We start from the raw sequence: 87,361 nt of genomic DNA, 5'->3' as shown, positions 1-87,361 counted from the left end.
GACGGCCGACGGAACAACGGCCGCAGGCACGGCAGGCGACGGAACGGCCGGCGCCGCGACAGCAGCCACCGGGTCCGCCTGGGCGGGCACCACGGCCACTGCGGCGACCGCGGCGACTCCCCCGGCCTCCGTCCCGACCGTCCCGACCGAACCCGCCGGTCCCGCCGGTCCCGCCGTCACGGTGACCGTGACGACCTCCGGCACGGTCCGCCGGACCAGGCCCGACAGACCCGCCCTGCCGCACTCGACGAAGGTCCGGACCCCGGCCGCGTGCAGGTCCCGCACCGCCGCGAGGAACTGGACCGGTGCGGTGAGCTGACGCACCAGCAGGGCCTTGAGATCGGTGCCGTCGTCGACGGGCCCGCCGGCCACCGGGGAGAGGACCGGGAGGCGAAGCGGGCGCTGCCGGACGTCCCCGATCTCGCCCGCGAAGGCCTCGGCGGCCAGGGCGAGCATCGGGCTGTGGAAGGGGAAGGGCGCGTTCAGCCTGGTGGCCGGCACCTCCAGGGCCGCGGCGAGCGCGGTGACCGTGGCCAGCGCCGCCTCCGGGCCGGCCACCACCGTCTGCCGGGGCGCGTTGGCGACGGCGACGGCGAGCCCGGGCCGGTCGGCCGCCCCGACCAGGTGGGCGGCGCGCCGGGCGGGGAGCCCGAGCGCGACCATGCCGCCCGGCTCCGGGCAGTACGCGCTCAGGGCCCGCGAGCGGTGGCAGACCAGCCGTGCGCCGTCGGCGAGGTCGAAGGCGCCGGCGACGGTCAGCGCGGCGATCTCCCCCATGCTGTGACCGACCACCAGGTCGGGGGTGTACTGCCGCAGGGCGAGCCGGAACCCGCCCACCCCCGCGGCGAAGACCGCGAGCTGGAGGGCGAAGGAGTCCGTCCGCACGAGGTCGGCCGCGCCCGGCGCGTCCGGATCGGTGAGGAGGCCGGACACCCCCGGGTGCCCGAACTCGCCGGCCACCCGGTCGACGACCCGCAGGACCTCGGCGACCTCGGGATCGGACTCACCCGCGAAGATCCCCGGGGTGTAGCCGCCCTGGCCGGGCAGGAGAAGAACAGTCTCAGCCACCGTCACTCGTTTCTCGTCAAGGTTTCGTCGGGGCACCGCCCCACCGGCTCGCACGCTCGTCGGCCCGCCGGTCACCAGGTGACCGGCGGGTTCCGTCACCAGGTGACGGGCAGCTCCCGGACGCCGTAGAGGACCATGTCGTGGCGGAACGGCAGTTCCTCCAGCGGGCGGGCGAGCCGCAGGCCCGGCAGCCGGGCGAACAGGCCGGCGAACACGGTCGTCAGTTCCACCCGGGCGAGGGTGAGCCCGATGCACTTGTGGAAGCCGTGGCCGAAGGCGACGTGCTGCTGCGGCGACGTGCGGTGGATGTCGAAGGAGTCGGGCTCGTCGAACACGCCCTCGTCGCGGTTGGCCGCGTTGAGCATCGCGATCACACCCTCGCCGGCCTTGATCTCCTGGCCGCCGACGGTGAGGTCCTCGGTCGCCACCCGGGGCAGGCCGGCGTGGTTGATCGAGAGGAACCGCAGCAGTTCCTCCACCGCCTGCGGGTACAGCGAGGGGTCGGCCTTGAGGTCGGCGAGCTGCTCGGTGTGCTCCAGCAGGGTCGCCGCGCCGAGCCCGATCATCTGCGCCATGGTGTCGTAGCCGGAGAGCAGCAGCAGCGCGGCGAGGCCGACGAACTCGTCGTGGCTCAGCTTGCCGGCCTCCTCCTGGGCGACCAGCCGGCCGAGCATGTCGTCGGTGGGCTGCTGCTCCCTGGCCGTCACCAGCGCGTCGAAGTAGGCCATGAGTTCGCGCGCGGCGCCCTCGGCCTGCTCGGGGGTGCTGCTGCGGTCGAGGATGGTGTCCGTCAGGGTGACGAACACCTTGTGGTCCGCGTAGGGGACGTTGAGCAGTTCGCACATCACGGTGGCGGCCATCGGGAAGGCCAGCTGGCGCACCAGGTCCGCGGAGTTGCCCTCACCGGTCATCCGGTCGATCAGGTCGTCGAGGATGATCTGCATCCTCGGCCGGTGCGCCTCCATCTGGGTGATCAGGAACTCCCGCGTGACCAGCCGGCGCAGCCGGGTGTGGTCGGGGGCGTCCTGGTTGAGGAAGAAGCCGGGCGGGAGCGGGGTGTCGCCGTTGATGTAGGTCGGGTAGCCGGGCGTCTTGGGGTCGGAGCTGAACCGGAGGTCGGTGAGCACCGCCCGGACGTCCTCGTGCCGGGTGACCACCCAGACCAGCTCGCCGCGCGGCGTGCGGACCTGGAACACCGGCTGCCCGGCGCCGAGTTCACGGTACTGCGGGGGCGGGTCGAGCGGGTGGTTGCGCGGCATCGGGAAGGACGGGGTGGCGGTCGCGGTCATCACTGGCTCCGGGTCTGGTCGAGGGCGGTCGAGGGGGCCGGCAGGTAGCCCGTCGAGACGAAGTACTGGAGGTAGAGGTGGAACAGGTCGCGGTCGACGGGCCGGCACTCGATGCCCGATCCGGCCAGCGCCTCGTGCAGCTTCTCGGCGGCGAACTCCGGCTTGGCGCCGGCGAAGCCGACCTCCTCGGCGGGCCGGTCGGCGCCGAACAGCGGAAGGTAGTAGCGCATCTCGTTCTCCTCGCCCCGTTCGAGGGCGGCGGAGAGCTCCTGGTACCAGTCCTGGTAGTCCAGGCGGCGCAGCGGGTAGCCGAAGTCGACGATCAGCTCGAAGAGTTCGTTCATCCCGGCGGGGCGGGAGCTGGGCAGGTTGAACACCGGTTCGGCGTGCACGCCGCCGAGGGCCAGGTGCACCACCGACGCGGCGCAGTAGTCGACCGGGACGAGGTCGAGCAGCAGGTCGTAGTCCAGGTAGGCGCCGAGCTGGATGCAGCCCTTGATCAGGTGGTTGATGAAGGTCTCGGTGGCGCACGCCCCGGTGACCTGCGAGCCGGTGATCGCGCCGGGGCGGTAGACCTGGGTCGGGATGCCCCGTTCGCGGGCGGCCGTCATCAGGCTGTCGGCCACCCACTTGGACTGGCGGTAGCCGCCGACGACGCCGTCCGACTCGGTGAGGGGCTCCTCCTCCCAGCGGCGTTCGCCCAGGTGGCCCGGGTAGACGCCGGTGGTGGAGATGAAGTGCACCGGCTTGATCCTGCTCCGGCAGGCCAGCCGCAGGACCTCCTGCGCACCGAGGATGTTGACCGGCTTGATCTTCGCGTACGGCACGATCCAGCTGGAGATCGCGGCGTTGTGGATGATCATCTCCACCTCGGCGGCCACCCGGTGGTGGTCCTCGCGGGAGAGTCCCAGGTACGGACGACCGGTGTCCCCGGGGACGCCGATGACGCGTTCCCGGTCGCCGTCCCGGACCAGGTCGTACTCGGCGAGGTTCTCCATGACCCGGCGGGCCGCCTGCTCCGGGCCGTCGGCGCGGACCAGGACCCAGACGTCGGCCTGCGAACGGTCGAGGAGTTCCCGGAGCAGGAAGGCGCCGGTGTACCCGGTACCGCCGGTGAGCAGCACGTTGCGGTAGGGGCCGGTGGCGGCGGGCAGCGCGTCCTCGTCCGGGACGATGTCGGCCGGCAGCACGGCGTCCGCCCGCATCTCCTCCGTCCCGACGCCCCGGGGGTTGCCGGCGCCGGTGACGGCGGGATCGGCCTGCGAGCTGACCATCCGGGCCAGTTGGGCGACCGTGGGGTCCTCGAACATCCGGCGCAGGTCGAGCCGTACGTCGTAGACCTCGCGGACCTGCGCCGCCATCTGGAGGACCGTCAGGGAGTCGCCGCCCAGGTCGAAGAAGCTGGTCTCCACACCCACCGTGGACAGGCCCAGCAGGTCCTGCCAGATCCGGGCGAGCTGCGCCTCGACGGAGGTGCGCGGCGCCACGTACGCGTTGTCGGCGCCGCCCTCGTCCCCGGTGAGGGCCGGCAGGCTGCCGCGGTCCACCTTGCCGTTGGGCAGCTTGGGCAGTTCCGGCAGCACCACGAAGTGCGCCGGGACCATCGCCTCGGGCAGGTGGGTGCGGGCGTAGGCCCGCAGGGTGGAACGGAATCCGGCCGCCCAGGAGGAGGACAGTGGGTCGTTGGCGAGTTGTCGGGTCGAGCTCATGCGGTGCCCCTCGCGTCCTCGGCGTTGGTGAATACGGCATCGAAGGTGTCCAGCCGGCCGTCCCGCGGCACCGAGACGGTGACCCGGCGTCCGGTGAGCCCGGCCAGCTCGAAGGCGTCCTCGGGGTGCAGTCCGCCGCTCCCGTCCACCTCCCAGAGCAGGCGCTCCAGCTCCCAGGCGGTGGTGCTCCCGGCGGCTTCCGCGAGCGCCTTCACGGCGGCCGCGGTGCGTACCAGGCGGGCGTTCGGGACGCCGGTCAGGGTGACGCCGGCGGGGTCGGACTCCAGCAGCTTCCGCAGTCCGGCCGGCCCGTCGGCGAGCGAGTCCCAGGTGATCCGCCGGGACGGGACCAGCGGCGGTCGCGGCTCCTGCGGGTCGCCGACCAGCAGCGTCACGTCGTAGCGGAACAGCGACAGTTCGTTCTCCGCCCGGCCGCGCTTGAGCTCCAGCCGGACTTCGCGGACGGCCGGGAGTTCGGCGGCGAGCTGGTGGAAGAAGGCCGGCGAGAGGCAGAGTTCGCGCTCGTCCTGGAGCCGGCGGGCGATCGCGGACCTGACCTCCTCGGCGCTCTGGAGCGGCGAGGCCCGGTGCAGCTGGACCGAGGTCTGGAACTCGGGGAGCATCTCGACCGACCGCACGTCCCCGACGAACACCGCGCCGCCGGGCCGCACGGCGGCGACCGCGTCCCGCAGGACGGTGCGCAGGTAGTCGGTGCCGGGGAAGTACTGCACCACCGAGTTCAGGACGACGGTGTCCAGCCGGCCGGGCTCCAGCGCGGCCAGGTACTCCGGGCCGGAGCGCTCCAGCCGTACGTGGTCCGGCAGCGGGCGGCCCAGGCAGCCGGCCGCGGCGTCCAGCGCGCCCTGCGAGATGTCGATGCCGTGGTACTCGTCGACCTCCTCCGCGAAGGAGCGCAGCACCAGGCCCACGCCGACGCCGACGTCCGCGACGGCGGTCGGGCCGAGCAGGCGGACCCGTTCGACGGTGTGCCCGAGCCACTCGCGCATCTGCTCCTCGGGGATCGGCTCGCCGGTGTAGCTGCTGAGCCACCCGGCGAACTCGGGCCGGTCCTCCTCGGGCGCGGTGTACGCGCCCTCCCAGACCTCGCTCCAGCGCCGCACGTGCGCGTCCTGGACGGACGGGTCGGACAGCGACCCGGTGGGCGAGACGTACGCCACCAGCTCGGTGCCGTTGGCGCCCTCGATCGCGACCACCGCCACGGCGTCCGCCTGCGGGTGCCGGGAGAGCACGCTCTCCACCTCGTCGGGCTCCACCCGGTGGCCGAGGATCTTCACCTGCCGGTCCACCCGGCCGAGGAACTCCAGGTTCCCGTCGGCCCGCCAGCGCACCCGGTCCCCCGTGCGGTAGAACCGCCCGCCGTCCGCCTCGACGAACCGCTCCGCGGTGGTCTCCGGCCGGCCGACGTAGCCGGCCGCGACGCCGTCGCCGCCGATCCACAGCTCGCCGGACACACCGATCGGGACGGCCTTGCCGTGGGCGTCCACCACCCGGATCGCGGTGTTGGCGATCGGCCGGCCGATCGAGATGTTGCCCGCCTCGGCGTCGCGCTCCGGGTCCAGGTCGTGCACCGTCGACCAGATGGTGGTCTCGGTGGGCCCGTACATGTTGCGGACGGCGACGCCCGGCAGCGCCCCGAGCAGGCGGCGGGCCAGGCCGGACGGGAACGCCTCGCCGCCGACCAACAGGGCCCGCAGCCCGGTGAGCGCCTGCAGCGCCTCGGGTTCGGCGGCCACCGCGGTGAACAGCGACGGGGTGCCCTGGACGAGCGTGACGCCCTCGCGTACGCACAGTTCGGCGAAGGAGTGGCCGCTCTCGGCGACCTCCGCCTCGTGCGCCTCGCGCAGCCGGTCGACCCAGCCGAGGCTCGCCATCACGTCCTCGGGGGCGAGCCCGAAGTCGACCAGGCAGGCCACCTCGTCGACGCCGGCGCCGGCCAGCTCCCGGACGAGTTCGGCGCAGGTGTCGGGCGAGCCGAACAGGCCGGAGGACTCGAAGTAGCGGTCGATCGCCATGTCGAGCAGGGCGTCGAGGTACTCCTCGGCCCCCAGCTCGGGGAACTCCTGGCCGGTGGTGGCGAACACGGTGCGCCACAGTTCGGTCGAACTGCGCAGGTACTCCCGGAACGGCTCCCGGGCCAGCTTCCGGGCCTGCTCGGTGTCGTCCGACATGAAGGTGTGCACCATCACGGTGACGTGGCCGGGGCCGGTGTGGCCGGCCGCCGCGCGGGCCGCCCGGTAGGCGGTGATCTTCTCCGCCAGCTCCTCGGGCGCCTGGCCCAGCAGGTGGGTGAGCAGGTTGACGCCGGAGGCGCCGGCCTTCTCGAAGGTCTGCACGGTGCCGACCGAGGTGAGCCAGATCGGCGGCTCCTCCTGCACGGGCGCGGGGAAGATCCGGACGTCCACCTGCTCACCGCTGCCGCCGGTCCGCCGGACCGGCTCGCCCCGCCACAGCTTGCGGAACTCGGCCAGCTGCTCGGCCATCACGTCCTTGCGGGCTGCGAAGTTGTCCGGCCGCAGCACGAAGTCGTTGGAGTTCCAGCCGGCCGCGAAGGCCAGCCCGACCCGGCCGCCCGAGAGGTTGTCGACCAGCGACCACTCCTCGGCGATCCGCACGGCGTCGTGCAGGGGGGCGACCACGCTGCCGCAGCGCAGGGCGATCCGGTCGGTGATGGTGGCCAGCGCGGCCGACATCACGGACGGGTTGGGGTAGAGGCCGCCGAACTCGTTGAAGTGCCGCTCGGGCGTCCAGACCGCCTCGAAGCCGTGCTGGTCGGCGAACCGGGTGGCGTCCAGCACCAGTTGGTAGCCGTCCCGGTTGGAGCCGCCGGCCGAGGCGGCGAAGAAGAACAGGCTGAACCCGACCGCCCGGTCCGAGGACTCCGGCCGGCTCACCAGGTTGTTGATGACCCGCTCGCCGGCGACCACCACCTTGGCCCCGCGGGTGAGCGGCCAGAGCAGCTCCAGCACGGAGATGTCGAAGGAGACGCTGGTGACGGCGAGGACGGCGTCCTGCGGGTCGCAGCCGACCCGCTCGTCCATGCCGGCGAAGAAGTTCACCACGTTGCGGTGGCGGATCGCCGTGCCCTTGGGCCGGCCGGTGGAGCCGGAGGTGTAGATGACGTACGCCGTGTCGTCGCCGTCCGCGGCGGTCGCGGTCACCGGTGCCTCGCCGTCCAGGGCCGCGATCGCCGCGGCGTCCAGGGCCAGGTCGACCACCCGGGGCGCGGTGATCCCCTCCGGTGCGCCCGGGCCCCTGACCAGGCAGCTGATCCCGGCGTCGGCGGCGATGTCCTCCAGTCGCCCCCGGGGGAAGGACGGGTCCATCGGCACGTAGGCCGCGCCCGCCTTGAACACCGCCAGCAGCGCGGCGACCAGGTCGACGCCGCGGCGCAGGCTGACCCCGACCAGGTCGCCCCGGCCGACCCCGGCGGCGACCAGGTGATGCGCCAACCGCGTCGCACGGAGGTCCAGTTCGCGATAGCTGACCCGCTCGCCCCGGTGCACCACGGCGATCGCCCCGGGGGTGGCGCCGGCCTGGCGGGCGAACAGCCCGTGCACCGTCGAGGCCGGGTCGTACCGGACGGCGGTGTCGTTCCAGCGCTCCAGCCGGCCGCTCTCCTCCGGTCCGACCAGCGCGAGTTCGGCGATCGGCGTCCGCGGCCGCTCCGCCAGGGCGGTGAGCGCGCGTTCGTAGTAGCCGGCCAGCCGGGTGCAGAACTCCTCCGGGAGCACGGCGAGATCGCAGTCCAGCCAGAGCTGGAGTCGGCCGAGTTCGGGATCGACCAGGAAGTTGACCGCGAGCGGGTAGTTGGTCTCGGCGATGCCGACCGTCACGGTCATCAGGGCGTCCGCCGACCGGTGCCGGTCGCCGTGGAAGTCCATGAAGTTGACGTAGCTGTCCAGCCGCAGCTCCTCGCCCAGGTCCTGCTGCATCTGGCCGAACGGGTACCGGCGGTGCGGCGCGGAACGCTGCTCGTGGCCGAACGCGCCGCGGGCGGCGTCGAGCAGCGTGGCGGTCGCCAGGTCGATCCGCAGCGGCAGGGTGTTCAGGAAGACGCCGATGGTCTCGTCGCCGCCCGCCTCCTCCAGGCGGGCGTTGGCGACCACCCCGGTGAGGACTTCGTCGCTGCCGCCGACCAGCCGCAGCACGGCCAGGTGCGCCGCCGTGAGCAGGGACTTCAGCGGCAGCCCCGCCTCCATGGCGAGCCCGCGCAGGGCCCCCGCCAGGTCGTCCGGCAGCGGTACGTCGAGGCGGCGGTTGCCGCCCGCCCCGGCCGGGTCCGCCGCGGAGCGCCTGACCAGCACGGTCGGCTCGGCGCCGCGCAGCAGGCCGGCCCAGTATTCGCGCGAGGTCCCGTCGGCCACCGCCCGGAGTTCGGCGGCCACGAAGTCACGGTACGTCGAGGCGACTTCGGGCAGCCGGAGCTGCTCGCCCGCCAGCCGCGCGCGGTAGTGGGAGACCACCTCCTCCAGCATCCGCATGTCGCTCCAGCCGTCGAGCACGACATGGTGCTCGATCACCGACAGGTGGAACCGGCCGGGGCCGCACGGGTGCACGGCGAAGCGCAGCAGCGGCGGGACGAGCGGGTCGAAGGTGGTGTACTTGGCGAGTTCCACCCACTCCCGGACGGCGTCCAGCCGGCCCTGCTCGTCGAGGTGGCCGAGGTCCTCCGCCACCTCCAGCGGCAGCGTGACCTCGCGGTGGACGAGCTGGAGCGGCTTGGAGTAGCGGGCCAGCTCGAAGGAGCAGCGCAGCGAGGGGTGGCGCCTGGCGGTGTCGTCGAGTGCGGAGCGCAGCGCGTCGAGGTCGAGGCCGGCCGCGACCTGGACGCTGGTGACGACGCGGTAGACCGAGGAGTCCTCGGTGATGGCGGCGTGGTAGAGCATGCCGGTCTGCATCGCGCTCAGCGGGTAGGCGTCGTCCAGCCCCTCCGGCAGCAGGGCGCGGTCCGCCGGGGTGAGGAGGCCGAACGGCACGGTCCGCGGCGGGAGTTCCGAGGCGTCCGCCAACGGCTTGAGGATCTGGGCCAGTTCACGGATCGACGGGCCCTTGAACAGGTCCGACACCTCGAAGGTGTACCCCTGCCGTTCCACCTCCGCCCGGACCCGGATGGCGTGCATGGAGTCGCCGCCGCGGGCGAAGAACGACTCGTCGACGCCCAGGTCCGCCAGGTCGAGCACGGTGCGCCAGGCCTCGTGCAGCAGCTGCTCGACCGGGCCCACGGGGTCGACGGTCAGCCCGGACCGCGGACCGGCCGCCGGCAGCGGGAGCGCCCGGCGGTCGAGCTTGCCGTTGGAGAGCAGCGGCATGGTGTCCAGGGCGAGGACGTGCGCGGGGACCATGTACGCCGGCAGCCGCCCGCGCAGCCAGCCGGTCAGGCCCGCCGGCACGTCGGCGCCGGTGGCCGTGACGATGTGGGCCACCAGCTGCGGCTGTCCGTCCGGCCCGGGCGGGCCGGTCACCACGGCCTGGGCGACCTCGGGGTGGGAGAGCAGCACCGACTCGATCTCGCCGGGCTCGATCCGGTAGCCGTGCACCTTCACCTGGTGGTCCAGCCGGCCGCGGTAGAGGACGACGCCGTCCTCGCGCAGCACGGCCGCGTCCCCGGTGCGGTAGAGCCGGCCCGGGCCGAAGGGGTTGTCCAGGAACCGCTCGGCGGTGAGTTCCGGCCGGTTCAGGTAGCCGGTGGCCACCTGGACGCCGCCGATGTACAGCTCGCCCGCGACGCCGAACGGCATCGGGCGGCCCTCCCCGTCGAGCACGTGCAGGGAGGTGTTGGCGACCGCCCGTCCGATCGGCACCACGCCGTCGGCGTCGGCCGGGCGGCAGCGCCAGTGGGTGACGTCGATGGAGGCCTCGGTGGGGCCGTAGAGGTTGTGCAGTTCCGGGGCCTGATCGCCCCCGCCGTACACCTCGAAGAACCGGCCGACCGTCTCGGGGCGCAGTGCCTCCCCGCTGCAGACGACCCTGCGCAGCCCGAGCAGGCCGTGCGCGGCCGGTTCGGCGAGGAACAGGTCGAGCATGGACGGCACGAAGTGCACGGTGGTGATGCCGCGGGTGCGGACGACCTCGGCGAGCGCGCGGGGGTCGCGCTGGGCCCCGGGCTCGGCCAGGTGCAGGGCGGCGCCGTTGAGCAGGGGCCAGAAGAACTCCCAGACCGAGACGTCGAAGCCGAACGGGGTCTTCTGCAGCACCCGGTCGTCCGGGCCGAGCCGGTACTCCTCCTGCATCCACAGCAGACGGTTGACCACGCCCCGGTGCGGGACGGCGACGCCCTTGGGGCGGCCGGTGGAGCCGGAGGTGTAGATCACGTACGCCGGGTCCTGCGGACCGGCGCCGCCGGGGACGGGGCCGGCCGGCGGCAGCAGCGGCAGGATCTCGTCCACCGCCAGGACGGCGGCGGCGGTCCCGGTGAGCGCCCCGGCGAGGCCGGAGTGGCTGAGCACCGTCCGGACGCCGGCGTCCTCGATCTGGAAGGCCAGCCGCTCGTCCGGCAGTTCGGGGTCGAGCGGCAGGTAGGCGCCGCCGGCGAGCAGCACCGCGAGAAGGCTCACCACCAGGTCGAGCGAGCGCTCCTGGTGGACGCCCACCACATCGCCGGTGGTGACGCCCTCGATCCGCAGCCGGGCGGCCAGCCGGTTCGCCTGTTCGACCAGCTCGCCGTAGCTGAGCGTGCCGCTCGCGGTCTCGGCGGCGAGCGCGTGCGGGGTGCGTGCGGCCTGCGCCGTGACGAGCTCGTGCAGGCAGGCGGTCAGGTCGTACGGGCGCGTGACCGCATCGGCCAGGCCCAGCAGGCGGGCCTGCTCGCCCTCGGCGAGCAGGTCCAGCTCGCCGATCGGCCGGTCGGCGGACAGCGTGCCGGCACCGGATCCGGCGAGCCGGTCGAGGAAGGCCGCGAAGCGGTGCTGGTGGGCGGCGAGCGTGCCGGCGTCGTGCAGGGCGGGATTGCCCTCGAAGGACAGCCGCAGGTCGGCGCCGTCGGCGCCGCCGAAGAACTCGATCGCCAGGTCGCCGACCGGGCCGGAGGAGAGCTGGTGGACGGTGCCCTCGACCTCGCCGAACCGCAGCCGGCCGTCGAAGGAGACCACGTTCACCACGACGCCGGCCGCCTCGCCGCCGCCTTCGCTGCGGCGCAGCTCACGCCTGATCTCCTCGCCGCGGTGGCGCTGGCGCCGCAGCAGCTCGCCGACCTGCTCGCCGACCTGCGTGATCAGGTCGCCGAGCCGGGTGGCGGGTTCGACCTGGAGGCGCAGCGGCAGGACGTTGGCGAGCATGCCCGGCGTGGTGAGGGTGAGCCGGGTGGTGCGGGCGCGGACCGGCAGTCCGATGACGATGTCCCGCGCCTCGGTGACGCGGTGCAGGTACGCGGCGGTGATCGCGAGCGCGACCACCGACCAGTGCGTGCGGTGGGCGGCGGCGAGTTCCCGCATCACCCCGGAGCGGGAGGTGAGTTCGAACCTGTCCCCCGCCGCGGGCGAGCCCGGGGTGCGGTCGGCGAGGCTGGTGGGTTCGGGCCGGCCGCCGGCCGCCGCCAACCAGTGGTCGCGGTCGTCCTGGAAGGCGGCCGAGGCACGGTACTCGGCCTCCTCGGCGAGTAGGTCGGCGATCGACCCGGTCGCCTTGGCCGGCACCGGGCGTCCCTGCACCAGGGCGGTGTGGATCTCGGCCAGCCGGCGCCAGTGCAGGGCCTGGCCCCAGCCGTCCAGCACGATGTGGTGGTAGCGGAAGTAGAAGAGGTGGTGCTCGGCCGACAGCCGCAGCAGCACGTGGCGGAAGAGCGGGCCGGCGGTGAGGTCGACCGGGACGGCGAGGTCCGCGCGCATCCAGGCCTCGGCCTCCGCCCGCGGGTCGCCGGCCGCTTCGAGGTCGACGGTGAGCAGCGGCGCGTCGGCCGGGCCGGGCTGCTGGGCCGGTTCGCCCTGCGCGTCGAGGAGCAGCCGTACCCGCAGCGCCTCGGACTCCTGGACGGCCAGGCCGACCGCCGTGGCGAGCGTCAGGCTGTCGAGCGGTCCACGGATCTCCACGTGGCCACCGCAGTTGTGCTGTGCACCGGTGGAGTCCAGCTGGTGCGCGACCCATACTTCCTGCTGCGCGACGGACAACGGCAGAGTATGCCCCGGGAAGGCATGCACGAGCCACTCCTCTAAATGGATTCCATGAACGGCCCCACAGCCCCGGCCGACGGCGTGCTGACGGCTTGGCGGTCAGGCCGTCGGGATGCCGGGGAAAGAAATTCACACCGCAAAAGGTTGATACGCAAACAACTCAGCGTGCTCCGTGCCGGGGCAGCACTGGGGAAGCCGGCCGGAACGATTCGGCTCCGTGGCCGGCCCATGGCTGTTCCGGGGCGGAATGTGGTGGTCGCCCCGTGGGTGGATGACTGGTGAATTCAGCTACATGTCAGCCTGGTTGGCACTCGCGAATCCCCCTGTCCGCTGCGGCCCGACGATCCTTCGGCCCTCCACCTGCCGAGCGGCGGATCGAGGCACCCTGCTGCCTTCGGTGTGCATCCCACCCCAGCCGGACGACCCTCGTCAAGCATCGGACCGCTAAGCCAGAGGCCGCAGATTCGGACAAAGGGCCCACTCCGTGACCGTCCCCGCCGCGTGGCTACGCGTTCCGGCCCGCCGGTCCGCCGCCAGGCGGCGGAAGGCCTCCTGATTTAAGCCCGGCCGGATCCGGGGCGGCAGTGCGGGCGAGCCGGCGATTCCGTGCGAGATTTCCGAGATCTGCTCTTGACAGGCACAGTTGAGCGACCGTCAGAGATCACGAACCGGATACTCCCGCTCCTCCGACGGTGCGTCAGGGCAGTACGGTGTGAGCCATGACCAATCCCACCCCTGTCGCCGTGCGCCGTTGCTACAACTCCTTCCACCCCGTGCACGCCGCGCACTACTTCGCTCCCGAGCACGACGACGAATTCGAGGCGATCGGCCTGGAGCGCGGACCGATGGCCTATTTCGCCGGACGGGCCGCGGCGTTCGGCGCGGTCGGCGCGGGCGTGGTCGCGGCGACCTTCTACAACTTCAACCCCGCACTGGTCGCGGAGAAGATTCCCCGCGCCTGGACGTACGCCTCACCGGAGACCGTTCTGCGGACCAGACTGCGGATCGCGGACAGCTGCCTCACCAGACTGCTCGGGCCCGAGGCCCTCGCCTCCCGCGCGATGGCGGAGGCAGCCGACCTGGCCATGGCGGCGACCGCCGGATGCGGCCGACCCGGCCGTCCGCTCTACTCCGCGCACGCCGACCTGCCCGTTCCGGAGTCGGCGCACATGCGGCTCTGGTACGCGGCGACCCTGCTGCGCGAGCATCGGGGGGACGGTCATCTGGTGGCCCTGGGCGAGGCGGAACTCGACGGCCTGGAGGCCCTGGTGAGCCACACGGCCACCGGGACGGCCTGGCGGCCGCAGTACCTCCAGGCCAACCGCGGCTGGACGGCACAGGACTGGAGCGACGCCCAGGACCGGCTGCGCGACCGCGGGCTGCTGGACACCGCCGGCGAGCTGACCGATGCCGGGATGGAGCTGCGCCGGGCCCTGGAGGCCGAGACGGACCGGCTGGGCTTCGCGCCGTACGCCCTCCTCGGCGCGGAGGCCACCAAGCGGCTGACCGAACTGGCCGGGGCCTTCACCAAGACCGTCCTGGCCGGCGGCGGGCTCCCGCTGCGGGAGATGGGCAAGGGGTGAGGGTCCGGCGTACCGGCGGCGGCCGCGCGCCCGGCCGCCCCGGGCGGTAGGTGGCTGCGGGCGGCAGCGGGTGGCCGGTGGCGGCGGGCGGCAGCGGGTGGCCGGTGGCGGCGGGCGGCAGCGGGTGGCGGGTAGCGGCGGGCGGCGGGCGGCAGCGGATGGCGGGCAGTGGCGGCGGAAGGCGTCCGGCGCGGGCCCGTCTGTTCCGACACACCCGTCCCATCCGTCACACATATGGTTCGCACACTTATCACAACGGGCATCCGCACACCCGGCCGTCCGGCACGACAGAGACGGAGATCACTCCTCCACTTCGAGCTGCTGTGCGAAAATACGCACATGGCTAATCACGCTGAGTTACCGACGAGCCGTCTCGCAGACGACCTGGCAATCGGCCTACTGGCCAAGACCTTTCCCTACAAGGCGGTTCACGCCGCGATCGCGACCACCGGCCGCCTTGAGCAGCGGACCCGTACGCTCCCCGCCTGGCTGATGGCCTACCTGTCGATGGCGCTCTGGCTGGACCTCGGCACCGGCTACGTCCGGGTGCTGCGCAACCTCATCAGCGGCCTGCACTGGTCGTCAGGTCTCACGCACTGCTACCCGATACCCACCGACGGCGCCATCTGCCGCGCCCGGGAGCGGCTGGGCAGCGAACCGCTCCGGCTGCTCTTCGACAGCACCACCAGGCCGGCCGGGCACCCGCGGGCCACCTGGCGCGGACTGCGGAAGGTGGCCGTGGACAGCACGGTCTTCGACCTCCCGTCCAGCGAGAAGAACCTCGTGGAGTTCGCCGGCGGCGCCGGAAGCGCCGTCCCGCAGGTACGGCTCTCCCTGCTGGCCGAATGCGGCAGCCAGGCCCTGCTCGGAGCGGCCTTCAACTCCGCCGCCGCGGGCGAACGCGCCCCGCTGGAGCAGGTGCTGGACCGATGTACGCCCGGGATGCTGGTGATGGCCGCCCGCGCGGTCCCGTCCTACGACCTGTTCAGCCGGACGGCCGCGACCGGCGCCGAACTGCTCTGGGGGACGTGCGACTCCTTCACCCTGTCGTTCAAGTCGCGGCTGACCGACGGTTCGTACCTCTCCGAGCTGCGGGGCAGAAGACCCGCCGACCGCCTCGCGGTGCGGGTGATCGAGGCCGGGCTGGTCTACGACGACGAGACCCCCGGCGTCCGCGCCCTGGTCACCACCCTGCTCGACCCTCGCACGGCACCCGCCCAGGAGCTCGCCACCTGCTACGCGGAGCGCTGGGACACCACGGCCCTCCTGCGGCGCACCAAAGTGGACCTGCGCAGGCCCGGAGGCGCCCTGCGGTCCCGCACCCCGGACGGCGTCCGGCAGGAGATCTGGGCCCTCCTCTGCGTGTACCAGGCACTGCGGACCCTGGGCACCGGCCGGGAGGACGCCGACGGACCCTTCACGGGCAGCCCTTTCGCGGACGCACCCCCGGCGGGCGGACCCCCCGCGAACGGACCCTCCGCAGGCGGACCCTTCGTGGGCGGACCGGACCTTCCCGCAGCACCGGAAAGCACCGGGAATCCCCGGACAGCGGCTCTCGCCCACTGACTTCGCGTCTTTCGGGGCGGCCGGAAGGTTCGGACGGGCTCCATCCCGCCGGGCGGCCACGGTCGCCGGCCTGATCGGTGCGCCCGGCAGTTCCACAATGCGGCCGGCACCGCATTCGCCGGCATCCCGCCGGGCGGCGGAACGCGCGCCCGGCCGGAATACCGCCCGCTGACGAGGAGACCCGCCCCGGGGCAGGCCGGCCGCACCGCGGAACCCTCCCGGCCGCCCCGCACAGCACCACAGCCCCACAGCCCCACAGCCCCACAGCCCCACAGCCGCACAGCCGCACAGCCCCAGGGCGTCGTCCCGGGCATGCCCGGTCCGAACCGCCGGCCGGCCCGAGGCCGGCCTGCCCCGGGCCGGCGCCGCCTCCGCCGCCGCCCGGGGCCCGTCACACCCCCGCGGCCGGGGGCGCCTTGGCCAGGGTGCAGACGCCGTCCTCGCACCGTCGCTCCAGCCGGCCGCGGGAGACGGTCTGCACCAGGCCGACCAGCCAGCAGGTGGGACAGCCGCGGAAGGCGATCAACGCCGACGGGGCCACCACCAGGGCCACCGGCCCGATGACCGGCACCAGGGCGATCGAGCCCGCGAGCAGCCCGAAGCCGATCGCACCGCGGGCCAGATGGCGCGGGACGGACGTACTGGCGTAGTCCCGCCCGGGCGGCGCGGCCCCGGCGGCGGTCCGCGCCGTCGCCCCCTGCTCCGGCTGCACGGTGTCCAGGAGGTTCACGGTGCTGACGGTGCTGACGGTGTCCAGGGTGTTCACGGACTTGACGGTGTCCGGGGCGTTCAGGGTTTTCAGGGCGTTCACTGTCACCGCTCTCCTCCGGCCGGCCGGCCGGCTGCTCGGCCGGGTTCCCGGCCGCTCGCTGCCAAGGAATGACGCAGGGCCGCCCGCGCCCGGTGCAGCCGCGACTTCATCGCCGCGTCGCTCAGGCCGAGCGCACGGGCGACAGCCCTGCCGGGCAGGCCCTGGACGTCCCGCATGACCAGGACCTGCCGCTGGTCGAGGGGGAGCCGGGCGACCGCGGCCGCGATCCGCTCCACCTCCAGCCCGCGCAGCACCGCCTCCTCGGCGGACCGTTCCGCGGACGCCTCCACCCCGGCCGGCCCCTGCTCGCCCCGCAGGGCCGGCGACCGGAACTGCCGGAGGCATTCGTTGCGCACGATCCGGAACATCCAGGAGGCGAGCGCGCCGGTGGCCCGCAGGGTGCCGATCTTCCGGTAGAGCATGATCAGTGCCTCCTGCGCGGCGTCCTCCGCGTCCTCCGGCGAGGCGCACAGCGACAGCGCGAACTTCCGCACATGGGGCTGCGATTGCGCCACGACGGTGGTGAGCGAGGTGACGTCGCCGTTCCGGGCGGCCTCGATCAGCCGCTCGTCCGGCCAGCGGAAGCGTAGGGTCATGTGCTCCTCCTCCCCGGAAGTCCGCGGGCGCCGGCGCGGGTCATCGACGGCTCCGGTAGCGCCGCAGCAGGTGCAGGCTGCACGCGCCCACGAGCAGGGCCGCGACCACGGCGATCACAACGGTCATCATCAGTTCCTCCGGTTCCGCCGGCGCCTTCGGCCGGTACGGGGATAAGAGGCGGGCAGGACCGAGGAGGATTCACCTCCGGCCGGAAATTCTCCCTGGAGCACCGGCCCGCGAAGCCGGGTTCGTCCCCGTCCGCCCGGGATGTCCCGGCGGCTCGCCCCGCCCCGCTCCCCACTCCCCCGGGGGAAGGCCCAGACTGGGTCGGAGCACCTTTCAGACGGAGGATGGATTTCATGGTTGAACGGCCCTTGACGTTGATGGCAGTGCACGCCCACCCCGACGACGAGGCCACCGGGACAGGGGGTGTCCTGGCCCGGTACGCGGCGGAGGGCATCCGCACGGTTCTCGTCACGTGTACCGACGGCGGCTGCGGTGACGGACCGGGCGGCGTCAAGCCGGGCGAGCCCGGGCACGACCCCGCGGCGGTGGCCGCGATGCGTCGTCAGGAGCTGGCGGCGAGCTGCGAGGTCCTGAAGATCGACCACCTGGAGCTGCTGGACTACGCCGACTCCGGGATGATGGGCTGGGCGGCCAACGAGGCCCCGGGGGCGTTCTGGCAGACCCCCGTCGCGGAGAGCGCCGCCCGCCTGGCCGACCTGCTGCTGCGCTACCGGCCCGACGTGGTGGTGACCTACGACGAGAACGGGTTCTACGGCCACCCCGACCACATCCAGGCGAACCGCATCACGACCGCGGCGCTGGAACTCACCGGGCTGACGCCGAAGGTGTACTGGACGACGGCGCCGCGCTCGACGATCCAGCGGTTCGGCGAGGTCATGCGCGAGTTCGGCGCGGACTGGGAGGAGCCGGACCCGGCGGAGGCCGCCGCGATGGCCGAGATCGGACTCCCGGACGAGGAGATCACCACCTGGGTGGACACCACCGCGTTCGGCGGCCAGAAGTTCGACGCGCTGGCCGCGCACGCCAGCCAGGGCGAGAACATCTTCTTCCTCAAGATGGGCAAGGAGAGGTTCACCGAGCTGATGGGCGTGGAGACCTTCGTCCGGGTCCAGGACAGCACCGGCGCGGCCCTGCCCGAGGACGACCTCTTCGCCGGCCTGCGCTGAACCGCGGGGCGGGCCGGGCGCTCGCCGCGCGGCGGCCCGGCCCCTGAGGTGGGCGGACCTGGAGGCCAGGTCCGCCCACGACCGGCCCGGGCCGCCGACGGTCACACGGGCGCGACCCGTCCGGAGCGGCGCCGGCCGGAACGGCCCACGCCCGGGTGCCTGCCCGGAACGGCCACACCCGGAGCCGCCCACAGCCACGGCCGCCCACACCCGCAGCGCTCACGTCCGGAGCCGCCTGTCCCCGGCGCCGGCCGCGTGATCCCGGCCGCGTGCTCCGGCCTCCCCCGTACAGCGGCCCGACACCTCCGAGGCCCCGGGCGGCCACCGGGGGGTCGGTTCCCCACAACATCCCCGCAATCGGCGGCGGCCCCGACGATGTGTCACCCACCCGTCGAAGCTCTGCGCACGACCGCACCGACCTGGGCGCCGAGCTGCGGCAACTCCCTTGTTCCGGAGCCGAAGAGACGCCTTCTCACCTGTCGACTACCCGTCAAGGAACATGTTTGCACGATGGTATGATCATCGCGCTTGCGGAGCGGCAGGCTCACCCTGCAGCAGCAGGGGATTCGGCAGTCAGCCGTCAGTTCGCCCGAAGAGAGTCTTATGACGAAATACACAGCGAACCCAGTGCTTTGGGGTCTTGCCCTCATCCTTGTCGCCGCGGCCGTCGTGGTCGTGCGCCAGCGCAAGGCGGCCCTGGCGTTGCGGCAGGAGCTCCAGGGGCTCAGAGATCACTACTCAGATCTTGAGCACCACTATACGCAGTCCGTCGAGGCAGCCCATGAGCAGGCCGACGAGGCGACCAAGACCGTGCTGAAGTCCGCGATGCGGACCCTGCAGGGCCTCGCCGCCGAGCAGCAGCTGATCCTCTCCCGGCTGCAGAACAAGTACGGCGAGTCGGTCATCCTCCAGGACCTGCTGGAGGTCGACCACACCAACTCGCAGTTCGGCCGCCGCGCCCAGTCCATCGCCGTGCTCTGCGGCGGCTGGCTCGGACGTCACCGCGACACCGCCTCGGTCTACGACGTGGTCCGCAGCGCGCAGGGCCGCATCCGGCACTTCCGGCGGGTGGAGATCCTGTCCCAGGTGGACTTCGGCGTCTCCAGCAGGGCCGTGGAGCCGGTCGCGCTCGCCCTCGCCGAGCTGCTCGACAACGCCACCAGCTACTCCAGCCCGGACACCGTCGTCGAGATCAACATCCGGACGGTTCCCAAGGGTGTCGTCATCGTGGTGGACGACGCCGGCGTCGGCATGAACGACGAGGAGCGGACCCGCGCGGAGAAGCTGCTGAGCAGCGAGCGGGTCTCGGGCGTGGCCGGCCTCGGCAACCCCCCGCAGTTCGGGCTCGCGGTGATCGGCGTCCTGAGCGAGCGCTTCGACTTCGAGGTGTCCGTGGACTCCTCCTCCCCCTACGGAGGTGTGCGCGCGGTGCTCCTGCTGCCGCACGAGTTGCTCACCGGCATGCCCGACAAGAGGGTTCCCGCCCCGACCAGGGCGCCCGCCCCGGTCGTCGCGCCGAGCGTGTCCGAGCCCGAGCGGGACGTCACCTCGACCGCCGACGGACTGCCCCTGCGGCGGCGCAAGCGGCCGATGGCCATCGTGCCGCCCAACACGCCCCTCCCGGCCGCCTCGGGCCGCTCCGACTCGCAGACCGCTGCGATCATGGGCGCCTTCCAGCGGGGTACCCGGTCCGGCCGGGCCACACATCCGGACGCGAACCAGACGACCAACTCATCTGGTGCAAGCAGTGAAGGGCCTGAGTTCTCGTGAACGACGATCTGTCATGGATGCTCGACAGCGCCCTGGAGATTCCCGGGGCCCTGCACGCGGTCCTGATCTCCGCCGACGGGCTCTTGATGGCCCGGACGAAGGACTTCGACAAGGACAACGCGGACCGGGTCGCCGCCGCGATGAGCGGCGTGCAGTCGCTCAGCCGCTCGCTCGCCTTCTTCGCCGACGACCCCGGCCAGCGCTGGCAGCAGACCCTGGTCGAGTTCGACGGCGGCTGGGTCTTCCTGATCTCCGCCGGTGAGGGCGCCTACCTCGGCGTCTCCGCCTCCCAGGACATCGACATGCAGGACATCACCTTCCGGATGCAGCAGCTGGTCGGCCAGCTCGGCAAGTTCCTCGCCGCGCCGCCGCGGGAGAACCTGGGGGCGTTCCAGTGACCGCCTCCGAGGAGTTCGAGCTCTCCGACGCCGGCTTAGTCCGGGCGTACGTCATCACCAAGGGCCGTGGTCTGCCCGACGACGACCAGCTCTCGCTGATCACGCTCCTCACCGCGGCGCCGGAGCAGGGCCAGCGGGCCCCGCGCCTCTCCCCCGAGGAGGAGCGGCTGCTGGACATCTGCTCCGCCGGCTACCTCTCGGTCGCCGAGATCGCCGGGCACACCCGGCTGCCGCTGGGCGTGGTGCGGATCATCCTGGCCGGGCTCACCGAAGGCGGCCACCTCGTGACCCGCCCGCCGGTACCCCGCGCACGCAAGGCCGACCGGGCGATCCTGGAGGAGGTACTCAATGGTCTCTACACCAAGTTCGGCTGACGGACAGCGTCTGGCCGAACGGGACTACGTCCAGGGCGGCGAGGCGCAGACGGCCGTCAAGATCCTCGTCGTGGGCCACTTCGCGGTGGGCAAGACCACGTTCATCGGCTCGATCTCCGAGATCGAACCGCTGTCCACCGAGGAGACGATGACCCGGGCGGCGGAGTCCGTCGACGACCTCAAGGGCGTCAAGGGCAAGACCACCACCACCGTCGCGATGGACTTCGGCCGGCTGACCATCAGCGACCGCGTGGTCCTCTACCTGTTCGGCACCCCCGGCCAACTGCGGTTCGTCCAGCTCTGGGAGGACATGGCCCGCGGCGCGCTCGGCGCGCTGATCCTCGTCGACCCCGAGCGGCTCGCCGACTCCTTCGCGGTGATCGACCTCATCGAGCAGTACGGGCTCGACTACGCGATCGCGGTGAACCACTTCGACGGCAATCCGCAGCGCGCCGAGGCCGCGCTGCGGGAGGCACTCGACCTCCTCGACGACACCCCCGTCGTCACCTGTGACGCCCGCGACGAGAAGTCGTCGGCCGCCGCACTCACCACACTGGTCCGCTTTTTGCTGGACCGTGCCAGCTAGGAGCCACAAGCCCACATGGACGCTCGATCCTCCGCCCCGGTGCCCCCGCCCGGCTGCCCCGCCCACGGATCCGGCGGCCGAGTGCCGCTGTACGGGCCGGAGTTCGCGGCTGACCCGCACGCCTACTACTCCTACCTGCGCAGTTACGGGCCGGCCGCGCCGGTCGAGCTCGCTCCCGGGGTGGAGGCCACGCTTGTCACCGACTACTCCGCCGCGCTGCAGCTGCTGCAGGACTCCGCCTCCTTCCGCAAGGACGCCCGCCGCTGGCGGGCGCTCAACGAGGGGCAGGTGCCTCCGGACAGCCCGGTCGTACCCATGCTGGCGTACCGGCCCAACTGCATGTTCAGCGACGGCGTCGAGCACCTGAGGCTGCGGCAGGCGGTCACGGACAGCATGGCCCGCATCGACCCGCGCCGGCTGAGCCGCAGCACCGAGCAGGTGTCCGACTACCTGATCGCCCAGTTCGGCGAACGCGGCTCGGCCGATATGCTCGGCGACTACGCCAAGCAGCTGCCGCTGTTCGTGTTCAACGAACTCTTCGGCTGCCCGGCCGACATCGGCGACCGGGTGCTGTTCGGCATCTCCGGCATCTTCGACGGCATCAATGCCGAGAAGGCGGCCGAGGTGCTGTTCGGCGCCGTCGGTGAGCTGGTGGCGCTCAAGCGGGCCAGGCCCGGCGACGACGTCACCTCGTGGCTGATGCAGCACCAGGCCCGGCTGACCGACGAGGAGATGGTGCACCAGCTGGCCCTGCTGCTGGGGGCCGGCGCGGAGCCGCTGCGCAACCTCATCGGCAACACCCTGCACCGGTTGCTCACCCACGACGCGTACGCCCACCGGGGCGGTTTGATCGGCGAGGCCATCGACGACACGCTGTGGGAGAACCCGCCCGTCTCCAACCTCGCGCCGCACTATCCGGCGACCGACATGGAGTTCGGCGGGCAGCAGCTGCGGGCGGGCGATCTCGTGCTGGTCAGTTTCGCCACCGCCAACAGCAGCCCGCTCCTCTCGGCCGCGCGGCAGGGGGGCAGCCGGGCCCACCTGGCGTGGAGCGCCGGCCCGCACGCCTGCCCGTCCAAGGACCCGGCCCGGCAGATCTCGGTGACCGCCATCGAGAACCTGCTCAACAGGCTCCCCGACGTCGAACTGGCCGTCCCGGACGAGAGCCTGACCTGGCGGCCCGGCCCGTTCAACCGGGGTCTGTCCTCGCTGCCCACCCGGTTCACCCCGGTCGAGCCCGCGCACCGGTCCTCCCGGCCGGTCCACCCGGAGCCGCCCGTGCGTTCCGAGCGCGGCGCCCAGGCGCAGCCGGCGCCCGAACGGGCCGGACGGTGGAGCCAGTTCCTCAACTGGCTCACCAAGTGACGTAGGCAACATCCTCCTGAACCCCTCATTCCGCATAAGGGTTCGACTTGAGGGGTATTCAGCAGCGCGGTAGTCCCCGCGTCGTTGATCCAGGACAGGAGGGCGTCATGGAGCACGTTTCCACCGACCCCGATTTCAGCCGGCCCTCAGCAGCACACCCTCCGATACCCGCCCCACCGGGCGGGTATCTCTTTGCATCCTCCGGTCGCGGACAGGGGGGCCTGTGATCGACGTCCGGCACAGACCCCCCGTCGGCGTCCTCCCCGCGACGCACGCCGCCGCGCTCCCCGCCGCGGGAACGCTCGGCGGTCACACGGCGGGCCAGCTGCTCCGGCTCTGCGAGGTCGCCGGCCTGGGCGGCGCGGACGCCGCCGGCTACGCCCGGGTCCTGACCACGGCACTGGGCCCGGTCGCCCTACGGCCACTGGCCCTGCCGGCCCCCAGCCGGTCCTTCCTCTCCGACGACCACACGCCGGTGGAGTTCTCGCTCTCCTTCGAGCCGGGCCGGGCGCCGAGCCTGCGCGTGCTGCTGGAACCCGGGGGCGGCGTCGGCGGCCTGGCCCGGAGCGGGCGCTCCGGGCTGCGGGCCGTCCGCGCGCTCGCGCGACGCTGGAACTTCCCCACCGACCGGCTCGACGAGCTGGAGGACCTCTTCTTCCCGCTGTCCCCCCAGGGGCCGCTGGCCCTGTGGTGCGCGCTGGAGCTGCGCCCCGGCGGTGTCCCCCGGGTCAAGGTCTACCTGAACCCCGCGGCGTCCGGCGCGGATCGCTCGGCCGGGACGGTACGGGAGGCACTGCGCCGGCTCGGCCACCCGCAGGCGTTCACGGCGCTGCCGGATTCCGACCGCATCCTCTTCCTCGCCCTGGACCTGGGCGACTGGGACGTCCCCCGGGTGAAGGTGTACACCGCGCACAAGAACCTTTCGGCTGCGGCGGCGGGGGGCCTGTCCCGTATGGAGGACGGGCCCGGTCCCACCGAGATCGAGGCGTTCTTCCGCACGGCCGCGGGGCTGGAGGACGGCCAGGACACCGTGCTCGACCGGCGCCCCGGCCTGGCGTGCCACGCTTTCACGGAGTCGGCCACCGGCCTGCCGGCCGGCTTCACCTTGCATGTCCCGGTGCGCGACTACGTCCGGCACGACGGGGAGGCCCTCGAACGGGCGTCGGCCCTGCTGCGGCACTACGGCGCCGACCCGGCCCCGCTCCTCGACTCCGTCGCCGCCGTCACCTCGCGGCGCCCGGAGGACGGTGCGGGCCTCATCGCCTATCTGGCGCTCGCCCACCAGGCGGGCCGTCCGCCCCGGGTGACGGTGTACATCTCCTCGGAGGCCTACCGGGTGAGGCCTCCGGCCGTGCTCTCGCCGCCGGCCGTGCTCTCGCCGCCGGCCGAAGCCGTTCACTGAGACCGGCCGCGACCGAAGGGAGCTCTCGTGGATCCTGCGCCCCCACGAGAGCTCCGCGGACCGGCCGGCGGCCCGCCCTACGCGTCCTGCAGCTCCCGCAGGTACGAACCGACGTCCACCTGCACGGAGGAGCCGGTGCTCAGCCCGTAGCGCTCGGCGATGCCACCGAGGTACCCGTCGATCTCCTTGTGCATGACGTCGGCCGGCGGCAGGGCGACGTCACCGGTGACGACCCGCGCCACCCAGCGCGCCTGCGCCTCCACCAGGCGCGTGATGGAGCCCACCGGGCGGATCAGGCCCAGGAAGAACAGTCCGGGCCGGTCCGGTGCGACGATCCGCCGGTACAGCTCGACCGGCCCCTGCGGGCCCGCGGGGCAGCCGGCGGGCAGGAAGGGGAAGGCCATGTGGAAGCCCGTGCAGTAGACGATCGCGTCCGCCTCGACCGAGGTCCCGTCGGTGAAGGACACCCGGTCGCCGTCCAGGGCGGCGATCGCGGGCCTGGGAGTGACCGCGCCGTGCCGGATCCGGCTGAGGATCTCGTCCGAGATGGTCACGGCCGAGGAGAAGACCGGGTGGTCGGGCTCCGGCAGACCGTAGTCCGACAGCCGGCCGCGCGCCACCATCAGGGCCTCCTCGACGAAGCGCCGCTGCTCCTCGAAGGACTTGCCGGTGAACCACGGTGCCTCGGCGATCAGGTCCACCGACATGCCGTAGAGCTGCTTCGGCACGATGTGGAGGCCGCGCCGGACGGAGATCACCGTCTGCGCGGCGTGCCGTGAGAGGTCCGCTGCGATGTCCACCGCCGACGCCCCGAGCCCGACCACGACGACGCGCTGCCCCGCGAAGTCCCGGCCGTCCAGGTAGTCCATCGAGTGCAGAATCGTTCCGGTGAAGGATTCGGCGCCCGGCGGCAGGGGGTTCGGCAGGGCCGGGACCGAATGGTGCCCGGACGCGACGATCACCTGGTCGAAGCTGCGGACCGTCTCGACGCCCCCGGCGTCGCGGCTGGTGACCGTCCACGCCTCGTCGGCCCCCTGGCGGACGTCGACCACCTGGGTGCGCAGCTCGATGTGCGGGAGCAGCCCCGCCGACTCGGCGAAGGACCGCAGGTAGGCGGCGACATCGCTGTGCCGTGGGTAGAGGGGCAGCCAGGACGGCATCGGGAACCCGGCGTACTCGGTCAGCTGGCGGGCGCTGTTCAGGTGCAGGGCCTGGTAGGCCGGGCCCGGCTCACCGGCGCCCGGCATCCGCCAGATGCCGCCGACGTCCGGCGCCTTCTCCAGGCAGACGAAGTCGATCCCCCGCTCCCTGAGCGCGTACGCGGCAGCCATGCCGGAGAGACCCGCGCCTATCACGCACACGCTCAACGTTTGCCTCCACAGGCGCCAGGAGAGAAGTTCTCGCTCGGATACGGATCTTGACTGCCCAGCATATTCACGGTTCACACCGGTGACGAGGGCCGGTCGGCAGGCCGCTCCGGCACCCCGGACGGGCTGGTCACGGCAGCTCACCGGGCGGCCGTGCGTTGGGGCAACCGGTCGACATCCGACGGCCGCGCGGGGAGGCAGCACGGCCGGCGGCGGGCCTTCGCCTAATCTGCCGGCACCGACGCATCGTCACGAAACGGAGAATCCCGTGCCTTCCCGACTCAATCCGTACATCAGCTTCAACGGCGACGCCCGGCCGGCCATGGAGTTCTACCAGGGGATCTTCGGCGGCACGCTGTCGCTGAACAGCTTCGGTGACTTCGGCCAGAAGGACGCCCCCTTCGCCGACAAGATCATGCACGGCATGCTCGAAACCGATCAGGGCTACACGCTGATGGCCGCGGACGTCCCGCCGGGCATGGAGTACAAGCCCGGGAACACCATCACGGTGAGCCTGAGCGGCGACGACGCCGACGAGCTGCGCGGCTTCTGGGACGCGCTCTCCGGCGGCGGCGTGGTCTCGGTCCCGCTGGAGAAGCAGATGTGGGGCGACGTCTTCGGCATGTGCACGGACCGCTTCGGCATCACCTGGCTGGTCAACATCAGCCAGCAGCCTGCCTGACCGGGCGGTCCCGGCCGGGCGGCCCGGGTGCCCCCTCGGGGCCGCCCGGGCCGCCCGGAGCAGGCGGTGCGGGCGGCGGGGCGGGGGGCGGCTACCGTCCCGCAGGCGGGACCTCCCGCGGCGGGTCGTACATCTGCACGTCGCGCGCGGTGGTCAGCGGCATCAGCCGGGCCAGGCCGATCTCACGGAAGTGGCCGGACTCGCGGTGCGCCGCGAAGGCGGCGGCGTCGGCGTACCTCTCGATGCTCACGTACCGCTCGGGCGACTCCTCGGAGCGGAACACCTCGTAGGAGAGGCAGCCCGGCTCCGCCCGACAGGCGGCGGCGAACTCGTGCAGGACCTGGCCGAACTCCCCGGCGTTCTCCGGACTGCATGACACATCGGCGATGACAAGCACGTGCGAATCCATGCCCCCACCCTATGTCCCGGCGTGTCCGAGGGTGCGTCAAGTCCCGCAACGTCACCGGCGGACCGGTGGGCGGCGGCACCTGCCACCGGGAGGCCCGGACGAGGGGGCCGGCCCGCGGTCCGTACGCGCGCGTCCGCGGGCCCGGTCCGACGGCGGCCGGGCCCGCGGGCCGTCCCGCGCCGGTCGCTACGGGCAGCCGGTGACGGTGTCACCGGGGTCGACGGTGCAGCTGTCGAACCCGGTGCCGCCGTGGGCCGCGTCGTTGCCGGCCACGCCGTCGACGGCGTTCAGCTGGTCGTTGTCGTTTCCGCCCGTCAAGGTGTCGCTCCCCGGGCCTCCGTTGAGGGTGTCGGCACCGGTGGAACCGTTCAGGTTGTCGTTGCCCGCCCCGCCGTAGAGGGTGTCGTTCCCGCTGCCGCCGTCGACCGTGTCGTTCCCGGAGCCGGCGTAGACGATGTCGTTGCCCCCGCCCGCGCTGACCATGTCGTTGCCGCCGAGCGAGCAGATCACGTTGTTCCCGCTGGTGCCGAACAGGTTGTCGGCGCCGCTGGTGCCGATGATCGTGCAGCCGTGGGCGTTGTTCACCGTGGTGGTCGCCGTGGCGCTGTTGTCGGCCGGCACCGGGTCGGGCTGGGCCGCGCCGACCGTCGCCCGGTCGGAGAGCGTCCCGGTGGCCGTGGGCTCGACCACCACGGTGACGGTGACGCTCGCCCCCGGGGCCAGGGTGCCGAGCGCGCAGCTCGCGCCGGCGGCGGAGGTGCTGCAGGTGCCCTGGCCGGGTGTGGCCGACAGCAGGACGGCGGGCCCGGTGAGGGTGTCCGCCAGGGTGACGGCGGTGGCCGGCAGGGTGGTGCTGGTGTTGGTCACCTTCACGGTGTACGAGGCCGTGTCGCCGAGGCTGACGGTGGACGGCCCCGACTTGGTGACCGACAGGTTCACGTCGGTGGGCACGGGCGCGCCGCCCCCGCCCTGGTAGCGGGCGAGCGCGAAGTCGTTGTCGGTCAGCCCGGCCGCGACGATCCGGCCGTCGCCCTGCACGGCGACCCCGTGCGCCTGGTCGAAGCCGCCGAAGTCGGTGGTCACCCGCCCGCCGGTGCCGAACCCGGTGTCCAGTCCGCCGAGGGTGTTGTAGCGGGCCAGGACGAAGTTGCTGCTGCCACCCGCGGCGCCGGACCCGGCGGCGACGATCCGGCCGTCGCCCTGCACCGCCACCGCCTGGGCGTTCTCGGACCCGCCGAAGTCGGTGGTCACCCGGCCACCGGTGCCGAACCCGGTGTCCGGGCTGCCGTTGCCGTTGTACCGGGCCAGCGCGAAGTCGCTGCCGCTCACACCCGCGGCGACGATCCGGCCGTCCGCCTGCACCGCCACGCCGTTGGCGCTCTCGAAGGCGCCGAAGTCGGTGGTCACCCGCCCGCCGGTGCCGAACCCGGTGTCCGGGCTGCCGTTGCCGTTGTACCGGGCCAGCGCGAAGTCGTAGTTGCCGACGCTGTTCCCGGTGTAACCGGCCGCGACGATCCGGCCGTCGGCCTGCACCGCGACTCCGTGGACGGCGTCGGCGCCGCCGCCGAAGTCGGTGAGCACGGTGCCGCCGGTGCCGAACCCGGCGTCCGGACTCCCGTTGCCGTTGTACCGGGCCAGCGCGAAGTCACCGCCGTCCAGGCCGGCCACCACGATCCGGGCGTCCGCCTGCACCGCCACCGCGAAGGCCTCGCCGACGCCGCCGCTGCCGAAGTCCGTGACCACCTTGCCGCCGGTGCCGAACCCGGCGTCCAGGCTGCCGTCGGCGTTGTAGCGCACCAGGCTGAAGAAGTTGCCCCCGGCACTCGACTCGCTGACACCCACGGCGACGATCCGGCCGTCCGCCTGGACCGCCACGCCGTTGGCCGCGTCCCCGCCGCCGTCGAAGTCGGTCGTCACCTTGCCGCCGGTGCCGAACCCGGCGTCCAGGCTGCCGTCGGCGTTGTACCGGGCCAGGGCGAAGTCACCGTCCTTGACGCCGGCGGCGACGATCCGGCCGTCCGGCTGGACCGCCAGGGCACGGGCCTCGTCCCCGCCGGCGCCGAAGTCGGTCGTCACCTTGCCCCCGGTCCCGAACCCGGCGTCCAGATCGCCCGGGGCGGCCCAGGCGGCACCGGGCAACGCCAGCAGCAGGGCCAGGCCCGCGGCACCCGCCACACCGGCCCGGCACGGGCCGGAACGGCCCCGCCGGCCGGCGGCCCGCACGGACACCGGTCCTGGATCAGAATCAGAATCGAACAGCGACATTCGGCCCACTCCGCCTCTCGTGATCACGGCTTCGGTCGGCGCACCGGGTGCCCTCCCGCGGCGGGCGGCACCCCGTAGCCGGGGCACCCGCCCGCCGCGCGGGCGATCGGGCGTCCAGCCAGATCTTCCGGGTACGAAGCGTCGGAGCCCCGACGCCCTGCGCACACTCCGCCCACTGGCGGCCGGGATCCACCCCGACGGGTGAGGCGCCCCGGACGGCGGGGGCCGGGGCGCGGGACGCGGGCGCGTCCGCCGGCCGGCACCCGGCGCCTGGCGGCGACAAGCCGTCAGACCCGGTGGGCGGCCACGATCTCCTCGACCGCCGGGCGGGCGCGCTCGGCGTCGGCCGGGACGAGCCCGATACGGGTGCGGCGGTCCAGGACGTCGGCCGCGTCCAGCGCGCCCTCGTGGGTCAGCGCGTACTCCACCTCGGCGCGGGTCACCCCGATCCCGGGGGCGACGGGCTCCAGCGGGCGGGCGACCGTCGCGCTGTCCAGCACCGCCCGCGACGCCCCGCCGTGACGGGCGGTCAGCGAGGCCGGTACGCCGTCACCCGGCGGCGGAGCGCTGTCCCGGTGCCCCGGCGCGCCGACCAGCGGGAGGTCCGCCGTCCGGCACGGCCCGGCCGTCAGGGCACGCGCCCGCAGGACGGCGTCCACCGCGTCCTGGGCCATCCTGCGGTAGGTGGTCAGCTTGCCGCCGACGACGGTGAGCACCCCGGAGGGCGACTCCAGCACGGCGTGCTTGCGGGAGATGTCGGCCGTGCTGCCGCCACCGGTGTCGATCAGCGGACGCAGCCCGGCGAAGGCGCCGCGCACCTCGTCGCGGGTCAACCGCCTCTGCAGGGCGATGTTGACGGTTTCCAGCAGGAAGGCGATCTCGCGCTCGGTCGGCTCCGGCTCGTCCGGGACGGGGCCGGGCGCGTCCTCGTCGGTCAGGCCGACCACCACCCGCCCGAGCTGCTGCGGCAGCGCGAAGACGAAACGGCTGGTCGACCCGGGCACGGGCACGGTCAGCGCCGCCGACGGGTGCCCGAAGGCCGCCGCGTCGAAGACCAGATGGGTGCCCCGGCTCGGCCGCAGCCGGACGGCGGGGTCCACCTCGCCGGCCCAGACGCCCGTGGCGTTGACGACGGCCCGGGCCGACACCCGGAGCGTCTGCCCGGTGAGCGTGTCGGTGAGCAGCGCCGAGGTACCGGTGACCTCGTCCGCCCGGACCTTGGTCAGGACCGCGGCGCCGTGCTGCGCCGCCGTCCGGGCGATCGCGACGACCAGCCGGGCGTCGTCGATCAGCTGGCCGTCGTGGGCGACCAGCGCGCCGGTCAGCCCGTCCCGGCGCACGGCCGGCACCAGTTCGGCGGTCTCGGCCGGGCCGACCCGGCGGACCCGCGGGAGCACCCGGGCCGGCGTGCCGGCGCTCAGCCGCAGCAGGTCGCCCGCCAGGAATCCGGCCCGGACGAGCGTGGCCCGGCCGCGGCCCGTCGAGGGCAGCAGCGGTACGAGCTGGGGCAGCGCGCGGACCAGGTGCGGGGCCGTGCGGGTCATCAGGATGCCGCGTTCCACCGCGCTCTCGCGGGCCACCCCGATCCGGCCGGAGGCCAGGTACCGCAGGCCGCCGTGGACGAGCTTGGAGCTCCACCGGCTGGTGCCGAACGCCAGGTCGCGGGACTCGACCAGCACCGTGCGCAGCCCGCGCGAGGCGGCGTCCAGGGCCGTGCCGGCGCCGGTGACCCCGCCGCCGATCACCAGGACGTCGATCGGGCCGCCCGCGGCGGCGAGTTCGTCGAGGTCGCGGGCGCGGCGGCGGCCGTCGAGGGCGGTCGAGCCGGTGGCTGGGGTCATGGCGCGAGGTATCCGTTCAGGGCTCTGGCCAGTTCGCGCCGCCATGCTTCCTCGGGGAGCAGTTGGGCGACCATGCGGTACGACTGGACGGTGGACTGGGCGATGAGCAGCACCATCGCGGCCAGCTCGGCCGGCTCCCCGGCGCGGACCGAGCCGTGCCGCTGGCCGAGCACCAGCGCGCCGCGCAGGGCGTCGAGCAGGCCGCGCTGGCTGGTGCCGAGCCGCTCGGTGACGTACTCGAAGAGCACTTCGGGGTCCGAGTGCAGCAGCGCGCCGAGCACCGCGTGGTCACGGATCCGGACGGCGACCTCGACGATCCAGGCCACCACCGACTCGCGGTCGTCACCGGCCCGGGTGACCTCTGCCTGGGTCGCGGCGATCTCGCGGGTGAGCAGCGCGCCGATGACCGCCCGGACGTCCGGCCAGCGGCGGTAGACGGTCGGCCGGCTGACCCCCGCGCGGCGGGCGATCTCGGCCAGCTGGGTGCGGCGGGCGCCGAGCTGGGTGATCAGCTCGGCGGCCGCGTCGAGGATGGCGTCGTCGACGCTCTGCGGGTCAGCGTTACTACTTGACATGATGTGTAAAACTGTAACGCATGACACCCGATGCGCCAACCGGACCGGACCGGACGCCCGCCACCCTGCCGCTGCCCCCGATGAAGTGGGACGCCTGGGGCGACCCCGACCTCGCCAAGCCGCTCTCCGAGGACATCAGGGCGTTGCTGGAACAGGCGCTCGGGGTGACGCCGGCCGACCACCCGGCGCCCACCGCCGAGGAGGTCGTGCTGCGGCCGTCCGCCCTGCCGGAGGAGGACCTGGACGCCCTCGCCGGGATCGTCGGCGCCGCGTACGTCAGCGACCGCGACGCCGACCGGCTGCCGCGCGCGGGCGGCAAGTCGACCCCCGACCTGCTGCGCCGCCGCAGCCGCGCCGCCCAGGACGCACCGGACGCCGTCGTGCTGCCGGGCGGCGAGGACGAGATCGCGGCCGTCCTGGCGCTCTGCGCCGACCGGCGGATCGCCGTCGTGCCGTTCGGCGGCGGCACCAGCGTGGTCGGCGGCGTCGACCCGGTCCGCGGCGGCTTCACCGCCGTGATCTCGCTCGACCTGCGGCGCTTCGACCGCCTGGAGTCGCTGGACGAGATCTCCGGCGAGGCCGTCCTCGGGGCCGGCCTGACCGGTCCGCAGGCCGAGGCCCTGCTCGCCGCCCGGGGGTACGAGCTCGGCCACTACCCGCAGAGCTTCCGGTACGCGACCGTCGGCGGCTTCGCGGCCACCCGCTCCTCCGGCCAGAACTCGGCGGGCCACGGCCGGTTCGACGACATGGTGCGCGGACTGCGCGTGGTCACGCCCGCCGGTGCGATCGACCTCGGACGCGCCCCGGCCTCGGCCGCCGGGCCCGACCTGCGCCAGCTGTTCCTCGGCTCCGAGGGCACCCTGGGCGTCATCACCGCCGTCCGGGTACGGGTCCACCCCACGCCCGCGGTGAAGATCCACGAGGCCTGGAGCTTCCCCGACTTCGCGACCGGCGCCGCCGCGCTGCGCGAGGTCGAGCAGCAGGGCACCGGCCCGACCGTGATCCGGATCTCCGACGAGACCGAGACCGCGATCAACCTGGCGATGACCGACCGGATCGGCGGCGCCCAGGTCACCGGCGGCTGCCTGGCGGTGACCGTCTTCGAGGGCACCCCCGAGCAGGCCGGGGCCCGCCACCGGCGGACCAGGGACGTCCTGCTCGCCGCGGGCGGCAGCTCGCTCGGCGAGGAGGCCGCGAAGGCCTGGGAGCACGGCCGGTTCAACGCGCCGTACCTGCGCGACTCGCTGCTCACCGCCGGTGCGCTCTGCGAGACCCTGGAGACCGCGACCAGCTGGGCCGGCCTGGCCGCACTCAAGGCCGCCGTGACCTCGGCGCTGGAGGGAGCACTGCGCGAGGGCGGTTCGTCCGCCCTGGTGATGTGCCACATCTCGCACGTCTACCCGACCGGCGCCTCGCTCTACTTCACCGTGGTGGCGGCGCAGCAGGACGATCCGCTGGAGCAGTGGGACGGGGCGAAGCGGGCGGCGGGCGACGCCATCCTGGCGCACGGCGGCACCATCACCCACCACCACGCCGTCGGCACCGACCACCTGCCGTGGATGAGCCAGGAGATCGGCGATCTCGGGGTGAAGATCCTCCGGGCCGTCAAGGACGCCGTCGACCCGGCCGGGATCCTCAACCCCGGCAAGCTCATCCCGTGAACGGGCCGGCGGCCGCGCGGCCGATCCGCAGCGTCACCCTGCTGACCAACCCGGCCGCCGGCGGTGGCCGGGCCGAGAAGGCCGCCCGGCGCGCGGCCGCCCGGCTGCGCGAACGCGGCGTCGAGGTCTTCGACACCGCCGGCAGCGACGCCGCGGACTCCCTGCGACTGGGCCGCGAGGCGGTCGCCCGGGGCACCGACGCCCTGGTCGTCGCGGGCGGCGACGGCATGATCAGCCTGGCCCTGCAGGCCCTCGCCGGCAGCGGCGTCCCGCTCGGCGTGATCCCGGCCGGCACCGGCAACGACCACGCCCGCGAGTTCGGGATCCCGTTGAAGGACCCCGAGGCCGCGGCGGACGTGATCGTCGGCGGGCGAGTGGAGACCGTCGACCTCGGCCGGATCGAGGCCGCCGACGGGACCGTCCGGGTCTTCGGCTCGGTGCTGGCGACCGGCTTCGACTCGCTGGTCAGCGACCGGACCAACCGGCTCCGCTGGCCGCACGGCCGGATGCGCTACAACCTGGCCATCCTGGTCGAGTTCGCCAACCTGCGGCCGCTGCCGTTCCGGCTGGTGCTGGCGGACGGCACCGTCGTCGACCGCCCGCTCACCCTGGCGGCCATCGGCAACACCCGCAGCTACGGCGGCGGGATGGTGATCTGCCCGGGGGCCGACCGCACCGACGGCCTGCTCGACGTCACCCTCGTGCACGCCATGCGCCGCCTGCGGGTGGCGCGGTTCTTCCCGACCGTGTTCAAGGGCACCCACGTGCGGCGCTCCGAGGTGGAGACCCACCGCACGGACTCGCTGCGCATCGAGTCCCCGGGGATCAACGCGTACGCGGACGGCGAGTACGTCGGCCCGCTGCCGGCCGAGGTACGGATCCTGCCGAGGTCGCTCGACATCCTCGTCCCCGGCGGGGCCGCGGACCGCTGACGCGCCCGGCGACCGGCCGGGGCAGGTCCGGTCCGGTCGGGGCAGGTCCGGCCTGCCCCGACCGGGTCGGGCCGAGCCGGGCCGAGCCGGGCCGAGCCGGGCCGAGCGGCTGGGGGCCGAACGGCTGGGGGCCGAACGGCTGCGGCGGGCCACTGCGTCCTGCACCGCCGCGCGGTCAGACCCCGCGCGGCCGGATGTCGGCCGGCCGGGTGTCGACCGGGTACCAGGCGGCGTTGCCCGGTGCCGGGTTGAAGTCGTAGCGGACGGTGCTGCGGCCCAGCCCGACCAGGGCGAGCGAGGTGGTCGCCCAGATCCGGCCCTCCCCGAAGTCCCGGCGCTGGACGAGGGCGGCCGGATCCGTGCGGTCCAGCCCGTCACCGTCCGCGATCAGTGCCCAGTCCCCCCACACGTCGGCGGTCGGGGCGTCGGCCCCGAGGGGCGGGGCGGTCGGCGGCTCCGGCCGGCGGACGGCCGCCAGCCGGGGCCGGAAGTACGCCAGCCGGGCGGCCATCATCCGCGAGGCGCGCTGCGAGGACGTCCGGTGCTCCGCGAGGCCCTCCATTCCGTCGTTGATGACGGCGTGCAGCCCCGGCTCCAGCTCCCGGCGGGTCAGCTCGGTGCCGCTCCACCCCAGCATGGACACCGCGTCCGGCTCGGCGGTGATCAGGTGGAACGGGTCGTAGCGTGCCCAGTCACGGCCGGTGAGGTCCTCGCCCTCCGCGGCCAGCAGGGGCAGCTCCCCGCGGGAGAGACGGCCGACCGGGTCGGCGGGGATCCCGAACCCGTTCAGGATGCAGGCCGTCCTGGGCGGCCGGCCCGGCCCGCCCGGGTCGACGGCCAGCCAGGTGCCGCCGGCCAGGAGATCGAGGCCGCCCAGCAGCCGCGGCCGGGCCGGCCAGTGCCGGGCCGGCGGCAGCCAGGCCCGGTCGGCGTACTCGTCCCGCGCGGCGAGCACCAGGACCGGAACCGGAGAGCCGGGATCGAAACTCACGAACACGGTGCACACGGCGCATCCCCTCACCTCGGCAGTCCCCTGCCTGCGATCCTCCCACGGACCCCCGGCCCGGTCGCCGGGCCGCCCCCTGCCCGGCCCACCGTCGGGAGCTGTCGGGCGGTCCGGGCTGCGAGCCGCGGGCGCGGGGCGGGCGGGCGGGCTACGGAGCGGGCGCTCATCCGTCGGGGCGCGTGGCAGGGCCGGGGCCGGCCAGGCCGCCAGGACCTACCAGATTGGGCGAAAGTGCTGTCCGGGTCGCAGAACCGGGTGCCGGCCCGGTCCTGGCCCGGCTCCCGCCGTGCTGCCGGTCCTACCCACCGGCCGGGGCCGGGGCGCTGGGAGCGGCGATCTCCCAGATGTGGCCGCCCGGATCGCGGAAGCTCGCCGTGCGAATGCCCCAGGACCGGTCCATCGGCCCGTTGAGCAGGCTGACCCCGCGTTCGGCCAGGCGCCGGCACACCTGGTCCACGTCCGTGACCCCGAGAGTGAACTGGGCCCGCACGCCCTGGTCCGGGGAGCCGACGGGGGCGGGAGCCACCAGGCCGGGGGCGGAGGCGACCGACAACAGATTCACCAGAGTCCCGCCGAAGCGGAAGACGGCCGAGTTCTCGTCCTCGAAGTCGACGGGAAGCTCGAAGACCTGCTGATAGAACTCCTTCGCCCTCGCGAGGTCCTCGACGAAGAGGGTGACGGCTTGGATGTCTCCGGGCCAGGCAACCATGGTGGTGCTTCCTTCCACGACGAGGGCGACGACTTCGCCCGGGGAGATGCTCACACCTGGCACTGACATCACAGCCGCCGAATCGTCAGATCACGTGCCACAAGGCCCCGGTGGCCCGCGTCACCGCCGGTGCCGGCCGGGGAGCGGGCACTGCCGGCACGGTCCGCCCTCATCCTGACGTCTCGCCCCCGCAGCGCAGCCCGCAGCCACGATGCGGGCTTGGGGGTCAGGCGACCGTACGGGTCAGCGCGACAACGGGGATGCGCCGCCCGGCCCGCTCCTGGAACCCGGCGAAGTAGGGCGTGTGCTCAAGCTGTCGGGCCCAGAGCCGCTCGCGCTCCGCGCCGTCGGTCCCGGTCGCCGTCACGTCGTAGGCCTCGGTGCCCACCTCGACGCTTGCGGCCGGGTCGGCGAGCAGATTGTGGTACCAGCCGGGGTGGCTCTCCCTGCCGCCGTTGGCGGCGAAGACCACGAGCCGGTCCCCGTCCCGCAGGTAGGTCATGGGCATCGTGCGTGGTTGCCCGCTGCGGGCGCCCGTGGTGGTCAGCAGAAGGAGGGGCACCCCCTCGAAGTCACCGCCGACGACTCCTCCGGCCGACCGGAACTCGTCGATCACCAGTTGATTGCGCTGCAAACGTTCCGACACGGATGCCGCTCCCCTCTTGAGCGCTGCACGTCCCCGTCGCCCCCGATGTGGGCCCGGTACGGGCCCAGGCTAGTGCAGCTCGTGGTCCGCGGACGTCCACGGATTCCCGCCGACCTGCGCGGCGATGCACGACGGGGGAACCCGCAGGGCCGGGTCCGTCGGCCGACGGACCCGGCCCTGCGGTCGGTGGGGGTGACGGCAGCCGTCAGACGCGGTCGGCCGCGATCAGGAGGTACTGGAAGGAGCCGTCCCGGTAGGAGTTGATGAACGCTTCTTCGATGCCGGTGACCAGGGAGGACGTGGCCCGCAGCTCCCAGTAGGGCAGGGTCGCGGGAGTCAGGTCGACGACGGCCTGCGGCACGAGGCGGTTGTCGGCCATCGCGCGCAGGTACTCCCGGCGGGAGTGGATGTTGCACTCGAAGTGCGCGTTGATCTGGGAGACCCACTTCGAGGGCTGGCCGTAACGCGGGTTCCAGCAGCCGGTGATGGTCACGTAGCGGCCGCCGACCGCGAGGACGCGGGAGTGCTCGGCGAAGAGGTCGTGCAGGTCGACGTACATGCTCGACTCGTTGTTCCACGAGGCCGCGGCCCGGCCGGTCTCGAAGGGCGTGCTGAGCATGTTGCAGACGCGGGCGCGGACGTGGTCGTCGATGCCGAGTTCGCGGGCGCGCTGGTTGGCGAAGTCGGCCTGCTTGGCCGACAGCGTGACGCCCTCCACCTTGCATCCGAAGCGCTGGTGGGCCATGACCATCGAGCCGCCGCGGCCGCAGCCGGCGTCCACGAGGGTGTCGTCGGGGCCGATGGCGCCGAGGTGGTCCAGGAGGAGTTCGGCCTGCGCGGACTCCAGGCGGTGGAGTTCGGCGATCAGCTTCTTCTCGTACGCGCTGTCCTCGGTGTCGCCGAGGGCGGCGTGGTCGACCTCGCCGATGCCGTAGTGGTGGTGGTAAAGGCCGTCCACGTCACCGAGACGCAGGTTCACCGGCCTGGCCTCGTGGTCCCAGTACCGGGCGATGTCCCCCTGGTAGGGCGTCGCCGGGGTGGGGATGAAAAGGGAATTGCCGGCAGAAATGGCGTCGGCGGTGGTGAGGTCAATGCTAGTCACGGATAAGTCCATCCTTACCAGAAGTCGGGCAGGCTGTAGCGATAGGTGTTGGTCATGTGCCAGTAGTGGTTGCCGTCGACCCACACGGCCACTCCCCGCAGGAAGCGGAGCACGCTGGGGACGGGGCAGGCGGCGGCCAGGGCGGCGGCTTCGGCCTCGAAGTCGCGCATGAGGTCGTTGTGGACCTCGACCGCCTTGAGGTAGGCCTCCTGGTCGGAGACGCCCTCACGCTCGGCGATCACCACCGGCAGGTTCAGGTGCCGGCCGGGGGCGGCGAGTTCCTTGGTGTACGAGTACAGGTCGTTGACGATCGTGGTGGCGTTCCCGGCGAGCGCGAGGACCCGCTGCATGGCGGGCTGGGCGTGGAGGTCCGCGGGCAGTTCGTAGCCACCTACGGTGTCGGTGATGGTGGGGCAGGGGCGGAAGTTGTTGAACTGGCGCATCGCCAGGTACTCCCACACCTCGGGCAGGTGATCCGTCTGGGCCCAGGCCGCCTCGGCCAGGTACCCCAGGTGCAGACGGGCCATGTCGTGCCGGAACCGGTCGGCCTGGGAGGGGGTGGACCGCTGGACGAAGTACTCCATGGCGGAGCGGTAGGCCCGCCGGGGGGCGTCCGCGTGGAGCGACTTCGCCCACTGCGGCTGGTACTCCTTCGTGGTCTGCAACGGGTCGAGCGCGGTGTGCGCCAGCAGGAGGCGTCCGCCGAGACCGACGGGTGAGCCGCCGTGGTCCTCGCAGTAGTAGTCGTCGACCGCGTTCTCGGCGACCATCAGCCGCGTGGCGACCATCAGGTGGTCGATGCTCGGCGCGTCCGGGTGGCAGCCGACCATGTAGCTCCCGACCGAGAAGCCGTCGAACTGGTCCTCCCAGTCCTCGGGGTACAGCTGGACCTCGTCCATGGCCCAGGCCTTGATCCTCCGGCTGACCTCCTCCACCCGCGCCGGGTCGGGCGCCGGCACCGGGTGGTGGTAGAGGCCCGGGATCGGACGGCCCGCCGCCGGCGTCCCGGACGCCGCCGGCTCCCCGGGCCGGGCCGGGTGCAGGCTCGCCGTACCGAGACCGCTGGGACCGCGCAGGATCCGGTCCAGGACAGGGCTCGGCCGCCCCACCGCGGCAGCGCCCTCCCGCACGTGCCGGGCGGCCGGGCCGCCCCCCGGACCGACGGGTACCGGGACGGACGCGGGCACCCGCACGGCGGGCACCTGCACGGGCACCGCCGCAGCGGGCACCACCCCGGCGGCGGGGACGGAGCCGGCCGCAGGGACGGAGCCGAAGACCCCGCCGGGCAGGGCGGGCAGGGCCGACGCGCCCCCGGCGGCGGGCCCCGGGCCGGCGGCCCGGGCGTTGGCGAGGATGTGGGTTCCGAAGCGGGCCGCAGCGGCCGGCAGGCTCGACTGCAGCGGGGAAGGCCCAGGATCGGGCATCCGTGGCTCCTTGGTGAGGTGAGTGGGCTGGCCCGGCTCCCGGGCATGCTCGACCGGCCCGGGGCGGTCCGGGCCGTCGGGGCCGTGGAGCGGATCCGCTAGTCGCGCCCGCGAGCGATCTGCACGTTCTCCAGCACGCCGAGCGCGTCGGGCACCAGGATGGCGGCGGAGTAGTAGGTGGAGACCAGGTAGGAGATGATCGACCGTTCGTCGATGCCCATGAAACGCACCGACAGGCCCGGCTCGTACTCCTCCGGCAGACCGGTCTGGCGCAGGCCGATCACGCCCTGGTTGTCCTCGCCGGTGCGCATGGCCACGATCGAGCTGGTGTTCTCCTTGCTGATGGGGATCTTGTTGCAGGGGAGGATCGGGACCCCGCGCCAGGCCGGGACCTGCTGGCCGCCGACGTCGACGTGGTCCGGGTAGAGCCCTCGGGAGTTGAACTCACGCCCGATCGCCGCGATGGTCTTCGGGTGGGCCAGGAAGAACTTGGTGCCACGGCGGCGGCAGAGCAGCTCGTCGAGGTCGTCCGGGGTGGGCGGGCCGGAGTGGGTCTGGATCCGCTGCTTGAAGTCGGCGTTGTGCAGCAGGCCGAACTCCCGGTTGTTGACGAGTTCGTACTCCTGCCGCTCGCGCAGCGCCTCGATGGTGAGCCTGAGTTGCTCCTCGGTCTGGTTGTGCGGCCCGTTGTAGAGGTCGGCGACCCTGGTGTGGATCCGCAGCACGGTCTGCGCGATGGAGAGTTCGTACTCGCGGGGCTTGAGTTCGTAGTCGACGAAGGCGCCGGGCAGTTCGGCCTCGCCGGTGTGGCCGGCCGACAGTGCGATCTCGGCCTCGCCGTGCTTGTTCTGCCGCTGCTGGGGCAGCGAGCTGAACTCCCGGATGTGGGCCTGGAGGTCCGGCGCCGCGGCCAGCACGGAGGCGAAGTCGGCGCGGGACAGGGTGAGCAGGGTGCCGGGCGTCTCGGCGGTGGCGGTGTAGTCCCAGGCGGCGTCCGCGTCCAGCAGGGCGTTCTCGCCGAAGCGGTCGCCGTCGGCGAGGACGGCGACCGCGACCTCGTCGCCGTACTTGCCGACCGAGGTCTGGCTGACCCGGCCGTGGGCGATCAGGTGGATCCGCTCGGCGGGGCTGCCGCGTTCGACCAGGACCTCACCGGCCCGGAAGTCGCGCTGGACGCACCGGCCGGCGAGCGCGGTCAGCACCTCCTCGTTCTCGAAGCCGCGCAGCAGGGCGAGTTCGCCGAGCTCGCGCGGGATCACCCGGACGTCGCCGCCGTTCTGGATGAACTCGATGCGGCCGTCGCCGACGGTGTAGCTGAGCCGGCGGTTCACCCGGTAGGTGCCGCCCTTGGTCTCCACCCAGGGGAGCATCCGCAGCAGCCACCGGGAAGTGATCTCCTGCATCTGCGGGGCGGACTTGGTCGTGCTGGCAAGGTTGCGGGCCGCCGCCGTGCTCAGGCTGGACTGTTGGGGCGCCGCCGGCTGGGCTTCCGGGCTGGTGTCGGTGGTCATCGGGTATCGCTCTCATTCGTCAGGGCAGTGATATGCATACGTACACATCGCCGGAATAGAGAAAATAGGGCGAATATCCGGGAATCCGTCCGGATACGGTGGAACAATATCGGCCGCCGTGTCCCAACACCCCGGACGAACCAATGCATTACCTCGATACGGCGATCTTTGCTCGAACAAGGTTTAAGCGTGATCCCCACGGGTTCCGACCCTTGGCCGGGCACACTCCCGGTGCACGACGTGGCTGCCCGCCCCGGTCCCCGCTCCGTCCCCCTGGACGGTCCCACGGCTGGCGCGTCCGCCGGCCGCTCCCCGCGACCGCGCCGAACAGGCAGGTGGCAGCCGCGTTCCGGCTCCCCGCCGGGCGACCGGCACGCGCACCACCACGCCGGGCAGGACGGCCACCGGGACCTCGGGCTCGGCGGCCCCGCCGCTGTCGTACCGGGGAAACCGGGGACGGCTCACCCCGCGGCAGACGGCAACGGGCCGCTCCAGGGGGCGCGTCGAAGCCGCGCCACTCGAACACGCAAGCCAGTCATCGGCACTCTTCCGGGCAGGGCTCTTCCTGGCAGGGCCCCGCAGGCCGGCGTCCGGCGACGATCGCCGCGCCGTCGGCACCCCCACCGGCCACCGCTCCGGACCGGGCCGGGCCGGGCTCGTGCGGTCATCGCGTCGTCAGGGCCGCCCCGCTCGCGGCGGGGTGAATCCCCCTCAGGTCCCTCGGGGGCGGGTCCGGGCCACGAAGTCAGTCGCCCTGGACGGGCAGCAGGCCGCGTTCGGCGAAGACCCGCTTCGCGGCGAGGGTGGCGTTGATCGCCTTCGGGAACCCGCAGTAGGCGGCGGCCTGGAGCAGCGACTCCACGATCTCCTGGGGCGTCAGGCCGACGTTCAGGGCGGCGTTGACGTGCACCTCCAGCTGCGGCTCGCAGCCACCGAGCGCGGTGAGCATGCCCAGGGTGACGAGTTGGCGGTCGCGCGGCGCCAGCGCCGGGCGCGCGTAGATCTCGCCGAACCCCCAGGCCGCGATCTGGTGCGCCAGCTCCGGGGAGACGTCCGCGAGGGAGGACACCACCCTCTCGCCGGCCTCGCCGTCGATCCGGGCCAGGACCTCCATGCCCCGGTCGAAGCGGTCCTGGCGCTCGCGTCCGGTGGTGCTCTCGGCGGTCACGGTGCTCTCCCCATGTCGTCCGGCAGTCCTCCCCGGCTCCCCCGGGCGGGCGGGCGGCCGAGTACGCGCAGAGCCAACGTATGCGCCGGAGCGGGCTTCAGGACAGGCCGGGACCCGGCGCGTCGCGGATTCCGCGACCGGGACGGCCAGGTGGCGCGGCCGTCCGACCGCCGGCCGCTCCCCGATCGCGGCGGCGGCGCCCGCTTCGCTCCGAAGCCCTGGGGTTGCGGCCCGTCAGACCCTACGAAAGCATCGTACGTACAGAGCCTTTCCATCGCGGGCAGCCCGGGTCGCCCGCACGGCGCCGGCGACCCGGGCCTCCCGGCAGGAGAGGAGGCGAGCATCGTCGCAGGTGCAGCCGGGCTCCGCGGGCACGGCACGGCCTGTTCCCCCGCGCCGGTCACCAACGGCCACCAGGACCACGAGCCCTCCTCGCGCCGGCCCCGGGCCGGGGGCCGACGGCACGCCGAACCGCTTCCGGGGTTCGGTGACACGCGGTGAGAGGGGTAGCGGTGGGTGACGGCGAGCGCGGTGGGTGACGCGATGAGATGTCGACAGCCGAGGGGAGCCGGGCGGAACCCCCCGAATATCCGGGTCGCACGGCCCCCGAGGGCTTGAGCGGTCGACGGGGTGCGTACAGGAGTGGGCCGTATGGAAAGTCGCTGGATCTGTGACAACTGCGGCAGCGAGCAGTTACCGCACGTACGGGAGTGCACCCGGTGCCACTCAGGTCGTCGGCCCGACCTCCCGGACCCTCCCGAGCCTCCGCCTCCGCCCCCGCCACCACCCCCGCCACCACCGCCTCCCCCGCCTCCCCCGCCTCCCCCCGAGGACCCTCCTCCCGTGGTGGTCACCAGCCCCAGGTATCTGGACAACGGGTACGTGGACGGGTTGGTGCGCGACGTGCAGACCCGGACCGAGCGGAGCCGGCACTCGGCGGACAGGTTCGTGATGAATTTCCGGGTGGAGGTGGAGCTGTACGCCGACGGCGCCGATCAGGTGATGCTCGTCCCCGTCGAGATGCGGGGACACCGGTTCGACGGCGCGGTGGCCGAAGGCGACCGGATCCGTGCCCACGGCCGGTTGCGGGCCGGGACGCTGCGTGTGAAGAAGCTGCGCAACCTGACGACGGGCGCGGACGTCTCCGTCAAGCGGAAGAAGAGGATCGGGTGTGCGATCCTCGTCCTCCTCCTGGTGTGCGCGGTCGTGATCGGGATCGTGCTCTGGCAGCAGTACCGGAACTCGTTCTAGGGAGCCGGACGGGGGGCCGTCGGCCGCCCCCGCAGGCCTCCGACGGCCCCCTTCGGCGACGCCCGGCGGCTCCCCGCCGCTACCGCCGGTGGGGGAACGGCACCCGCAGGTCCACCATCTGGTACCCGGCGGTGGCGTCGGGCTCGATGACCGCCAGGGGCGCGTAGTGGTAGTCGATGCCGTGCGGCCGCTTCGGCTGCGGCCGGCCGTCGAGGCCGACGGGCCACTCGACGTCACCGGTGACGACCCGGACCGGAACCAGCCAGTAGTCACCGCGGCGGTACTGGGGGGCCCGCTCGACGTCACCCTCGAACCGCACCTCGATGCCGTCTTCGAGCGGAAGCCACTCGGCCTCCCTGATCTCCCTGGTCCCCTCGTCGTTGGTGCCGTTCGCCGCCCCGTGGTCCCAGCGGCGCAGCAGCGGGTGACGCCCGGGGATCGTTCCGGTGGCCGGCTGGTACGGGTCCTCGCCGGGGTCCTGGTCGAGGACGACCGTGCGCCTCACGTGGTCGATCTCCCGGACGGTGTAGAGCCGCGGGCAGTGCTCCTCCCAGGCGTCGGTGGCGGCCCGGCAGACGGAGGCGTCGTCGACGATCTCGACCAGGTCGTCGATGTCGAGCCCCAGTTTGTCGTCCCGGCCCAAGGTCTCGACCTCGACGGTGGAGCCGCTGACGGCCCTGATCGGGAGGGTCACCGAGCCGTTCTCCCGGGACCACTTGAACGTGGCGGTCTCGGCGGTACCGCCCCGGTGCACCTCGACCCGGTAGAGCTGGTTCTCCGGCCCGCGGTAGCCGGCCTCCGGTGACAGGTCGCAGGGCGTGCTGTCGCCCTGGGGGCGCCGGACCCGGGCGGAGAGCAGCCCACGGGGCCTGAACCGCCGGTTGATCCGGTCGCGCAGGAACTGCGGTGCGGTCCTCATGTCGGGCACGAAGGGCTCGGGGCCCAGGGTCAGGTGGCACAACTGCCAGACCACCCGGGTCCGCACGGTGGTGTCGGGGCCGTGCAGCCCCAGCGCGACCTCGCGGATGCGGGGTGCCTCGACGGCGGTGACCAGGCGCTCCCAGACCCGCAGGTAGACCAGGAACGGGCTCGTCGGGAGCCGGTCGTGCTCCCGCTCGCGGTCGAGGAATCCGTCGGGCTGGCTCCAGTAGTCGGTGCCGTCGCACTCGCAGAGGATGCCGTCGACGTACATCCGGCCGGGCGTCACGGTGAAGGTGTCCCCCTCGAAGGTGTCGAGGCAGAACCCACCGGTGCTCTGCCCGCCCGCACCGGACGGGTACGCGGCCGGCCCGAGCAGGTCGGCGGCCAGGGTCCGCACGTAGTGCAGGAGGATCGCTGTCTGTTCGTTGATCTCCGAGTCGAGCTGCACCCGGCCCTGCTGGGACAGGACGGCCGAGAACCGCTGGGCCGGGTCGAAGGTGACCCGTGAGAAGTCGCCCTGCATGGTGTTGTGCTCCCCTGACTGGACTGATTCTGTGCTGACGGACGGTGACGGAGGGTCGGCCCGGGCCGCTGCCGGCCCTCTCAGGTGGCGAAGAAGACCCCCGCGTCGCACCCGGCCGGGGTGTACTCGGCGAGACGGGTACGCAGGTTGTCCTCCCGCTGCGGACGGAACAGGTCGTGCAGCGCCCCCGGCTCCGAACCGTCGTCGGCCCCGCGGCGGATCTCCTCGGCGCAGCCGGCAGCCAGCTGGGCGTAGCCGGGGGTTCCGTACCGGGTGCCGGCGAACTCCAGGACGACGCGGCCCGGGTCGCCGGAGTGCTCCGGCTGGCAGTACAGGCGGCGCGGGGTGACCGAGTCCGGTGGCAGCCAGCAGAACCGCACCCGGCCCTCGGTGCGCCGGGTGATCCGGACGTCCCCGTCCAGCAGGCAGTTCTCCAGCAGGTCGACGGCGCGGGCGCGCACCGAGCCGATCACGGTGGTACGGCGGGCGGTGAGGACGGCGTGGGCGGGCCGCCCGTCCGGGCCGGTCAGCGCCGGGAGCCCCCGGTGGGTGGCGTCGAGCACGGTGTCGGACAGGGAGATCCGGACGGGTCCGGTCGCGGTTTCGTCCTGGCGGACCACGACGGTGCCGAGGATGCTGTGCTCGACCTCGACCCGGGCCGGCGTGCCGGTGAGTTCCAGGCCTGCCTCCCCGGGCGCCTGCGGCAGGCCGTCCGCGTCGAGGCCGAGGCCGGGCACGAGGGTGCAGTGCCGGATGGCGATCCGTCCCACGTCGCCCCGGACCTGGACGCTGTGCCCGGCGAACAGGAGGCCGTCGAGGACGAGCTGCGGAGGAGGCCCGTCGCCGCTCCCCGTGCCGGTGATCCGCAGGGCGGCGGGGCGGCCCTCGGACTCCTCGGGTGTCCGGAGCACCGGCCGGGCCCCGTCCGCGGCGCGCAGGGTGAGGTGGTCCCCCGGGTCGAGGCGGATGTCCGTGAGGTCCTGGTGGACGTCGTTCCCGGTGATCTCGACGATCGCCTCGGCCGGCCCGGACCGGTGCCGCTTCTCGGCCCGCCAGCGCTCGATCGCCTCGCTGATCCGGTGGTGCGGCTCGCCCGGGCCGACGCGGTAGACGGCGGCTGCCGGGTCCGCGGTGTTCGCCGGGCGCGGGTACTCGCCGCCCCCGAAGTCGCCGGCGGACATGTGGTGGTAGGTCACCCGGACGCCCTGCCCGGGCCCCGCGTGCTCGGGGAACGCGATGCGTCCGAGCACCGGGTCGAGGGCCACCTGGCCGGCGCGCGGGGCGTAGGCCCACCCGGACAGGTCGGCGGACACGATCCGGTCGAGCGGCACCACGTCGGCGTCCGGGTCCGGCCCCGTCCACACGCACACGCTCTTGAGGGGGCCGTAGTAGTCGTGCAGCCGCTCGGTCAGCGCCCTGCGCCTGATCGGCGCCGGGACGTTCGTCTCGTCCGCGACGTGGCAGGGGGACGGCTCGGGGACCGGCCTGGTGAACAGCGCGGTGTCGTTGCCCAGCACGCTGAAGGTGTAGCACGACCGGGCCGGGTCCACCCGGAACGCCGGGGCCCGGGTCACCGAGTGGGTCCGCAGCCGCCACACGTGGAGGCCGACGCCCGGGATGCCGTGGCGGCCGGAGCGGCGGGCGGAGCCGGTCCGGGGCACCTCGACGGTGTGGGCCAGTTCGTCGAACGGGCCGTCGATCCGCTCCAGGGCGTCGATCCGGCGCAGGTCGACCAGCCGGCCCTGGCGCAGCCGCCGGCGCGCGTCGTGCTCCTCCGTGGTGTAGCGGCGGACCGGCTGGGTGACGGCGAGCAGCCGCCGGTACTCCACCGCCCGGCTGGGCCACTCCGCCACGCCGGCGGCGAGGTCCTCGAGCAGGGCCAGGGTGCCCTTGCGGCGGCGGTTGGCGACGGTGTCGGCGACCTCCCGGCGGGGCACGGCGGCGGCGAGCAGTCCGTGCGCCGGCGAGGCGCCGTCGGAGAGGGCGGCGGCCGTCCCCGGCAGCGTGCGGTGGCCGACCAGGTCGCCGAGGTACGGCACGACCCAGTCCTCGCAGGTCTCGATGAACCAGTTGTCGTAGAGCTGCTCGATGTCGTCCTGGAGGACGCGGGCCTGTTCGGCGACGACGGAGAGCAGCGCGTACAGCCGGCCGCCGTGTTCCGCGTCGAGCCGCCGGTGGACGGCGGGCAGCAGCGCGTACAACTGGTCGGGGGTCATGGGATCCTCCGCAGGACGAGGGTCTCGGGCAGCGCCGGATCGAGCAGGACGAGCTGGGCCGGGCGCAGGGCCCGCCGTACCACCAGCGCGGCCCCGGGGGCCGGGGAGGTGCCGCCGGGATTGAGCCGGGCGAGTTGCTCCTCGTCGAGCCCGTTCACCGCGGCCACCGAGGCGGCCGTCTCCCCGGGGGCCGGTGTGTAGCGGGTCTCGCGGTACCCCGCCGGCAGCGCGGGCACCCAGGGCGCGGCCGTGAGCTCGCGCGCGAACCGGATGACGCCGGCCGCGTCGGCGTCGTCCCCGATGCCGCCGAAGGCGTCGACGTCCACGAAGTCCACGCCGGGAACCGCCTGGGCGGCGGCCACGGCGGCGCTGAGGAAGACGGGCCGGGCGAGTTCTGCCGCGGCGAACCCCAGCCGGTCCACCAGGGCATCCCGGACCGCCTGTTCGACCACGCCCCGGGACCGGTCGGGCAACGCCCGGACGCCGAGCGACAGCACGAGCCGCACCCGTTCGCAGACCTCCACGCGCACCGGCAGGGCCGGATCCCCGTAGCGGCTCAGCGCCGCCTGCAGAGCGGCCAGGAGCTGGGAGTCGGCGTCGAGCGGGGCGTCGCCGGCGGCGGCGACGGTGACGTGCACGAGCTGCCGGGTGCCGTCGGGGCAGCGGCGGGCGACGGCCTTGCCCACGCCGGCGAAGGCCAGCGCGAAGTCCTCGTAGTCGCGGACCGAGACCAGGCGGTCGAGGGCGCTGAGCGGCACGGGGACACCGCGGCGGGTGCCGCTCAGGCCGTCGGCGTCCGTGCCCCCGGTGGCGGGCAGCGGATTGGTGACGCCGCTGACCCCGAGCGGCCTGCTGACCACCTGGTTCACCTGCCCGGCCGCGACGTTGCCCGCGTTGCCGCCGCCGACGCGGTAGCGGGCCGTGACGTTCTCCACCCCGGTCGGCAGCCGGGCGCCGTGGCGGCCGTCGCCGAACTCGACGGCCGCCCCGCCGTCGACGCCCACGCGCAGCCGGTAGGCGGGGGTGGCCGGGCCGGCCTCGGTGAGGTCGGCGACCCGGGGCCAGGCCACGCCTTCGACCTCGACGGTCAGCGCCTCCCTGGCGCCGTCGGGGGTCCGGGCGGGGAGCCAGGTGAGTGGTCCCTGGCGCAGCGGGAAGACCTGGCCCGCCCGGGTGGCGTCGCCGCTGCCGAGGATCTCGGTGCGGGTCTCGCCCGCGGTGGCGAGGACGACGTTGCCGTGCACGACCACGGTGTCCCGGCGGTACCGGTAGGCGAGTGCGGTGGTCAGGACGAGCGTGCTGGACACCCGGTCGCCGCCGGGCGCGCCGTCCGGGTCCTGCCCGTGCCGCATCCCGCCGAGCATGACGAGTTCGCTGCCCCGGACGCCGGAGACCCTCGGGATGTCGGTGCGTTCCCCGGAGACGATCAGCCGCCGGCCGGGGGTCAGTCCCTCGCAGGTGCCGGCCAGTTGGATCTCGTCGCCGCCGACGTCGGACGGGTCGGGAGGGCCGGCGAGGCGAAGCGTCTCGCCGGCCGCCCAGACGATGCTGGTGCGCCGCACGGCGAGGTCGCCGGGATCGTCGGTCCACGGCCGGGCCAGCCGCAGACCGGTCACCCGGGCGGCGTAGTGCTCGTCGGCGACGGCGAGTTGGGTGACGCCGGTGACCTGGATGATCCGGCTCGGCGCGTCGGCGTCGGCCCGCTGCACGGCGATCCAGCTGCCGGGCAGGATCGTCTCGTACACCGCGTCCAGCAGGAGGACGTTCCCGTCCTCCAGGGAGGCGTAGGGCCCCGGCCGGCGGGAGGAGCCGGCCGCCCCGAGCAGCCTGGCGACCCGGGCGTCGTCGGGGATCGTCGCGCCGAAGGGAGCGGCCTTCACCCGGAACCACTGCACGCCGGGCGGGTCGGCGGCCGTCACGGAGACGGTGCCCAGGGCGTGGTTGAGCGTTTCGGCGAGCCGGGGGCGGTTCGCGGCGAGCAGGCGTGACAGGGAGTCGGACTCGGGGCCGAAGAGCGTGGCCACCGAGGTGGCCGCCTCGGTGGGGGTGCGGGGCGGCCGGGACGGGGAGCGCTCCAGGGCGTGCAGCACCTGACGGCCGAGGTTCAGGGGATCGACGAAGGGTTCGCCGCCGGAGCCGCCCGGGGAAGGCCCGGCGGTGGCGGCGACGCCGACCTGCTCGGCGGCGGCCCGGACCGCCGCCACCCGGGCGGTGACCTTGTCGAGCAGGTCGCCCGCGTGCGCGGTGTCCGCCTCGCCGCCGGAGATCCGCTCGCGGAAGTCCTGCAGCTTGTGGTCGAGCGCCGCGGCCAAGGCGTCCGGATCGCGGAGGACGTCGCCGGCGTGCAGCGCCTCGCGCAGCACCCTGAGGAAGTCCTCGAACGGCTTGCCGGGCTGCGGCTTGCGCACCGCCTTCTCGACGTCCTCGCGGAAGGCCCGCACCTCGTGGTCCAGCTGCTGGACCGGGCCGGGCGCCTTGAGGAGGACGGTGGTCCGCCGGTGGTGCGGGTCCGGCCGGGTGCCCTCCACCACGCGGACGGTGTTCCGGCCCGGGTCGCCGAAGGTGAGGAGCAGGCGGTCGCCGGCGCCCAGGTTGGGCTGGATGCCCTCCAGTTCGAGCGAGGGCAGCTGCCCGGCGGCGTCGGGGTCGACCGACGCCCGGGTGGTGGTCCGGACCGGGAGCTGGTTCCAGTCGGCGCGGGCGGCGAGGTCCTCCGCGGTCTCGAAGGTCTGGGGCAGTCCGCCGGGCGGCGGCGCGCTCTTCACCTGGGAGCCGGCCGGGACGGTGCAGCGGGTGCCCGGGTCGAGGGTGTAGGCGAGGAAGGTGCCGGCGGCGAGCGCGGGCCGCGGCCGGTGGCCGACCAGGCGCCCGAGCCCGGCCAGGGAGACCTGTTCGGTCGCGGTGCGCAGGTATCCCTCGTTGGCGATCCGCTCCTGGTAGAAGGTCAAGACGTCGGCGACGAGGGCCCAGCCGTCCAGCAGGGCGACGGAGGGATCGTCCGGTTCACGGGTGGTCAGGGCAGCGAGCGGCGCGTGGTCCGCGCCGGACAGCCGGGCGAGCATCGCGCCCAGGAACTGGTCGTAGGTGCCCGCGCGGTACCGCAGCTCGGGCAGGGCGGGCCGGTTCCAGACCGGTGCCGGAGTGGCCGGCCGGGTGCCGGTGCAGCAGTCGCAACCGGCGGACGGGCGGCTCATCGCCCTCCTCGCAGGTCGAGGGTCAGCCAGCCGTTCTCCGGCCGGGCGGAGTCGCCGTCGAGCCGGGCGATCTCCAGGGGGCTCAGCCTGAGCACGCCGGAGGGCGGGACATCGGGCCCGGGGCTCCCGCCGCCGCTCCTCACGGGGTGGAGCCGGCGCAGCCGGGTCACCTCGGCGTGCCGGACACCGGGGACCGCGGCCACCGCGGCCACCAGGGTGCCGACCCGTACCGGCGTGCCGAAGGTGAGCAGGTCGGGATCGAAGAAGCCCAGGCCGCCGCCGGGTTGCGGGCCGGGCCGCAGGGCCCGCAACAGGGCCTGGCGGACGTGACCGGCGATGTGGTCGGGGTCGACGAAGACTCTGAGGGCCACGTCGAGCGGCACCCGGACGGCGGGCCCGGTGACCACGTCGTGGCCGATGCGGCGGAACCGGTGCAGCGCCAGCCGGACGTCCTCCGGGAGCCCGCGCGGCAGGTCGGACGTTCCCTCGGCGTCCAGCGCGACGTCCGCCTCGTACCAGCTCCCCGTCCAGCGCAGGGTGGCGGCGGCCCGCTGCACGCCGGGGTGCTGGGCGGCGAGGGTCTGGTAGTCCTCGGCGGTGACGGCCCGCAGCAGCCGGCGGAACGGCCCGCGGGGCGCCGCCAGCCGCACCTGCGCGACGGGCTCGGGGTCGGTGCCACCGGTCGCGGGCAGCGGGTTGCGGACCCGGACGACGGCGTCCAGGGGGGTGGAGCGGGACGCGATCCGGTTGACGGCCTCGCTGCCGACGTTGCCGGCCCGGCCGTTGCCGGTGCGGTAGACGGCCAGCAGGGCCCGGCCCGGCGGCGGTGCGGCTCCGGTCCGGCCGTCCCCGAACCTGAGGCCGAGCCGCCCCTCGTCGTCGGTCTCACCCACCACGTGGCGGTCGCGCGGGCCGCTGGCCAGCAGGTCGCGGCGGGGCGTCCAGGCCTCCGTGCCGCCCTCCGTGCCCTCGGCCCGGATCCGTACGGCGGGGAGGGCCTCGCGCGGGTCGGGGCGCAGGGCGGCGCAGGCCGGGCCGTGCAGTGCGGGGTTGTCCGGGTCGATCGACCAGGCTGCCTCCTGGCCCCAGCTCTGCGCGAGTTCCCAGCCGATGTCGGCGCGGTCGAGCAGGTAACCGGAGCGGGACCGCCTGGCCAGTGCTTCGAGCCGGCGCAGCTTGGGGGCCAGGTACTCGTCGAACCGCGCTAGCAGCGGGGCGAGGGCGGGGCGGGGGCCCTCGTCGTCGTGCGCCCCGCCGAGGTGGCCGGCCTCGAACAGGGTCTCCAGGAAGTCGCGGTCGGCCGCGGACGGCGAGGCGCCCGAGCGGTGCAGGTCCTCCAGCCGCTCCCGGGCCCGGGCGGCCAGCCGGAGCAGTTGCCGGCTCTGCCCGGCGCTGACGTCGGCCGGGCGCGGATACGGCGCGGACCAGGTGACCGGCGCGCCGCGCAGCGCCGCCACGAAGGGCCGGGCGGCCCTTGGAGCGGCCGGACCGGGGCAGGCGGGCCCGCGGCCGCGCTCGACGGGCCCTTCCACCCTTTCGGGCCGGGCGCCGGCGCCCCAGGTGTTCTCGATGCCGTGCTCGACGAGAACGGTGTTCCCGCGGGCGACGACGCTGTTCGCCGCGCCGCCGTCCGGTGCGCGGCAGCCGATGACGCACAGGGGCAGGACGAGGGCGTCCTCGTCGGCCCATTCGACGTCGAGCACCCTTCTGCCGTAGAGCGTGTCGACGCTCTCGGTGATCTTGGTGAGGCGCACGGCCTGCCGGTGGGCGGGGTCGCGGCCGGCCTCGGCGCCGGTCCCCGGGTCCCGGTTCTCCTCGAACACGATCACGTCGCCGGGGGCCAGCCGCAGCGGCCGCTCCCCGCCGTGCTCCGGCGGGGGCTCGTCCAGCAGGGTGGCCCGGGTGGTGCCGGCGGGCAGGCAGCACTCCTGACCGCCCCAGGTCCACAGGTCGATGAGGTTGTGCTCGGGGCGGAGCACGATGTCCCGCCGCTCCAGCGGCCGGTAGACGGGGTGGGGGCCGGCCGTCAGCAGCTCGGCCGGGATCGACGCGCCCGTCGGCGGCAGGCGGCCCGGGGGGAAGGCGGTGAAGGCGAGGTCGTCGGGTCGCAGGGTCAGCGGCCGGCTGGTCTCGACGCAGACGAAGGTGCGGGCCGCGCAGCCGTCGTGCATCGGGTATCCGACCAGGCGGGCGTGGCGTCGGACCGAGGTGCGCAACCGTGCCGTGTCGAGGTACGCCTCGGTGGCCACGGCGTCCTGGTGGTAGCTGAGCTGGTCGCCGACGTGGGCGAGGAGTTCCACCAGGGTGACGCCGAGGTCGGAGGCGTGCCGCTCGGTCCACTCCGGCATGGTGAGGGCGAGTCGTTCGAGGAGCAGGCGGCGGAAGCTCGCGTAGTCCTTGGCCAGGTAGTCGACGGCCGGCGCCGGGGGGCTCGGCAGCGGGCCGCTGCCCCGGGCGGGGGCGGGTGCCTCCGGGTCGCCCTGCCGGAAGGAGAACTCCAGCCGGTCGTAGCAGCGGTCGAAGCCCGGCCCGAGTGCGCGGAGCCGGTAGGTGGACGCGTCGCCCGGGCGGTCGAGCTCCAGGGTCAGGCAGTTCACCGGGGCGTCCGGGTGGCCGGGGCCGGCCGTGACGGCGACGACCCGGATGCCGTCGCCCCGCCGGCCGCCCTCGACCCGGAAGCTGTGCCGGTCCAGCCGGTCGGGGAGCCTGCCGAAGAAGAGGACGCTCAGCCTGCGCCGGTCGGCCTCGACCGAGATGCCCTCGATGCCGGCCAGCCCGGCGGCCCGGACGGCTTCGCGGCGCCGTTCGTCGTGGCGGGCCGGACCGGTGCTCATGACGCCGTCCCCCCGTGGACGAGCACGTGCCGGCTCTCCCCGGTGGCCGTCAGGACGTAGTTCACGGAGACGGCCAGGGCGGACTCCTCGGCCCTGACGGTCAGGGACTCGACGGTGAGCAGGTCGCCGAGCCAGCGCTGCAGGGCGGCCTGCGCGGTCATCTCGACGGCCGCGGCCAGCTCCGGGCCGTTCTGGGCGAAGACCAGGTCGAGCAGTCCGCAGCCGAAGTCCGGCCGGTTCACCCGCTCGCCGGGGGAGGTGAAGAGCACCTGCTCGACCATGTCGCGGACGTGGTCGGCGTGATCGGCCGTGGCGGTCCGGCCGCGCGCGTCGACGGTGTAGGGGAACCCGATGTGCATCGCCCTCACATCCCCCGCACCCGGAGCTGCATGGCCTGCACCATGGGCGGGTTGGGTGGCGGGGTGCCGACACCGACGGCGGGCCCGACGCTCGGCGGCGGCGTCGGCTGGAGCAGCACCGGCAGCCCGCCGACCCGCACCCGGGCGGAGGTCTGGAGCCAACGGATGCTCGTACAGGGCGGTGCGCCCAGGGAGGCCGCGGGGAATCCGCAGCCGAGCACGACGAAGGTGTCCGCCGTGGTGGCGACGGGCTGCGCGCCGACGAGCACCCGCTGCTGGGCGGGTGCCGGAGCGTTCGCGGGCCCCTGGTGCGCGCACGTCATGGTGGCACCGACGTGGAGAATCAGTCCGGGCACGCCGTCCTCCTCACTGCACCGTCAGGGCGCTGCCGTTGATGCACACCTGGTTGCCCGTCAGCAGGATGCTGGCGAAGCCGGGGCCCTGACCGCAGGCGATCTCGATCGAGGTCTCGTTGATCTTGATGAACGGGCCGCTGCTGCCGTGGAGCTGCAGCACGATGCCGCCCGCCGCCCCGGGCTGGTCGCTGATCACCAGGGCGTTCCCGGACGGTGTCGCCAGCACGATCTGCGGGACACCCGGGGGCGTGGACTTGGCCGCGGACGGCACATCGCCCGCGTCGCCCCGCCAGAACCCGGTGCACACCGCCCGGTTGGGATCGCCGTCGAGGAACTGCACCCACACCCCGGAGTCCGGCGGCGGCACGCTGTACATGCCGCTGTCCTTCCCCGCCACCGGGGACGACGACGCGGCCCAGATGCAGGGCTCGTCGCCCAGGACCTCGGGGACCCGTACCAGCAGCCGCCCCTTGTTCTCGGTGTCCACGGCGGACACCACCACGCCCTGGTACAGGCCGTACCACTTCGTCACGGTCGGGGCCGTCACGGGATCACCACCGAAGCTCGGGGGACGAGACCGTCCCGGACGAGGGTGAAGCTCTGCTTGTACGCACCGCGGGCGATGTCGTGGGTGACGCTGCGCACGTAGTAAAGGCCGTCGTAGCTCCGGCCCGCGCCGCGCACCCCCACCAGCCTGCGGGCGTTGAGCACGTGGCCGTAGCGCAGCACGTCGAGCCTGCCGTGGCCGGTGACGGCGTCGGCGGACTCGGCGGTGCGGCCCAGCCCCCACAGCTGGGCCTCCGCGACCGACCGGCCGCCCTGCCCGGTCAGCGGCCGCTCGCGCAGCGCCGGCGGCGGGCTCTGCCCGAGCGGTGGGTGCAGGGGGCCGATGTCGGGGACCGCCGTGGTGGCCCTGGTGACGGGCTCCACGTACCGTGCCGTGTAACGGGTGCGGGACAGCCCGTCGAGGCCGAAGCTCAGGGACTCGACGTTGCCGGCCGTCCCGGAGTCCACGGTGAGCGCCGGTTGCGGCTGCCCGGTGCGCACCTCCGGGCCCCAGTAGGCGGTGCTGGTTCCGGGGACGGGGCCGGGCTCGACGAAGAAGACGTGGCCGACCTCGGCGGCCAGCGCACGGAGGTAGGCCAGGTCGGTCGCGGACTGGACCGGGATCTGGACGGCCGGGTTCGGCACCACGCTGATCATCGGGGGCACGGCCACCGGGACGATCCCGTACTGCGCGTACCGGGCGCACACCAGCAGCACCCGGAGGTGGTGGGGCAGGCCCGGGTGACCGCGCTCGACGTGTCCGAGGTCCATGAGCAGGGAGAGGTCCTCACCGGTGAGCGTGAGGGTGGAGCTGCCGGGGGTCTGCCCGGGGTTCAGCTCGTGGCGGGTGATCACCCCGTCCATCAGGACGTGCGGCACCCCCGCCACCACGGCCACCACGATCACCCTGGTCCGGGGATCCAGCTGCCCGCCGGGGAGCATCACCTGGGTCACGGGCGACTGCCTGCCCACGGCGAAGGTCAGCTGGAACCCGCTCGCCGAACCACTGGACGAGGTGATCCGGACGGACTGCAGGGCGTCGACGAGCGCGGCCGGGGCCGGCGCCGGGATCACCCTCCCCGTCAGCAGCATCAGCTGGAGGCTGCGCGTCATGACTGCGCCGGGCCGACGGACGGGCTCCCGGGGAGGCCGGCGGGGAGGGCGATCCGCAGCCGCCGGCCGGGTCGCGCCGTGAGATCGTCCGGCCGCAGCGCCCCGTTGGCGTCGGCGATCCGCCAGGCCTGCTCCGGGTCGCCGTACTGCCGCGCCGCGATCCGGTCGAGCCGGTCGCCGGGGGCGACGACCTGCTCGCCGATGGGCGTCAGGTCCCCCGGGTGGGGCAGGAAGCGGCGCCGCACATAGGTGACGGTCCGTCCGTCCCGCAGGGTCAGCTGCGCGGTGGCGATGCCGTGGTACCTGCTGGTGGCCTCGAACATGGTTGCCTCTCCCCGGGGTCGTCCGGCCCCGATCAGATCCCGGTGTAGCCGACCGCCCCCGGGCCGTACCCGATCAGTGCCGCGAACTGTTCCTTGCTCTGCTGGTAACGGAGGTAGAGCGTGCCGGCCTTGTGGGAGAAGCCGACGTCGTCGACGGTGAGGACCCGGACCGACAGGGCGACCCTGGCCCTGATCGGGCTGAGCTCCCCGTCGTAGGCCTCCTCCGTGACGGTGAGCTCCGTGATCCGGACGGGCAGGACCCGGCGCCGGCCGAGCACCAGGACGGACAGGGGCGCCTCGACCGGGGTGATGTCGAGCATGCCCTGCGCCGCCAGGCCGTTCGCCTGCACCAGTTGCGCGCTGGTGGGGCAGAGCGCCGTCTCCAGTGCGGACAGGGCCCCGAACAGCCCGGCCCCCGCCGTCGGCGCGGCACCGGCCACCGGCGTCAGCTGGTCCGCCGCGTCGAACTCCGCCTCGAATCTCAGGGTCTCGTGCGGCGGCCCCTTCAGCCGCAAGGCCTCCGACCTGCTCCCGGCCTCGCCGGCCACGGTCTGCGGCCGGAGCGTGCGGGTCAGCGTCTCGGGGTTGTACTGGAACGGCACCACGCGCAGCACACGCCCGTGCTCCGGGTCGAGGAACACGAAGCCGCCGCGGGGCGGGGGGTGCGTGGTCATGCCGGACGGCCCGCCTTCCGTGGTGCTCCGCCGTGCAGGCAGCTGTGGACGGCGCGGGCGATCCGGCGTCCGAACTCGGCGGGATCGGCCGCCGCGGGGACGGGTGGCGTGGTGACGCGGTGCAGGTGGTGGTCCTGACGGACGGTGAGCGGATCACGGGACAGCAGCTGGTCGAGTTCGGATTCCAGGGCCACCCGCAGGGCCGCGCCGTCCTGCGGAGTGACGCCGTCGAGGACCAGCCGTCCGATGCGCAGCTCGATCTCGATGCTCATCCGGTCACCCCGGTCACCCCGGTCGGGCCGTTCAGGCCGTTCGGCGCGAGGCCGCTGCCCGGCCGCGACGTGGCGGCTGGGGCAGCTGGGGCGGGGGCGGCACTCCTCATGTCACCACCACCGCGGCGGCGTCGTCGAACCGCGGCTGCTCGGACGTGGCGTCCAGAAGGGGACTGTCGACCCCGTCGACCCGCAGCCGCAGCGGGTAGCGGCCGGGGCGGGCACCGGCCAGCCGGAAGCCGAGCGTACGGGTCGCCCGGGCGAACGGCTCCGCCGGCACCGGCACTTCGCCGACCAGCAGTTCGACGCGCTGCCCGGGGTGCGCCGGGGCCTCGCAGGTCACCTTGAGCAACGCCGTGCCGTCGGCGTCCCGTACCACGGGCAGCGGGAGCGTGCCGGTGATCCGCGGGGCGACACCCACCGGCACCGGCTTGGTGGCCGCCTCCGTGCCGTCGGGCCCGGTGAGCACCAGCACGGCCGACCAGGTGCCGGCGCCGATGGCGCCGGGGAGGGTGGCGTGCACCTCGGTGCCGCTGACCGGCCGGACGTCCTCGACGAGCCGGTTGCCGTGCAGGGGGTGCGCGAGGCGCAGGGCCGGGACACCGGCGTCGAGGCAGTACCCGGTGAGGACCAGGTCGTGGCCGGGCAGCGTGGCCGGCACGCCGGCCACGGCCAGCACCGGCCAGCGGCCGGCCGCGCCGGCGGCGGCCACCGGGCCCCGGTCGTGCTCGCCGCGGCGTACCACCGGCAGCGGTGTGCGGCCCGGCACCGTGCTCTCGATCAGCACGGGGCGCACCTCGTAGACGACCGAGGGGCGGAGCCGGCTGCGCAGGGCCGTCCACAACTGGGCCGTGTCGGCCAGGTCCAGGACGACGGGACTGACTCTGACCGGCTCGCTCTGCCGGTGGAGGTTGCTGAAGGGGGCCGCGGAGCCGAGGTCGGCCGGTGCGAGTCCGGGGTGGTCGTGCAGCGCCGACATCGCGGCGCCGAGGACGCGGTGGGCCGTCGAGCCCTGGGTGTCCCCCGCGTCGTACGGGGTGAGCAGGTAGTGCAGGACGAGGGGCAGCAGGGGGCGGCGGCTCTCACCCGGACGGGTGCCGTCGGGGTCGGTGTTGAGCCATCCCCCGTCGAGTGACGTCCGGAAGAGGAAGACGTTGAGTCCGCACCCGGCGGTCACCTCGTCCGGCGGGAGGAGCGTCACCACCGCTCCGGGCACCGTACGGTCCAGGGCGCCCTGGAGGACGGCGCGGAGCGTCTCGGTGACGGCCGCCACCGCCAACGCGTCGCTCACGACCGCCCCCGGAGGTACTCGTCGAGACCGAGCCGGGGCTGCCGGGCGGGCGGGCCCGCCGCGGCGGCCGGTGGCGGGGCGGGCTGCGGCGGGGCGGCCCGGATCACGAGCCGGTCGATGGTGATGCGGACAACCGCCCCGGTGGTCGCCGGCGCGCCGGCCGCCCGGGCCTCCGCGGCGGACCCGGCGGCGGTGGGCACGGCCACCGCGGGCCGCACGGCATGGCCGGTGGCGGTGGCGGCGCTGATGCCGGTGGCGGTGGCGGCGCCCGTGGCGGTGGCGGTGCCGGGGCGGGTGCGGGTGGCGCCGTCGGTGCGGGTGGCGGTGCCGGGCGCGCCCGGTCGGGCTGCCGGTGCGGAGGGCGGAGCGCTCCGTACCGTGCGGCCGGCTCCGGGGACGTCGGGGCCGGCCGCGATGCCCGGCGGGCCGGGGTCAGGCGCAGCGGGAGCCCACCGCCCGCCCTCCGGCACGCCCACGGGTGCCCGGCCCGGCGCTGCCGAAGGGCGGTTCCCCGGCCCCTCGGCCTCGGGACGTCCAGGGGTGACGGTGCTTCTCGCGGGGGTGTCCGAGGCAACGCTGACCGGCGGCCCGGGTGCCGCCGGCCCGACCGACGCTCCCGGGACAGGCCGGGACGGTGTCCGGGTGCCCGGCCCCGGAGCGCTGTCGGACCCCAGTCCCGGTCCGGCCGCCGGGCCGGGGCCCGGTGAGCGGCGCGGGGCGACGCCGGCCCGGGGCCCGTCGGGGAACCGGACCGTGCGGGAGCCGGAGCCGGCCACGGTCCCCTCCCCCGGCCCCCGTCGTGCGGCCGCCGCTCTGCCCGGCCGGTGGCCCGGCCCCGGTGGCGGTGCCGCCGACGCGCGCTCGGGTTCGTACTCGCGCTCGGGTTCGTGCTCGTGCTCGGGTTCGGGTTCGGGCCCCTGCTCGGGTTCGAGGGGTTGCTCTGGTTCCGCCGTCGGTGCCGACACCGTCGGTGCCCGGGCGGTCGTGACCCACGCCGCCGGGGCCTCCGGCGCCCGGACCGCGGGTGCCGGGGCGTACCGCTCCGGTACCGGGGCCGGCGCCCCCGCAGTCGGGACGTCCGGCACCCGAGCGGCGGGTGCCGGGTCCGCAGGCGCCAGGCCCGCAGGCACCGGGTCCGCAGGCGCCCGGCGCGCGGGTGCCAGGTCCGCGAATGCCGGGAAGTACGGCTCCGGGGACGAGGGTTCAAGGGATCGCGGTTCCGGGGCCTCCGGCTCAAACGCCGGCGGAACGGGGGCACTGTCCGTCCTCAGACGTGGTGCCGCCGCGTCGAAGACGTTCGCCGGCAGCGGCCGCAGCCTTGGCCCCGGCTCCCCCAGCAGCCGCCCCACGAAGTCGCTCATCCGGCCGTCGCCTCCAGGTAGAACCGGCGCCGGGCCGGGCTCACGGTCAGGACGTCGGACTCCGACCACCCGTACCCACGGGCGAGCGTGTGCACCTCGTGGAGGAGCCGCCGGGCGTACCCCTCGACCTCCGCCCACAGGTGGCCGGCGACGTCGAGCGCCGCCGTCCAGTCGTGCCCGCAGTGCGGGCAGCTGAGCGGGAGGACCGTGTCGGCACCCGGATCGAGGTCCGCGAGCCGCTGCGCCAGTGCTTCGAGAACCACGTCCGGGAGCACCTCCGCCGCGGGCTCCGCGCCGACCACGCAACGGCGCAGCAGCGTACGGCGGGCGTCGGGCGCGTCGGGGTCGACGGCCAGCACGTCCCGTCCGGTCAGTGCGCGGTAGGTGACCTCGTACCCCTCGGCCAGGAGGGTGGCCGAGGGGTACGGCACGGTGCGCCTCCCCGGTGCTCGCAACTCGTCCGTCGTGACCAAGACGTCGAGGGGCTCGTCGCAGCCCGGGCATTCGGCGGCGCAGGGGAGGACCGGCCCGAAGGATTCCTCGCGCAGGTCGAGCAGGAGTTCGTTCAGGCCGGCCAGGGTGAGATCGGCGACCGCCTCGCCGGGCGCCGCCGCTGCCGCGGCGAGCAGCAGGGCCCGGACCGGCGGTGCCTGCCCCGTCCCGGCCTCCCAGACGGCGAGCAGCTGCGACTCGGTCAGTTCCGGCCTCATCGGGTCACCCTGAGGCCGTGTCGCTGAACTGCGGCAGCTGCGGCGGGTCGGTACGCTCGCGCACCCAGCCGTGGTGCTCCAGCTTGATGTGCTCGAACGCGACCCCGTTGGCGTTGGCGTCGAGGTCCGGCAGGCCCTGGTACTCCGAGACCCAGCAGTCGTGGACGGAGTAGGAGAGCACCACCTGACCGCCCTCGTCGAACACGTCGATGATCAGGTCGCGGCGGAAGTCCTTGAGGGAGGTCTCCAGTCCGCCCGCCGAGTTCCGCAGGCTCCACACCCTGTTGGCCCACTCCTCGAACACCGTGTCGACCGTGCAGCCGCGCTCCAGCGAGATGGCCTCGTACTCGGTGCGGCCCGGGAGCTTACGGCTGCTCCCGGGGTCCCCGCCGTCACGGTGCTTGATCACTTCGGTGGACCGCTTCAGACCGCTGACCTTGCTGATTCCTGCGATGTACTCGGTGGACCCGCTGAACTTCACCCGGAACCGGAAGTTCTTGAAAGGGTCCCGGCGCGTGATTTCCGGCATCAGCCGTCCTCCTAGACCTGGATCTGCCCGGCGAGCTGCTGGATGTGGACGATCACGAACTCGGCCGGCTTCAGCGGTGCGAAGCCGACCTGGACGTTGACGATCCCGCGGTCGATGTCGTTCTGCGGGTTGTTCTCCCGGTCGCACTTGACCAGGTACGCCTCCTGGGGCGTGCGCCCCTGGAAGGCGCCTGCGCGGAACAGCGAGTTCATGAACGCTCCGACGTTCAGCCGGATCGATGCCCACAGCGGCTCGTCGTTGGGCTCGAACACCACCCACTGGGTGCCCCGGAAGAGGCTCTCCTCCACGAACAGGGCGAGCCGGCGCACCGGCAGGTACTTCCATTCGTCGGCCAGCCGGTCGGCTCCGCGCATGGTGCGCGCTCCCCAGGCCACCGGCCCCACGGCCGGGAGCCGGCGGAGGCAGTTGATGCCGAGCGGGTTGAGACGGCCGTTCTCCAGGTCGGTGAGCGGCACCTCCAGCTCGGTGACGCCGTTCAGCGAGGCGTCCGTGCCCGCCGGCGCCTTCCACACGCCGCGTCGCGCGTCGGTCCGCGCGAGGACGCCGGCCATCACCCCGCAGGGCGGGAACGGCATCGGAGCGCCCCCGCGCAGCGGGTCCGGTGCGACGACCCGGGGGAAGTAGAGCACGGCGTTCTTCGTGTCGCCGTTCGGGAGGCCCGGGGGTGGGTTGTCCGCGAAGTCCGCGACCACGTCGAGGGACAGGGGTGCCCCTCCGGGCTGCCGGGTCCACTCCACCGGCGGATCCACCATCAGGATCGCGCGCCGGTCCACGCAGAGCTTCAGCGCCTGGTCCAGGACGAGTTTCACCGCCCCGGCCTGGCCGGCGAGATGGTCCTGGCAGCCGGGCAGGCAGAGCAGATTGAAGATGTCCGTCTTCCGCAGCTGGAAGAGGCCGCTCTTGTCCTTCTCGCCGGCGAGGTAGCTGTCCCTCGTCGGCAGGGCGTCGTCCTGAGGACCGCCCCGGTCCGGGGTGCGGAAGCACTCCCGGCCCTGCCCCGGCGTCCCGGGGTCCGCCCAGGGGTCGGCGCCGGGCGGGTCCGGGCTGTCGTTCTTGAGCGGCAGTTCCTCGACGGGACGGCCCGGAACCACCTTCACCAGCCGTGAGGTGGCCAGCAGGTGTTCGAGGTTGCGCGGGCTGTCCTTCTCGATGCTGACGTTGAGGTATCTCTCCTCCGCGCCGGTGCCGGTGTCCCGGATCGTCAGGTTGTACAGCTTGCGGCTCTCCTGGGCCTGGTGCGGGCCCTCCGAGGTGTCGTAGTCCACCCGCGAGCGGAGGTTCCGGGCCCAGGAGCCGGGGCTGGCGGCCAGCAGGGCGGGACCACCCGCACCGGCACCGCCGCCGCGCCCGCGACCACGGGCCGGTACGGCCGGCGGGGCTTCCGCGGTCTCCTCGCCTCCCTCCGAGGCCGTCTCGGGCGACGGCTCGGAGGCGGTCTCGGAGGCGGGGGCGGGGGCGGGGGCGCCGCCTCCGCCCCACCGCGAGCCACCGATGGGAAGCACGACGGGCTGAGCGTCACCCACCACCCGGACGATCTCCGCCTCGCTGCCACCGTTCAGGTAGAACTGGTAGACGGCGTGGCCCAGGGGGCTTTCCGTGTGCAGGCCGCCGAAGACGTTCTCGTAGTCCGCCCAGCTGGTGATGTGCACCGGGCGGTCGACCGGCCCGCGGGGCGCGTACCCGACGAAGGCGGCGACGGCGGTCGGAACGCCGGTGATGGTCCGGACCGCGCTCTTGACCTCATCGATGTAGACGCCGGGATAGGTGGCGTTCACAGGCACGGAATCCCTCTTCTCTCCAGCCCGGCATTCGGCTCCCCCGGGGCATTCGCCGGCAGATCCCCGGACGGCCGGGGATTCCGCACGGGCGAGAGCGCCGGATGACGCTGCTCGGCTAACCCCGGGACACCGTATGCGAACAGTGCGGTGGATCGTCCGCGCCGGGGAACCGGATCCTTCGATGAGGTGACGGCATTAGCCCGGTCGGCCACCGGCCCGGCCGGGCGACGGGTGCCCGTCGCCCGGGAAACGGGTGGCCGCCGATGGCCGCTCCGGTGAAGACTGGCGCGATGGACACCCGCCGGCCCTGCCCCTGTTGTGGCCGTCTCGTCTTCGACCTGGCGGAGGGATGGCCCGGTTCAGGCATCAACTGCCCGGTCTGCCACTGGGAGGACGACGCGGCGCAGCTCCGGTGGCCGCTCATGCCGGGCGGCGCCAATCAGGTCCCCCTGGTCCAGGCGCAGCGGAACTTCCAGGAGATCGGGGCCTTCGACCACCCGGGCCTGCGGTTCGTCCGGCCCCCCGCGGCCGACGAGCCGACGGCTCCTGGCTGGCGCCCGGTCGATCCGGCCAACGACGTCTTCGAGGACTGGCGGGACGAGGATCACCGATCGTTCCCCGATGACCCGTCAGCCTTGTGCTGGTGGCTCCCCTCCTTCTGGGGGCTCCCCGCGGACCCCGATCCGGCACCGGGCCGGCACGTGGTCGTCGACGTCGGCCAGGTGCGGAGCGAGCGCGACCTGCACGCCGTCCTCAAGCGCGAGCTCGGCTTCCCCGCCTTCTACGGGATGAACTGGGACGCGTTCCGGGACGCGGTCACCGGTCTCGTCGCGATGCCCGACAACCTGACCTTCGTCCACTGGGCCGAACTGGAGCTCCGAGCACCGTCAGCGGCCGCCCTGCTCCGTCGGCTGCTGACCGAGGCCCGTGCGTTCGCCCTCGCCCACGGCGTCGGCTTCAACGTCGGCTACGACCAGGACGACCGGCAGGACCGAGGGGGCTCGGTACCTTCGGCCGGCACTGAAGGGTCATCGGATCCTGGCGGCCGGCCGCGTACATCGGACACGCCGGAACCGATTCGGCGCACCGCAGTGTCCTGCTGATCGAAGCCGATGCAACAACGGGGGGAACCACGATGGCCCAGAACCCTGCACGGACTGCGGCAATGCGTACCGCTCTCGTACTCCTGCTCACAGGCTCCGCCGCCTGTACGTCCGGCGCGACCGACCCGGCGGGTCCGGTGCGGTCGGCCGGCCCCACCTCCTCGGCGGCTCCCGCCGTGCCGACGCCGCCCGGGTTCCCGCAGGAGGCACAGCGACTGGCCCTGGAGGCGGCCGAGCGGGCCGGCCGGCCCGCCGTCGAAGGCTCGGTGGTGCCCCTCAGGTGGAACGACGTGGAGGTGCCTCAACTGCTCTGGCTGTCCGAGGGGGACGGTGGCATCTGCAAGGCCCAGTCCTACGACGGGTCGACCTTCTCGGTCGGGTGCGACAAGGAGTCGGACATCATCGCGGCCCCCTCCCCCGGGTTGCAGATGATCATTTCGTCCAGCCTGAACGACCGCGGCGACAGCTGGAACGGCCTGCTGCTGGCGAGCGGCGAGACGTTGGAGGAGATCTCCTGCGGGCCGCAGCACTTCCCCACCCACAAGGTCCTGGCCGTGACGATCGGCGGAGTCGCCCGCACCGCGTACTCCGTGACCTACCCCAGGGGGCTGGGGGGCACCTACCGTGCCACCGTCGAACGGGCCGGCCGGCAGGTGCCGGACACCGTCGAGGTGCACGCCGAGGGCCCGGCGCAGTGCTGACGGCCCCTTCGAGGTGAGCCCCCGGACGCTGTCTCCGGCCGGCACGGCGAGTCTGGTGCCGCCACCGAGAGCGCGCGGGAAGTCCGAACGGGTGAGCGGCAGTTGACAGCGGTGCCGACCTGGGCGGGGGGCGGCCGGGTCCGGCGCGGATGCCGCCGGCCCGTGGGGCGGCCGGCTCCCGCGCCGGGACCGTCCTGCGTTCAGGCGTGTCAGGAAGATTGACATGACCGGCGCACCCCTCCCAATATGGGAGCGCTCCCACGCTCGCTCCACCCGTACTCCACCCATGCTCCAACCCGCGCCCCACCGTCGCACGGCCGGTCACGGCCCACGCGGCGCGGCGCACCGCACAGTTCCCCGTCCATCGTCCGGCTCCGCGGCGTGGCCACGGACCGGCGTTCCACCCGGGAGGAACTCCCCCATGCTGTTCCGCAGGAGACCAGACCGGCTCCGCCGCCCCCTCGCCGTGACGGCCTCGGCCGCCCTGGCCGTGGTGGCCGCGGCCCTGCCGCTGTCCACCCCCGCCGCCGCGGCCGACCCGGCCGCCACCGGCGACACCACGGTCACGGTCAACACGAGCGCGGGCCTGGGCACCGTCAGCCCCACCGCACTCGGCGCCAACACCGCCATCTGGGACTCGTCCATGAACGACCCCCAGGTGACGTCCCTGTACCGGGCCGCCGGGATCGGCGCCCTGCGCTACCCGGGCGGCTCCTACTCCGACATCTACCACTGGGTCGACAACACCGCACCCGGCGGCTACGTCGCCCCCGGCACCGGCTTCGACGCCTTCATGGGGACGGTGCGGGCCTCCGGGGCCCAGCCGGTCCTGATCGCCAACTACGGCTCCGGCACGGCCCAGGAGGCCGCGGACTGGGTCCGGTACGCCAACGTCACCAAGGGCTACGGGGCGAAGTACTGGGAGATCGGCAACGAGATCTACGGCAACGGCGTCTACGGCAACGGCTGGGAGAACGACACCCACGCCGACAAGACGCCGGACCAGTACGCCAGGGAGGTCAAGGCGTACGCCACGGCCATGAAGGCCGTCGACCCCACCGTCAAGATCGGCGCGGTGCTCACCATGCCCGGCAACTGGCCGGACGGGATCGTGGCCGCCGGCGACACCGCCGACTGGAACCACACCGTGCTCGCCGCCGTCGCCCACGACATCGACTTCGTCAGCGTCCACTGGTACCCCAACGCCAGCGACGGCGACCAGTCGCTGGCCGCCGTGCAGCAACTGCCCGGTGAGCTCCGCGAGGTGCGCGACCTGGTGGACCGGTACGCGGGGGCCGACTCCGCGAACATCGGCATCGCGATGACCGAGGTGAACTCCAACTCCGGCAGCGGCGCCTTCACCAGCCGCCCCAACGGCCTGTTCGCCGCCGAGGCCATGATCACGGCGCTGGAGAACGGCGTCTTCACCGTGGACTGGTGGGACACCCACAACGGCGCGGGCGCCATCACCACCGTGGGCGGCGAGACCGACTACGGCGACATGGGCATGCTGTCGAACGGCAGTTGCACCGGCAGTGTCTGCGAGCCCGCGGTGAACACCCCGTTCGCGCCGTACTACGGCATCAAGGCGCTGGGCGCCCTCAGCGACCCGGGCGACAGCATGGTGGCCTCCGGCACCTCCGGGTCCGAGGTGTCGTCGCACGCCGTGCTCCGGGCCGACGGCGACCTCAGCGTCCTGCTGCTGAACAAGAGTTCCACCGCCGCGCACACCGTGGACCTGCGGTACCTGGGCTTCACCGCCGCCTCCGGGGCTCCCTCGGTCCAGCGGTGGGCGCCCGGTGACGAGGGCCTGGTGGACGCGACCGGTACCGCCACGTCCTCCTCAGCGACCCTGGCCCCGTACTCCATCACCGTGCTGACCGTCCACCCGCAGCCCGGCACCGGCTCGTCCGCCGCCACCGTAGGTGCTCCCGGCGCACCGCGGACCAGCTCGGAGGGCGCCGGCACCGTCACCCTCAACTGGCCGGCCGCCGCCGGCGCGGTGGACAAGTACGAGGTCTACGAGCAGCTCGGCACCACCGTCCAGTCGCTCGGCACCTCCACCGGCACCTCCGCCACGCTCCACAACCTGCCGCCGGGCACCCGGCACACGGTCAACGTGCTGGCCCGGGACCAGGCGGGGCGCCTCTCCCGGCCCTCCGTCCCGCTGACCTTCACCACCGGCACCCCGAACGACAGCACCTGCACCGTCTCGTACCGGCTGACCGCCGGCTGGGGCAACGGTTTCGTGGCCGGCGTCGTGGTGAGCAACCTCGGCCCGGCGGACATCAACGGCTGGACGCTGGACTTCGACTGGCCGTCCACCGGACAGTCCGTCAACTCGTGGTGGAACGCGAACATCACCGCTGCGGGGCAGCACGTCCGCGTGACCAACGGCGCGTACAACGCGCGGCTCGCGCCGAACGGCGGCAACTCCGCCGACTTCGGCTTCGTCGGCGGCAACAACGGCGCCAACCCGCCCCCGACGGTCTTCAGGCTGAACGGAACGGTCTGCCGGACCGTCGTCTGACCAACCCCGCCACCCCGGGCCGAACTCACGCGCCCGGGGTGGCGGGTGGGTCAGGGCTGCGGAGACGGGACGATCTGGTGGAGGCGGCACGCGTCGGCCCGGCCCGGGGCCGGCCTTCGGCGTCGACCGCCGGCGGGACCGCGGCGATGTGCCGTCGGCAGGCACACCCGGCCCCGGGGCCGGCCGGGCCGCCGGGCGCCCCTCGGCGGCGGCCCGGCCGGCCGGGCGGCGACCGACCTCACGCACCGGGCGGCGCGGCCGGCCGCTCCGGGGCCGCCCGGCGGCCGCGGCCTGGCGGTTCCGCCCGTGCGCCGTGCGGCCGGCGCGGCGCAGCGCGGTCCGGCCTGCTCCCCGAGCAGGCCGGACCGCGGACGCGGGTGCTGACCGTCAGCCGGTGCAGGCCTTCCCGTTGAGGGTGAGGGCGGGTGCCGCGCCGGGTGCCCCGTTGGCCTGGAAGCCGAAGGAGGTCGAGCCGCCGGCCGGGATCGCGGCGTTGTAGCCCGCGTCCTTGGCGGTGACGGCGGCCCCGGACTGGGTGACGGTGGCGCTCCAGGCGTTGGTGACCGCCTCACCGGCCCGGAAGGTCCAGCCCAGCGTCCAGCCGGCGACCGGCGTGGTACCCGTGTTCTTGAGGGTGACCGTGGCGGTGAAGCCGGACCCCCAGCTGTTGACCGCGTACGTGACGGCGCAGCCGGTGACCGACCCGGTCGGGCTGCCGCTCGGCGACGGCGAGGCGGACGAGCTGGGCGACGGACTCGGCGACGGACTCGGGCTCGACGACGGGCTCGGGGAGGGAGACGGGCCGGAGGACGGCGAGGAGGACGGCGAGGACGACGGCGACGGGGTGGAACCGTCGGGCAGCGCACCCCACTGCTTCACGCCCTTGTCGAGCAGCACCAGGTTCGCCGCGTCGACCGGCGCCTCGCCCGGGGTCTTGCCGATGCTCTGGTACGACCAGTCGTTGGACGGGTCCCAGGCGCCCGAGGAGGCGATCCGGAACTGCACCTCCTTGCGGTACGCCGACTGCCCGGCCGGGGCGATGACGGTGTTGGAGCAGTCGACGGACACGTAGTAGACGGACCCGGAGAACTGGGTCGGCCCGCTGATCGCGCCGCACTGGTTGTAGTTGGTGGTGAGCGTCAGCTGGCTCGGGCTGACGCCCGGCTCCAGGGTGAAGTAGTAGCGCAGTTCGGCGTTCTTCATCGCACGGGCCGGCCAGGCCGACTTGTTGATGAGGTAGGCCTTGACCTCGGTGAACGTGGTGCCGGTGGTGTTGAGGCCGGCCTGCACGGACATCTCCGGCCCGTCCGGGGTCTCCTTCGCGGGGAAGGAGACGGGGGACAGCGGGCTGCCGCCGTACTCCTTGTAGAGGCGCGCGAGCGCCCCGGTGAAGGCCGCGTTGTAGTCGGTGGCGACCTCGTTGTTCGTGTAGTTCGAACGGTCGTCGGTGTAGGAGTCGTCGGCCGAGCTGGGACCACCGACCAGGGCGCCGACCAGCAGGTGCCGGCTGTTGGCGGGGCTGGTGAGCTGGTCCGTCCAGGAGCCGTGGGCGGTGCGGTGGTGCGGGTTCTTCGGGGAGTTGTCGCCGAAGCCGATCAGGTAGCTGGATCTGCGGGGGTTGTCGCCGAGCGCGTAGTTGACCTGGCGGACGGCGAAGTCGTGGTAGCGGGCCTTGCGGGTGTCGTCGCCGGTGATGCCGTCCGAGTACACCAGCGCCACGAAGGCGGTGTTGGCGGCGTAGCGGAGCGATCCCCACGAGTCGAGGACGGCCTCGCCGCCGGGCGAGTACCGGACCTTGGCGCCGTCGACGCCGACCGTCCACCAGTCGAGCCAGCGGTTGGCGTCGTCGATGTACTGCTGCTTGCCGGTGAGTTGGGCGAGCAGGACGTACGCGCCGTAGGACTTGTCGTCCCAGGCGATGGTCCACTTGTAGGAGCGGGTGCTGGTCTGCGGCTCGGTGGAGAGGTTGGCGTAGGAGGCCTCGGCCTTGGCGAGGTAACTCGCGTCACCGGTGGCCTTGTACAGCCAGATCGCTCCCCAGACCAGCTCGTCGTTGTAGCCGCTCCAGGAGTTGTAGTAGCTCTTGGCGTCGGTGATGCAGTCCGAGTACTTGCCGCGGTAGGTGTCGGCGAAGCTGTAGAGCTGCTTGGCGTGCGTCAACAGGGTGGCGGCGTAGGCCGGGTCGCTGTCGGCGAAGACCATCGAGGAGGAGGCCATCGCGGCGGCCGTCTCGCCGGCGAGGTCGGAGCCCGCGCAGGAGGCGTCGATCTTGTACGACGGGCGTGCCATCGGCAGCACCTCGGCGGAGCCCCACCACTTGTGGTCGTCGGTGCCGTTGCCGACCTGTCCGTAGAGGACGTTCGGGGCGGGGTGCGCCTTGATGAAGTAGTCGTTGACGAAACGCAGGCTGTTCTTGAGGTACTGCATCTGGCCGGAGTCGGTGTACCCCTGCTTCTGGGTGATGCCGCCCCAGGCCAGCATGGTGGTCGAAGCCGCCATCGGCAGGCCGAACTTGACGTGGTCACCGGCGTCGTACCAGCCGCCGGTGAGGTCGAGGCCCGCGTCCTTGCCGTCGTCGAGCGCGGAGTCGCCGCGCCAGCTCACCCGGTTGGTGGCCGGCAGCCTGCCGGACTGCTGGGCCTCGTAGAAGAGCACCGACTTCTGCAGCGCCTCACCGTAGTTGAAGGCCGGTGCGGCGGCCTGGGCGCTCCCGCCGTGCAGCGGCAGCAGCAGGCCGGCGGCGAGGGCGGCGGTGAGGGCGAATCCCACCACACCCCGGTCGGTGCGGCGGCGACGCCGTGGCGGGGCGGGGAGGAGTCGGCCGGGTGGGGGTTCGACGGGGTACGACATGGCGTCCTTCCGGGACGACGGGGTGGGGGCGCCCGGCAGGCAGGAGTGGTTCACGGCGCCGGACGTGGGGGGGGTTGACGGAGCGACGGGCATCGGGCCGGGCGGGTGCGCCGGAGGCGGGTGGGTGCGGGCATGCCGGAGGTCCGGCCGGCGGGCGGCCGGCCACGCGGGCGGGGGCGGGTGGGGGCGCGCCTCGGGTCCGTACGGGGGTGGGGGCGCACGGACCGGTGACGTGCTGGGCCGGACGTCCCGCGGCGGAGGTGACCGGCGCGGGAAGTCCTCCGCCTCAACCGTGGGAGCGCTCCCACGCTACGGTGGGACGCAGCACCTTCAGGTAGGGGCAGCGCCGTCCATGGTGTCGGGGGGACCTACACATGTCAATGCGCTGCGCAGGAAGGGAGTTCGGAACGGCAGGCACCGCATCGCGGCGGCCGTAGCCCGGGCACCCGGGGGCGGCGGCAGGCACCGCAGGGCACCGCAGCGTCCGGCACCACAGGGCACCGCAGGCCCCCGGCCGGGCACCCCGGCGACGCGGGCAGGTCGGGGCCGGGGCGCCCCCGGCCGGTCAAGGACTGACCGCGAGCACCAGGTACGCCGCGAGCACCGACAGGTGGACGGCCCCCTGGAGCGGTGTCGCCCGGCGCGGGATGACCGTCAGCGTGCCGATCGCCACCGTCAGCGCCAGCAGCACCATGTGCGTCGGGCCGAGCCCCAGGACGAGCGGGCCGCTGAGCCACACCGAGGCCACCGCCACCGCGGGTACGGTCAGCCCGATGCTCGCCAGCGCGGAGCCGAGCGCCAGGTTGAGGCTGGTCTGCACCCGGTTTCCGACGGCCGCCCGCAGCGCCGCGATGGTCTCCGGCAGCAGGACGAGCAGGGCGATCACCACACCCACCACCGAGGCCGGCAGGCCCGCGTCGGCGACGGCCGACTCGATGGTCGGCGAGACGACCTTCGCCAGGCCGACCACGGCGACCAGGGCCACCCCGAGCAGGCCGAGGCTCGTCAGCGCCTCCCGTGAGCTGGGGAGTTCGCCGTGGTCGTCCTCGTCCAGCAGCTCGCCCTCGGCGGTGACCTGGAGGAAGTAGTCGCGGTGCCGGAGCGTCTGGGTGGCCACGAAGAGCCCGTACAGCCCGAGGGAGGCCACGGCGGCGTAGGTGAGCTGGGCGGTGTTGAACTGCGGGCCCGGCGTGCTGGTGGTGAAGGTCGGCAGCACCAGGCTGAGGGTGGCGAGCGTCGCGATGGTGGCGAAGGCCGCGCCGGTGCCCTCCGCGTTGAAGACGGCGACCCGGTGCCGCAGCGCCGCCAGCAGGATCGACAGGCCGAGGATGCCGTTGCAGGTGATCATGACGGCGGCGAAGACGGTGTCCCGGGCGAGCGTCGCGTTCTTCACCGGCGCACCGGCCATGAGGGTCACGATCAACGCCACTTCGATGATCGTCACCGCCACGGCCAGCACCAACGACCCGAAGGGCTCGCCCACCCGGTGCGCGATCACCTCGGCGTGATGCACCGCCGCGAGCACCGCCCCCGCCAGGAACGCCGCCACCACGGCCACCACCGCACCGGGCAGCGACCGCCCCCAGGTCAGCGCCAGGGTCACCAGCGCCAGCAGGGGCACGGTGACGGTCCATCGGGTGACGCCGGCGCGGATACGGTCGATCATCCGTCGAGCTTCGCACCCCGACCCCGCGGCGGGCGCGGTACGGCGCCGCCCCCGGGGTGTCGCGGTCGCCTTCCCGGCCCGGTCCACCCGGACGGCCCAGCGGCCCGGCCCGCCGGAGCCGCCGACGGGGGAAGGACGGGCGGTCCGGCGGCCCGGGTGATTGCGGCGGCGCCGGACAGCTGTTGGGATCGCCCCATGAGCAGCCCCTCCGCCGTACCCGCCGGGTCACCGGCCGTGCTCCTCCCCTACCCGGCCGAGCAGGTCGGCGCGGCCGGCCTCGCGGCGGCCGTCTGGGACGGCCGGGGCGCCGCGCCGCCCGAACCGGTGCTCCGGTCGGTGGAGTTCTTCGTCGTCCCCTACACCCGGACCGCCGCCGCGCTGCCGCTGCTGGAGCGGATGCCCCGGCTGCGGGCCGTGCAGAGCCTGTCGGCCGGCGTCGACGACCTGCTGCCCTTCGTACCCCCCGGGGTGACGCTCTGCAACGCCCGCGGCGTCCACGACGCGAGCACCGCCGAGCTGGCGGTGACGCTGGTCCTGGCCGCGCTGCGCGGCGTGCCCGGCTTCGTCCGGGCGCAGGACCGCGAGGTGTGGGAGGGCCGCCCCAGCGCCGCGCTCGCCGACCGCACCGTCCTGCTGGTCGGCCACGGGTCGATCGGCGCGGCCGTCGAGGAGCGGCTCGTCCCGTTCGGGTGCGAGATCCTGCGGGTGGCGCGCGGCGCCCGGGACGCTGCGCGCGGCCCGGTCCGGCCGGCGGCCGACCTGCTGGGGCTCGTCCCGCGCGCGGACGTGGTGGTGCTGACCCTGCCGCTGACCGCGCGGACCCGGGGGCTGGTGGACGCCCGGTTCCTGGCCGCGATGAAGGACGACGCGCTGCTGGTCAACGTGGCGAGGGGGCCGGTGGTGGACACCGCCGCGCTGCTGGCGGAGCTGGCGCGCGGCCGCCTCGCCGCCGCCCTGGACGTCACCGACCCGGAGCCCCTGCCCGCCGGCCACCCGCTCTGGCACGCCCCCCGCACTCTGATCAGCCCGCACGTGGGCGGGAACAGCTCCGCCTTCCTGCCCCGCGCGCTGCGGCTGGTCCGCAGCCAGCTGGAGCGCTACCGGACGGGCCTGCCCCTGGAGAACGTGGTGATCGGGCCCGGTCACTGAGGCCGCGTCCGGTACCGGCGGCCGGCCGGTACCCCCGGCCGGGGGACATCGCTGGGCCTGACGGCCGAACGCGCCGCGAGCCTCACCCGGGGTCCAAGACGGCCCGGGCAGGGTGCCTGCGGTGACACGCGGGAACCTACGACGGGAGACGACCCATGGCCTCGGCCTCGGACGCGCGGCGAATCGACCTACCACCCCTGCTGCGCGGCCAGAAGGCGCTGGTCACCGGCGCGAACTCGGGGATCGGCAGGGCCACGGCGATCGGCCTGGGCCGGGCCGGCGCCGATGTGGTCGTGAACTACGTCTTCGGCCGTGAGGCGGCCGAGGAGGTGGTCGAGGAGATCACGTCGTTCGGCGTCCGCGCGTACGCGCACGAGGCGGACGTCTCGGACGAGGACCAGGTCGTCGCCATGGTCGCCCGGATGGTGGAGCAGTTCGGCACCGTCGACGTCCTGGTCGCCAACGCCGGCCTGCAGCGGGACGCCGCCAGCGCCGAGATGACGCTCGCGCAGTGGAACAAGGTGCTGGAGGTCAACCTCACCGGCCAGTTCCTGTGCGCGCGCGAGGCCGCGAAGGAGTTCGTACGGCGCGGCGTGGTCCCGGAGGTGTCCCGCTCGGCGGGCAAGATCGTCTGCATGAGTTCGGTCCACCAGATCATCCCGTGGGCCGGGCACGTCAACTACGCGGCCTCCAAGGGGGGCGTCCTGATGATGATGCAGACCCTGGCGCAGGAGCTGGCCCCGCAGGGGATCCGGGTGAACGCCGTCGCGCCCGGTGCCGTCCGCACCCCGATCAACCGCAGCGCCTGGGAGACGCCCGAGGCGGAGGCCGACCTGCTCAAGCTGATCCCGTACCGCCGGGTCGGCGACCCGGAGGACATCGCCCACGCGGTGACCCTGCTCGCCTCCGACCTGCTGGACTACGTGGTCGGCGCCACCATCTACGTCGACGGCGGCATGACGCTCTTCCCCGGCTTCGCGACCGGAGGCTGACCACCGGTGCACACCGTCACCCGGCTCCTCGCCGACGCCCCGGCCCAACTCCTGCCCGCCCGCCAGATGATGGCGTTCACCCTCGCCTCGCACATCGTGCTGGTGCCGTTCGGGGTGGCCCTGCCGTTCATCACGCTGGTGATGCACCACCGGGGCCTGCGGCGGGCCGATCCGGCCGCCATGCTGCTGGCGCGGCGCTGGTCGGCGGTGATGGCCGTGCAGTTCGCCGTCGGCGTGGTCACGGGCACCGTGCTGTCCTTCGAGTTCGGACTGCTGTGGCCGGGCATGATGGGCCGCTGGGGCGATGTCTTCGGGGTCGGTTTCGGCGTGGAGGCGTGGGCGTTCTTCCTGGAGGCGGTCCTGATCGCCGTCTACCTGTACGGCTGGCGCCGGCTGAAACCGTGGACGCACTTCTGGCTGGGCGTGCCGCTGCCGCTGGCGGCGCTGCTGGGGGCGTTCGGCATCATCGCCGCCAACTCGTGGATGAACACACCGCAGGGATTCACGCTCGACGCGGGCGGGAACCCGGTCGACGTCGACGTCCGGCAGGCGGTCTTCACCCCGATGTTCGGGCCGGAGTACTGGCACTTCGTCGTCGCGATGTTCCTCACCGCCGGCTACGTCGTGGCGGGCGTCTACGCGGTCGGCTGGCTGCGCGGGCGCCGGGACCGCTACCACCGCCTGGGCTTCTGCGTGCCGTTCACCGTCGCCGCGGTGCTGACTCCCGTGCAGTTCTTCCTCGGTGACAACATCGCCCGGCAGATCTACCACAAGCAGCCGGTCAAGTTCGCCGCCGCCGAGCTGGTCTGGGACACCGACACCCACGTCCCCGAGTACCTCTTCGGCCGCCTCCAGGAGGACGGCACCGTCAAGGGCGGCCTCAAGATTCCCCAACTCGACTCCATCCTGGCCGGGTTCACCCCCGACACCCAGGTCACGGGCCTCAGCTCGGTGCCCGCGGCCGACCGCCCCACCGCCACCCAGGCCACCATCGTGCACTGGGCGTTCGACATCATGGCGACCATCGGCAGCGTGCTGATCCTGCTCGCGCTCTGGTACGCCTGGTGCTGGTGGCGGCGCCGTGACCTGCCCCGCTCGCGCTGGTTCTTCCGGTGCGCCGCGGTCGCCGGCGTCGCCAGCGTGGTGACCGTGGAGTGCGGCTGGATCACCACCGAGGTCGGCCGCCAGCCCTGGATCGTGTACCAGAACATGCGGGTCTCCGAAGCCGTCACCCCGACCGGCGCGGCCTCGCTGTGGACGATGTTCGCCGTGGTGGCCGGGGTCTACGTCCTCGTCCTCGGGGCGTTCCTCACCGTGCTGCTCAAGATGCGCACCCGCTGGCGCCTGGCCGGCACCGCCGGCGCGCAGAGCCCGGAGAGCGACACCCCGTACGGCCCGCGCCCCGAACTCGCCACCACCGGGCCCGCGGCCGGGCCGACCACGCCACCGGCCGCCCCCGGACGCACCGGCGAAGGCACCGAGTGACCGCCGACATCCTGGCCTGGGTGCTCCTGCTGGCGATCGCCGCCTACGCCTGCGGCGGCGGTGTCGACTACGGCGCCGGCTTCTGGGACCTGCTGGCCGGCGGCGCCGCGCGGGGCCGCCGGCCGCGGTGGCTGATCGACCACGCCATGGCGCCGGTCTGGGAGGTCAACAACGTCTGGCTGGTCTTCGTGCTGGTGCTGATGTGGACCGGCTTCCCGGACTTCTTCCAGACCGTGTTCACCGCCCTGTGGCTCCCCCTCGCCCTGGCCGCCGTCGGCATGGTCCTGCGCGGCGCCGGCTTCGCCCTGCGCAAGCCCACCCACCGCCTCGCCGCCCGCCGCGTCTACGGCGCCGCCTTCGCCGTCGCCTCCCTCCTCACCCCGTTCTTCCTGGGCACGGTCATCGGCAGCGTGGCGTCCGGGCGGGTCCGGCCCGGCACTGTCGCCTCGGCCGACGCCTGGGCCAACACCACGTCCGTCGTCGCCGGCCTGCTCGCCGTCTGCGCGACCGCCGTGCTCGGCGCGGTCTTCCTCACCGCCGACGCCCGTCGCTTCGGCGCCCACGACCTCGTCGGCTACTTCCGGTGGCGCTCCCGGGCGGCCGTCGCGGCCCTGCTGGTCGTGGCCGCGGCCGGCCTCGTCGTGACCGCGGACGACGCCTCCTACGTCCACCACGGGCTCACCCACGGCTGGGGGCTGCTGCTCGTCCTGCTCTCGGCGGCCGCCGGGGCGGCCACCACCGTGCTGGTCGGGGGCCGCTCCCCCGGCCGGGCCCGCTGGAGCGCGGTCGCCGCGGTGGCCCTGGCGGTCGGCGCCTGGGGCGTCGCCCAGCGGCCCTACCTGGTGCCCACTTCGCTGACCGTCCGGCAGGCCGCCGGGGCCGGTGCCACCCTGCAGTGGATGCTCATCGTGTCGCTGGTCGCCCTCGTCCTGATCGGCCCGGCGGTGGCGGTGCTCTACCGCCTCGACACCCGGGGCGTGCTGGAGCCGCTGACCGACGAGGACGTCGCGAGCTGACACCGCCGGCCCCGCGACGGCGGGCCCCGGTGCACCCACGGGCCACGGGCCCGGGCGCGGAGACCCGCCGGCCGGCCGCCGCTCACACCCGTACGCCCTCGACATGATGCGGCTCGGCCAGCAGCCCGTAGATCACCAGCACGGACATGACCATGGTGAACAGCGACCAGTAGGGGAAGGCCGAGATGAACATCATCTGACCCACCAGGCAGAAGGAGGCCAGCACGATGCCGGTGATCCGTGCCGCCCTGACCCCCAGCAGCACGCCCAGGCTGGCCAGTACCTGGGCGATGCCCACGACCACCCAGATCCAGCCCCACGCGGTGTAGTTGAAGATCAGCAGACGATTGCCGTGATTGGCGGTGGTCGCGTAGTAGCCGTGGTCGAGGATCGCGACGAACCCGTTGATGATGTCGAACAGTCCGCTCAGCATCAGCAGGATTCCGGCGAAGGCCACCCAGTGCGAACGCTCCATCGGTGGCACCTGTGTCTGGGAATTCGGAGGAGATGACTGCATGGATCCATCAGAGGCCGCTCGCGCGCCGGGGTGCAAGGCATCGTGAGCCGTTGGTGTCACGCCCCCGGCCCGGTCGCTCCGGGTGTCCCCGGGCCGGCGCGCACGGCACCGCGGTGAGCAGCGCGGGCCGCCCGCGCTGCTCACCGCGGGCGGCCCGCACGTCCGGACCGGAGGCGCCCGGTGGCGGCGCGGCGCCGACCGGCCGGGGCCCGGTTCAGTACCGGGCACGCAGCTTGTCGAGGGCCTCGTCCAGGGTCGACGCCGCCATGATGAGCGACAGGTGGGTGAAGGCCTGCGGGAAGTTCCCGAGCTGCTCGCCGCTGGGGCCGATCTCCTCGGCGAACAGCCCCACGTGGTTGGCGTAGGTGTGCATCTTCTCGAAGGTGTACCGGGCCGGCCGGACCCGCCCGGCCCGGGCCAGGGCGTCGACGTAGAGGTAGGTGCAGAGGCTGAACGTGCCCTCCGAGCCGCGCAGCCCGTCCGGGGAGGCGGCCGGGTCGTAGCGGTAGACGAGACTGTCCGAGACGAGTTTGCGCTCCATCGCGTCCAGCGTGGAGAGCCACCCGGGGCTCTTGGCGGCCAGGAACCCTACCCGGGGGACGAGCAGCAGCGAGGCGTCCAGGACGTCGCCGCCGTAGTGCTGGACCAGGGCCTGCTCGGCCTGGCTCCAGCCCTTCACCATCACCTGTTCGAGGATGCTGTCGCGGGCGACCCGCCAGCGCGGGATGTCGGCGGGACGGCTGAGTTCGATCGCCAGGCGCATGCCCCGGTCGAAGGCGACCCAGCACATGACCCGGCTGTAGGTGAAGTCGTTGCGCCCGCCACGGGTCTCCCAGATGCCCTCGTCCGGGCGGTCCCAGTGGTCGCAGAGCCAGTCGAGGGTCCGGGCGAGGCCCTTCCAGCCGTGGTACCCCAGCTCGGTGCCGACCTCCAGGCCCTCGGCCATCGCGTAGAGGGCCTCGCCGTAGATGTCGAGCTGGAGCTGTTCGGCGGCGGCGTTGCCCGCCCGCACCGGACGCGAGCCCCGGTAGCCCTCCCAGTGGTCCAGGATCTCCTCGGTGAGGTGCGGGTCGCCGTCGACCCGGTACATGATCTGCAGGCGCTCGCCGGGCAGCTCGGCCCGGTCGTGCATCCGGTCGCCCAGCCACTTGGTGAACGAGGTCGCCTCCTCGACGAAGCCGAGGTCGAGCAGCGCCCGGACGGAGAGCGAGCCGTCCCGGATCCACGAGTAGCGGTAGTCCCAGTTGCGCTCGCCCCCGACCTGCTCGGGCAGTCCCATGGTGGCGGCGGCGACCGGGGCGCCTGAGGGGTGGTAGGTCAGGAGCTTCAGCGTGATGGCCGAACGGTTCACCATCTCGGCCCAGCGGCCCCGGTAGCGGGAGGTGTGCAGCCAGTCCTGCCAGAAGTCCACCTCGCGCCAGAGCTTCGACGTGACGTCCTCGACGGTGAGCGGCGGCGGCGCCCCGCCGTCGGCCGCGCAGGTGGTGAACACCGCGGCGGCGGACTCCCCGATGCTCAGGGTGACGGCGCCGCGGACGTCCTGCCCGTCGCGCTCCAGCGGGAAGCTGGCCTGGAGGTGGCCGGTGATCCCGGGCCCGCGGAAGGCCGCGCCCTGCCCGTTCAGCTCCAGCTCGTGCCCGGCCCGGCCGTAGTCGAAGCGGGGCCGGCACTCCAGGACGAAGCGCACGGTGCCGCGCACCGCCCGGATCACCCGCATCAGGCTGTGGCGGTCGGTCGGGGTGCGGCTCGTGTTCGCCGGCATCCAGTCGACGACCTCGCCGACGCCGTCCGGCGACATGAACCGCGTCACCAGCACGCCGGTGTCCGGGTAGTAGAGCTGCTTGCACGACATGTCCGAGCGCTCCGGCGCCAGCCGGAAGTGCCCGCCGCGGTCGTGGTCGAGCAGCGAGGCGAAGATGCTCGGCGAATCGAACCTCGGCGAGCAGAACCAGTTCACCACACCCTGCGAGGACACCAGGGCTGCGGTCTGCAGGTCACCCACCAGGCCGTGATCGGCGATCGGGGGATAGCGGTCCATCAGCGTCCAATCCGGATGGCTACGATGTGCCCACCATCCGACATGCCCGCCGGCCGGACGGCAACTCGGCCCGTCAGTAGCCGGTGCCGCGCTTGACCTGGGCCCGCTCGACGGGGTGGGCCGCCCCCTTGCGGTCCAAGGTGGCGCACGCGTCGGCGATGTCCTGCGTCAGGCGGTCGACCTGGTCCCGGCTCAGGGTCTCCTTGACCAGGGCCCGCAGGATCTTCACCCGCTCCGCGTTGGGCGGGAGCGTGTAGGCCGGCACCATCCAGCCGCGTTCGGCCGAGAGCTGCCAGGCGATGTCGGACTCGTCGTAGGCGTGCTTGCCGGCCAGCCGGAAGGCGACCAGCGGCAGCTGCTCAAGACCGCTGCCGATCACCTCGAAGCGGCCGCTGTCGCGCAGGTTGTCCGCCAGCGCGCGGGCGTTGGTCTGCATCGTCTCCATGACGTAGGTGTAGCCCTCGCGACCGAGCCGGACGAAGTTGTAGTACTGCGCGAGCACCATCGAGGCACCGGTCGAGAAGTTCAGCGTGAACGTCGCGTCGGTCTTGCCCAGGTAGTTCTCGTAGAACACGAGGTCCTGGGCCAGGTCCGACTCCTCACGGAAGACCAGCCAGCCGATGCCGGGGTAGACCAGACCGTACTTGTGCCCCGAGACGTTGATCGACCGGACCTGCTCCAGCCGGAAGTCCCACTTCGAGTCCGGGTAGAGGAAGGGCCACACGAAACCGCCGCTGGCACCGTCGACATGGATCGGGATGTCGAGGTCCCGCTCCTTGCGGATCCCCCGCAGGAGCTTGTCGATCCCGACGACGTCGTCCATGTGGCCGGTGAACGTGGTGCCGACGACGGCGACCACGCCGATGGTGTTCTCGTCGAGGTGGGGTTCCACGTCCTCCGGGCCGATCGTGTACTTGTCCTCGGCGAGCGGGACGATCCGCGGCTCGACGTCGAAGTACCGGCAGAACTTCTCCCAGACGACGTGGACGTCACCGCCGAAGACCAGATTGGGCCGCTCGGCCGACAGGTTCGCCGCCTTGCGACGCTCCCGCCACTTCCACTTCAGCGAGAGCGCGCCGAGCATGATCGCCTCGGACGAACCCTGGGTCCGGCACCCGGTCGTCCTGCCCGGGGCGTGGAAGAGATCGGCCAGCATCCGCACACAGCGCTGCTCGATCTCCGCGGAGATCGGGTACTCGGCGTGGTCGATGAAGTTCCGGTGGAGGTTCTCGGCGATGATCCGCTGCGCCTCCGGCTCCATCCACGTGGTGACGAACGTGGCGAGGTTGCGCTGCGGGTCGCCCTCCATGACGAGGTCCTCGTCCACCAGCCGCATGGCGTCCGTCGCGGTCATGCCGTTCTCCGGAAAGGTCTCCGAAGGTGCGGGCACGGTGAGGAAGCGGTTGCCGAACAGGATCCCGGGGTCACTCTTGCTCATGCGGGCGACTCAACCACCGCGGGCCCGGGGCAGGGCCCAGGACTCGTGCGCCCGGCTCGAACGTCACCCGAACGGCTCACGCTTCCGGGCCGGACACGACCTGTCCCCGAGCCGGCGGCGGTCGGCACCGCCCGTTCCGTCAGGGCCGGGCCGCGGCCGGCGGTGCCGCTCAGCCGGGAGGCGGGCAGGCCGAAGCCGGGCACGGCACCGCGGGGGGCAGCCGGTGTGCGCCCGCCGACGGGGCACGGCCGGGGTCGGGCCAGGATCAGGTCAGGCAGCCCACGTGCGCGAGGGCGCGCTTGAGCAGCACGCCCTGCCCGCCGGGCATCTCCTGCTGGACCACGGGCGAGGCGGCCTCCTCGGGGCTGAACCAGACCAGGTCGAGGGCGTCCTGCCGCGGCCGGCAGTCGCCGGCCACCGGAATGATGTAGGCGAGGGACACCGCGTGCTGGCGGGGGTCGTGGAACTCGGTGACGCCCGGGGTCGGGAAGTACTCGGCGACCGTGAACGGCTGGAGCGACGCGGGGACCCGCGGCAGCGCCACCGGCCCGAGGTCCTTCTCCAGGTGCCGCAGCAGTGCGTCGCGGATCCGCTCGTGGTGCAGCACCCGGCCGGAGACCAGCGTCCGGCTGACCGTCCCGTCCGGCGCCATCCGCAGCAGGAGCCCGACCCGGGTGACCTCACCGGCTTCGTCGACGCGGACCGGCACGGCCTCGACGTACAGGATCGGCATCCTGGCCCGTGTGCTCTCCAGGTCCTCGGGAGCGAGCCAGCCGGGCGTGGTTTCCGTCGTGTCAGACATTGACCGATCATACGGTTCCCGGTGCGCCACCGGGCCGAGGACGGGGCTGCGGCACCGTTTCGGGGCGGAGCCGGCCGCCCCGCCCTCGGGCGGGGCGTCAGCACGGGCGAACAGGCGGCCTGTTCACGGGAGCCGGCTCGGGCAGGAGTTCTGGACGCGGCCGGCCGCCGGGGCCGGGAAGGCCGTAGCGCCGGGGCTCACCCCGACGGCAGGGCGAGTCTGGCGGCCACCGCGTCCAGGACCCATTCCAGCCCGGTCGCGAAGGACGCCTCGGCGTCCACGTCCGTACCGTCGTGCACGGCCTTGGCCAGTGCGGGGAAGCGGCCGGTGGCCAGCATTCTCGTCAGCCGCGGGCCGGCGGCGTGCTGCCAGTCGTGCTTGGACAGGCCGGTGGCGCGCTCGGCCCGCAGGTTGGCGATCTCGTGCCTGATCGCGCCGGTGAAGTAGGCGCTGACGGTCTCCACGGCGCGCATCACGGTGTCGACGTCGGCGAGTCCGTCGAGGGCGGACAGCGTGGCCTCGGCCACCACGAGGCCGTTCGGGCCCAGGGCGGGCCGGCCGCCGAGCAGGTCGGCCAGCCATTCGTGGCGGAGCGCGGCCTGCCTGGTGCGGTGGGCGAGGACGCGCAGCGCCTCCCGCCAGTCACCGGGCTCCTCCTCGGGGAGGATCTCGCCGTACACCTCGTCCACCATGAGGTCGAACAGCTCCTCCTTGGTGGCGATGTAGCCGTACAGCCGCATCGGGCCCGCGTCGAGCCGGGCGGCGACCTTCCGCAGGGACACCGCCTCCAGCCCGCCCTCATCGGCCAGCGCGACGGCGGCGCCGACGATCCGCTCCCGGTCGAGCGGCACGGGGCGAGTCGGCGGCTCCGGCCGGTCCCACACAGTCATGGTCACATCGTACTGTTGCCATGCGGCGTATCGGCTCAATACAGTGTATCGACATGAGACACCGCATCGCCGTGGTCGGGGCCGGTCCGGCCGGCCTCGCCTTCGCCCGCGTCCTGCACCGCCACGGCCACCCCGTGACCGTCCTCGAACGCGACTCCGGCCCCGAGGCCCGGCCGCCGGGAGGCACCCTGGACCTGCACGAAGGGCTGGGCCAGCTCGCGCTGGACAAGGCGGGACTGCTGGCGCGGTTCCAGACGCTGGCGCGACCCGAGGGCCAGGCCATGCGCATCCTGGACGCGGCCGGAACCGTCCTGCGTGACTGGCGACCCCGCCCGGAGGACCGGGCCAACCCCGAGATCGACCGCGGGCACCTCCGCGACCTGCTGCTCGGCCCGCTCGACGTCCGGTGGGGCCGGGGCGTGACGGAGGTGCTCCCGGACACCGGGGACGGCACGCTGGTCCGGTTCGCGGACGGACGGCAGGAGACCTTCGACCTGGTGGTCGGCGCGGACGGCGCCTGGTCCCGGGTCCGCCCGGCCGTCTCGCCGGTGACGCCGCACTACACCGGCGTCACCTTCGTCGAAACCTCCCTGGACGACGTCGACACCCGCCACCCCGGCCTCGCCCGGCTGGTCGGCGACGGCTCCATGGCCGTGTACGGCGTGAACCGGGGCCTCGTCGCCCAGCGCAACAGCGGCGGCCACGTCAAGGTGTACGCCCAGTTCCGCGCACCCGTGGACCGGCACGCCGGCCTGGACCGGGCCGACGCGGAGGCCGTGCGGTCGGTCCTGCTGTCACTGTTCGACGGCTGGGCCGCACCCGTCCTCGACCTCCTCCGCCACGGCACCGCCTTCGTCCGCCGCCCCCTCCACGCCCTGCCCGTCTCCCACACCTGGACCCACGTCCGCGGGGTGACGCTGCTGGGCGACGCCGCCCATCTGATGCCCCCGCTGGGCGCGGGCGCGAACCTCGCGATGCTGGACGGCGCCGAACTCGCCGAGTCCGTCGCCGGCTGCCACGGGGCCCTGGACGAGACCGTCCGCGCCTTCGAGGAACGGATGTGGGCACGGGCCGCCCGGTGGGCGTCCGTCACGACGGCCGGCCTGGAACGCCTGGTGAGCCCGGACCCCGCCGAGGCCCTCGCCCTCTTCGACCAGGTCCAGCCGTCCTGACCGCCGGGCACGGGGGCACCGGCGCCGGCCCGGTGGGCACCGCCGATCCACCGTCAGGTGCCGGTGGCGGACGGCGCCACCCCTTCGGGGGCAGGCCGCCCGCCCCGGCGATCACGGCGCCGGCCCGCGCACCTGTCACCCGGCACCGTGGATCTGTTAGAACGTCATAATGTATTCTCGGAAAACTATTCTGCCGCGTTCGGCACCGGCCGCCTCGGGGGTGTCGTCCCGTTCCGTCACCGCCCTGCTGGACCGTCTCGAAGCACGATCCGTCGAATGCCACTCGCTCATGGTCGTGCACCGGGGCCGGGTCGCCGCCGAAGGCTGGTGGGCGCCGTACTCCGCCGACCGTCCGCACCTGCTCTACTCGTTGACCAAGTCGTTCACGTCGATCGCCGTGGGCCTCGCGATCGCCGACGGGCTGCTCTCGCCGGACGACCGGGTGGTGGACGTGCTGCCCGACCACGTCCCGGCCGACGTCTCGGAGCAGGGCCGCCGGATCACCGTCCACCACCTGCTGTCCATGACCGCCGGGCACCCCACGGACAGCCTCGCCGAGGCCTGGGAACTGGAACCCGACGACCTGGTCAGGGGGTTCCTGCGCCTGCCGTTCGCCGTGGCCGAGGGAACCCGGCACGGCTACGACAACTCGACCACCTTCGTCCTGGCCCGGATGGTGGAGCGGGTCACCGGGCGCGGTCTCCCGGAGTACCTCGACGAACGCGTCCTTGAGCCGATGGGCGTCGACCACGCCGAATGGGACCGGGTGCGCGGCGGCGCCGCCTTCGGGTTCCACGGACTGCACCTCACCACCGAGGCCGTCGCCGCCTTCGGCGAGCTGCTGCTGCGTGGCGGGCGCTGGGGCGACCGGCAGCTCGTCCCGCGCGCATGGGTGGAGCTCGCGACCGGACGGCACGTCGACTCGGTGCCGTACAAGGACGACGAATCGCACGACACCGACTTCTCCTGCGGCTACGGCTACCAGTTCTGGAGGTCGCGTCACGGGTACCACGGCCACGGCTCCTTCGGGCAGCTGTGCGTGGTGGTCCCGTCGCACGACCTCGTGGTCGCCGTGACCGCCCAGACGGACGCCCAGGAAATCCTCGACGCCGTCTGGGACTGTCTGTTGCCCGGTCTGGGCCGGGCGGACAGCGCCCAGGACGACGCGGTGCTCGCCGACCGGCTGCGCCGGCTGTCGCTGCCGCCGGTGCCGGGCACGGCCGGCCCGGGGCGGGCGGTCACCGCGACGCTGGACGCCTCCGCCGAGGGCTCGGCCCTGCCCGACGGGACGACGGTGTCCGTCACTCCCGCCGACGGCGGATGGCGGGTCCGCCTGGGGGCGCTCCCCGACATCGGGGCCGGCCACGGCGAGTGGCGGGAGAGCTCCCCGCTCGGCCGGCCGGTCGTCGCGGCCGGAGCCTGGCAGGGCGGCACGTTCGTGGCCGATCTCTACGACATCACCACCCCGCACCGCGTCCGGCTGCTCGTCGACGCCGATGCCGGGACGGCCTCGGCGACCTGGAGCACGCAGCCCCTGACCGGGCCCGACCTGGCGTTGCACCTGCGGGCGCCGCTGATGACGCGACCTGACGTCGGGTAGGAGACACCCGGGCGGACGGCCGGACGGCCGCAAGTCGTGGCGCTCCCGCCGGCGGGCGCCGGGGCCCTTCCCGGGCGACCGCGGGGAGGCGACCGCGGGGAGGCGACCGCCGGTCGGCTACACCTCGGCGGGAGCGCCGTCGCCCCCGTGCCGGACGGCGCCGCCCAGCGGCCAGGCCTCGATGTCGCGGTAGCGGATCGGCCCGGGGCCGCGGCCGATGTTGCTGCCGACCAGATGCAGCCGCTCGGCGCGCCACGGCCGGCCCACGAACCCGGTGAGCCCGGCCGCCGCCTGCGGCACGCTGGTGGGGTCGTCGCGGCGGGAGCGCGCCAACGTCAGATGGGGGCGCAGCGGGCGCTCGCCGAACTCGATCCCGCAGGACCTGACCAGGCCCCGGACCTCGGCGGCGAGCAGGTGCAGGCCGTCCAGGTCGCCGTCGATCCCGCTCCACAGCAGTCGCTCGTCGAAGTGGCCGCCGCCCAGCAGGGCCAGCTCCGGGGCGGGGTACGAGGCGGCCCGGCCGGCCAGCGCCGACCGCAGCGGCGGCACCGCGGTGGACGGCAGTTCGCCGAGGAAGGCCAGGGTGATGTGCCAGTCCTCGATCCGGTTCCAGCGCAGCCGCGGGTACCTGCCGTAGGCCGGCCGCAGGACGTGTTCCAGCTCCTCCTTGGCGTCGTCGGGCGGCGCCAGCGCCACGAAGACGCGCAGGGTCGAGGGCTCGGGGGGAACGTCCACCAGGAATTTCTAGCACCTCACCGACGGCTCCCGGCCACCGGTCCCCGCACCTCGGACGGGCGGGAGCGGCGTGACGTCGACGCCTCCGCTGCCGGCTTCCACGGGTGCCCGCCCGGCCGTGGGCGCTACATCATGTCGCCCGGGGTGAGCCCCGGCAGCAGCCAGCTCTGGAACGGCGCCAGCACGGCGAGCACGAGGAACGCCACCCCGGCGACCCGGGCCAGCTGCGGCCCGCGTCGCCACAGCTTCTCCAGGAAGATCACCACCGCGATCGCCGCCATCGCCGCCACGTTCATCACTCCGAGCGGCACCAGCACCACCATCAGCGCCCAGCAGCAGCCCAGGCAGTAGCTCCCGTGGTGCAGCCCGACCCGCAGGTCCCGCAGCGGCGCCCGGTAGCCCGCGTAACGCATCAGCTGCGCCATCGGGCTGCGGCAGTGCCGCAGGCACACGTACTTCAGCGGGCCCAGCTGGTAGAGCCCGGCCAGGGCGAAGGCCGCCGCGCCGATCCACTTCCCCGCGTCCGGGTCACGCTCGACCAGCCGTCCGGTGAGCGCCAGGCCGCCGTAGGCGAGCAGCCCGAAGGCCGTCCACACCAGCAGATAGCCGCCGAGGAACTCCGTCGTGCGCACCGCCCGCTCGGCGCCGTCGGACTGCCGGCCGATACCACGGGCCCAGGTCACCGCGACCGGAGCCACCGAGGGCAGCATCATGGCGGCCGTCATCGCCAGCCAGAGCACCAGGAACAGCGGCAGCGCCATTCCCATCGTGCCGGGCCCGATCCCCGTGCCCCGGGCCTGCCCGACCGTGAACAGCCAGGCCAGGGCCGCGATCACCATGATCAGGCCCCAGGCGAGGGCCAGTTCCCTCGCGGGCATCAGCACCCCGGTGCGCAGCGGCTGCTTCTCCATCGTGACGGTACGCATGCTGCTCTCCTGCCTGGTCCTTCCAGGACAGCACACCTGCGCCGACGGCAAAACCCGGTCCCGCTCCCGTGCGGCGGCACACCGGACAGCGCCGGTCGTGGGCGGCGAGCCCTCCGGACGGCGAGTCACCGGTTCGGGCAGTTCCTTCCCGTGCGGATCACCGGGGCCGGGCACGGTGGTGGACGCCGGGTCCGGCATGATCCTGGCCCGATCGGCGCGTCGGCGGCGGGCGGCGGGCCGCGCGGGGGTGCCGGGCCCGGCCGAAGTGGCGCATGCTGGAGGTGAGGCCGCTCCGCCGGCGTGGCCCGCGGGCCCCTGGCGCGGGCGGCCCCGTCACTCCTGGAACCACCCGACAGCGGGGGGTGAGGAGGTCGGAGAGATGACCGACGCCATGACCGGCCCGGCCTGGCACCTGGCCGGCGACTGGTTCGACACCTGCAAGTGCGCCATACCCTGCCCCTGCACCTTCGCCCAGCCCCCGACCGAGGGCGACTGCGAGGGCGTGCTCGTCTGGCACATCCGCGAGGGCCGCTACGGGGACGTCCCGCTCGACGGGCTGAACTTCGTGATGCTCGGGTCCTTCACCGGCAACATCTGGGCGGGTGCCGCCACGGACTCGCGCGCCGCCTTCTTCATCGACGAGCGTGCCGACGACCGGCAGCGCACCGCCCTCGGCACGATCTTCAGCGGCCAGGTGGGCGGATGGCCGAAGCAGTTCGGCGAACTCACCACGACCGAGGTGCTCGGCATGGACGCCGCCCCCATCACCGTCGAGATCGGTGACGACCTCCGGGCGTGGAGCGTCGAGATCCCCGGCCGGGTCACCGCCCGCGCCGAAGCCCTGACCGGCCCCACCGCCTCCGAGGGCGGGCGCGTGCAGCTCCACAACGCCCCCGGCGCCGAGGTCGGGCCGGGCCAGGTCGCCACCTGGGGCCGGGCCACCACCGACCAGGCCGACGCCTTCGGCTTCAGCTGGAACCGCAGCGGCAGGTCCAGCAAGCATTTCCCGTTCGACTGGAGCGGCCCTGACTGACCGACGGGCGGTGGCCGGGCCGGCGGCCCCATCGTCCGCCGCCGGCCCGGCCGTCCGGCCTACTTCAGGTGGCGGGCGAAGAACCGCGCCCCCGGTTCGAGTTCGAACTGCGGCACGCCGGTGTGCCCGCCCATGTTGGCGTGCAGGGTCTTCTCCCGGGAACCGAAGGCGTCGAACAGGTCCAGGGCCGCCTGCCGGTCGTTCCCCTCGTCGTCCCACTGCAGCAGGACCTGCAGCGGAACGGTGACCCGGCGGGCCTCCTCGAACATGGCGGCGGGAACCAGGCTGCCGGCGAAGAACCCGGCGGCCCGGATGCGCGGTTCGGCCACCGCCAGCCGGATGCCGACGGAGATGACTCCCCCCTCGTACCCGACCGGGCCGCCGATCCCGGGCAGCGCGAGGAGGGCGTCCAGGGCCGCCTGCCACTCCGGGACCGCCCGCTCGACCAGCGGGAGGACGAGGGCGTCGACGATCTCGCCGGGGACGGGCCGGACGCCGGTCTCCACCGCCCGGCGCAGGTCGGCGCGGGCCTGTTCGGCGGCGGGCCAACGGGGCCGGTCCCCGCTGCCGGGGAGTTCGACGGTGGCCGCGGCGAAGCCGTGCTCCGCCGCGTAGTACCGGGCCCGCCCCGCCAGCCGGGGGTACATCCGGTCGAGTCCGAGCGGGGGGTGGCCGATCAGGATCAGCGGCGCGGGTGCGGACGTGGTCGCGGGCGTCCAGAGGATGCCGGGGATGTCGCCGAGGGTGAACCGGCGCTCGACGACGCCGTCTTCGAGACGCTGTTCAGCAGTGAAATGCATGGTCGTGCCTTTCGGGAGTGCTCATGAACGGCGCTCCCGGACGACCTATCGCCCGGCCATGACTCCGGAGGGGAGCACCCATGTCGATACTGCGTTCACGGGTACCACCTCCTCTTTCTCTCGCACGGCCTCCGGAAAAGTAGCAGTGGCCGCCGCCGTCCGCAAACGGGTTTTCGCCGGCCCGCCGGCCGAACAAGAACGCCCGGGACAGCCTCGACGCTGGGCCTGCCCTACTACTACGTGGGGTACGGCAACGGTGCCGGCTGGGGCACCCGGTGCGACGGCGGCCACCATGCCGCCTGCTGGGCCCAGGACCCGGTGGACTACGTCCCCCGGCCGGAGCGGGGCTTCGCCGCCGCCTGACCGGTCCGGGCGGCCGGTCCGGTAGCCGGTCCGGGCGGCCCTCTCACGAGGGGCGCCCCCGACCGGGCCCGCCACCCCCGGCGCGGCCCGCTCACCGCTCACCGCTCACCGCCGGGCCGCCTCCTCCGGGTGGCCCGGCGGTGAGCGG

At 73.7% G+C, this 87,361-nt stretch carries 68 protein-coding genes; 24 read left to right on the top strand and 44 right to left on the bottom strand.

Annotated features, from left to right (window positions below; genetic code table 11):
• From IE329_RS08250 to IE329_RS08235, 4 genes are all read right to left on the bottom strand, one after another.
• Positions 1 to 1,068, bottom strand: a 1,068-nt coding sequence (locus IE329_RS08250; RefSeq protein WP_190210166.1) for an ACP S-malonyltransferase, incomplete at its 3' end; no start/stop codon positions are given.
• Between the two features lie 95 nt (positions 1,069 to 1,163).
• Complete coding sequence (locus tag IE329_RS08245; protein ID WP_190210165.1) at positions 1,164 to 2,357, bottom strand: cytochrome P450; 1,194 nt, start codon at positions 2,355 to 2,357, stop codon at positions 1,164 to 1,166.
• Positions 2,357 to 4,066: a thioester reductase domain-containing protein gene (locus tag IE329_RS08240; RefSeq protein WP_190210164.1), complete on the bottom strand. Its 1,710-nt coding sequence runs from the start codon at positions 4,064 to 4,066 to the stop codon at positions 2,357 to 2,359. Before IE329_RS08240 ends, IE329_RS08245 begins: the two co-directional genes overlap by 1 nt.
• Positions 4,063 to 12,189: a non-ribosomal peptide synthetase gene (locus IE329_RS08235; RefSeq protein ID WP_190210163.1), complete on the bottom strand. Its 8,127-nt coding sequence runs from the start codon at positions 12,187 to 12,189 to the stop codon at positions 4,063 to 4,065. Before IE329_RS08235 ends, IE329_RS08240 begins: the two co-directional genes overlap by 4 nt.
• A 722-nt stretch (positions 12,190 to 12,911) precedes the next feature.
• On the opposite strand from IE329_RS08235, the gene IE329_RS08230 reads away from it, so the two are divergent.
• Together IE329_RS08230 and IE329_RS08225 are read left to right on the top strand one after the other, a co-directional pair.
• Positions 12,912 to 13,775 (top strand): SCO6745 family protein, encoded by an 864-nt coding sequence (locus tag IE329_RS08230; RefSeq protein ID WP_190210162.1) that lies wholly within the window; start codon positions 12,912 to 12,914, stop codon positions 13,773 to 13,775.
• A 339-nt stretch (positions 13,776 to 14,114) separates the two neighbouring features.
• Positions 14,115 to 15,341, top strand: coding sequence for an IS4 family transposase (locus tag IE329_RS08225; protein ID WP_190210161.1), 1,227 nt, complete (start codon positions 14,115 to 14,117; stop codon positions 15,339 to 15,341).
• A gap of 391 nt (positions 15,342 to 15,732) precedes the next feature.
• Here IE329_RS08225 and IE329_RS08220 read toward each other — a convergent pair whose 3' ends face one another.
• A complete protein-coding gene (locus IE329_RS08220) occupies positions 15,733 to 16,152 on the bottom strand; it encodes a hypothetical protein (protein WP_308438353.1) in 420 nt (139 codons plus the stop codon).
• A 2-nt stretch (positions 16,153 to 16,154) separates the two neighbouring features.
• Positions 16,155 to 16,748, bottom strand: a complete 594-nt coding sequence (locus IE329_RS08215; protein WP_190210160.1) for an RNA polymerase sigma factor — start codon at positions 16,746 to 16,748, stop codon at positions 16,155 to 16,157.
• Positions 16,749 to 17,108: 360 nt separating this feature from the next.
• On the opposite strand from IE329_RS08215, the gene IE329_RS08210 reads away from it, so the two are divergent.
• The 7 genes from IE329_RS08210 to IE329_RS08180 all read left to right on the top strand — a co-directional run bounded on the left by IE329_RS08210 (position 17,109) and on the right by IE329_RS08180 (position 23,837).
• A complete protein-coding gene (locus tag IE329_RS08210) occupies positions 17,109 to 17,942 on the top strand; it encodes a PIG-L family deacetylase (protein WP_190210159.1) in 834 nt (277 codons plus the stop codon).
• Positions 17,943 to 18,545: 603 nt separating this feature from the next.
• Positions 18,546 to 19,712 carry an ATP-binding protein gene (locus IE329_RS08205; protein ID WP_190210158.1) on the top strand — a complete coding sequence of 389 codons (1,167 nt, stop codon included), beginning with the start codon at positions 18,546 to 18,548 and terminating at the stop codon, positions 19,710 to 19,712.
• A complete protein-coding gene (locus IE329_RS08200; protein WP_190210157.1) occupies positions 19,709 to 20,110 on the top strand; it encodes a roadblock/LC7 domain-containing protein in 402 nt (133 codons plus the stop codon). Before IE329_RS08205 ends, IE329_RS08200 begins: the two co-directional genes overlap by 4 nt.
• The gene (locus IE329_RS08195) at positions 20,107 to 20,484 is read left to right on the top strand and encodes a DUF742 domain-containing protein (RefSeq protein ID WP_190210156.1); all 378 of its coding nucleotides are present in this window, start codon (positions 20,107 to 20,109) and stop codon (positions 20,482 to 20,484) included. The genes IE329_RS08200 and IE329_RS08195 overlap by 4 nt, the downstream gene beginning before the upstream one ends.
• Entirely contained in the window at positions 20,459 to 21,070 is a 612-nt protein-coding gene (locus IE329_RS08190; RefSeq protein ID WP_190210155.1) for a GTP-binding protein, read from the top strand. The genes IE329_RS08195 and IE329_RS08190 overlap by 26 nt, the downstream gene beginning before the upstream one ends.
• A gap of 15 nt (positions 21,071 to 21,085) precedes the next feature.
• Positions 21,086 to 22,435 (top strand): cytochrome P450, encoded by a 1,350-nt coding sequence (locus tag IE329_RS08185; protein WP_190210154.1) that lies wholly within the window; start codon positions 21,086 to 21,088, stop codon positions 22,433 to 22,435.
• Positions 22,436 to 22,658: 223 nt separating this feature from the next.
• Positions 22,659 to 23,837: a tryptophan dimethylallyltransferase family protein gene (locus IE329_RS08180; protein ID WP_229927259.1), complete on the top strand. Its 1,179-nt coding sequence runs from the start codon at positions 22,659 to 22,661 to the stop codon at positions 23,835 to 23,837.
• A gap of 77 nt (positions 23,838 to 23,914) precedes the next feature.
• On the opposite strand, the gene IE329_RS08175 is transcribed toward IE329_RS08180, so the two are convergent.
• The gene (locus IE329_RS08175) at positions 23,915 to 25,204 is read right to left on the bottom strand and encodes a flavin-containing monooxygenase (protein WP_190210153.1); all 1,290 of its coding nucleotides are present in this window, start codon (positions 25,202 to 25,204) and stop codon (positions 23,915 to 23,917) included.
• 268 nt (positions 25,205 to 25,472) lie between these two features.
• On the opposite strand from IE329_RS08175, the gene IE329_RS08170 reads away from it, so the two are divergent.
• Complete coding sequence (locus IE329_RS08170) at positions 25,473 to 25,886, top strand: VOC family protein (protein ID WP_190210152.1); 414 nt, start codon at positions 25,473 to 25,475, stop codon at positions 25,884 to 25,886.
• A gap of 91 nt (positions 25,887 to 25,977) precedes the next feature.
• On the opposite strand, the gene IE329_RS08165 is transcribed toward IE329_RS08170, so the two are convergent.
• The 4 genes from IE329_RS08165 to IE329_RS08150 all read right to left on the bottom strand — a co-directional run bounded on the left by IE329_RS08165 (position 25,978) and on the right by IE329_RS08150 (position 30,976).
• Positions 25,978 to 26,295, bottom strand: a complete 318-nt coding sequence (locus tag IE329_RS08165; RefSeq protein WP_190210151.1) for a putative quinol monooxygenase — start codon at positions 26,293 to 26,295, stop codon at positions 25,978 to 25,980.
• Between the two features lie 186 nt (positions 26,296 to 26,481).
• Positions 26,482 to 28,470 carry a DUF11 domain-containing protein gene (locus tag IE329_RS08160; protein ID WP_229927258.1) on the bottom strand — a complete coding sequence of 663 codons (1,989 nt, stop codon included), beginning with the start codon at positions 28,468 to 28,470 and terminating at the stop codon, positions 26,482 to 26,484.
• 377 nt (positions 28,471 to 28,847) lie between these two features.
• Complete coding sequence (locus IE329_RS08155; RefSeq protein WP_190210149.1) at positions 28,848 to 30,401, bottom strand: glycerol-3-phosphate dehydrogenase/oxidase; 1,554 nt, start codon at positions 30,399 to 30,401, stop codon at positions 28,848 to 28,850.
• Positions 30,398 to 30,976 (bottom strand): TetR/AcrR family transcriptional regulator, encoded by a 579-nt coding sequence (locus tag IE329_RS08150; RefSeq protein WP_190210148.1) that lies wholly within the window; start codon positions 30,974 to 30,976, stop codon positions 30,398 to 30,400. Before IE329_RS08150 ends, IE329_RS08155 begins: the two co-directional genes overlap by 4 nt.
• A 20-nt stretch (positions 30,977 to 30,996) precedes the next feature.
• Here IE329_RS08150 and IE329_RS08145 point away from each other — a divergent pair, with 20 nt between their 5' ends.
• Together IE329_RS08145 and IE329_RS08140 are read left to right on the top strand one after the other, a co-directional pair.
• Positions 30,997 to 32,637, top strand: coding sequence for an FAD-binding oxidoreductase (locus tag IE329_RS08145; RefSeq protein ID WP_373311110.1), 1,641 nt, complete (start codon positions 30,997 to 30,999; stop codon positions 32,635 to 32,637).
• Complete coding sequence (locus tag IE329_RS08140; protein WP_229927257.1) at positions 32,634 to 33,569, top strand: diacylglycerol kinase; 936 nt, start codon at positions 32,634 to 32,636, stop codon at positions 33,567 to 33,569. The genes IE329_RS08145 and IE329_RS08140 overlap by 4 nt, the downstream gene beginning before the upstream one ends.
• A gap of 175 nt (positions 33,570 to 33,744) precedes the next feature.
• Here the strand turns inward: IE329_RS08140 and IE329_RS08135 are convergent, their stop codons facing one another.
• The 7 genes from IE329_RS08135 to IE329_RS08105 all read right to left on the bottom strand — a co-directional run bounded on the left by IE329_RS08135 (position 33,745) and on the right by IE329_RS08105 (position 41,081).
• Positions 33,745 to 34,560: an NRDE family protein gene (locus IE329_RS08135; protein ID WP_229927256.1), complete on the bottom strand. Its 816-nt coding sequence runs from the start codon at positions 34,558 to 34,560 to the stop codon at positions 33,745 to 33,747.
• Positions 34,561 to 34,873: 313 nt separating this feature from the next.
• The gene (locus IE329_RS08130; protein WP_190210146.1) at positions 34,874 to 35,284 is read right to left on the bottom strand and encodes a VOC family protein; all 411 of its coding nucleotides are present in this window, start codon (positions 35,282 to 35,284) and stop codon (positions 34,874 to 34,876) included.
• Positions 35,285 to 35,510: 226 nt separating this feature from the next.
• Positions 35,511 to 35,930, bottom strand: a complete 420-nt coding sequence (locus tag IE329_RS08125) for a nitroreductase family deazaflavin-dependent oxidoreductase (protein WP_190210145.1) — start codon at positions 35,928 to 35,930, stop codon at positions 35,511 to 35,513.
• Between the two features lie 205 nt (positions 35,931 to 36,135).
• On the bottom strand, positions 36,136 to 37,044 hold the full coding sequence (locus IE329_RS08120; protein ID WP_190210144.1) for a geranyl diphosphate 2-C-methyltransferase: 909 nt from the start codon (positions 37,042 to 37,044) through the stop codon (positions 36,136 to 36,138).
• Positions 37,045 to 37,046: 2 nt separating this feature from the next.
• The gene (locus IE329_RS08115) at positions 37,047 to 38,456 is read right to left on the bottom strand and encodes a family 2 encapsulin nanocompartment cargo protein terpene cyclase (protein WP_229927255.1); all 1,410 of its coding nucleotides are present in this window, start codon (positions 38,454 to 38,456) and stop codon (positions 37,047 to 37,049) included.
• A 98-nt stretch (positions 38,457 to 38,554) separates the two neighbouring features.
• On the bottom strand, positions 38,555 to 39,967 hold the full coding sequence (locus IE329_RS08110) for a family 2B encapsulin nanocompartment shell protein (protein WP_190210143.1): 1,413 nt from the start codon (positions 39,965 to 39,967) through the stop codon (positions 38,555 to 38,557).
• Between the two features lie 745 nt (positions 39,968 to 40,712).
• Entirely contained in the window at positions 40,713 to 41,081 is a 369-nt protein-coding gene (locus IE329_RS08105) for a carboxymuconolactone decarboxylase family protein (RefSeq protein ID WP_190210313.1), read from the bottom strand.
• An 897-nt stretch (positions 41,082 to 41,978) separates the two neighbouring features.
• Between IE329_RS08105 and IE329_RS08100 the strand changes: the two genes are divergently transcribed.
• Positions 41,979 to 42,386 carry a hypothetical protein gene (locus IE329_RS08100; RefSeq protein WP_190210142.1) on the top strand — a complete coding sequence of 136 codons (408 nt, stop codon included), beginning with the start codon at positions 41,979 to 41,981 and terminating at the stop codon, positions 42,384 to 42,386.
• Between the two features lie 79 nt (positions 42,387 to 42,465).
• Here the strand turns inward: IE329_RS08100 and IE329_RS08095 are convergent, their stop codons facing one another.
• From IE329_RS08095 to IE329_RS08020, 16 genes are all read right to left on the bottom strand, one after another.
• Entirely contained in the window at positions 42,466 to 43,830 is a 1,365-nt protein-coding gene (locus IE329_RS08095; protein WP_190210141.1) for a DUF6519 domain-containing protein, read from the bottom strand.
• Positions 43,831 to 43,910: 80 nt separating this feature from the next.
• Positions 43,911 to 46,046: a hypothetical protein gene (locus tag IE329_RS08090; RefSeq protein ID WP_190210140.1), complete on the bottom strand. Its 2,136-nt coding sequence runs from the start codon at positions 46,044 to 46,046 to the stop codon at positions 43,911 to 43,913.
• Positions 46,043 to 49,240, bottom strand: coding sequence for a putative baseplate assembly protein (locus tag IE329_RS08085; RefSeq protein ID WP_190210139.1), 3,198 nt, complete (start codon positions 49,238 to 49,240; stop codon positions 46,043 to 46,045). The genes IE329_RS08090 and IE329_RS08085 overlap by 4 nt, the downstream gene beginning before the upstream one ends.
• Positions 49,237 to 52,074 carry a putative baseplate assembly protein gene (locus IE329_RS08080; RefSeq protein WP_190210138.1) on the bottom strand — a complete coding sequence of 946 codons (2,838 nt, stop codon included), beginning with the start codon at positions 52,072 to 52,074 and terminating at the stop codon, positions 49,237 to 49,239. Before IE329_RS08080 ends, IE329_RS08085 begins: the two co-directional genes overlap by 4 nt.
• The gene (locus IE329_RS08075; protein WP_190210137.1) at positions 52,071 to 52,433 is read right to left on the bottom strand and encodes a GPW/gp25 family protein; all 363 of its coding nucleotides are present in this window, start codon (positions 52,431 to 52,433) and stop codon (positions 52,071 to 52,073) included. The genes IE329_RS08080 and IE329_RS08075 overlap by 4 nt, the downstream gene beginning before the upstream one ends.
• 5 nt (positions 52,434 to 52,438) lie before the next feature.
• Positions 52,439 to 52,789: a hypothetical protein gene (locus IE329_RS08070; RefSeq protein WP_190210136.1), complete on the bottom strand. Its 351-nt coding sequence runs from the start codon at positions 52,787 to 52,789 to the stop codon at positions 52,439 to 52,441.
• A gap of 10 nt (positions 52,790 to 52,799) precedes the next feature.
• Complete coding sequence (locus tag IE329_RS08065; RefSeq protein ID WP_190210135.1) at positions 52,800 to 53,336, bottom strand: phage baseplate assembly protein V; 537 nt, start codon at positions 53,334 to 53,336, stop codon at positions 52,800 to 52,802.
• Positions 53,333 to 54,448 carry a hypothetical protein gene (locus tag IE329_RS08060; RefSeq protein ID WP_190210134.1) on the bottom strand — a complete coding sequence of 372 codons (1,116 nt, stop codon included), beginning with the start codon at positions 54,446 to 54,448 and terminating at the stop codon, positions 53,333 to 53,335. The genes IE329_RS08065 and IE329_RS08060 overlap by 4 nt, the downstream gene beginning before the upstream one ends.
• A complete protein-coding gene (locus IE329_RS08055; RefSeq protein ID WP_190210133.1) occupies positions 54,445 to 54,771 on the bottom strand; it encodes a LysM peptidoglycan-binding domain-containing protein in 327 nt (108 codons plus the stop codon). Before IE329_RS08055 ends, IE329_RS08060 begins: the two co-directional genes overlap by 4 nt.
• Positions 54,772 to 54,803: 32 nt before the next feature.
• Positions 54,804 to 55,445, bottom strand: a complete 642-nt coding sequence (locus tag IE329_RS08050; protein ID WP_190210132.1) for a hypothetical protein — start codon at positions 55,443 to 55,445, stop codon at positions 54,804 to 54,806.
• Positions 55,442 to 55,717 carry a hypothetical protein gene (locus IE329_RS08045; RefSeq protein WP_190210131.1) on the bottom strand — a complete coding sequence of 92 codons (276 nt, stop codon included), beginning with the start codon at positions 55,715 to 55,717 and terminating at the stop codon, positions 55,442 to 55,444. Before IE329_RS08045 ends, IE329_RS08050 begins: the two co-directional genes overlap by 4 nt.
• A gap of 106 nt (positions 55,718 to 55,823) precedes the next feature.
• Positions 55,824 to 57,008: a Pvc16 family protein gene (locus IE329_RS08040; protein ID WP_190210130.1), complete on the bottom strand. Its 1,185-nt coding sequence runs from the start codon at positions 57,006 to 57,008 to the stop codon at positions 55,824 to 55,826.
• Complete coding sequence (locus tag IE329_RS08035) at positions 57,005 to 57,484, bottom strand: hypothetical protein (RefSeq protein ID WP_190210129.1); 480 nt, start codon at positions 57,482 to 57,484, stop codon at positions 57,005 to 57,007. Before IE329_RS08035 ends, IE329_RS08040 begins: the two co-directional genes overlap by 4 nt.
• 881 nt (positions 57,485 to 58,365) lie before the next feature.
• A complete protein-coding gene (locus IE329_RS08030) occupies positions 58,366 to 59,079 on the bottom strand; it encodes a hypothetical protein (RefSeq protein WP_190210128.1) in 714 nt (237 codons plus the stop codon).
• Positions 59,080 to 59,083: 4 nt separating this feature from the next.
• A complete protein-coding gene (locus IE329_RS08025; RefSeq protein ID WP_190210127.1) occupies positions 59,084 to 59,608 on the bottom strand; it encodes a phage tail protein in 525 nt (174 codons plus the stop codon).
• A gap of 11 nt (positions 59,609 to 59,619) precedes the next feature.
• The gene (locus IE329_RS08020) at positions 59,620 to 61,404 is read right to left on the bottom strand and encodes a phage tail sheath family protein (protein WP_229927254.1); all 1,785 of its coding nucleotides are present in this window, start codon (positions 61,402 to 61,404) and stop codon (positions 59,620 to 59,622) included.
• A gap of 293 nt (positions 61,405 to 61,697) precedes the next feature.
• Here IE329_RS08020 and IE329_RS40370 point away from each other — a divergent pair, with 293 nt between their 5' ends.
• From IE329_RS40370 to IE329_RS08000, 3 genes are all read left to right on the top strand, one after another.
• Complete coding sequence (locus IE329_RS40370) at positions 61,698 to 62,510, top strand: CPCC family cysteine-rich protein (protein ID WP_229927253.1); 813 nt, start codon at positions 61,698 to 61,700, stop codon at positions 62,508 to 62,510.
• Between the two features lie 62 nt (positions 62,511 to 62,572).
• On the top strand, positions 62,573 to 63,211 hold the full coding sequence (locus IE329_RS08005; RefSeq protein WP_190210125.1) for a hypothetical protein: 639 nt from the start codon (positions 62,573 to 62,575) through the stop codon (positions 63,209 to 63,211).
• 421 nt (positions 63,212 to 63,632) lie between these two features.
• The gene (locus IE329_RS08000; protein ID WP_190210124.1) at positions 63,633 to 65,741 is read left to right on the top strand and encodes a cellulose binding domain-containing protein; all 2,109 of its coding nucleotides are present in this window, start codon (positions 63,633 to 63,635) and stop codon (positions 65,739 to 65,741) included.
• A gap of 387 nt (positions 65,742 to 66,128) precedes the next feature.
• Here IE329_RS08000 and IE329_RS07995 read toward each other — a convergent pair whose 3' ends face one another.
• Together IE329_RS07995 and IE329_RS07990 are read right to left on the bottom strand one after the other, a co-directional pair.
• Positions 66,129 to 68,513 carry a glycoside hydrolase family 9 protein gene (locus tag IE329_RS07995; protein ID WP_268257263.1) on the bottom strand — a complete coding sequence of 795 codons (2,385 nt, stop codon included), beginning with the start codon at positions 68,511 to 68,513 and terminating at the stop codon, positions 66,129 to 66,131.
• Between the two features lie 643 nt (positions 68,514 to 69,156).
• Positions 69,157 to 70,257: a calcium:cation antiporter gene (locus tag IE329_RS07990; protein ID WP_190210122.1), complete on the bottom strand. Its 1,101-nt coding sequence runs from the start codon at positions 70,255 to 70,257 to the stop codon at positions 69,157 to 69,159.
• Positions 70,258 to 70,452: 195 nt separating this feature from the next.
• Here IE329_RS07990 and IE329_RS07985 point away from each other — a divergent pair, with 195 nt between their 5' ends.
• The 4 genes from IE329_RS07985 to IE329_RS07970 all read left to right on the top strand — a co-directional run bounded on the left by IE329_RS07985 (position 70,453) and on the right by IE329_RS07970 (position 74,899).
• Positions 70,453 to 71,406 (top strand): 2-hydroxyacid dehydrogenase, encoded by a 954-nt coding sequence (locus IE329_RS07985; protein ID WP_190210121.1) that lies wholly within the window; start codon positions 70,453 to 70,455, stop codon positions 71,404 to 71,406.
• Between the two features lie 155 nt (positions 71,407 to 71,561).
• Positions 71,562 to 72,398 carry an SDR family oxidoreductase gene (locus IE329_RS07980; protein ID WP_190210120.1) on the top strand — a complete coding sequence of 279 codons (837 nt, stop codon included), beginning with the start codon at positions 71,562 to 71,564 and terminating at the stop codon, positions 72,396 to 72,398.
• Between the two features lie 66 nt (positions 72,399 to 72,464).
• Positions 72,465 to 73,883 (top strand): cytochrome ubiquinol oxidase subunit I, encoded by a 1,419-nt coding sequence (locus IE329_RS07975; RefSeq protein WP_190210311.1) that lies wholly within the window; start codon positions 72,465 to 72,467, stop codon positions 73,881 to 73,883.
• Positions 73,880 to 74,899: a cytochrome d ubiquinol oxidase subunit II gene (locus tag IE329_RS07970; RefSeq protein ID WP_190210119.1), complete on the top strand. Its 1,020-nt coding sequence runs from the start codon at positions 73,880 to 73,882 to the stop codon at positions 74,897 to 74,899. The genes IE329_RS07975 and IE329_RS07970 overlap by 4 nt, the downstream gene beginning before the upstream one ends.
• A gap of 82 nt (positions 74,900 to 74,981) precedes the next feature.
• On the opposite strand, the gene IE329_RS07965 is transcribed toward IE329_RS07970, so the two are convergent.
• The 5 genes from IE329_RS07965 to IE329_RS07945 all read right to left on the bottom strand — a co-directional run bounded on the left by IE329_RS07965 (position 74,982) and on the right by IE329_RS07945 (position 80,584).
• On the bottom strand, positions 74,982 to 75,374 hold the full coding sequence (locus IE329_RS07965; protein ID WP_190210118.1) for a DUF7144 family membrane protein: 393 nt from the start codon (positions 75,372 to 75,374) through the stop codon (positions 74,982 to 74,984).
• Between the two features lie 256 nt (positions 75,375 to 75,630).
• On the bottom strand, positions 75,631 to 77,454 hold the full coding sequence (locus IE329_RS07960) for a glycoside hydrolase family 15 protein (RefSeq protein WP_190210117.1): 1,824 nt from the start codon (positions 77,452 to 77,454) through the stop codon (positions 75,631 to 75,633).
• 73 nt (positions 77,455 to 77,527) lie between these two features.
• Positions 77,528 to 78,892 carry a glutamate decarboxylase gene (locus IE329_RS07955; protein WP_190210116.1) on the bottom strand — a complete coding sequence of 455 codons (1,365 nt, stop codon included), beginning with the start codon at positions 78,890 to 78,892 and terminating at the stop codon, positions 77,528 to 77,530.
• Between the two features lie 265 nt (positions 78,893 to 79,157).
• The gene (locus IE329_RS07950) at positions 79,158 to 79,694 is read right to left on the bottom strand and encodes an NUDIX hydrolase family protein (RefSeq protein ID WP_190210115.1); all 537 of its coding nucleotides are present in this window, start codon (positions 79,692 to 79,694) and stop codon (positions 79,158 to 79,160) included.
• A 197-nt stretch (positions 79,695 to 79,891) separates the two neighbouring features.
• Positions 79,892 to 80,584 carry a TetR/AcrR family transcriptional regulator gene (locus tag IE329_RS07945; RefSeq protein ID WP_190210114.1) on the bottom strand — a complete coding sequence of 231 codons (693 nt, stop codon included), beginning with the start codon at positions 80,582 to 80,584 and terminating at the stop codon, positions 79,892 to 79,894.
• Between the two features lie 53 nt (positions 80,585 to 80,637).
• Between IE329_RS07945 and IE329_RS07940 the strand changes: the two genes are divergently transcribed.
• Positions 80,638 to 81,756 (top strand): FAD-dependent oxidoreductase, encoded by a 1,119-nt coding sequence (locus IE329_RS07940; RefSeq protein ID WP_190210113.1) that lies wholly within the window; start codon positions 80,638 to 80,640, stop codon positions 81,754 to 81,756.
• 220 nt (positions 81,757 to 81,976) lie between these two features.
• Positions 81,977 to 83,356: a serine hydrolase domain-containing protein gene (locus IE329_RS07935; RefSeq protein ID WP_229927252.1), complete on the top strand. Its 1,380-nt coding sequence runs from the start codon at positions 81,977 to 81,979 to the stop codon at positions 83,354 to 83,356.
• A gap of 117 nt (positions 83,357 to 83,473) precedes the next feature.
• Here the strand turns inward: IE329_RS07935 and thpR are convergent, their stop codons facing one another.
• The gene (thpR, locus tag IE329_RS07930) at positions 83,474 to 84,091 is read right to left on the bottom strand and encodes an RNA 2',3'-cyclic phosphodiesterase (RefSeq protein ID WP_190210111.1); all 618 of its coding nucleotides are present in this window, start codon (positions 84,089 to 84,091) and stop codon (positions 83,474 to 83,476) included.
• Between the two features lie 125 nt (positions 84,092 to 84,216).
• Positions 84,217 to 85,017: a DUF2182 domain-containing protein gene (locus IE329_RS07925; RefSeq protein ID WP_190210110.1), complete on the bottom strand. Its 801-nt coding sequence runs from the start codon at positions 85,015 to 85,017 to the stop codon at positions 84,217 to 84,219.
• A gap of 379 nt (positions 85,018 to 85,396) precedes the next feature.
• Here IE329_RS07925 and IE329_RS07920 point away from each other — a divergent pair, with 379 nt between their 5' ends.
• Entirely contained in the window at positions 85,397 to 86,050 is a 654-nt protein-coding gene (locus IE329_RS07920) for a DUF1326 domain-containing protein (protein WP_190210109.1), read from the top strand.
• A 59-nt stretch (positions 86,051 to 86,109) separates the two neighbouring features.
• Here the strand turns inward: IE329_RS07920 and IE329_RS07915 are convergent, their stop codons facing one another.
• The gene (locus tag IE329_RS07915; protein ID WP_190210108.1) at positions 86,110 to 86,850 is read right to left on the bottom strand and encodes a dienelactone hydrolase family protein; all 741 of its coding nucleotides are present in this window, start codon (positions 86,848 to 86,850) and stop codon (positions 86,110 to 86,112) included.
• A 240-nt stretch (positions 86,851 to 87,090) separates the two neighbouring features.
• On the opposite strand from IE329_RS07915, the gene IE329_RS40365 reads away from it, so the two are divergent.
• Positions 87,091 to 87,213, top strand: coding sequence for a hypothetical protein (locus IE329_RS40365; RefSeq protein ID WP_308438352.1), 123 nt, complete (start codon positions 87,091 to 87,093; stop codon positions 87,211 to 87,213).
• The last annotated feature ends 148 nt before the right edge of the window (positions 87,214 to 87,361 follow it).

The sequence above is a fragment of the Kitasatospora indigofera genome (assembly GCF_014655955.1).
GTDB lineage: Bacteria > Actinomycetota > Actinomycetes > Streptomycetales > Streptomycetaceae > Kitasatospora > Kitasatospora indigofera.
The sequence above is the reverse complement of the archived record's forward strand: the minus strand, read 5'-3'. Positions and strand labels throughout refer to the sequence as shown.

Bases quoted from the DNA above. Each gene is read 5' to 3' on its own strand.
- IE329_RS08230 (WP_190210162.1), top strand. From the start codon at position 12,912: ATGACCAATCCCACCCCTGTCGCCGTGCGCCGTTGCTACAACTCCTTC.
- IE329_RS08055 (WP_190210133.1), bottom strand. From the start codon at position 54,771: ATGTTCGAGGCCACCAGCAGGTACCACGGCATCGCCACCGCGCAGCTG.
- IE329_RS08025 (WP_190210127.1), bottom strand. From the start codon at position 59,608: ATGCCGGAAATCACGCGCCGGGACCCTTTCAAGAACTTCCGGTTCCGG.
- IE329_RS08240 (WP_190210164.1), bottom strand. From the start codon at position 4,066: ATGAGCTCGACCCGACAACTCGCCAACGACCCACTGTCCTCCTCCTGG.
- IE329_RS08205 (WP_190210158.1), top strand. From the start codon at position 18,546: ATGACGAAATACACAGCGAACCCAGTGCTTTGGGGTCTTGCCCTCATC.
- IE329_RS08030 (WP_190210128.1), bottom strand. From the start codon at position 59,079: ATGAGGCCGGAACTGACCGAGTCGCAGCTGCTCGCCGTCTGGGAGGCC.
- IE329_RS08190 (WP_190210155.1), top strand. From the start codon at position 20,459: ATGGTCTCTACACCAAGTTCGGCTGACGGACAGCGTCTGGCCGAACGG.
- IE329_RS08110 (WP_190210143.1), bottom strand. From the start codon at position 39,967: ATGACCACCGACACCAGCCCGGAAGCCCAGCCGGCGGCGCCCCAACAG.
- IE329_RS07965 (WP_190210118.1), bottom strand. From the start codon at position 75,374: ATGGAGCGTTCGCACTGGGTGGCCTTCGCCGGAATCCTGCTGATGCTG.
- IE329_RS07985 (WP_190210121.1), top strand. From the start codon at position 70,453: ATGAGCAGCCCCTCCGCCGTACCCGCCGGGTCACCGGCCGTGCTCCTC.
- IE329_RS07940 (WP_190210113.1), top strand. From the start codon at position 80,638: ATGAGACACCGCATCGCCGTGGTCGGGGCCGGTCCGGCCGGCCTCGCC.
- IE329_RS08095 (WP_190210141.1), bottom strand. From the start codon at position 43,830: ATGCAGGGCGACTTCTCACGGGTCACCTTCGACCCGGCCCAGCGGTTC.
- IE329_RS07920 (WP_190210109.1), top strand. From the start codon at position 85,397: ATGACCGACGCCATGACCGGCCCGGCCTGGCACCTGGCCGGCGACTGG.
- IE329_RS08060 (WP_190210134.1), bottom strand. From the start codon at position 54,448: ATGACGCGCAGCCTCCAGCTGATGCTGCTGACGGGGAGGGTGATCCCG.
- IE329_RS08105 (WP_190210313.1), bottom strand. From the start codon at position 41,081: ATGGAGGTCCTGGCCCGGATCGACGGCGAGGCCGGCGAGAGGGTGGTG.
- IE329_RS08115 (WP_229927255.1), bottom strand. From the start codon at position 38,456: ATGCCCGATCCTGGGCCTTCCCCGCTGCAGTCGAGCCTGCCGGCCGCT.
- IE329_RS08000 (WP_190210124.1), top strand. From the start codon at position 63,633: ATGCTGTTCCGCAGGAGACCAGACCGGCTCCGCCGCCCCCTCGCCGTG.
- IE329_RS08215 (WP_190210160.1), bottom strand. From the start codon at position 16,748: ATGACCCTACGCTTCCGCTGGCCGGACGAGCGGCTGATCGAGGCCGCC.
- IE329_RS08090 (WP_190210140.1), bottom strand. From the start codon at position 46,046: ATGACCCCCGACCAGTTGTACGCGCTGCTGCCCGCCGTCCACCGGCGG.
- IE329_RS08165 (WP_190210151.1), bottom strand. From the start codon at position 26,295: ATGGATTCGCACGTGCTTGTCATCGCCGATGTGTCATGCAGTCCGGAG.
- IE329_RS08005 (WP_190210125.1), top strand. From the start codon at position 62,573: ATGCGTACCGCTCTCGTACTCCTGCTCACAGGCTCCGCCGCCTGTACG.
- IE329_RS08120 (WP_190210144.1), bottom strand. From the start codon at position 37,044: ATGGACTTATCCGTGACTAGCATTGACCTCACCACCGCCGACGCCATT.
- IE329_RS08245 (WP_190210165.1), bottom strand. From the start codon at position 2,357: ATGACCGCGACCGCCACCCCGTCCTTCCCGATGCCGCGCAACCACCCG.
- IE329_RS07955 (WP_190210116.1), bottom strand. From the start codon at position 78,892: ATGAGCAAGAGTGACCCCGGGATCCTGTTCGGCAACCGCTTCCTCACC.
- IE329_RS40370 (WP_229927253.1), top strand. From the start codon at position 61,698: ATGGACACCCGCCGGCCCTGCCCCTGTTGTGGCCGTCTCGTCTTCGAC.
- IE329_RS07960 (WP_190210117.1), bottom strand. From the start codon at position 77,454: ATGGACCGCTATCCCCCGATCGCCGATCACGGCCTGGTGGGTGACCTG.
- IE329_RS08145 (WP_373311110.1), top strand. From the start codon at position 30,997: ATGACACCCGATGCGCCAACCGGACCGGACCGGACGCCCGCCACCCTG.
- IE329_RS08130 (WP_190210146.1), bottom strand. From the start codon at position 35,284: ATGGTTGCCTGGCCCGGAGACATCCAAGCCGTCACCCTCTTCGTCGAG.
- IE329_RS08085 (WP_190210139.1), bottom strand. From the start codon at position 49,240: ATGAGCCGCCCGTCCGCCGGTTGCGACTGCTGCACCGGCACCCGGCCG.
- IE329_RS07925 (WP_190210110.1), bottom strand. From the start codon at position 85,017: ATGCGTACCGTCACGATGGAGAAGCAGCCGCTGCGCACCGGGGTGCTG.
- IE329_RS07915 (WP_190210108.1), bottom strand. From the start codon at position 86,850: ATGCATTTCACTGCTGAACAGCGTCTCGAAGACGGCGTCGTCGAGCGC.
- IE329_RS07945 (WP_190210114.1), bottom strand. From the start codon at position 80,584: ATGACTGTGTGGGACCGGCCGGAGCCGCCGACTCGCCCCGTGCCGCTC.
- IE329_RS08080 (WP_190210138.1), bottom strand. From the start codon at position 52,074: ATGAGCACCGGTCCGGCCCGCCACGACGAACGGCGCCGCGAAGCCGTC.
- IE329_RS08150 (WP_190210148.1), bottom strand. From the start codon at position 30,976: ATGTCAAGTAGTAACGCTGACCCGCAGAGCGTCGACGACGCCATCCTC.
- IE329_RS08185 (WP_190210154.1), top strand. From the start codon at position 21,086: ATGGACGCTCGATCCTCCGCCCCGGTGCCCCCGCCCGGCTGCCCCGCC.
- IE329_RS08050 (WP_190210132.1), bottom strand. From the start codon at position 55,445: ATGACCACGCACCCCCCGCCCCGCGGCGGCTTCGTGTTCCTCGACCCG.
- IE329_RS08155 (WP_190210149.1), bottom strand. From the start codon at position 30,401: ATGACCCCAGCCACCGGCTCGACCGCCCTCGACGGCCGCCGCCGCGCC.
- IE329_RS07975 (WP_190210311.1), top strand. From the start codon at position 72,465: ATGATGGCGTTCACCCTCGCCTCGCACATCGTGCTGGTGCCGTTCGGG.
- IE329_RS08045 (WP_190210131.1), bottom strand. From the start codon at position 55,717: ATGAGCATCGAGATCGAGCTGCGCATCGGACGGCTGGTCCTCGACGGC.
- IE329_RS07990 (WP_190210122.1), bottom strand. From the start codon at position 70,257: ATGATCGACCGTATCCGCGCCGGCGTCACCCGATGGACCGTCACCGTG.
- IE329_RS07950 (WP_190210115.1), bottom strand. From the start codon at position 79,694: ATGTCTGACACGACGGAAACCACGCCCGGCTGGCTCGCTCCCGAGGAC.
- IE329_RS07980 (WP_190210120.1), top strand. From the start codon at position 71,562: ATGGCCTCGGCCTCGGACGCGCGGCGAATCGACCTACCACCCCTGCTG.
- IE329_RS08075 (WP_190210137.1), bottom strand. From the start codon at position 52,433: ATGCACATCGGGTTCCCCTACACCGTCGACGCGCGCGGCCGGACCGCC.
- IE329_RS08225 (WP_190210161.1), top strand. From the start codon at position 14,115: ATGGCTAATCACGCTGAGTTACCGACGAGCCGTCTCGCAGACGACCTG.
- IE329_RS08210 (WP_190210159.1), top strand. From the start codon at position 17,109: ATGGTTGAACGGCCCTTGACGTTGATGGCAGTGCACGCCCACCCCGAC.